We start from the raw sequence: 111,419 nt of genomic DNA, 5'->3' as shown, positions 1-111,419 counted from the left end.
GCAATACAGCAGGGCCAGGGCATCGGCGCTCAGCATGGGCGCGCCGCGCGGGGCAGGGGCGTGCGGGCCGAAGGGGCGGCGCAGGGCATGGAAATCCTTGGAAACGAAGACGGGCCGGGCGGTGCGGCAACCTGCGCATGGTAATCATTGCCGTTTTCAATCGCCACAGCGGCCTGTTCAGTAGTGCTGGCCACCGGGCGAATGCCGCCGGGATTGGGCTTCCCCGGCCGTTTGGTTTAAGATCGAGGCATCCACCTCGAGGCAACAAGGTGACCCGCGCCCAGCGCCGGTCCAGCGTGCGACATGAGCACTACCACCGCCCAGCGCTGAACGTCATGACGGCCCCTTGCCCAGGCGCCTTCATGGCGCTTTTCTTTTATCCGGCCGCGCGCCCCGGACACCCTCGACCCCGTTTACCTGGCCTGCGCCGCAGGCCCACCAGCACAAAGCCCCAGCCATGATTGCGATCACGCTTCCCGACGGCAGCCGCCGTGAGTTCGAAAACCCCGTCAGTGTCATGGACGTCGCCCAGTCGATCGGCGCCGGCCTGGCCAAGGCCACCATCGCCGGTTCGGTGGACGGCAGGCTGGTCGATGCCAGTGACGTCATCGACCACGACGCGAGCCTGCGCATCATCACCGCCAAGGACGAGGAAGGCATGGAGATCATCCGCCACTCGGCCGCGCACCTGGTTGGCCATGCGGTCAAGCAGCTGTACCCGGACGCCAAGATGGTGATCGGCCCGGTGATCGCCGAAGGCTTCTATTACGACATCCACTCCGAGCGCCCGTTCACCCCGGACGACATGGCCGCCATCGAAAAGCGCATGGGCGAGCTGATCGCGCAGGACTACGACGTGGTCAAGAAGATGACCCCGCGCGCGGAAGTGATCGAAATCTTCAAGGCCCGTGGCGAGGACTACAAGCTGCGCCTGATCGAAGACATGTCGCCGGACATCCAGGCCATGGGCATGTACTACCACCAGGAATACGTGGACATGTGCCGCGGCCCGCACGTGCCCAATACGCGCTTCCTGAAGGCCTTCAAGCTGACCCGCATTTCCGGCGCCTACTGGCGTGGCGATGCGCAGAACGAGCAGCTGCAGCGCATCTACGGCACCGCCTGGGCCGACAAGAAGCAGCTTGAGGCCTACATCAAGCGCATCGAAGAAGCCGAAATGCGCGACCACCGCCGCATCGGCAAGCAGCAGGACCTGTTCCACCTGCAGGAAGAGGCCCCGGGCCTGGTGTTCTGGCACCCCAAGGGCTGGGCCCTGTGGCAGGTGGTGGAACAGTACATGCGCAAGGTCTACCAGAAGAGCGGCTACGGCGAAGTGCGCTGCCCGCAGATCCTGGACGTGAGCCTGTGGAAGAAGTCCGGCCATTGGGACAACTACCAGGACAACATGTTCTTCACCGAATCGGAGAAGCGCACCTACGCCGTCAAGCCGATGAACTGCCCGGGCCACGTGCAGGTATTCAACCAGGGCCTGCACAGCTACCGCGACCTGCCGATCCGCTACGGTGAGTTCGGTTCGTGCCACCGCAACGAGCCCTCCGGCGCGCTGCACGGCATCCTGCGCGTGCGTGGTTTCACCCAGGACGACGGCCACGTGTTCTGCACCGAATCGCAGATCGAAGCGGAAGTGACCGCCTTCCACCAGCAGGCGCTGGCGGTGTACCAGCACTTCGGCTTCGAGGAGATCCAGATCAAGATCGCCCTGCGCCCCGAATCGCGCCTGGGCGACGATGCCACCTGGGACAAGGCCGAAGCCGCGCTGCGTTCGGCGCTGTCCAGCTGTGGCGTGGAATGGCAGGAGCTGCCGGGTGAGGGCGCCTTCTACGGCCCGAAGATCGAATACCACCTCAAGGACGCCATCGGCCGCACCTGGCAGCTGGGCACCATGCAGGTCGATTTCATGATGCCCGGCCGCCTCGGCGCCGAGTACGTGGACGAAAACAGCCAGAAGAAGCACCCGGTCATGCTGCACCGGGCCATCGTGGGCTCGATGGAGCGCTTCATCGGCATCCTGATCGAACACCATGCCGGCCAGTTCCCGGCTTGGCTGGCCCCGACCCAGGCGGTGGTGGCCAATATCACCGACGCCCAGGCTGAATACGTGCAGGAAGTAACGAAAACCCTTGCAGATCAAGGCTTCCGGGTAACGTCGGATTTGCGCAATGAGAAGATCGGTTATAAGATTCGCGAGCATACGCTGCAGCGGGTCCCGTACCTGCTGGTGGTGGGCGACCGTGAGAAGGAAAATGGCGCCGTAGCCGTGCGTACGCGCTCGGGCGAGGATCTGGGCAGCATGTCCGTCCAGGCGTTCGTCGAGCGGTTGCAGGCAGAACAGTCTGTGTAAGAAAGTCCCGGCCCTGCGGATGATCCGCGAGGGCCGGTTTGATTCCTCTGGGAGATTGCAATATCAGTACCCCTGACAACAAACAGAACCGCAAGAATCAGGAAATCCGGGTGCCGCGCGTACGCGTGATCGGCAGTGACGGTGAAATGATTGGCGTGTTGACGCGTGACGAAGCGCTGTCGATGGCCGAAGACGAAGGTCTGGACCTGGTCGAGATTCAGCCGCAGGCTGATCCGCCGGTGTGCAAGATCATGGACTTCGGCAAGTTCAAGTTCGAAGCGCAGAAGAAGGCCAACGAGGCCAAGAAGAAGACCAAGCAGGTCGAGATCAAGGAAGTGAAGTTCCGCCCGGTCACCGATGAAGGCGACTACCAGATCAAGCTGCGCAAGATGCGCGGTTTCCTGGAAGAGGGTGACAAGATCAAGGTGAACATCCGCTTCCGTGGTCGTGAAATGAGCCATCAGGAACTGGGTCGCGAAATGGCCAACCGGATCGAAGCCGATCTGGGCGAGGACATCGTGATCGAGTCCCGCCCGCGCCTGGAAGGCCGGCAGATGGTCATGATGATCGCGCCGAAGAAGAAGTAACCGCGCTCTGGCGCGACGCGCGCCACGTCGAACGTGGCCGCGCGGAACCCCCGGTTCGTCGGCTCCTGGGCGGGCGACGGCGGGGTGGCGACGGCGGTACGACGGGGTACTACGGGGTACGACGGGGTACTACGGGGTACGACGGGGTAGAGCCGACTGTTAGTCGGCTGCTTTCCCGCCATCCCGCCAAGGGCAGCCGACTAACAGTCGGCTCTACCCAGCCGGCGAGACCGAGCCGGCGACACCCAGTCGGGCGACACCGAGCCGGCGAGACCCAGCCGGCGACACGCAGTCGCTGTGACGGCAATACCGTCCGTTTCGTTCAGGTTCCGGGCCCAAAACCCGGTAAACCCCACCTGATCAACAGCTTGCACCCGTTCCCCAACCCATGCATAATGGGCGACCCCGTTTTTTCGCGGGGCTGCTGTTTTGAACGGTTTCAAGCTTTTCAACGGCAACAGGACCGGCCTGGTTCCCAACGGGGATCCCGGGCTTACAAGCAGGCAAGGGCACGGACGGAAAGTGTGGCAGTGCCACCGCCCTGGTCAGTGACAAAACATCATCAAGGACATTGCAATGCCCAAGATCAAGACCAACCGGGCGGCGGCCAAGCGTTTCCGCAAGACCGCCTCCGGTAAGTTCAAGGCTGGCCACGCCAACCGTAGCCACATCCTCACGAAGAAGTCGACCAAGCGGAAGCGCAATCTGCGTCAGACGAACCATGTTCGTGCAGAAGACGCAGGCCGTTTGAACCGTATGCTTCCCTACCTCTGAGGACTGACCCATGGCACGAGTAAAGCGTGGCGTACAGGCGCGTCGCCGCCACAAGAAAATTCTGACCCTGGCCAAGGGCTACTACAACGCCCGCCGCAAGGTGTTCCGCGTTGCCAAGCAGGCCGTCATCAAGGCCCAGCAGTACGCCTACATCGGTCGTAAGCAGAAGAAGCGTAATTTCCGTTCGCTGTGGATCACCCGCATCAACGCGGCTGCCCGCATCAATGGTCTGAGCTACAGCCGTTTCATGAACGGCCTGCTCAAGGCAGGTATCACCCTGGACCGTAAGGTCCTGGCCGATATCGCCGTGCACGACGCAGCTGGTTTTGCAGCACTGGCCGAAAAGGCCAAGGGCGCGCTGGCGGCATAAGTCCTCTCCCCGCCGTTGCCGTGCAAACGCAACGGCTGCGGGTAAGGCAATGCATGGGGAAGGGCGCAAGTCCTTCCCCATTCTTTTTTGTGGCGGCGGCAGCCCAACCGGGTGCCGTCCCGACAGCGGTGGCGACGGGGGTCGGCCCGGCGCGCATCGCGAAGGCATACCGACGCGAGGTCCAGGCTATCCATGAGTGACATCCAATCCCTGACCACCCAGGCGCTGGCCGACGTGGCCGCCGCCCAGAGCCCCGATGCGCTGGAAGCCCTGCGCGTGGCGCTGCTGGGCAAGAGCGGCAGCATCACCGCACAGCTCAAGCAGCTGGGTGCACTGCCGGCCGACGAGCGCAAGGCCGCCGGCGAAGCCATCAACCAGGCCCGTGACGCGCTGACCCGCGCGCTGGGCGAACGCAAGGCCGTGCTGGAGAACGCCGCGCTCGACGCGCGCCTGGCCGCCGAAGCGATCGACATCACCCTGCCGGGGCGCCGCGCTGAACGCGGTGGCCTGCATCCGGTGACCCGTACCCTGGAGCGCATCACCGAAATCTTCGGCCGCCTCGGCTACGAGCTTTCCGAAGGCCCGGAAATCGAAGACGACTGGCACAACTTCGAAGCCCTGAACTTCCCGCCGCACCACCCGGCGCGGGCCATGCACGACACCTTCTACTTCGGCGATGGCCGCCTGCTGCGCACGCATACCTCCGGTGTGCAGGTGCGCTACATGGGCGACCACGCGCCGCCGCTGCGCATGATCGCGGCCGGCAAGGTGTACCGCAGCGACAGCGACCAGACCCATTCGCCGATGTTCCATCAGGTGGAAGGCCTGCTGGTGGACGAGCATTCGACCTTCGCCGACCTCAAGGGCACCCTGTCCGAGTTCGTGCGTGCGTTCTTCGAACGCGATTTCGAGATGCGTTTCCGCCCCAGCTACTTCCCGTTCGTGGAACCGGGCGCGGAAGTGGATATCGCCTGGCAGCAGCCCGACGGCAGCACCCGCTGGCTGGAAGTGCTCGGCTGCGGCATGGTCCACCCCAACGTGCTGCGCAACGTCGGCATCGACCCGGAGCGCTACACCGGCTTCGCCTTCGGCCTGGGCGTGGAGCGCTTTGCCATGCTGCGTTACGGCGTGAACGACCTGCGCGCGTTCTTCGAGAACGACGTGCGGTTCCTCAAGCAATTCGCGTAACGCCGAACGACATTCATCACGGCCCAGGCGCATGCGCCGGGCCCACCAGGGTGACACCATGAAATTCTCTGAAAACTGGCTGCGCAGCCACGTTCCCACCACCGCCTCGCGCGACGAGCTGAGCGCGGTGCTGACCGCCATCGGTCTGGAAGTTGAAGAGGTCACCGACCTCGGCGCCAGCCTGGACCACGTGGTCGTGGCGCGCATCGTCACCGCCGAGCGCCACCCCGAAGCCGATCGCCTGCAGATCTGCCAGGTCGATGCCGGGCAGGGCGAGCAGCTGCAGATCGTGTGCGGCGCGCCCAACGCGCGCCCGGGCCTGGTCGCGCCGCTGGCGATGATCGGCGCGAAGATCGGCGACTTCAACATCAAGGCGGCCAAGCTGCGCGGCGTGGATTCCAACGGCATGCTGTGCTCGGCCAAGGAACTGGGCCTGGACAGCGACGCCTCGGGCCTGTTCGAGCTGCCCGATGACGCCCCGGTGGGCCAATCGCTGGTGGAGTACCTGGGGCTGCCCGACGCCAGCATCGAGATCAAGCTCACCCCCAACCGCGCCGACTGCTTCAGCGTGCGCGGCATCGCCTTCGACGTGGCCGCCGCGTGCGCCAGTGAAGTGGTGCCGTTCAATCCCGCGCCGATCGCCGCCGTGGGCAACCGCGAACTGACCATCGCCCTCGACGCCGGCGCCGAAGCGCCGCGTTACCTGGGCCGTGTGATCGAAGGCGTGAACCCGCGCGCCGCCACCCCGCTGTGGATGGCCGAGCGCCTGCGCCGCAGCGGCGTGCGCCCGGTGTCGCTGCTGGTCGACATCACCCAGTACGTGATGCTGGAACTGGGTCAGCCGATGCATGCCTACGACCTGGGCAGCCTGCAGGGCAGCATCGCCGTGCGCCGTTCGCGCGCCGGCGAAACCCTGAAGCTGCTGGATGGCCGCGACGCCGCGCTGGATGACGGCTTCCTGGTGATCACCGATGCCGACCGCCCGGTGGGCCTGGCCGGCATCATGGGCGGCCATGATACCCGCGTCACCGACGACACCACCGCCGTGTTCCTGGAGGCCGCGCACTTCGCGCCGGCCGCCATCATGGGCCGTGGCCGCAAGCTGGGCCTGCACACCGACGCCGGCCACCGCTTCGAGCGTGGCGTGGACCCGGCGCTGCCGCGCACCGCAATTGAATACGCCACCCGCCTGGTGCTGGACCTGGCCGGCGGCACCCCGGCCCCGGTGACCGAAGCCGTGCGCGAAAGCGACCTGCCCGCCACCGCGACCATCGGCCTGCGCCGTGCGCGCATCGCCCGCGTGCTGGGCATCCAGATTGCCGATGCCGACGTCGAGCGCATCCTGCGCGCGCTGGGCATGGACGTGGCCGCTGCCGCCGATGGCTGGCAGGTCACCGCGCCCAGCCGCCGCTTCGACATCGCCATCGAAGAAGACCTCATTGAAGAGCTGGCCCGCATCCACGGCTACGAGCGCATTCCCACCACCCTGCCGGGCGGTGCCGCACGGATCGCCATGCCCAGCGAAACCCGCCTGGACGACCTGAGCACGCGCCGCCAGCTGGTGGCCCGCGACCTGCAGGAAACCATCAACTACGCCTTCGTCGACGCCGGCCTGCTGGCCCAGTGGCAGCTGCAGGACAACGTGGTGGCCCTGGCCAACCCGCTGTCGGCCGAGCTGGCGGTGATGCGCCCGGCGCTGCTGCCGGGCCTGGTGGCCACCCTGGGCCGCAATGCCGCGCGCCAGCAGGGCACCGTGCGCCTGTTCGAACTGGGCCGCGTGTTCCACCCGCAGGCCGGGCAGGGCGCCGCCCCGCTGGAAACCCAGCGCGTGGCCGTGGCCGTGTGTGGCGATGCCACCCCGCAGCAGTGGGGCCTGGCCACCCGCAAGGTCGATTTCCATGACCTCAAGGGCGACCTGGAATCGCTGGCGGCCGCTTCCGGCGCCGCACTCAGCTTCGTGCCCTCCACCCGCCCGTACGGTCACCCGGCGCGCTCGGCCGAGGTGCTGCGCGATGGCGCCAGCATCGGCTGGATCGGCCAGATCCATCCGCGCCTGGCCAAGGCCATGGACATCGACGTGGACGTGTTCGGCCTGGAGCTGGACCTGGCCCCGCTGGCCGCCCGCAGCCTGCCGCGCGCCACCGAGCTGTCCCGTTTCCCCTCGGTACGCCGCGACCTGGCCTTCCTGGTGCCCGAAGCGGCCGCCTGGACCGACCTGGAAGCCACCCTGCGCCGGGCCGTGGGCCCGCTGCTGCGCCAGGTGACCCTGTTCGACCGCTACGTCGGCCAGGGGGTCGAGCCGGGCTTCAAGAGTCTCGCTATGGGCTTGATTTTGCAGGACAAGTCGCGCACTCTGACGGACCGCGACGTGGATGCGGTGGTCACCGAGGCGGTGGCCGCAATGGAGCGTGAACACCACGCCCGGATCCGCGGTTGAGCGGGCAGCATGGGGGGTAGCAGGCAATGGCATTGACCAAGGCTGAGATGGCCGAAAAGCTGTTCGACGAAGTGGGTCTGAACAAGCGCGAAGCCAAGGAATTTGTCGACGCGTTCTTCGATGTACTGCGTGAAGCGTTGGAACAGGGACGTCAGGTGAAGCTTTCCGGCTTCGGCAACTTCGACCTGCGGCGCAAGAACCAGCGCCCCGGCCGCAACCCGAAGACCGGCGAGGAAATTCCGATTTCCGCCCGTACGGTGGTCACCTTCCGTCCGGGCCAGAAGCTCAAGGAAAGGGTAGAGGCATATGCTGGATCCGGGCAGTAACCGCGAACTTCCGCCGATACCGGCCAAGCGCTACTTCACCATTGGTGAAGTCAGCGAGCTGTGCGATGTAAAGCCGCACGTGCTGCGCTACTGGGAAACCGAATTTCCCAGCCTGGAACCGGCCAAGCGCCGTGGCAACCGCCGCTACTACCAGCGCCACGACGTGCTGATGGTGCGCCAGATCCGCGGCCTGCTCTACGAACAGGGCTACACCATCGGCGGTGCCCGTCTGCGCCTGGAAGGTGCAGGCGCGCGCGACGAATCGGCGCTGAGCAACCAGATCATCAAGCAGACGCGGATGGAGCTGGAAGAAGTGCTCCAGCTGCTGCGTCGCTGAACCATTTTTCGATCAAACCGGTTATACTCGTCGGCCCGCTGAGAGGCGGGGACAACACCAGCAACATCGGGGCGTAGCGCAGCCTGGTAGCGCATCTGCCTGGGGGGCAGAGGGTCGTCGGTTCAAATCCGGCCGTCCCGACCATTGTTGGTGACACGATCAAGGGTTCGCACTTCTGGTGCGGGCCCTTTTTTGTTTGTGCGGTGTTGCATTGTGCGGGAGAAAACCAAGTTGACGATTGAACGTTCGCGGCCCCAGGAGGGCGAACGCGTCATCGAGATCTGCCGCAGTGCCGTCGACGCGACGCATGGTTACCTGGCTCCTGAGGACCGCCTCGCCACCGACGAGATGTTCGTTGACGGCGATATCGAGCGGGCTGGCAATCTATAGTTGGATTTAGATGCGCTTTCAGCTCTGGTCAACGTTCAGAAGCTGTTAGAAAATCAATTTCTATTACATTTCTTGGGCGATGGAATTCCATGAAGAATGACCCTCTTACGATCATTCCGAAGGAGTGCCCCGATGACGCTATCAGGCACGCACCCGTTGGCCGAAAGAAGCAGGGAAGTATGGCCGTGCGGGCAGAGGATATCGCCGAAGCACTGGCCAAAGCGCCTAGCCGCGGGTTCAGCATGAAAAGTGCGCTCGACGCTTTTAGCGACATCCGGCCCAGTCGGAACTGAACTCCACAGAGTGACCCTACGGAACGGGTTTCTCGCGCCAGATCGCAACCGCTTTTGGCGCCCACGCGTGCCGACGACGCTGGCCAGAATTGCTCATGGCAACTTAATGCAGGTATTAATGAACATTAGCGGTGGGTCACACATCCGGTGCGCCTGCGTTGCGCGCCACCCTGATTGGAGGTAGAGTTCCCGACGTTGGTGATGGGCAAAGAGCCGGCGGTGATTGCTTGGTCGATGTTTAAGGCTACATCCGCAGAGGGCCCGGCTACTAAACGACAAGTAGCATTGCAATGATTGCCCAGCTTGGCTGGGATGCTCCGACCCCCCTCCGTGGTGACACGAGAGGCCTGCTAAGGAGATAGCTGCGTCATTGCCGTCCAACACGAAACAAGGCCCCTCACGGGGCCTTTTTCGTTCGTTGCGGACTGACGCGCCCGATTTGAATTCCTTTGCCATCGCGGCAGTAGCCTCCTGACACAACGGAGTAGTGGCTCTCCGGTCGGCTGATGTGTTCAAGGATCACATTGCCTACCCTGAATCTCACTGTCTCCAAGCGCGGTTCCATCTGGTAGAACACCGTGACTGGTCCCGCCAGGCACTCCGCAACGTGCTTTCGCACCGCAAGGAGTGCGACATCGTGGTCCCCGATGTGGTGAAAGTGCGCTTTCCACAGGTGTTCAAATCCGAAACCACGATTAGGGCCACGGTGCGCGCCGTACTTCAGGTAGACGGGACCAGCCGGGAAACGCGGCCCTCGGTGAACCAACATTTCTGGAAGAATCCCGAACACTTCCGAACCGTTGGTAGGGTGTTGGAGTCTTACTTCCTTGTGCCATACCGGATGCTTCACCACAGCTCCATGATTGCCGCACTCGCAACCCCACAATGCGTTCCGGGTGCTTCCTGATCGGATGACCGGAGCCTAGCTAAGCTAGCTAGGCCTAGTCGTGACCGCATAGGCAATTGGACAGATCAGCACGCTGACGCTAGAAGAAGCGACGATGATTGTCGTTTCTCATGCGTACGATGCAGTCATACATGCTCTGGCGTGCCGGACATCGCGTCGAATGCGCTAGTGGGTGCTCGGCGAGTCGTTCTCTTTCATCGGCAAAGGAGCGAGTGGTTCTTCGTCGATGTCCACGATGGCGATCAGCGCGAGGAGGTTCTTTATCGGCATGTCCTCCACCGTGCCAGGGCAGCGTTCCAGCACATCGATCAGCTCAAGCAGTTCGATGATCCTCAGATCGTAGATGCGAAACAGCTTGCGTATGACGCGGAACAGATCATGTCGAGAGGGGTCGTGCTGGCCGATCATGCGTTTGACGAAGTTGCCCGCAGCAGGGGAGCTTCCGCAGCGGGTCTCAGCGAGGGCCTGCATGATCTCGCCGATGGTCAGCGAATCGAGCGGTCGCGTAGTGGCGGCCAGGCGTTTCTCGAGGTCGACCCATGCCGAACTGTTCCATTCCAGCGAGTCGGAGATATCGCCGAAGTAGTGAGCGAGGTGGACGGTGACGCGGGTCGGGGCTGCGAGGTTGTCAGAGTTCATGACTAGTTTCCTTTGCAGTTTGGGGTCCGCCGCCCTAACGCCAATTAGGGTGGCGGACGGTACGCGGTTGGCGTGCCGGGCAAAGGTCCGGTGGGCCCTGGGGCCCCCGCGCACCGCCCGCCGTAGAAGTGGCAGGCAATCGCCCTCGACCGATGCAGCGACGCAAAAAAAGCGCCGTGCATCGGTCGATGGGCGCTGGTGCGCCTTCGCTCGGGACGCCAATCCCGGTCGTCGAATGTTCGACGACGGGGCGATCCTGCGCGTGCCGCTCGAAGGCTGTCAACAGTCTGATTGCGGAATTGTGCACTGGTAAGGAATGCTTGCGCCAGCACGTCGTGAACGGCATTTCTTTCGTTAAAGGCGTACCCATCCAAGGGTTGCTAGATCCGATCTGCGCGATGCCAGCTACCATGCAGATGTCAGTTTCAAACCGATTTCCATGGAGGACACCCCAATGGCAGTGCGACGACTAAGGGCCACAGATCTGGAGCAGGCCAGTGCAGTGTGCATGGCGTCCTTCATGGAGGCGGTGGCGCCGTCGCTGTCGCCGCTGGGGATTGAGACCTTTACCGGCATCGTGTCGATGAACGGATTCGCCGACCGCATGTCCGACGACAACGACATGTTTGTCTTCGAGACCGCAGGGCGGGTTGTCGGGGTGGCCGAGCTGATGGGTGGCCAGCACGTGGCGACGCTGTTCGTGGCGCCGGGGTGGCAGAGGCAGGGGGCTGGGCGGGCGCTGATGGCGGCGCTGCTGGAGTGCGCGCGGGGCGAGGTTGTTACGGTGCGGGCGTCGTTGAGCTCGGTGCCGGTTTATGAGCGGTTGGGGTTCCGGGTCGCGGGGGAGGTGGGGGAGTATCTGGGGCTGGTTTATCAGCCGATGGAATGTGTGCTTGGTGAGGGGCTAGCGGACTAACAGTCCGCTCTACCGGGCGCGTCTGCCGCCTTCGCTCACAAAGCGCTAACGTGATCCCACTTTCACGCGGCCGCCCCTATGCTTCCCCTAAATGAACAGGGCTCTATCCCGTGCTGCAGGAACAGGAAGACAACAGCGCCAAGTGGCGGATCTACGAAGCCCTACTGCAGGCAACCCCGGATCTGTCCTACGTCTTTGACCTGGAGCACCGCTTCATCTACGCCAACAAGGCGCTGCTGAACATGTGGGGCATGAGCTGGGATGAGGCGATGGGCAAGACCTGCCTGGAGATCGGCTACGAGCCTTGGCATGCGGCCATGCACGATGCTGAAATCGATCGGGTGATCGCCACCAGGCAGCCCATCCGCGGTGATGTGCCGTTTCCGCACGCCACCGAGGGCGTGCGCATCTATGACTACATCTTCACCCCGGTGATTGGTCCCGATGGCGAAGTGGAGGCCATTGCCGGCAGTACCCGCGATGTGACCGAGCGCAAGCGCCACGAGCAGCACCTGCAGCTGCTCATCAATGAGCTCAACCACCGGGTCAAGAACTCGCTGGCCATGGTGCAGTCCATCACCCGCCAGACCTTCCGCAACGCGCAGAACATCATCGATGCCGGCGAGAAGATCGAAGAGCGCCTGCTGGCCTTGGCCGGAGCGCACGATGTGCTGACCCGGGAAAACTGGCACAGCGCCGATATCCACGATCTGGTCCAGGCCACTGCCGACCTGCACGGCGAAGGTGGGCAGCGCTTCGATATCCAGGGCGAACCCGTTCGGCTCGATCCCCGCCGTGCCCTGGCGCTGGCCATGGCGCTGCATGAGCTGGGCACCAACGCGGTCAAGCACGGTGCGCTGTCCGGGCCCGATGGCCGTGTGCGGGTGGAGTGGGGGCAGCGTCAGGTCGATGGGGAGGACGTGATCGAACTGGAGTGGCAGGAGCGCGATGGCCCCCCGGTGCAGCCGCCGGCGCAGCGCGGGTTCGGCTCGCGGTTGCTCGAGCGCGGCCTCAAGCATGATCTGGGCGGTGATGTGGAGCTCACGTTCGAGCCCGAAGGCCTGCGTTATCGGGTATCGATACCGCACGGCGATGACGCGGTCCAGGTGCACCTGTGAGCCCGCGCGTCCTGGTAGTCGAAGACGAATCGCTCATCGCGATGCTCGTCGAGGACGGGCTGGAGACGCTGGGCTACGAAGTGGTGGGTCCGGTGGGCACCGTCGATGCCGCGCTGCGGATCGTGGAGCAGACGCCCTTTGACCTGGCGCTGCTGGACATCAATCTGGGCGGGAAGCAGTCGTTCCCGATCGCCGAGGCGCTGGAGTCGCGCGGCATTCCGTACGTGTTCCTGACCGGCTATGACAGATCCAGCCTTCCGCTGGCGTTCCAACATCGGTTCGGGTTGCAGAAGCCGTTCCGGATGTCAGCCTTGCAGCAGGCGCTGGAAAAACTGCAGGGAAGCAAGCGTGGCGGCAACGCGCCTGCCCATCGCCCCACACTGGGCCAGTGATGACGGCGCGGCGAAATCAGCCGACGGCGCGTATCACTTCTTCAATCAGCACGACGTAGCAGGCCACGAAGTAGACCTTCAGCAGGGCGGGATGCTGCTTGGTGACGAATGCGCGCATGGCATTGATGACGTAGTGGGACGTCAGCATTGTGACCAGCCGGTGAAATTGAGGCAACGGTCACACATTCAGTGCGGTGATGAGAGGCTGCGTGAGCGAGCTTAAAAATCAATAACTTGCGATGGCAGGGTCCGAAAAGCTCTTTACCGTTCGTCGGAAAATTCCTACAAGTGCAGCTGAATACGTAGCGGACGTCTTCACATGCGAGGTAGCAATTTCACGCCGTTCACGCGCCCCATTCACTATTGCGGCACGCGCCAATCGCTAGCGTGGAGTCCTGTCAGTCAACCCGCATTCCGGGGAAAGGAACAACATGATCAAGTGGGCCATCATCTTCGCCATCATCGGCCTCATCGCCGGCGCACTCGGCTTTGCCGGCATCGGCGGCGCCGCCATTGGCGTGGCCAAGTTCCTGTTCTGGGCCGGCATCATCATCGCCGTCATCCTGTTCCTGCTGGGCATGACGGTCGCCAAGAAAGTGACCTGACCCCAGGGTCGTAACGTGTAACACCGCCGAAGAAGCCTGCGCAGTAATGCGCAGGCTTTTTTGGTTCACTCGAAATAGAACGAAACGCCCAGCCCCGCCTGTACATCGGGGCTGTTGCTGTCCAGACCGAGGTCGAACGACGCGTCCAGCTGCACGCGTCGGGCCGCCATCCACGTCACGCCTGCACCGGCCACCGAGGTCGAGGATTCGCCGTGGGTGTGGGTGAAACCGGCCTCGATGTAGGTGCTCACGGTGTCGCTCATGGCCAGGCTGAGGCTGGGCGACCAGGTGAACTCGTCCTCGCCCGCGCCGCGCGTGGCATTGGCATACAGCGCGCCGCTCCACTGGTCGTTGAAGGTGTATTCGTAGCTCGCGCCGAGGTTGTACTGGGTGCCGCCTTCGCTGAAGTCGCGTGAGCCGGTATCGAAGCTGGTGCTGGCCAGCAGTGCGACAGCGTGGGTGTCCGAATCGAGGGGAAGGGCGAGCTTCAGCGCCAGGCCGCTGTCGCCTGCGCCACGCGTCGTGGTGGAGGGCGCATTGCGCGGGGCTTCGCGCAGGCGGTTCCAGGGGCTCCCGAACGCCTGCAGTTCCAGGTTGGCGCCCAGGCCCGCGCGCAGCAGCAGGTCGGTGCCGTATTGCGTGGTGCGCGTGCCGTCGTCATCGCGGTCGCGTTCGTAGCTGGGCAGCCCCAGTTCCAGTGCGGCGCCGCCGCGCGGCAGCACCGAGGCGGAGAAACCCAACCCCGGGCGGTCGAACGCCGGTGTTTCCGCATCGTCCTGCTGCGCCCACGCGGGCGCGGCCAGCGCCAGCAACATCACCGCCATCACACCACGCATCGCCACACCTGCTGTTGGGAAACAGCTGCAGCCTAGCGAGGCGCCGGCAACGCGCCGTGAGGATGTCGCGGCGGTCAGTCGGTAGCGCGGCCGTCATCCTGGCCTGCGTCTTTCTCACGGCGAGCATCGTCATCGCTGTCATCCAGGCCTTGCCGCATGTGGCGCTGGCCGGGCAGGTCCGCCGACAGGACGCGTGAGGGTTCGGCGACCAATGGGCTGCGGCTCTGTGCATGCACGCGCGGCAGGAGCGTGCGCGGATCGGGCAGCACCCAGAAACCATTGCTCAGTTCCGGCCGGCGTGCCACCTCGTGGTCCAACGGCGGGGTGGTCTCTTCCTCTTCCGGATCAAACCACTGCGGGTCCTGTCGCCTGCCGCCTTCTTCATGCTCATGGTCGTGCGCGCTGTCGTGGTCGTCCGCGGACGAGGGCGTCATCGCATCCAACGCGTCGGCCGCTTCCTGCCAGCCCGGCGCATCGGCGCAGACCGCCTCGGCGAGCGGGGTGGGCGATTCAATGCGCGGTGGGAGGGGCGGTGGGATATCGGAAGGAACTCGCATGGGCAGTGCGTCCGCTGCGCTGGAAGGGAAACCGGACAGTGATCCCGCCCACGCCGGTTTTCAACGCAACAAGTCGCAAACTGCCCCACCGGGCGGACTACGCCGGGCGGGTCAGCGCCAGCAGGCCTTCCAGCAACCTGGCGGCACGCGGCTGCCCGTCATCGTCGATCGGGCAGGCCATGGACTGCAACCAGAAGCCGTGCGCGGCGCGCCGCGCGGCGGTGAGGCGGTGGTCGTCGCCTTCGCCGGGGTGGCGCAGCAACTGCTCCTGGATCCACCGCTTCAGGGCCTGGGCGATTTCCGGATCCGGCCGTCCGCGCGGCACACCGGCGCCCGGTTCGGGCGGCAGCAGGCACGCACGGAAAATGGCGGTGACATAGGCGCGGGAAAAGCGTCCATGGCGATCCGGATCCTGTTCGATCAGCGCCTGTACGGCCTGGTCGAACGAGACCAGCGCGGCAACCAGCGCCGGTGCATCTGCAGGGTCTTCAGTGCTCAGCATCGGGAAAGGTCGGCTCATGTGAGGGCCTGCGGTAGTTGCGGCGGCGTGGTGCCCGCCCGCGCGAGCACCCCATGCAGCAGTTCAATCACCCGTTCGCCCTGGCCGTTGCAGGCCAGTTCGAAGGTGGTGTGGCCGCCCAGGGCGGCCAGTGGGGCATGCAGGATCCATTGCAGTACCTGGGTGCGGTCCGGCTCGATCTGCAGCGCTACGTTGGCGACACGGCGTACGATCCCTTCGCGCATGGTCAGAATCCGTAAGTGAGCGCCAGCAGCGCGGTATCCATGTGGTCGCCCCGGGTCATCGGGCTGTCCTTCACCGCGCTGGAAAGCAGGGTGCGGCGCAGCGATGCGGTGGCGGTCCAGTGCGCGCCCAGCGGCATCAGCGCGGTGACATCCATGTACGGCGCCACGCCGCTGCCGGCCCTGTAACGGGCCAGGCCGCTGCGCTGCGCTTCCTCGGCACTGATGCCGAAGTAGTAATCGTTGAGCGCGCTGCTGGCATAGTTCACGCCCACGCCGGGAATCAGCACGACCTTGCCGGTTGGAATCGGGTAGGCGTACTTGGCATCGGCCGCCACGCCGCCGCCGTGGCCGCTCACTTCGGCCAGCACGTTGCCCTGCAGCACGCCCCACGGTGCGGTATGGCGCACGGCGGCACCGGCCATCGCCGAGAGGTTGCGGTTGTCGAGCTGGCGCAGCTGCAGGTCATCGGTGTCCTTGCGCTTGAAGCGCATCACGTGCGGCTGGGCCAGCAGCGAGACTTCGGTTTTCTCGTTGTCGAACAGCGTGTAGCCGATGCTGCCGCCGCGGAAATGGAACTTCCTGCCTTCGTAATTGATGACCGGTACGGGCAGCACGTCGGTGTCATAGCCGGCGTAGGGAGATTTCTGCGCTACCACGGCCAATCCCAGGCTGCTGCGGGGTCTTTCGCCGGGGGCGGCCTGGGCCAGCACGCTGCCGCTGGCCAGCAGGCCCAGCAGGGTGATGCCTGCCGTTGCTGCCTTCCGTGAACCGATCTGCATGGGTACTGCTCCTGGGGGACGATCAAACGCCCATGATGTCCCCCGGACATTGTGGGAACGTTGCGCCGGCCAGCGCGGTACCATCGGCGCCCATCACCCCTGTTGCCCGTATTGCCATGCGAATCCTGCTGCTCGAAGACGACCCCGAACTGGCAGGCGCCATCCAGGCCAGCCTGGGCCGGCATGGCATGGTGGTGGACCTGGTGGTGTCGATGGCGCAGGCCGCCGAAGCGCTGAAATCGGGCGTACACCAGGTGCTGCTGCTGGACCGGCAACTGCCCGATGGCGATGGCGCCAATTTCGTGCGGGTGGCACGCAGCCACGTTCCCAACCTGCCGGTGATCATGCTCACCGCGCGCGATTCGGTGGCCGACCGCGTGGTCGGGCTGGATGTGGGCGCCGACGATTACCTGACCAAACCGTTCGCGGTGGAAGAGCTGCTGGCGCGGATCCGCGCGATTTCGCGGCGGCCGGCACAGATCACCCTGCCGGTGCTGGCGCTGGGACGGCTGCAGTTTGATTTCGTGGCACGCCAGGCCAGCGTGGCCGGTGCGCTGCTGGCACTGCCGCGCCGGCAGCTGCTGGTGCTGGAAGCACTTGCGCTGCGCCAGGGCCGCACGGTGGCGCGCGCGGCGCTGCAGGAAGCGGTGTATGGCTTCGATGATGAGATCCAGTCCAACGCGCTCGATGCACACGTTTCCAAGCTGCGCCGCGCGCTGGCCGATGCCGATGCGCAGGTGGAAATCCACGTGATGCGCGGCATTGGCTACCTGCTCAAGGAAACGGCATGAAATTCCTCAAACCCGGCTCGCTGTCCTTCAGCCTGGCCTGGAAGATCTGCCTGATCCAGATGACCATGGTGGCGGTGGGCCTGACCGGCATGGTGTTGATGTACGGCGACCGTGGCGCGGCGTATATCGACTGGAAAACCAGCCAATCGGTGGCCGAGGCGATCCATGTGGAAGGCGACGCGCTGCGCGTGGATTGGGATGCGGTCAACGAGGCGGTACCTGACCGCCCGGCCACGTTCTGGTTTGCCGCCGCCGATGAGCAGGGCCGGACGCTGGAGCAGGGCAACGTACCGGCCGCGTTCCGCCCACTCGTGCAGCAGCTGCAGCACGTGGAGCCCACCGATGTGCGCACGCGCACGCACGGGGTGGAGCTGGCGATGCGGGTGTGGGTGACCGAGCCCGATGGCGGCCGCATCCACGTGATGCTGGGCGGCATTCCGCATCGCGGCCTGTGGCGGCAGATGCTGGTGGTGATCGGCTACCTGGGCGGCTGGATCACCCTGCCGCTGATCGTGATCACGCTGGTGGTGGCGCCGTGGGCAATTCATCGCTCGCTGCGCGGGGTGAACCGGGTGGCGGCGCAGGCCGCGGCGATCCAGATCACCGAACGCGGGCGCGGCCTGGATACCCACGCCGTACCGCGCGAGATCGTACCGCTGGTGGATGCATTCAATGCAGCCGTGCGGCGCATTGGCGAGAGCTACGATGCGCAGGATCGCTTCCTGGTGGGCGCGGCGCATGAGCTGCGCATGCCCATTGCGATCCTGGCCACGCGCATTGCCGACCTGCCGCCGGGGCAGGTGCGTTCGCGCCTGCAGCGCGACCTGGGCCGGCTGAGCAACATCGCCGAACAGCTGCTGGACCTGCAGCGGCTAGATCACCACCGGAGCCAGCACCAGCGCATCGACCTGGCCGCGTTGACCGGCGAGGTCGCCGCCGATGTGGCGCCACTTCTGATCGATGCCGGCTACGAATTCGCAGTGGAGGCACCGGAGGCGCCGGTGTGGGTGCTGGGCGATCCCGATGCGCTGCACCGGGTGATCAGCGGGCTGCTGCAGAACGCCATCGCCCATGGCGGCGGGCGTGGCCTGGTGGTGGTGGAGCTGCAGGCCGGCGGGGTGCTGTCGGTGAGTGACGAGGGCGATGGCGTGCCCGAGCAGGCCCGGCAATCGATCTTCGAACCGTTCCACCGGCTGCGCCCCAGTGGCAGCGGCAGCGGGCTGGGGCTGTACCTGGCGCGCGAGATCATGCTGCGCCACGGCGGCAGCATCGTGGCCGAAGAGGCGGCCAGCGGCGGTGCACGGTTTGTGATGACCTTGCCGGTGGTATAGGGAAAGTGCGGTGCCGGGTATAGGGCGGATACCAATATCAGACTAATCCGATAGTTCGGTATCGGCTTCAGCCGTATGGTGCGGGTCAGGGACAACCCCCGGAGTGCACCATGAACATTACCGTGAAGCACGCTGACCACCGCTGGTGCGTTCTTGACCCCAGCCGCAATGAAGCTGCCGCCTTCGCCGAAGGCGCGGTGGCCTTCGATTTCGCCGACAACCTGGCCCGTGAGCAACACGCGGAAACCGGGCGCAGCGTTGGCGTGCGGGTGGAAGTGGAAGACGCGTTTGTCGATGTGGTCCGCTACGGCTGAGCCCGCCGGAACCGGTCAGCTGCGCGTTGGCTAGTTGAATCGACCCTGAAATGAGCGACCTTCGGCCTATAGGCGGAGGGCCTCGCTTGCCTGATCCTGTGCCTATTCACAAAACGGATCGAGGCAGGCATGAGGAACAACGCGATGGCCAATGGAACGCACAAGTGGGTGTGGGCGCTGCTGCCGGCGCTGCTGGCTGCAGGCGCTGCTGCCCAAGCGCAGCAGTACGACCGTTACCGTGACGATGGCTACAACGATGGCCCGGTGCGCTGCGAATCGATCAAGGGCCGCACCCAGCAGTGCCCGATCGAGGGCCGCGCGCGGCTGGTGCGCCAGCTGTCGGGAACCCAGTGCATCGAGGGCGACAACTGGGGCCAGGCACGCAACGGCGTGTGGGTAACCCGGGGGTGCCGCGCGGAGTTCGTGGCCGAAGGCCGGCGGCCCTCGCATGGCAATGGCAACGGCTGGGGCAACAACGGCGGTGGCTGGGGCAATGGTGGGCGCGGGCAGGTGATCAGCTGCGATTCCAACGACAACCGCATGCGCCGTTGCAACGTCAACATCCGCCGCGAGGCCCGGCTGATCCGCCAGACCTCACGCAGTGCCTGCGTGGAAGGCCGCACCTGGGGCTGGAACCGCGATGGCGTCTGGGTCAACGGCGGTTGCCGCGCGGAATTCGAAATCCGGTAAGGGCGTAACGCTTCCGCGCGGGATTCGGGGTCAGGCGCTCAGCGCCTGGCTGCCCAGATTCGGCCAACGCTTCAACACGGCGGCACGGATACCCGCAGCATCAATCCCCGCTTCGGCCAGCAGGTCTTCGCGGCTGGCATGGTGCTGGAAGCTGTCGGGCAGGCCCAGGTGCAGGAACGGGCGCAGCACGTCTTCTGCATTGAGCAGCTCGGCCACGCCGGACCCGGCGCCACCGGCCACCACGTTGTCTTCGATGGTCACAAAGCCCTGATGGGTCTTGGCCAGCTCCAGCAGCAGCGCACGGTCCAGCGGCTTGATGAAGCGCATGTTGACCACGCTCAGGCCCAGCTCGCGGCCCACCGCTTCGGCCGCCGGCACGGTGCTGCCAAACGCCAGCAGCGCGATGCGGCTGCCCTGCACGCGCAGGTCGGCCTTGCCGATCTCCAGCGTGGACAGGTCGTTGCCGGCGTCCACGCCGGTGCCGCTGCCACGCGGGTAGCGCACGGCGGCCGGGCCGTCGTACTGCAGCCCGGTGCTGAGCATCTGCCTGCATTCGGCCTCGTCGGCCGGGGCCATGACCACCATGTGGGGCACGCAGCGCAGGAAGCTCAGGTCCAGGTTGCCCGCATGGGTGGCGCCGTCCGGGCCAACCACGCCGGCGCGGTCGATGGCGAACAGCACATCCAGCTTCTGAACAGCCACGTCATGCACGAGCTGATCGTAGGCGCGCTGCAGGAACGTGGAGTAGATCGCCACCACCGGCTTGGCGCCCTGGGTGGCCATGCCCGCGGCCAGCGTGACTGCGTGCTGCTCGGCAATGGCCACGTCGTGGTAGCGCTCCGGGTATTCCTTGCTGAAACGCACCAGGCCAGAGCCTTCGCGCATGGCCGGGGTGATGCCCAGCAGGCGCGGTTCGGCGGCGGCGGCATCGCACAGCCAGTCGCTGAACACATCGGTGTAGGTGGGCTTCTTGGCGCCGCCCTTGGCGATCAGGCCCTTGTCCGGGTCGAACGGGCCCACCGCGTGGTAACCGATCTGGTCACCCTCGGCGCGCTCGTAGCCCTTGCCCTTGGTGGTCATCACGTGCAGCAGCTTCAGGCCCTTCAGGCCCTTGAGCGTCTTCAGCGTGGCCACCAGCGCGGGCACGTCGTGGCCATCGATGGGGCCGGTGTAATGGAAGCCCATTTCCTCGAAGAAGGTGGACGGCACGAACATGCCCTTCCAGTGTTCTTCCCAGCGCTTGACGAAGCGCGCCGACGGGGATTTCTTCTTGTCGCCCAGGATCCGCTTGCCGCCTTCGCGCAGCGCATTGAGCGTGCGGCTGCCGGTGGCCCGGCCGAGCATCTTGGTCAGCCCGCCCACGGCTTCGGAGATCGACATGTTGTTGTCGTTGAGGATCACCAGCAGGTTCGGTTCCTGCTCCATGCCACCGGCATGGTTGAGTGCCTCATAGGCCATGCCGGCGGTCATCGCGCCATCGCCGATCACCGCCACCACCTTGCGGTCGTCGCCTTCAAGCTGGCGCGCGATCGCCATGCCCAGCGCGGCCGAGATGGAGGTGGAGGAATGGCCGACCCCGAAGGTGTCGTACTCGCTTTCCTCGCGCTTGGGGAACGGCGCCACGCCGTCCTTCTGCTTGACGGTGTGGATCTCGTCGCGGCGGCCGGTCAGGATCTTGTGCGGGTAGGTCTGGTGGCCCACGTCCCACACCAGCTGGTCGACCGGGGTCTGGTACAGGTAGTGCAGGGCCACCGTGAGTTCGATCACGCCCAGGCCGGCGCCGAAATGGCCGCCACTCTTGCCTACCGATTCGATCAGGTAGGCACGCAGTTCATCCGCGATGGCGGGCAGTTCGGATTCTTCGAACCTGCGCAGGTCATCCGGGTTCTGGATGCGCGACAGGCGGGGATAGCGTGCGGAATCGATCATTTTTATCGCGCTTCTTCTCAAGCGCCTATTTTCGCCCCCAAACCGGGGTGGGGCAAGCAAACCGCTCCGCCGGTGAGCAAAGGGTGAGGGTTTCCTGCGACAACGTGTCGCAGGTTCAGGCGGCGAGCTTGGAGCGTTTTGGCAGCTGCGCCTTCAGGAAGGCCATCTGGTCGGCCAGGATGTTGCGGTTGGAGAGGATCATGTGTTCGATCCAGCTGGGCCGGTAAGGCACGGCCAGCAAGGGCATGCCGGCCTGCTGCGGGGTGCGGTCGCTCTTGCGCGAGTTGCAGTGGAAGCAGGCGCTGACCACGTTTTCCCACACGTCCAGGCCGCCCTTGGACAGCGGCATGACGTGGTCGCGGGTCAGCTGCGGGCGGTGGAACTGTTGGCCGCAGTACAGGCACAGATGCGCATCGCGCGCGAACAGCGCCTGGTTGGACAGGTTCGGGGTGGGATCGATGGCACGGGAACGGGCGTGGCCGCGCGCGGCGATGATCGGGTGCAGGTCAACCCCGCTCTGCAGGCCGGTCAGGCGGTTGATGCCACCGTGGATGTGCAGGCAGGGATCACCCAGGGTCCAGGCAACGGCATCGCGCGAGTAGAGGCAGGCGGCGTCCTGCCAGTTGATCCAGTCCAGTACGCGGCCATGGGCATCCAGGGACAATAACCGGACGCTGCCGGGCCGATGCAGGGAAACGATCGGCGATACCTCGGCGACCGGGGCGGGCGAGGCTCCGGTATCGATCAGACCTAAGCTCGTAGTGTCTGTCTCCATCGGGAAAACAGCTTATACCGGATTCGTTGCAATTTGGGTATGGGCGCGCGCGTCCCTACCCACGCCCCCTTGATCATCAAGGGGGCGTTCGGGCCTTCACTCCCCGAAACGGGCGTCTTCCATGGCCATGAGCGATTCCGCGCCGGCCTGGATTGCTGCCGCATGGCTGAGCGTGCGCGGCAGCATGCGGGCGAAGTAGAAGCGGGCGGTTTCGCGCTTGGCCTGCTTGAAGGCCTCGCTCTGCGCGGACGCATCAGCGGCGGCCACGCTGCGGGCCCACCAGTACGCCAGCATCACGTAGCCGGAATAGAACAGGTAATCGAAGCTGGCCGCGCCCAGTTCGTCCGGGTTGGTGGTCGCGCGCTGCAGCGTCGCCATGGTCAACTGGCCCCATTCCTGGGCCTTGGCGCGCAGCGGGGCGATGAACTCGGCCAGCGCTTCGTTGCCTTCGTTGGCCTTGGCGAAGGCCTCGATCTCGGCCAGCATCAGCTTCAGCCCGGCGCCCTGGCTGGCAGCGGTCTTGCGGCCGATCAGGTCCAGCGCCTGGATGCCGGTGGTGCCTTCATACAGCGTGGTGATGCGTGCATCGCGGGCCAGCTGCTCCATGCCGTGCTCGTGGATGTAGCCGTGGCCACCGAAGCACTGCAGGGCGTTGTAGGTGTTCTCGATGCCCCATTCGGTCTGGCACGCCTTGGAGATCGGGGTGAGGAAGCTCACCAGGGTCTCGGCGCGCTCGCGTTCGCCGGCATCGTCGGCGTGGTGGGCCACGTCGATCAGGGTGGCCGCGTGCAGCGCGAGCAGGCGGCTGCCTTCCACCAGCGACTTGATCGAGAGCAGCATGCGGCGCACGTCCGGGTGGACCAGGATCGGGTCGGCCGGCTTGTCCGGGTTCTTCGGGCCGCTCAGCGAACGCGACTGCAGGCGTTCACGCGCGTACTTCAGTGCGTTCTGGTAGGCGCGCTCGGACAGGCCGATGCCCTGCAGCCCCACGCCCAGGCGCGCGGTGTTCATCATGGTAAACATGGCCTGCAGGCCCTTGTGCGGCTGGCCGACCAGATAGCCCTCGGCGCCGTCGAAGTTCATCACGCAGGTGACCGAGCCCTTGATGCCCATTTTGTGTTCGATCGAGCCACAGCGCAGCGCGTTGCGCTCGCCGACGTTGCCGTTGCGGTCGACCTTGAACTTCGGGGTGACGAACAGCGAAATGCCCTTGGCACCGGCCGGCGCGTCGGGCAGCTTGGCCAGCACCAGGTGCACGATGTTGTCGGTCAGGTCGTGCTCGCCGGCGGTGATGAAGATCTTGGTGCCGGTGATGGCATAGCTGCCATCGGCATTGGGTTCGGCCTTGGTCTTGAGCAGGCCCAGGTCGGTGCCGCAATGCGGTTCGGTCAGGCACATGGTGCCGGTCCAGCGGCCATCGATCAGCGGCTTGAGGAACGCATCCTGCTGCCAGGCTTCGCCGTGCTGCTTGAGCGCTTCAATGGCGCCATGCGAGAGCAGCGGGAAGTTGCCCCACGCCAGGTTGGCGGCGTTGATCATTTCGTTGAGCGGCACGCCCAGCGTGTGCGGCAGGCCCTGGCCGCCCAGTTCGGGGGCAGCGGTGAGGCCGGTCCAGCCGCCATCGACGAACTGCGCGTAAGCCTGCTTGAAGCCGGGCGGGGTGGTTACTTCGCCGCTGGCCTGGTCGAGCAGGCAGCCGATTTCATCGCCCACGCTGTTGAGCGGCGCCAGCACGCTGGTGCTGAAGCGGCCGGCTTCTTCCAGCACCGCATCGACCACATCGGTGGTGGCATCGGCGAAACCCAGGCGGGCAAACAGCGGCTCCACCTTCAACACGTCATGCAGGGCGAAGCGGATATCGGAAAGCGGGGCGGTGTAGCTGCTCATCGTCAGGTCTCGATCAGATGCGGGGATCAGGTGGAAGCGGTGGTGGGGTCAGCGCAGCACGCCGGGCAGGCCGGGGGCCTGGTTGAGGGTGCTGCGGCTGTCGATCTCGAAGCTGCGCTGCTTCTTTTCCTGCGGGGTGGCGGCCACGGTGCCCTTGAGCGAATAGCCCAGGGTGCGGTTGCCGGCCAGGGCGTCGGCCACCACGATGCGCGCGGCCGAGGAGGGCTGCAGTTCCACGTTGATGACATCGGCCGAGACGCCGCCGATGGAGATGGCCGGGCGTGCGCTCACCTTGCCGGCATCCTGGTCGCCCACCTGCATCTGCAGCTCCACGTTGTCGAAGGTCATGGGCATGGAGCTGAAATTCTGCAGGCGCAGGGCCAGGGTCCAGTTGCCGTTGGCGCCCACGGTCAGCTGCTGCACGCTGGCAGCCGGCGGCGAGACGCGCTTGACATTGGTGTTGCAGGCGGTCAGCGCAACGGCGGTGCCGGCCAGCAGGGCAACGGTAAGAACGGTACGAAGGCGGTGGAACATGGGCGCAATTCCTCGTGCAGGTGCCGCGTAGGTAAGAGCATACTACGGCGTATGGTAGTTGTGCGGGTGTAGGGGGTGCGGCTACCGGCCGTGCGACGCAGGCCGGTAGGTATCGACCGTTGGCCGATACGCATCCTAAGACAAGCGAAGGTGCATTCAGGTTTCAGGCGCGCCGGCGATCAATCCACCGGGGCCATCACCTTCAGGGGCGCAAGGTCATAACCCATCGCCTCCGCCCGGGCCTTGAGGCTGGCAAACAGGGCCTTGTCCATCGTCGGCGAGCGCGACAGGATCCACAGGTACTTGCGGTCCGGGTCGCCCACCACCGCCCACTGGTAGTCCGGGTCCAGCGCGATCACCCAGTAGTCGGCCCATACCAGCGGCACCCAGGCCAGCCAGTCCGGCACGAAGCGCACCTGTAGCTGGCCCGGTTCACCTTCCACCGGCCGCGCCACGCCCTCGGCTGCGATGCGCTCGCCATCGCCGGTGCGGCAGGCGTTGTGCACGCTGATGCGGCCATCGGCGCGCAGCGCGTAGGTGGCGGTGATGTCGCCCACGCATTTCTTCTGGAATGACACCGGCAGGTGCGCGATTTCATGCCACTGGCCCGCGTAGCGGCCCATGTCCAACGCAGGCACTGAACGCACCGGTTCCACCGCGTGGGTGGTGACGGAGGTCAACAACAGTGCAGCAGCAAACAGGGCAGGGCGAAGGCGCATGGGTGTCTCCCGGCAGGAGGCCCGAGCTTAGGGGGGAGGACGTTGGCGGGTGTAAAGGTTTTGTCAGCCGGTGCTGATCAGGGTGCGAAACGAACGTGGCGCGGGTCGCTTACCTGGAGCTGGGTCTGGAAGTAGTACTTGCCGGAGGGCTTGCCGTCGTGGGTGAACGCGATGGTGGTGCGGCGGGCCGTGCCCTGTACCAGCAGGCGACGGTTGACCAGGTATTCCAGCGGCATGCCCAGCTGCTTCTGCAGTGCTTCGCGTTGCGTGGCATCCAGCGACACGTTCAACGCAAGCTGATGACGGTAGTCGCGTTCGCTGTTGAGGTAGATGCGGTCTTCGGTGACGTCGGTGTTCTTGACGGTGAACACGAAGGTGCCACTGATGCCGCGCTGCGGATCTTCGTTGGCGGCGAAGACGGCTTCGGCGGGGGTGATCCAGCCTGGCGTGACCGTCGGCATCGGCGCGTTGGGGGCGGTCATCGCCGTCTGGTGCGCACAACCAACACTGAGCAGCAGCAACGGCAGAAGCAAAGCAACGCGCATGGGACATCCTTGTTCAATGACGGTGTCCGCATTGTGCATGTGCCTGCCTGCAATGCCACTACAGCAATGCAAAAAAAAAGACCTGCATTTCTGCAGGTCTTTTGGATTCATGGTGGCCGAGGACGGAATCGAACCGCCGACACGGGGATTTTCAATCCCCTGCTCTACCAACTGAGCTACTCGGCCACTTCATCGCTGCGTTGCCGCTGGCGAGGACGCGAATAATACGGAGGTCTACGAGGTTCGGCAAGCGTTTCGACAAAAAAATTTCACATTCGTTGCTGCGGCCTTGGTGTGGCGCGTTAAGTGCTTGATCGCAGGCGTGGGCCGCGCATGAATTGCTGTTCATCAGCGCGCGTGGTCGTGCGCGTCACCGGGCATGGCGGCCAGCAGCACGATGCCCACGGCCATGAAGATGGCCGCCAGCAGCAACGACGCCTGGTAGCTGCCGCTGCTGCGGGCCAGGGTGCCGGCCAGGGCCGGCGCCAGGATCTGCGCCACCCCATAGCTGAGGGTGAGGTTGGCCATCGCCTTTGCCGGGTTGTGTGGATAGTGGCGGCCGACCACGGTGAGGGTGAGGCTGACGATGCCGGCGAAGGTGAGCCCGAACAGCAGCGCGCTGCCGAATCCGGCGGCCAGGCCGCTGTCCAGCAGCGGCAGTACGAACGAGGCGGCCTGCAGGGCGAAGGCCAGCATCAGTGCGCGGATCAGGCCGATGCGCGCGGCGATGCGGTCCCAGGCGAACGTGGATGGCACCGCCGCCAGTCCCACCAGCACCCACACCGCGCTGCCGTGGCCACGGAAGGCGGGGGTCTGTTCGAGGATGGCCACGATGAAGGTGGCGCTGACCACGAAGCCGACGCCGGCGCAGAAATAGGCCGCCACCAGCAGTTGGCGCCAGCGCCGGCTGGGCGGGGGCGGCGCTTGTGCGGCCTGTGCGGCGGAGGTCGGGGTGGGGGCCGGCATCCAGCACCAGGCGGGAAACAGGAAGAGCAGGCCCAGCAGGCCCAGCCAGCGCCATTGCGCACTGGAGTCGGCGTGCCCGGCGAGCAGGCCGGTGGCCAGCCCGGAGACCACGATGCCCAGGCCCAGCCCAGCGAAGTGCAGGCCCAGGCGCGGGCGTTGCCGGTTGGCCAGCAGCCAGTTCAGCACCAGCCCGGAGGCCAGCAGCAGGCCGGCGGTGCTGGACAGACCCGCCACGAAGCGCAGCAGGGTCCACAGCCCGGGCTGCGTCGTGGTCCCCATCAGGGTTGTGGCGGCAACCGCGAGCACCAGGCCACTCCGGTAGAAGCGGAATTTCTGCTGCATGTCGCCCACGCGCGCCGCCAGCAGGGTGCCGAGCAGGTAGCCCAGGTAGTTGAAGGTGGCCAGCCAGCCGCCCTGCGCCGCGCTGAGGCCGGCATCGACCCGCATCAGGGGCAGCAGCGGGGTGTAGGCGAAGCGGGCCAGCCCGACGGTGAGCACCAGCGCGCAGATGCCGGCGGCGATGACCTGCCAGGGTTTGCGTGCAGTGGAGGGGGCGAGGGAAGTGGACATGCGTGGAACCGGGAAGGGACGCGTCCATGGTCGATCAGGTGCGTGGCGGCTGTCTTTCGATAGAATGTCGGATCATGTCGATCAGCCGCCACGCAGGCTTGTCCGCCGCCGGCCCCTGGAAGGAAGTCCCGGTGCCGCCGCTGCGCGCGTTGCCTTGGCCGGTGATGGCGCGCAGCCAGGAGCTGGCCGCCGGCGAGCGTTTCCCGCCGCATGCGCATGACTGGAACCAGGTGGTGTTCGCCACCCACGGCGTGCTGCAGGTGACGGCACGCAATGCGCGGCATGTGATCACCCCGCAGCAGGCGCTGTGGGTGCCCACCGGCATGGTCCATCACACCGGTGCTTTGAGTGCGGCTGCGTTCCGCAACCTGTACGTGGCCGATGATCCGGCGCTGGGCATGCCCGACCGGTGCGCGGTGCTGGATGTGTCGCCGCTGCTGCGCGAGTTGATCGTGGAACTGGGGCAGGTGCGGCCGGATGACGATGCGGGTTACTACGCGCATCTGAGCGCGCTGGTCACCACGCAGCTGCGCCGCCAGCGCCAGCATGTGCGCCACCTGCCGTGGCCGCAGGATGCGCGGCTGCAGCGCTGGTGCCAGGCACTGCACGACCAGCCCGGTGATGCGCGCGGCGTGGACGAGTGGGCACAGGTGCTGGGCGCGTCGCCGCGCACGCTGGCGCGGCATTTCGAACGCGAGACCGGCATGAGCCTGCGCACGTGGCGCACGCGGCTGCGCCTGCTGCGCGCGATCGAGTGGCTGGCGCAGGGGCGTTCGCCGACGGTGATCGCGCATGAGCTGGGCTATGCGTCGGCCTCGGCGTTCAATTACATGTTCCGGGTCGAAATGGGCATGAGCCCGTTGCAATGGCGAAGGGCACGGCAACCGGGCTGAGCACAGCGGCCGGTCCCCGGCAGGTGCCGGCGCGCCCGGGTGGGGGAGGGAAGACCCCGGCGCGCCGGCGGAACGGATCAGGCGCGTTCGGTCAATACGTCGACCAGGCTGTCCACATCGCGGGCGCCGTCGTAGCGCACCCCATTGATGAAAAGGCACGGGGTGCCGTTGACGCCGCTGCGCACGCCGCCCATGAAGTCGCGTTCGATGCGGTCATCGAACGCGCCGTTGTCGGCGGCCTGCAGCAGCGCGGGGTCTACTCCCAGCTGCTTGCCATAGGCCTGCAGGTCGCGCGCGCTCAAGGCATCCTGGCGCTGGTAGAGCAGGTCATGCGCTTCCCAGAACAACCCCGCGTCTGCGGCCGCTTCGGCAAAACGCGCCGCCGGCAGCGCGTTCGGGTGAATTTCGGAAATGGGGAAGTTGCGGAACACAAAGCGCATCCGGTCGCCCAATGCCTGCTGCACCGCTTTGAGCATGGGATACGCCTCGCCGCAGTACGGGCATTGGTAGTCGCCGTACTCGACCAGGGTGATGGGCGCATCGGCCGGACCCTGGCTGTGGTCCTGCGCGCTGACGGGAATCGACAGACCTTTCATGACGCTGCTCCTTCGGTGGAGGGAAGTTGCGACAGCGCTTCCAGGATGCCGTCGGCGCCGGGATTGATGCCCAAAGGGGAGATGTAGCTCCAGCGCACGATGCCCTCGGCATCGATTACGAACAGCGCGCGTTCGCAGACGCCGTCCTGTTCGCGGTACACGCCGTAGCGGCGGGCTACCTCGCCTTTTGGCTCGAAATCGGCCAGCAAGGGGAAGTGCAGGTGGCGTTGCTCGGCGAACGCGGCGTGGCACCACACCCCATCCACGGAGATGCCCACCAGCTGCGCGCCGCTGCGGTGGAACTCGGGCAGCAGCTGGTTGTACAGCGCCAGCTGGTCGCCGCAGACCGGGCTCCAGTCGGCGGGGTAGAACGCCAGGATCACCGGGTGGCCGCGCAGCTCGTCCAGGCTGACGCGCTGGTCCGGGGTGGCGGGCAACTGGAACGCGGGCGCGGGCGCGCCAATGGGCAACGAAACGCGGGGTGCAGTGGACATGACAGCCTCCTGCTGGAACGAAACAGCGCGTGGATCAGCGGATGGGGCGGGTGCTTTCGAACAGGAACCAGCTGCGGCGCTCGGCCTCGTCGATCCAGTTCTCGATCAGGCTGGTGGTGGCCACGTCGTTGTGGGTGGTGCACACCCCATGGGTGGCCCGCAGGAAGCGGGTGAGCTGGCGGTTGTCGTCGGCCAGCTCGGCCAGCATGTCCTCGGGGGTCACGTAGTCCGCGTCGTTGTCGAGCAGGCGCTGGATGCGGTGGATCTGCCCGATCGAGCGCAGCGTGGTGCCGCCGACCTTGCGCGCCCGTTCGGCGATGGCATCGGTGGTGGCGAAGATCTGCTCGCCCTGCTCATCCAGCATCAGGTGGTAGTCGCGGAAGTGCGGGCCGGACAGGTGCCAGTGGAAGTTCTTGGTCTTCAGGTACAGCGCGAACACATCGGCCAGCAGCACGGTCAGGGCACCGGCGATGTCCTTGCCGGCCTGCAGGCTGAGGTCGGACGGCGTGCGCAGCGGGGCGGTCTGGCGGGACGGGGCGACAACATCGTGCATGGCGGCTCTCCGGTAGCGGGGGAAGGCGGCCCGGGCCGCAGGTGCTGCGGGGGAACCGATGGATCCAGACTAGGCAGCGGGGGCCGGCGGGAACATTGCGCGATCGTTTCCCCGGCTCATACCTTGGTTTGGGCCACCTGTCGGCGCATCCCTCTTTGGGGGGATCTGCCGCCCCCGGGTGCGGGGGATACTGGGCTCACCCCCGCGCAGGTGACTGCGCCCCGCCAGGAGGCCAGACCGTGGTTCCCAGCTCGACTTCCACGCGCCCGCACGCCGCCGCGGCATCCACGTTGCGCGGCCGCACCGTGTTCCGCGCCGCTGCCGCGCTGCTCACGCTGGCGATCTTCCTGGTCGATGTGCTCACCACGCTGGAAGGTGCGGTAGCAGTGCTGTACGTGGTGGCGGTGCTGCTGGTGGCGCGCACCGGGCGCCGCGCCGACATCGTCATCACTGCCGTGGCCGGCATCGGGTTGACCCTCATCGCCTACCTGGATTCGCACGGGGTGAACCATGTGGGTGCGCAGACCTTCCGCGCGCTGGTCAGCCTCGCGGCGATCGTCATCACCGCGCTGCTGGCACTGCAGTACCAGGGCGCGATGCAGCGCCTGCGCGGGCAGGCAACGCTGCTGGACCTGTCACACGACATGATCTTCGTGCGTGACCGCAGCGGGGTGATCACGTTCTGGAACCGCACGGCCGCGCAGGTGTACGGTTGGTCGGCCGAGGAATCCATCGGCCGCGTGGCCGATGTCCTGCTGTCCACCCGCTATCCGCAGGCACGCGAGGCAGTGGAAGCCACCCTGCTGCAACTGGGCAGCTGGGAAGGCACGCTGGAGCAGCGCACCCGCGACGGCGCCTGGCGCGTGCTGGAAAGCCGCTGGGTGATCCAGCGCGATGGCCTGGGGCGCGCAACCGGCGTGATGGAAACCCACACCGACGTCACCGAGCGCCGCCGGGCCGAGGATGCCGCGCTGCGCGCGCAGGCCGAACTGGCGCACGCCACGCGCGTGGCCACGCTCGGTGAGCTGACGGCTTCACTGGCGCACGAGGTCAACCAGCCGCTGATGGCGGTGGTAACCAACGGCGAGGCCGGGCTGCGCTGGCTGCACCGCGACCCGCCGGACCTGCACGAAGTGGAGGCCGCCATCACCCGCACGGTGAGGGAAGCGCGCCGTGCCAGTGAGATCGTCAAACGCGTCCGCGCGTTCCTGGCCAAACGCAGCACGCCGCGCGAGCCGCTCGATGCCTCCCTGCTGATCGAAGACGCGGTGCGGCTGGTGCAGCACGAACTCAACCGTGAGGCAGTGCAGCTGCACGTGGCAGTGACCGCCGACCTTCCCGCCGTGCACGGTGATGCGGTGCAGCTTCAGCAGGTGCTGGTGAACCTGCTGATCAACGCCAGCCAGGCCATGGCCGGGCAGGCCAACGCGCGGCAGTTGGTGGTGGAGGCGCAGCCCGGCGCGCCCGGTGAAGTGGCCATCAGCATTGCCGACAGCGGCCCGGGCATCGACAGCGCGCACCTGGACACCCTGTTCCAACCCTTCTTCACCACCAAGCCGGACGGTATGGGCATGGGCCTGGCGATCTGCCGGTCCACCGCCGAAGCCCATGGCGGGCGACTGTCGGTGGAGAGCGTGCCCGGCCATGGCGCCACCTTCCGGCTGGTGCTGGCCACCCATCCCCCAGGAGCTTGCGCCTGATGAGCCTACCCTCTCCGCCACTGGTCGTGGTGGTCGATGACGATGCCGCCGTGCGCGATGCGCTGGACAGCCTGCTGCGTTCGGTGGGGCTGCAGACCCGCGTGCTGGGCGCGCCTTCGGAGCTGCTGCACGCAGTGCTGCCGGACGTGCCTGGCTGCATCGTGCTGGACGTGCGCCTGCCGGGCATCAGCGGGTTGGATCTGCAGGGCCAGTTGGCCGCGCAGGGCATCCACCTGCCCATCGTGTTCATGACCGGGCACGGCGACATTCCCATGACCGTGCGCGCGATGAAGGCCGGCGCGGTGGATTTCCTGGCCAAGCCGTTCCGCGACCAGGACATGCTGGATGCGGTGAGCGCCGCGATCGAGCGCGACACCCGCCGCCGCCAGGACATGGCCGCGCGCGGTTCGCTGGAAACGCGCTACGCCACCCTGACCCCGCGCGAGCGTGAGGTAATGGCGCACGTAGTGGCCGGGTTGATGAACAAACAGGTGGCCGGCGTGCTGCACCTGAGCGAGATCACCGTGAAAATCCATCGCGGCAACGTGATGCGCAAGATGGGCGTGCGCTCGCTGGCCGACCTGGTAAGGCACGCGGAGGCACTGGGCGTGGGCACCGGCACCGCCTGATCCGGCCAGCACAAACCTGTGTATGGTTCCGGCGCGCGGCCGGATCGGGCATAAAGGCCCCATGAAGCCGAGTTACCGCATTGCGATCGTCGATGACGACGACGGGGTCCGCCAGTCGTTGTCCAGCCTGGTGCGCTCGCTGGGCCACGAAGCGCGCACCTATGCCTCGGCGGCGGCGTTCCTGGCCGACGAGGGCGACGCACCCGACTGCCTGCTTACCGACATGCAGATGCCGCAGATGAGTGGCGACCAGCTGCAGGCCGAACTGCTGGCGCGCGGGTGCGCGTTTCCAATGATCTTCATGACCGCGTTTCCCACCGATGCGCTGCGCGCGCGGGTGATGGAGCGGGGCGGTCGCGCGTTCCTGGTCAAGCCGGTGGACGGCGAGGCGATGCTGCGCTGTATCGAGGAGGCGATCACCTCATGACCACTGCGTCACGCGACCGCCGCTAGGGTGCAGGCATGCCCAAGGGGGCAGGCCACCACGAGCACGCACATGAACACCGAAAAGCAGCCCGGCAAGCAGCAGGGCGTTGACGAAGCCAAGCAGGACCGGAAGCAGGAAGACGCGGCCAAGGCCCGCCAGGGCCAGACCGATGAGAGCGTCCGTCAGTCCGAAAGCCGGCGCCCGCCGATCAAGGACAATCCGGACGCGTGACACAATCGGCGTTCCGCTCCTGAGAAGGTGTCTACGCCGATGAGATGTTGGGTTGCCGGCTTGTTCTGGCTTGCTGTAACAGCGTTCAACGTCCCGGCGCAGGCAAGTGAGCCGCCGGGCCCCGCGCCCCACAACCGCGCCGAGGCAGTGAAGGTCATTGCCGACCTGCGCAAGGTCGTGGCCGACAACGGCATCGAGCGGCTGCAGAAGGTCCGCATCGGCGGCATCGACCAGTGGGTCTCCATCCGCGGCAACGACCGCCGCAACCCGGTGCTGCTGATGCTGCACGGCGGGCCCGGTTGGGTGGCGATGCCCACCAGCTGGTATTTCCAGCGTGGTTGGGAGGAGTACTTCACTGTCGTGCAGTGGGACCAGCGGGGTGCAGGCAAGACCTACGCGGCCAATGACCCTGCGGTGGTCGCTCCGACCATGACCCGCGAACGGATGATCGCCGACAGCGAGGAAATGGTGGCCTGGCTGCGCAGCGAGTTCGGCAAGGAGCGGATCTTCGTGCTGGGCCAATCGTGGGGAAGCTACCTGGGTCTGGAGCTGGCCCAGCGCCGGCCCGGGTGGCTGCATGCCTACATCGGCATCGGGCAGATCTCCAATGCGCCGGAAAGCGAGCGCCGTGGTTTTGCGTGGACCCTGCAGCAGGCGCGGGAGGACGGCAACGCCGAAGCGGTGGCCGAGCTGGAAGCATTGGCGCCCTACGCACAGGGAAACCAACCCGTGCCGCTCGAGAAGCTGTTCAAGCAGCGGAAGTGGCTCAACCACTACGGCGGCATGGTGCACAACCGCAGGGGCGGCGATGCCGAAGCGGCCGCAATCAGGCTTTCGCCGGAGTACACCGACCATGACGTGGCCGAGGTGTGGAAGGGCAACGACTTCTCGATGCAGCACCTGCTCAGCGAGGTGCTGACCCTGGACATGACCACGGTTCGGGAACTGAAGGTCCCGGTGTTCCTGTTCGAAGGCCGGCACGACCACAACGTCTCGTCCGAGCTCGCGGCGGAGTGGCTCCAGGGCGTAAAGGCGCCGGCCAAGCAGCTGGTCTGGTTCGAGCAGTCCGCGCACGAAGTAATGATCGAAGAACCGGGCAAGACCCTGCTCACCCTCGTACAACAGCTACGCCCGATTGCCGAGCGGGCAGGAGACGTCCCCAGGAATGGGGGAAATTGAAGGGCAGGTAGTTGGATATATACGGCAATGCCGTATAGTTCAATTGCGCGCCATTTACCCCATGCGCATTGGCAGAGGAGCTCGGTCATGCCGAAGAATGACAAACTACTTGAAGCCCGCGACGCGAAGCGTGACATCGGTGCCGAGCTGCTGGCGTCGGTTCGCGCCATCAAGGAGGGCAAGGTCGGCAGGGTGAACATGGTGCCGGTATCGATCGCTGCCGAAGCACGTCAGCGACTGGGCCTGTCCCAGGCGCAGTTCGCAGGGATGCTGGGCGTATCGGTACGCACCTTCCAGGATTGGGAGCAGGGCCGCCGCGAACCTTCAGGTGCGGCCAGGACGCTGTTGAGGATTGCGGCCATTCGACCCGACGCAGTTCACGAGGCGATGGCGATCTGAATCCTGGCGGCGGGGCCTGCCGCCCCATCGCAACAAAAAAAGCCACCCGTCGGGTGGCTTTTTTTTGTTGCGCTGTCGTCCGGGGACGACGGCTGGAATGTGGTGAAGGGGAACCGCTGAAGTGCCAGAAAGGCTTGCGGCACAATGGGCTGACGCGTGCTTGTGGTGCAGATGCCCCCACATGTGCCCCCGCTCTCAAGCTGCTTTCGGCAGCTCCTCCGAACTCCCGTCCCGAGCAGCCAATTTGGCCGCAATCCAGGCGTCGATTTCGTCCTAAGACCAGGCGACACAGTTCCCCCGAGGTCGATTTGCGAAGGAAACTCCTTCCGGCGGATCCGGTCGTAGATGGTGTTCTTGGCCAGGCCCGTCCGGGCGGTGACGTCCTTGAGGCGCAGCAGGTTGGGGACGCGGCGCGGTGTGGGGGTGGTATTCATCGGGTCTCCTTCGCCGCGGTGCGCGGCTGATTGGGGTTCTGCTTTCGGGTGCGCGGGCAACTGCCCCGGGCGGCTGCCATGACCTTCAGCGCTTCGTCCATGTCGCCGGCGGCGAGGTGGTGCAAGCCCAGGGCGCGGGCCTCCCACAGCCGTACGGTCCTGCTGCATGCCTCTGCCAAATCGACGCACGAAACCGCTGCCAACTCTAATGCCGCTTTCGGAATACTGGACGGCTCAGCTGCTCCTGGCGTGACCCCAGCAAGGCGTGAGCTTCGGCCCTCACACCTCGCGATGTAGGCTTCAGGCACCCCTAACGGAGCTTCCAGATGAGCCCTATCGAAACCGACAAACTTGTCACCCGCACCGGTGAAGCCGCCGGCGCTCAGTACATCATCAGCCTCAGGGTCGGGAATGAGGGTGACACCAGGATCGAGGCAATCGTCGCGGTCGTTGACGACCAAGAGCTGCAAGCGCCCGCCTCCGACAGCGTCTTTGATTCCGAAGAGGCCGCGATGACTGAAGCGATCCAGAGAGTCGAAGGTCTTGTCGAGAGTGATGAACGTCACTCCGATGTGGCTGCCGTCAAGCCGACCGGAGGAAGTCTCGGCGGCAAGTAAATCTGCGCGGAGCGCTGGAACGCCTGTTCCTCGCTTTCGGTTGCGTCCGGGTTTCACGAGTGCGCCTCGGGATGCGCACGGCGGTGCGCGTCGATCAGCCCCTGCACCTGGCCCTGCAGCCCGGCGGCCATGTCGCAGAAGTTTCGGCACCACGGTGGTGGCCATGACGTGCAGCTGGTTGCGGATGTCCAGCAGGTCCACCAGCGGAAAAGGCTGCTGCCCGGCGCGGATGGCGTCGGCGATGGCCGCCTGCAGCTGAGCCCGGCCCAGGGCGTCGCCGTCTTCGGTGAAGCGCCGGGCTACGTTGAGGGCAATTTGGTCGATGTCAGACATTGCTACGCTCCGTGGCAGAATGCGAGCTCAGGGGAATTGGTGAAACACGGATGGCGATTCCAACAGGGGTGGTTGAGTGCGCGTTGAAGTCGGGAGTCGATAGCCCTAACTGGGATGCAATCAGTGCAGTCGGAACCGTTGCTGCGGTGATCGCGGCTCTCTGGATCGCTGGTGCTGAGGGTCGGCGCGCAAGGCGAGATGGACGAGCACGGGCGATTTGGGTCAAAGAGGAGTTCAGAAAACCTATCGGTCAGTGGCTCACGAACGCCAAAGGCGCGCTCGGTCTGATCACTCTTGATCAGGACCAGAATCTCTGGCGACTGCTTACCAAGCCGGGCGACCGCTGCTATCCATTTCGGATTCCCTCGCAGGTATCGGATTTGCGGGGCTATCTCCAGGACCTGGGCGACGCCGGTCAGTTCGTGGCAACTGCGGTTGGTCTGGCGCGACGCCTCGAAAGCTGCGACATGGTGGCGGTCTTGAATAATCAGTACCGGGATCTGAATGAAGCGCTCGACATCCGAACAGAGTTCGAGCATGACCTCAAGCAGCTCATCAAGGCGCTGGAGTTGGCGCAGCGGCACCTGAAGATTGATGATTATGAAGGTCCTGAGAGAAGGCACCCTCGCAGGCGTGTGAGAGAGGTCATCTAGCGTGCGAACGAGCGACCGTTTCCGAGCGGATTCGCACGCTGTGGCCTTATTTGAGTAGCCGGTTGGGGAGATGGCAGATTGACTGCCCTAGTCAGTTGATCGCATCCCCGGGTATGGCACGGGTGCTGTACGAACCAAGCTACTTCCGGTTCTCGAACCTGCCGGAGTGGTGGCGGCCGAAGGAGAACGCGGCCAGCGCGCCGGCGGCTGGCAGAGCACCTGCGAAACGCCGCGGCCTGGCGCGCTTCCTCCCTCAGGCAGGGGAGCAAGCATGACCCTCACCGCTGCAGCGAAGAAGATCTGCGCGAAGCGCGCCCAGCGGTCGATCTACCTGACGGACAAGAAGCTGATCGACCCGGACACCGGCGAGTTGGTCGGGGCGCAGGTGCCGGCACACGACGTGGATGCGCGCCTGCTGCGCGAGCGGAAGTACCACGCCGGCCGCGAGGTGCGCGCGGAGCTAAAGCACCCGCGGGAGGGCTGGCAGTATCGGCTGATCCACAAGATCGGGCAACTGCTGGTCGACAACGTCGAGGGCTGGGAGCAGTTAGAGGGTCACGACGCGGTGATGCGCCTGCAGCGCGAGTCCGGCGTCTGCTGCGAGGAAATCGAGATCGACGTACCCGGCGTCGGCCGGCTGATGGTAAGCAGGCCGAGAGCCTGTCGTTCGACGAAATGGAGCAGGGCCGGTTCCAAGTGCTGTTCGACGCAATCACCCAGCACATCGTAACCGCCATGCGCACGTGTTGTTGGACGACGTGCGTGCGGAGTTCTGGCAGATGGCTGGGCACAACAGGAGAGCGGCTTGATTACCCACCATCTACGGTTCGGCGGCGGACTTCTTGGCCAAGACCTGCGCAGGCAAGGTGAATGTGTACGTCAGGAACACCTCGGTGAAGTCTTGGAGCTGGCCGATCTCCTCGCTCGTCAATTCTTCTTCGCCATGTGCACCTTGATTGCCATCAAGGCGAATCAAGTGCGCCCATTGCTTCAAATCGGCCGTCAACTTTCCGTTCGCGGCGAGAAGGTCAATGCGCTGTGCAAGAGTCTTGCCGGCAAAGGATCTGTCGAGTTCTCGCGTCGCGATATCAATCGTCTTGCGGAACATCGACGCACCGGCATCTGTGTTCCCATGGCGCGCGTTCTCAAGGCCCTGAACAAAAAGTCCTTGCTACAGCTAACGAAAAGCTTCTTGGAGCGCTACGCCCACTACCTGAAGAAAAACGGCCGCTGTGCGGTCTGCCAGTTCTGGGGGGCAGTGCGAGGCCGACTACCACGGCAGGGGCTGGCCGGACCCGGTGGCCACCTGCGACACCGACGGTAAGCTGCCGGCGTTTCGATTGGATGACCAAATACTGGAGCAACTTCGCGATGCGTAGCAATGACCCCCTGACCGAAGACCTCCGCCGCTGGGGCCATGCCCAGGTGAATCGCTACGCCTTCAGCCATGCCGAGCGCGGTGTGCACGTGCTGCGGCATGCCCGGGACCTGTCACCTGGAACGCGGCAGCGGGCCCTGCGGGAACTGGTAGGCCGGGACGGCGGCGCCCGCCGGCGCTTCATGCTCCCGTTCGGGAGTGGTCGGCATGCACCTGCTGCCGATGTAGGCCGTAGACCCGATCCGATCCTCCAACGATGCCAGAAACCGCACGACAACCCCGAGATTGCGGTAGACCTGGACACACCTGACGAGCTGCGCTGGGTAGATAGGGCGCTGGCCTTCATTCAGCGGCAATACCCCCTTCGGGCACTGATCGTCCGCACCGAATTCACGGTTTCGGCAAGCCAAGCCGTGAAGGCCAGGATGATTGCCGAGCAGTATCGCGGGAGCCTTACTTTGCGGCAGTATCGATACGAGCTCGTCCGTAGCCTAGACTTGCTGCGCGGCAGGATCGCCGCGTAGAGGAGCTGAGCAATGGAGTTCTTTCAGTGGCTTTGGGAAGATGCCGACAAGCTTTCGGGGATTGCCGCAGTCTTGGCGTTTGTTATTGCTGTACTGGCGCTTCGTGCGCAGCGCGAGCACAACAGGCTCTCCGTCAGGCCGCTTCCAGAAATAAAGTTCAAAGACTTAGAAGGCCACCAAGTAGTTACCTTGGCGAATCACGGTACTGGGCCTTTGATAATCAAGGCCCTCGGCATCTCGAAGGGCGGCGAGATCGTTGCAGATGCCCTTATCGACCTCATGCCTGCCCATATCAAGTCTTGGGATTGGTTCGTCGGATCTCTAAATGGCCGGTCAGTACCTGTCGGTGGATCCATCGACCTGATCGAATACAAGACGATTTCCAAATCGAACCAGCAGGCGGTCCGCGGAGCTCTGAAAGACCTCTCTGTGCACGTGATCTATTGCGACATCTACAATGGAGACCATCCGGTGTATCGGAAGTCGCTGGAGTGGTTTGGCCGGCACGATTGACAGTGACGTCAAGAAATGGACTGATTCTGCCACTATCAAGAATTGTCCCTGAAGCCCTGGCCAAAAGCCGGGGCTTCCGCGTTCTTGGCCCCCGACACCGATTGTCCGCCGATCGAATAGGCCTGACTACCTCGCCGCGGGGCGATACGGGCCGGCAGCAACTACATCCCTCCGTGCGGACGGGAGCGCCGAATCGCGAGATCGGAGAGTGGGGGCATCAGATTTGGGGGCGGAGGGCAGGTGCCCCAAAATATGCCCCCACTGTCTCACCAGCTGAAACGCTACGGACCGGTCTGGACCGGCCAATGAAAAAGGCCGGAAGCCCTGTTTTTGCAGGTATTCCGGCCTTCTTCGCGCCCCTTCGGGCGAGTGTTTGGTGGAGCCAAGGAGGATCGAACTCCTGACCTCGTCATTGCGAACGACGCGCTCTCCCAGCTGAGCTATGGCCCCGGTGTGCTGCAACACGGCTTGGGAACCGCGATGCGATCAAGTGTAGCGCCGTGCACCCCGGGCTGCCAAGGCCCCGCGCTTCATCTGCCCACTTGCGTTACTCAACCCGGTGCCGCCAGCGCGATCTGCTCAACCTTCGCCTTGTTCAAGGAGCCCACGGTTGCGGCCTAAGGCCCGGGACGGGAGTGCCGTTCGCGGCAGCACCCCTCTGATCTTGAGGAAATTTCCCCGCTTTCTGAACGCAGCTGCGGCTTTGTGAAGATGCGCCCGGGAGACATTGCTTTTAAATCAATCATTTAGGGAAAACGAAAGCTCGGATGTTTTTGTCTTTTTTTACGTAAAGAGGACCACTTCGGTGCCGATAAGAACTGTGACGTATCTCTCAATCCAATCCCCACCTTCGAGTACCGACGATGACGACCCGTGCCGCCACCGTTTTCTCTACCTCCATCGGCGCGCGCCTGGCGCTGTTGATGGGCCTGATCACCACCGTCGCCTTCGTGGCGCTGGCGGTGCTGATCTACCGCCAGGCCGCAACCAGCTACCAGCAGCGTGTTGAAGCTGGCCTGCAGTCGTCCACCGAGTTGATGCGCGACTCGGTGGAACTGTACGACCGCAGCCTGAGCGACAGCACCCAGCGCATGGCCGGGATCTTCCGCGGCATGCTGCCCGCCGGCGATGTCAGCGTTGACGCGGCCAAGACCGTGACCGTGGGCGAACGGCAGACCCCGACCCTGCAGTTCGGCACCGAGGTGCTCAACCTGCACGAGGCCACGGTGGACCGCTTTGCCGAAGCCACTGGCGGCGGCGTCGCCACGGTGTTCGTGCGCGATGGCGACGATTTCGTGCGCGTGTCCACCTCGGTGCGCAACGCCGAAGGCGCACGCGCCATGGGCACGGTGCTCGACCACGCCAGCCCGGCCTATGCAAAGGTCATCGCAGGTGAGGGATACACCGGTCCGGTGCGGCTGTTCGGGGTGGATTACATGACCCACTACATGCCGATCAAGGATGCCGCCGGTGAGGTTGCCGCGATCGCCTTCGTCGGCCAGAACTACACCGAAGGCCTGGCGGCGCTGAAGGCGCGCCTGCGCGAATCCAGGCTGGGCAAGCAAGGTCACTTCCTGGCAGTCAACACCAAGGCCGGCGACCAGTTCGGTACGGTGATGGCGTCGTTCGCCGGCGAAGGCGAGCTCCTGTCCTCCCTGGTGGACCCGGCCGACCAGGCCACGCTGGAGGCACTGCTGGCCGGCAAGGCCAGCCAGGCAACGCTGCACCTGCGTACCGCCAAGGACGCCGCGCCGCAGACCTATTTCGTCAGCGCCCAGGCCTACGGCCCGTGGCAGTGGACGGTGCTCGGCCTGGAACCGACCTCGGTGCTGCAGGCCGTGCTGCACAAGTTGATGCTGCAGATCAGCGTGGTGTCCGGCCTGGGCCTGCTCGCGGTGATCGTGGCGCTCATCGTCGTGGTACGTCGTGTCATCAGCGCCCCCCTGGCGCAGGCCGGGCAGGTCGCGCGCGACGTCGCGGCGGGCCGCCTGGACCAGCGCATCGTGGTGCACAGCCAGGACGAAGTCGGCCGGCTGATGGGCGCGCTGCAGCAGATGCAGGCCAAGCTGCGCGAGATCATCCAGGCGCAGAACGAAATGAGCCAGCGGCATGCCGAAGGGGCGATCAGCCACCGCATCGACGCCAGCCGCTTCGAGGGCGAGTTCGGCACGATGGTGACCGGGACCAATGAACTGGTTGCCGCGCATATCGGGGTCAAGATGCGCATGGTGGACCTGGTGCGCCGCTACGCCGATGGCGACCTGTCCCAGCCGATGGAGCAGCTGCCGGGCGAAAAGGCGCGCATCACCGAGGCAGTGAACGGCGTGCGCGACCGCCTGCAGGCGATCAATGGCGAGATCAAGCACCTGGTCGCGGCGGCCGCCGCCGGCGACTTCAGCGTGCGTGGCAATGCCGAGGCCTACCAGTACGACTTCCGCGTGATGGTCGAAGGGCTCAATACCCTGATGGTCACCGCCGACCGCAACCTCAGCGCGCTGTCCGGGCTGCTGCGCGCGCTGGCCGAAGGCGACCTGCGCGGCCGTATCGAGGGTCAGTTCCAGGGCGTGTTCGCGACCATGCGCGACGATGCCAATGCCACCGTGGCGCAGCTGACCCGTATCGTTGGTGGGATCCAGCAGGCGGCCGTGTCGGTCGCCACGGCGTCGGCGGAAATCGCCGCCGGCAACGACGACCTGTCCAAGCGCACCGAGCAGCAGGCCGCGAGCCTGGAGGAATCGGCCGCGTCGCTGGAAGAGCTGACCGCTGCCGTGAAGCAGAACGCCGACCATGCACGTCGCGCCGACCGCCTGGCGGCAGAGGCGGCCGAGGTGGCGGTGCAGGGCGGCAACGCGGTGGCGCAGGTGGTGGAGACCATGGGCGGCATCGAAGCGTCCTCGCGCCGCATCGCCGACATCACCACCGTCATCGATGGCATCGCGTTCCAGACCAACATCCTGGCGCTCAACGCCGCGGTGGAAGCGGCGCGCGCGGGTGAGGAAGGCCGTGGGTTTGCCGTGGTGGCCTCGGAAGTACGCGCGCTGGCGCAGCGCTCGGCCAGTGCGGCCAAGGAGATCAAGGCGCTGATCGACGCGTCGGCGACCCAGGTGGCCGACGGCAGCGCATTGGCCAGCGAGGCGGGGCAGACCCTGCAGCGCGTGGTGGCATCGGTTGGGGAGCTGGGCGGGCTGATCGAAGAGATCGCCAACGCCAGCCAGGAACAGGCGGCAGGGATCGAGCAGGTCAACCAGAGCATCGTGCAGATGGATGGTGTGACCCAGCAGAACGCTGCCCTCGTCGAGGAGGCTTCGGCCGCTGCGCGTGCATTGAACGCGCAGTCGTCCGAGCTGCAGCAATCGGTCGGGCAGTTCCGCCTGGCCGACGCGCAGCCCGCGCGCAGGGAGCGCGTTGCGGCCTGATCGGGTGCGGTGGCGTCTGCGATGGGGAGTCGCAGACGCCACCGCCGGATCAAAGGTGGGGGTTGAAATCCCCTTGAAACATCTGCGCAATACCTTGCCGCATCGCTGTGCAGACAGCGGTGCCGCTGTTGTGCACCTGCGTGCGTCCGCACGCCACCTTGATCCGTACTGCCCGAGACCCCTGAATGTCCGCCCATCGCATCACCGCTGCTTCGGCCGCAACCGCTTCCTCCCGCACCGCCCGGCAGCCGCGCCCCCACGCGCTGGCGCTGGCCTGCATTTCGCTGCTCGGGCTGAGCGGCGCCGCCCTGGCGCAGGACGCCAGCCCGACCTCGCTGGACGCCATCACCGTCACCGCCGACCACCGCGAGCGCAACCTGCAGGAAGTGCCGGTCTCGGTCGGCGTGGTCCAGGGCGAGCGCCTGCGCGACTACACCGCCGGCGGCGATGACACCCTGCTGGCCCTGAGTGGCCGGGTGCCGAGCTTCTACGCCGAGACCACCACCGGCCGCATCTTCCCGCGTTTCTACATCCGCGGCCTGGGCAACATCGACTTCTACCTGGGTGCGTCGCAGCCGGTGTCGATCATCCAGGATGACGTGGTGCTTGAGCACGTGGTGCTGAAGTCCAACCCGGTGTATGACGTGGACCAGATCGAAGTGCTGCGTGGCCCGCAGGGCACGTTGTTCGGCCGCAACACCACCGCCGGCATCGTCAAGTTCGACAGCATCAATCCCAGCCAGGATTACAGCGGCCGCGTGCAGGCCAGCTACGGCAGCTACGGCAGCGTGTCGGTGGACGGCGGCTTCGGCGGACCGATCAACGACATCGCCTCGTTCCGCGTGTCGGCGCTGTACCAGCACCGCGACGACTACGTGGACAACACCTACACCGGCCCCAGCGCCGATGGCACGGTGTCCCCGAAGAAGAACGCCATGGGCGGCTTCGACGACCGCAACGTGCGTGCCCAGCTGCTGCTGCAGCCCAGCGATGCGTTCTCGCTGCTGGCCTCGGCGCACGCCCGCGACTACGAAGGCACCTCGACCCTGTTCCTGCGCAACGCGATCACCAAGGGCTCCAACACCACCGACGCGCCGCGCGACCAGGTGGCCTACGACGAAGCCGACAACAACCCGCAGGCGTACAAGACCTACGGCGGCTCGGTCAAAGCCGTGTACGACTTCGGCAACATTTCGCTGACCTCGATCACCGCCTACGAGACCACCTCCGGCTACAGCCGCGGTGACACCGACGGTGGCGCGGCGGCCAACTTCCCGGTCAACGGGGTGCCCAACGGGTATGGCCAGTCGATGGGGCAGATCCGCGACCTGGACCAGTGGACCCAGGAAGTCCGCCTGGCCAATGCCGATGACAACCGCCTGAAGTGGCAGGTGGGCGCGTTCTACTTCGATGGCCGCGACACCACCGATTTCTGCCAGCGCGCCTGGTTCCTGCAGGGCGCCGCGCGCAATCCGAACAACTGGGTGCGCCTGCGCAACACCAATACCTCGTGGGCCGGCTTCGGCCAGGTCAGCTATGACGTGACCGACAAGTTCACCCTGACCGCCGGCCTGCGCCAGACCCGCGACGAGAAGCGTACCCGGCTGCTGAAGACCGCTGATACGGCCGCCGGGGTGGTCACCTACCGTGGCCGTACCGACGTGGAAATGGCCGACACCACCCCGAGCTGGGACGTGAGCGCGATGTACGCGTTCAACCCGCAGGTGAGCGTGTACGCCAAGGTGGCGCGTGGCTTCCGCGGCCCGACCATCCAAGGCCGTTCGGCGGTGTTCAACGCGGACTTCACCACCGCCGATTCGGAAACCAACCTGTCCTGGGAAGCGGGCGTGAAGAGCAGCCTGTGGGACAACCGCCTGCGCATGAACGCCACCGCGTTCACCTACGTGGTCAACGACATCCAGCTCAACGGCAACGATTCCAACGGCAACGGCGTGCTGTTCAATGCCGACAAGGCCAAGGCCTACGGCCTGGAAGCGGACATGGAGCTGCGCCCGATCCCGAACCTGAGCCTGAGCGCCGGCGTGAGCCTGCTGCACAGCGAAATCCAGGATGACCGCGTGTATGCGCAGGTCTGCGCGCTGAACGGCGCGGTGGTGTGCACCGTGAATGACCCGACCATCAAGGTGGGCGCCAACACGTTCGCCCAGATCAACGGCAACCCGCTGCCGAACGCGCCGAAGTACAACCTGAACTTCGCTGCGCGCTACGACTTCCCGGTCAACGACAGCGACGTGTTCTTCGTGTCCACCGACTGGAACAAGCAGGGCCATACCAGCTTCGTGCTGTATGACTCGGCCGAGTTCAATTCCAAGGGCAGCTTCGAAGGTGGCCTGAAGCTGGGTTACTCGGGCAACTACGGGGCGTGGGAAGCGGCGCTGTTCGCGCGCAACATCACCAACGAGAAGAACCTCAAGGGCGTGATCGAGAACTACATGGCGGCGGTGTACAACGAACCGCGCATTGTGGGCGTCTCGTTGAACCTCAACTGGTAAGCGGTTGGAAAAAAGGCCCCGCGCAAGCGGGGCCTTTTCGTTGCGGTATCAGCCTGCGGCGGGCAACAAGGGCGCCAGCACCGGCTCCAGCACCGCCTGCCGCCATCCCGCCAGGGCCTGCGGCCACGTGCGGCTTTCCAGATAACCTTCCAGGTGCTTGCGCGAAGCCAGCACGCCATCGGGCAGGCCGAGCTCGGCGGTACGTGCGCTTACCGCGTCCTGCAGCCGCTTCAACGCCTGCTTGTTCGCATCGTTGGCCGGCAGCGCCAGCGGCGCCTCGGCCTCATCATGCAGCGGCGTTTCCAGGGCTTCCCAGACCTGCGCGGCCAGCTTGCGCGGGGCTTTGGGGAAGCCTTCCATCAGCTTGCCCAGTGCGCCGGCATCGGCCGGCGGCGTACGTGCCAGCAGCGCGGCCAATTCGTTGTCCAGGATCCAGCTGCGCGGCTTGTCGCTTGCCCGTGCCTGCACGTCACGCCAGCGCAGCAGGCGCAACAGACGGCGCTGTGCGGGCGCATCCATGAACTGCGCCGAGCGCATCGCCACGTGCGGCCAGCGCTCTTCGTCCTGGTCGACACTGGCCAGCAGGCGCTCGGCATCGTCCTGCAGCCACTGGCGGCGGTCCAGCTCGCCCAGCTTCGCATCCACCGCATCGTGGATCGCGAACAGGTACTCCACGTCGTCGGCGGCGTACTCCAGCTGCGAATCCGTCAGCGGGCGGCGCATCCAGTCCGAGCGGGTCTCGCCCTTGGCCAGGGTCACCCCGGTGATGGCGGTGACCAGCTTCTGGTAGCCCATCCCACCGCCGATGCCGGCCAGCGACGCGCCGATCTGGGTGTCGAACAGCGGCCGCGGCAGCACGCCGCAGGCCACCTTGAAGGTGACCAGGTCTTCGCTGGCGCTGTGCATCACCTTCAGGATCGACGTATCGGCCAGCCACGGCGCCAGCGCCTCGGTCATGCCCGGAATCAACGGGTCGATGATCAGGATTTCATCGCCGACCGCCATCTGCACCAGGGCCAGCTGCGGCCAATAGGTGCGTTCACGGATGAATTCGGTGTCCAGCCCGATGCGGGTGGGGCGCTGGCGGTAGCGCTCGTCCAGTTCCGCCGGGGTTTTGATCCAATAGGCCACGTAGGGATTCCATCTACTGCAGGTTTGCTCAGGTGAGGGAGAATAGCCTAACGTCGAGGCCGTCCCGCCGAAGGAACCCGAATTGCGTACTCCAGGCCCTGTCCCGCTGTTGTTGGCCGCGCTGCTGCTGGCCACGACCGCCTGCTCGCCCGACGCGCCACCACCACGCCCGGCGGCGGCGCGCGCGCCCGAGCCGGCCAAACGGGTCGAGCCTTTACCAGGGCAGGTGACCATCGGCGGCGAGGATGAAGCGGAGACCGAACAGCGCTGGCAGCCGCCAGCGGTGGTCATTGCCGACGACGGCGTGGCACAGGCGCGCCGCGACGCGGCCAAGGCCTTCGACGAGGGACGGTTGTACGCCACCGCCGCCGATGCCATTCCGATCTGGCTGGCGTTGCGCCAGCGCGACGCCAACGACCGCCAGGCCCAGGCCGGACTCACCCGTGCCCGCCAGCAGCTGCTGAAGGACGCCGCGGAGCTGCTGCAGCGGCCGCTGCAGCAGCGCGAGGCACTGGCGCAGGCCGGCGAGATCGCCTTGGTGCTGCTGGCCCTGGCCCCGGATGACCCGAAGGTGCGCCAGCTGCAGTCGCGCGTGGAGCTGGCCCAGCGGGTGGTGGCGTACAACCGCGCCGGCGAGGAGGACCTGCGCGCCGACCGCATTGGTGAAGACGGTGACGGTGCCATTCCCAACTTCCGCGAGGCGCTGGCGCTGCAGCCGGACGAGCCTCGGGCCCGGCAGGGCCTGGCCGCCGCCGAGAGCGCGCTGATCCGCCGCGCCGAAGCCGCTGCCCGCAGCGCCGATTTCGCTGCCGCCGGCACCTGGCTGGCCGAAGCGGCCAAGGTGCGCGATTCGGCACCCACCATTGCCGATGCGTTCGAGCGGATCGAGGCGATCCGCGCCGCCACGCTGGTGCGCCTGCGCGACGACGGCCTGCGCGACCTGGCCAGCCCGCAGGGGCTCAAGGCAGCGCGGCAGAAGCTGGAAGACGCGCTGCGCATCGCGATGCCCGGCGACCCGGTGGTGGGCCAGCTGCGCGAACGCATCGAACTGGCCACCCACTACGGCAGTTTCCGCCCGCGCCAGGTGTTCAGCGATGCGCTGCGCGATGGCGGGCGTGGGCCGCAGATGATCGTGGTGCCGCATGGCGGCTTCCAGATGGGCGCCGGCGATGCGGAACCGGGCGCCAGCGATGCGGAAAAGCCCTCGCACTACGTGCGCTTCGACCGCGGCTTCGCCATGGCGATCACCGAAGTGACCGTGGCCGATTACCGCCGCTACGTGCAGGCCAGCAACGCCCGGCCGCGCGCCACCCGGCGTGGCCATTCGATCATCTACGACGAACGCAGTGGCAACTTCACCCGCAGCAGCGGGGTGGACTGGCGTTCGGGATACGACGGTACCCCGGCGATCGCCAATTCGCCGGTGATGCACGTGAGCGTGCGTGATGCCGAGCACTACGCGATGTGGCTGTCCGAACAGACCGGGCGTTCCTACCGCCTGCCCAGCGAGGCCGAATTCGAGTACGCGCTGCGTGCCGGCACCAGTGGCCGCTACCCGTGGGGCAACGAGGGCACGCCGCCGCCGCTGTCGGGCAACTTCACCGGCGGCGAAGACGTATCGCCCTCCGGCCGGCGCTGGTTCAATGCCTTCGTCGGCTATGGCGACGGCTGGTGGGGCCCGGCCCCGGTGGCCACCTTCGAACCCAATGCCTGGGGCCTGCACGACATGGCCGGCAACCTCAGCGAATGGGTGGCCGACTGCTGGCACGCCAGCTACCGCCGGGCTCCGGCCGATGGCGTGGCCTGGTTCAACCCGGGCTGCCGACAGCGGGTGATCCGTGGCGGCAACTGGGCCAATGCCCCCGAACAGACCCGCGCGGCCTGGCGGCAATCACAGGATTCGGACACGACCAGCGCCAGGATCGGGTTCCGCCTGGTTCGAGGTATCTGATACGTCGGCTTGGCGCTAGGATTGCCCCCAATGCCGGCACGGCGTGCCGGCCCCCATCAGGAACCAGGACGATGAGCAGCAATCCCTATGGCGGTCAGCAGCAACGAGCACGCCGCCCCGGGCTGTTCGGTAACATCCGCTGGTGGGTGCTGCTGGCGTTCGCCGGCTATGCCGCCTTCTACTGGTTCTCCAACCGCAGCGTGGACCCGTACACCGGCGAAAACGTGCTGATCGACAGTTCGCTCGATGCCGACCAGGAAAAGGCGCTCGGTCTGCAGGCCTACCAGCAGATCCTGGCCGAGGAGCGCCCGCTGGATCCCAACGCGCAGATATCGCGCGACGTGCGCGCGATCGCCGAACGGCTGATCCGCAAAGTGGACGTGGTGGAAACCGCGCTGGCCGAAGAGCACGGCCTGAAGCCGGCGCACTTCTCGCGCGACTTCGAATGGGAAGTCAATGTGATCCAGTCCGACCAGGCCAATGCGTTCTGCCTGCCGGGCGGCAAGATGGCGGTCTACACCGGGCTGGTGCCGGTGGCGCAGACCCAGGATGCGATGGCGGTGGTGATGGGCCATGAAATCGCCCACGCACTGCTCCGCCATGGCGCCCAGCGCATGGCCCAGCAGAAGCTCACCCAGATCGGCCAGATGGCAGGTGCCGCCAGCGGCATGGATCCGCAGCAGCAACAGATGGTGATGTCGGCGATGGGCTACGGCTACCTGCTGCCGTACGCGCGCAGCCACGAAACCCAGGCCGATGAAGTAGGCCTGATGCTGGCGGCGGCGGCGTGCTTCGACCCGCGCGAAGCGGTGCCGCTGTGGGAGCGCATGGGCCAGGCCAGCGGCGGCCAGGCGCCGCCGGAATTCTCGTCCACGCATCCCAACCCGGGCACCCGCATCCAGAACCTGCAGGCGCTGATGCCCAAGGCCATGGAATACCGCCAACGCTACTGCGAATCTGCAGGCGCCCCGGCAACGCAATAACGTGGGCGAAACGCGTGTGCGGCCTGCTTGGACACGCATGGCGTGTCCCTACAGGGCTTACCCTCGGGTGTCTTTGACCACCACATCGATTACCCCGTCCTGCACCTGGGCCTTCAATGTATCGCCGGGTGAAACTTCCAACGGCGACCGCACCAGGCGCCCATCCTGCTCACGGGTCAGGATGGCGTAGCCGCGCGCGACCGTGGCCAATGGGCTCACCGCTTCCATCGAACGCGCCAACGCGCGCAGGCGCAACGTATCGCGCTGCAGCTGCCGCGCCATCGCCGCCTCCGCGCGTGGCTGCACCCGCAGCAGGCGCTGTTTCAGTGCATCCAGCTGGCGTTGCGGGTGGCCATTGCGCAGCACCACCGCCGCATGCCGCAGCCGCGCCAGGCGGCGCTCATGCTGCTGCTGCCACGCGCCGGCCAGGCGCCGGGCCAGATCCTGCTGCCGACGCTGCAGCAGCTGCAACCGGTTCTGCGGGCTCTGTGCGTTCAGCCGCAGCAGGGCGCGGTCGGCACGCTGCATGGCCTGGCCCAACCCATGCCGCTGCAGCTGCACCAGCCGCGCGGCGAACCGGCGCAGGCGCAGTTGCAGGTCGCGCTGGTCCGGTACCAGCAGTTCGGCGGCCACCGATGGCGTGGGCGCGCGCAGGTCGGCGGCAAAATCGGCCAGGCTGAAGTCGGTTTCGTGGCCCACCGCCGACACCACCGGGGTATGGCTCGCCGCGATGGCACGCGCCAGTTGTTCGTCGTTGAAGGCCCACAGGTCTTCCATCGAGCCGCCGCCGCGGGTGAGCAGGATCACGTCGTAGCGGCCGCTGGCGTCGGCGCTGCGCAGCAGCGCGGTGATCTGCGCAGCGGCACTGTCACCCTGCACCAGGCTGGGCAGCAGGTCCACTTCCAGCAGCGGGAAGCGGCGCTCCAGCACGCTGAGCACATCGCGCACGGCTGCGCCGGTGGGAGAGGTGATCACCGCCAGCCGGCGCACATGGGCGGGCAGGGCGCGCTTGCGTTCGGCGGCGAACAGGCCTTCGGCTTCCAGCCGCGCCTTGAGCTGTTCGTAGGCGCGGCGCAGTGCACCTTCGCCGGCTTCTTCCATGTGGTCGAGCACCATCTGGTACTCGCCGCGCGCCTCGTACAGGGTCAGCCGGCCACGCGCGAGCACGCGCATGCCTTCGCGCGGCACGAATTTCAGCCACTGGCTCTTGGGCTTGAACAACGCCGCGCGGATCTGCGCGCGCGCGTCCTTCAACGTGAAGTACATATGGCCCGAGGCCGGGCGGGTTACGCTGCCCAGCTCGGCTTCCACCCACACCATCGGGAACGTGCCTTCCAGCAGGTCGCGGGCCAGGATGTTGAGCTGGCTGGGCGTGAGGATCTGCGCGCTACGGTCCATGGACGGTCAAACAGTACGAACGGGTGCCCATGGTCGCATGCCGGGGCAAGGTGCGTGTGTGCGGCGCTCAGCCGCCGTTGTCGAGCCGGGCGTGCTGCTGCAGTGCCCACTGCACGTGTTCGCGTACCAGCGCGGAGTCATGGCCGGCGCGCGCGTGCAGCGCGGCCAGCGTGTCCGGGTGGCCTGGCGCATTGCCCAGTGCCACCGCGATGTTGCGCAGCCAGCGCTCATGCCCGCTGCGGCGGATCGGGCTGCCTTCGGTACGGCGCAGGAATTCGTCTTCCTCCCACGCGAACAGGTCGGCCAGCGTCGCGGTATCGAGCGCGTTGCGGGCGCGGAAATCCGGCTCGTCGGTGCGCCGCGCGAACTTGTTCCAGGGGCACACCAGCTGGCAGTCGTCACAGCCGTAGATGCGGTTGCCCATCAGCGGGCGCATGTCTTCGGGAATGGCGCCATCGTGTTCGATGGTGAGGTAGGAAATGCAGCGCCGCGCATCCAGCCGCTGCGGGCCGATGATGGCCTGGGTGGGGCAGACATCGATGCAGCGGGTGCAGGTGCCGCAGTGAGCGCTGGCCGGCGCATCCACCGGCAACGGCAGGTCGATGTAGATCTCGCCCAGGAAGAACCACGAACCGCCCTGGCGGTCGATCAGGCAGGTGTGCTTGCCGATCCAGCCCAGCCCGGCGTTGCGTGCCAGCGCACGCTCCAGCACCGGCGCCGAATCGACGAACACCCGGTACCCGAACGTGCCGATCTCCGCGGCCAGCGCATCGGCGAATTTCTGCAGGCGGTTGCGCATGAGCTTGTGGTAATCGCGGCCCAACGCATAGCGGGCCACGTAGGCGCGGTTGCCGTCATGCAGGGTGTTCCAGGCCTCGGTGTCGTCCTTGTGGCCGTAATCCATGCCCACTGAAATCACCCGCACGGTGCCGGGCAGCAGTTCGGCCGGGCGCGCGCGCAGCGTGCCGTGGCGCGCCATCCAGTCCATCGTGCCGTACAGGCCCTGGCCCAGCCAGTCGGCCAGGTGCGCTTCGTCGTCGGCCAGGTCGATGCCGGACACGCCGCAGCGCTGGAAGCCATGCTGCCGCGCAAGCGCGCGCACCCGTTCGGCGGCACGGGCCAGGTCGAGCGGGGCGGGCAGGGGAACAGCGGACATGCGGCAAGTATAGAATCCCGGCATGCACGAACTCGATGAACTGTTCGATGTCGCCGCCGCGCGCCGTCTCGATGCCCAGGCCAGCGCGCTGCTGGGCGATGGCGGCGCGGGGCTGATGGAGCAGGCCGGCACGGCCGCCTGGCACTGCCTGCTGGAGCGCTGGCCGCAGGCGCAGCGGCTGTGCGTGGCGGCCGGTGCGGGCAACAACGGCGGCGATGGCTACGTGCTGGCGCGGCTGGCCCGCCAGGCCGGGCGCCAGGTGCAGGTGCTGCGGCTGGCCGATGCCGGCGCGCGGACGGAACTGGCTGAACGGGCCCGCGCGGCGTATCTGGCGGTGGGCGGGCAGGAAACCATCTTCGCAGGGGAATTGCCTGCCGCTGACATCGTGGTCGATGCACTGTTCGGCATCGGCCTGAACCGCGCGCCGAACGGCGATGCGGCGCGCCTGATCGTGGCGATCATCGACAGCGGGCTGCCCGTGCTTTCGCTGGATGTGCCCAGTGGCGTGGACGCGCGTACTGGCGCGGTGCCCGGGGTTGCGGTGCGCGCCACGATCACCCTGCAGTTCATCGTCCGTCACCAGGGCCTGTACACCGCAGACGCGCTGGAATACATCGGCGGCCGCCGGCTGGCACCGCTGTCGCTGCCCGACGGTTCGCAGCGGGGCATCGCGCCGGCAGCGTGCCTGTGGCTGCCTTCCCGGCTGCCCACGCAGCTGGCGCCGCGCCGTGCCAACACGCACAAAGGCGAATCCGGCCATGTGCTGTGCGTGGGCGGCAACGCCGGCAGTGGGGGCGCGGTGATGCTGGCAGCAGAATCGGCGCTGCGCGCCGGCGCCGGGCTGGTCAGCGTGGCCACCCAGGCACAGCACATCGCGCCGCTGCTGGCGCGCCTGCCCGAAGCCATGGCCCACCCGGTGCAGGAGGCGCAGGACCTGCAGGCGCTGCTGCCGCGCGCGAAAGTGATCGCGGTCGGCCCCGGGCTGGGCCAGGACGACTGGGCCCACGAGCTGTGGCGGCAGGTGCTGGCCAGCGGCAAGCCGCTGGTGATCGATGCCGATGCGTTGAACCTGCTGGCCGCCACGCCACGGACGCTGCACGACGCGATCCTCACCCCGCACCCGGGCGAGGCGGCGCGGCTGCTGGGTACCGACACCGCCCAGGTACAGGCCGACCGTTTCGCCGCCGCTGCGGCACTGGCCGCGCGTTTCAATGCCGTGGTGGTGCTCAAAGGCGCCGGCACGATCGTGGCCGCACCGCATCAACGCCCCCGGGTGATCGCCGCCGGCAACCCGGGCATGGCGGTGGGTGGCATGGGCGACCTGCTCACCGGCATCATTGCCGCACTGCGCGCGCAGGGGCTGGACGCGTTCGACGCGGCCAGCAGCGGTGCGCTGCTGCACAGCCTGGCCGGCGATGACGCGGCCAGCGAAGGCCAGCGTGGCCTGCTCCCCACCGACCTGCTGGTGCCGCTGCGCCGGCGGGTGAACCCGGAACCGTGACGCCCATGATTGAGTTCTTCCTGGCACAACCGCAGGACACCGACCTGCTCGGCCAATGGCTGGCGGCCACCCGACCCCCGCATGCGGTGGTTGAGTTGAGAGGTGACCTGGGTGCCGGCAAGTCCACCCTGGCCCGGGCGCTGCTGCGCGCGCTGGGCGTGCAGGGCAACGTCCGCAGCCCCACCTACACGCTGGTCGAGCGCTATCCGCTGAGCGACGGTCATGAAGCGTGGCACCTGGACCTGTACCGGATCGGTCAGGCGGAAGAACTGGATTTCCTCGGCCTGGACGAGGGCAGTGCCTCGCTGTGGCTGGTGGAATGGCCCGAGCGCGGGGCCGGCGCGCTGCCGCCCACCGACCTGATCGTGGCGCTGGAGATCGAGGGGCAGGGCCGTCGCGCGCGGCTGGGCGCGGCCAGTGCGGCAGGACATGAATGGCTGGAACGGCTCCCGCAAGGGGGCGACTTGCAGGCCCTTTCTGTCGGCTGACAGTAGGAAACACCCCCAGGTTACGGATTATTAAGGGAAAAGGTGTTGCTTTTCATTCAGCGCAATGATTGAATCCGTACCCATGCCAATGGGGAAGCCACTCACTGCCATCTGCGCCGCCGTCGGACTCTGTCTGGCGAGCGCGATGTCGTGGGCGGGCGAAGTCCGCCAGGTGGCCCTGGAGACCGGTTCGACCGGCACCCGCGCCGAGATCGCGCTGTCCGGCAGCGGCGGCTACAAGACCCTGACCTTGGCCGGCCCGAACCGGTTGGTGGTCGATTTCCCCGATTCCAGCGCGGTGCGCAACCTGAAGCTGCCTGCGCCCAAGGGCGTGGTCACGGCGGTACGCACCGGGCAGCCGGTGCCCGGCACGTTCCGGGTGGTGTTCGACCTGGCCGAATCGGTGGCGCCCTTCAAGCCGCAGCTGGTCAAGCAGGGCGAGGATTCGCGGCTGGTGATCGAGTGGCCGGGCGACGCACCGGCCAGCGTGGCCCGCGCGCCCGTGCCCGCTGCCCCGGCACCGGTTACTGCAGCGAACAGCACCACGCCAGGCAGCACGCCTGCGCCTGCACCGATGGCGGCGCAGGCCAACACCGCGCCGGTGCCTGAAACCACCCAGACCCTGCCGCCGACCCCTGCCGAAGCGGCGCAGGCGCGCAATGACGCTGCCCGCGCCACGGCGCTGTTGACCGCGTCGGTGCGCCAACAGGCCAGCGCCAGCGCGGCCACGCCGGTGCCGACCCCGGCCGCGCCGACCGCGACCACGGTCAACGTGGCAGCGGCCGGCACCGCCAACGCTGCCAGCAATTCCGCGTCGCCCGCCGCCATCCTGGCCGGCCAGCCGACGGCGGCCAACGTGCCGGTGCCGACCACCGTGGTGCCGGCGCAGCCGCCGCGCCCGGTGATGCCCAGCGATGCCTCGCGGGTCAAGATGCAGTCGGGCATGCGCCCGCTGGTGGTGGCGATCGATCCGGGCCACGGCGGCCAGGATCCGGGCGCGGTGGGACCGACCGGCAAGCGCGAAAAAGACATCACCCTGGCGGTGGCGCGTGAGCTGGCGCGCCAGGTCAATGCGACGCCGGGCCTGAAGGCGTTCCTGACCCGCGATACCGACGTGTTCATTCCGCTGCCGATGCGCGCGCAGAAGGCACGTTCGGCCAAGGCCGACATCTTCATCTCGATCCACGCCGACGCGGCGGAAAACCGCGCGGCGACGGGTTCGTCTGTGTATGTGCTGTCGACCAAGGGCGCGTCGTCTCAGCGCGCCCGTTGGCTGGCAGACAAGGAAAACGCGGCCGATCTGGTCGGCGGCGTGCGCCTGCAGCAGACCGAGGGCACGCTGGCCAATGTGCTGCTGGACCTGGCCCAGAGCGGTTACATGAAGGCCTCCGAAGACGCGGCCGGGCATGTGCTGGGCGGGCTGAAGCGGATCGGCAAGAACCACAAGCCGGCGATTGAACGGGCCAACTTCGCGGTGCTGCGCACCTCGGACATGCCGGCGATGCTGGTGGAAACGGCCTTCATCTCCAACCCGGACGAAGAGCGCCGCCTGATGGACCCGGCCTACCAGCGCCAGATCGCTGGTGCGGTGTTGGATGGCGTGCATACGTTCTTCAGCCGCCAGCCGCCACCAGGCACGCTCTACGCGGCCCGCGCCCAGGCCGAGATAGACGCCGCCAGTACGGTCGCCGGCGGCAGCAAATAAAAACCCGCTTCGGCGGGTTTTTTGTGGCGTCTGCCCGGCCCCGACGCACCCACTGGGGGCCCATGGTTGATTGATCCGGGTATCCGGACGTTACGTAACGGTTCGTAGCCCCGGCCGTTGGCCGGACACCGCGCGCAGCGCGGCCCGAGCGTCCGGAGCTCGACCTGGTCTCGATGGCGGCCATGCATCCGGGTGTAAATCCGAAACGGAACCGCCTATCAGGCGTCATGAACGCCTGACGGGCGTCTTCGGAACGCATAAACGCCGGTGGGAAGGCCGCAACCGATGAATCATCGGCTCCGGACGCTTGGGCTGCGCGCGGTGTCCGGCCAACGGCCGGGGCTACGAATTTTTACGGGCCCATGGGGATCGGGATCAATCGACCATGGGCCCATTGGCCCATCGATATCGGAATCCATCCCCACGATCCGGATATCATTCCCGCATGACCATCCGCCAGCTTCCCGAAATCCTAATCAACCAGATCGCCGCGGGCGAAGTCGTTGAACGCCCGGCGTCGGTGGTCAAGGAACTGGTGGAAAACGCGCTCGATGCCGGTGCCACGCGAGTGGATATCGACCTGGAAGAGGGTGGGGTACGGTTGATCCGCATCCGCGATGACGGCGGTGGCATCGCGCCGGAAGAACTACCTCTGGCGGTGTCGCGGCATGCCACCAGCAAGATCGCCAGTCTGGATGACCTGGAAGCGGTGGCCACGCTGGGCTTCCGTGGCGAGGCGCTGCCGTCGATTGCGTCGGTGAGCCGCTTTACCCTGGCCTCGCGCCGGCGCAGTGACGAGCATGGCTCGGCGCTGCAGATCGAAGGCGGCAAGCTGGGCGAAGTCACCCCGCGCGCGCATGCACCGGGCACCACGGTGGAAGTGCGCGAGCTGTTCTACAACGTGCCGGCTCGCCGCAAATTCCTGCGCGCCGAGCGGACCGAACTGGGCCATATCGAAGAATGGCTGCGTTCGCTGGCGCTGGCGCGGCCGGACGTGGAGCTGCGCGTGTCGCACAACGGCAAGCCGTCGCGGCGCTACAAGCCGGGTGATCTGTATTCCGATGCGCGGCTGGGCGAAACGCTGGGCGAAGACTTCGCCACCCAGGCCATGCGCGTGGACCACAGCGGTGCCGGGCTGCGCCTGCATGGCTGGATCGCGCAGCCGCATTATTCGCGCGCCAGCACGGACCAGCAGTATCTGTACGTCAACGGTCGTTCGGTGCGCGACCGCAGCGTGGCCCATGCGGTGAAGATGGCCTACGGCGATGTGCTGTTCCATGGCCGCCAGCCCGCGTACGTGCTGTTCCTGGAGCTGGACCCGACCCGGGTGGACGTCAACGTGCACCCGGCCAAGCATGAAGTGCGTTTCCGCGATTCGAGGTTGATCCATGACTTCGTCTACCGCACGTTGAAGGAAGCGCTGGCCGAAACCCGTGCGGGCATGACCGCGACGGGGGCGGGCAGCGAGGGCGTCGCCGAGGCTGCCGCGCCTGCCTACGCCAGTGCGGCGGCCGGCACGGGCTACGCGTTGGCGGGCGGTGGCGGTGGTGGCATGGGCAACGCGGCCTGGCGCCCGCAGCAGTCGCCTTTGGGCCTGCGCGTGGCCGATGCCCCGTCGGCCTATGCAGCGCTGTACGCGCGCCCGGCCGGCAGCGATGCCGCGCTGCCGCCGATGCCCAGCGAGCAGGGCCTGCCGGTCACCGCGGCCGACAGTGGCGTGCCGCCGCTGGGCTATGCGGTGGCGCAGCTGCACGGCATCTACATCCTGGCCGAGAATGCCGAGGGCCTGATCGTGGTGGACATGCATGCCGCCCACGAGCGGATCGGCTATGAGCGGCTGAAGACCGCGCACGATGCCACCGGCCTCCATGCGCAGCCGCTGCTGGTGCCGATCACCCTGGCAGTGGGCGAGCGCGATGCCGATACCGCCGAGCGCGAAGCCGATACGCTGACCGCGCTGGGGTTCGAGATCACCCGGTCCGGTCCCGGTTCGCTGCATGTGCGCAGCATTCCCGCGCTGCTGGCCAACGCCGAGCCGGAAGGGCTGCTGCGCGATGTGCTCACCGACCTGCGCGAACACGGCCAGAGCCGGCGCATCGCCAGTGCGCGCGACGAACTGTTGTCGACCATGGCCTGCCACGGTGCGGTGCGCGCCAACCGGCGGCTGACCCTGCCGGAAATGAACGCGCTGCTGCGCGACATGGAAATTACCGAGCGGTCCGGCCAATGCAACCACGGCCGGCCCACCTGGGCCCGTTTTTCACTGGCGGAAATCGACCGCTGGTTCCTGCGCGGACGTTGAAGGGGAACACGATGCGTACTTGGGGATGGGGACTTGGCGCGGCAGTGCTGGCGCTGGGCCTGGCAGGGTGTGGCGATAAAGAAACCGCGCCGGCGCCGGCGGCGGTGGATCCGGCATTCGCGGCCGAACAGCAGCAATGGCGACAGCAGCGCTACACCGAGCTGCACGCGCCCGATGGCTGGACCAGCCTGGTCGGCCTGCACTGGCTGGAGCACAAGGCGCACTACATCGGCAGCGGCCCCGGCAGCGGCATCCGCCTGGCCGTGGGCCCGGCCAAGCTGGGCATGGTGGCGCACCGTGGCGACATACTCACCTTCACCCCCGAGCGCGGCACGGCACTGACCGTGGACGGCAAGCCGCTCACCGGGCCGATCCGTTTCCAGAGCGACCGCGATCCGGCGCCTACGCTTATCGGCTTCGATGATGGCAAGGGCCAGCTCAGCCTGATCCACCGTGGTGAGCGCTACGCGCTGCGGGTCAAGCATGCCGACGCCTATTCGCGCACCGGCTTCACTGGCCTGAACTACTGGCCGGGTGGTCCGGACTGGCGCATCAGCGCGCGGTTTGTTCCGCACCCGGCCGGCAAGACCCTGCCGATCGTGGACATCACCGGCCTCACCACCGAGATGCCGAATTCGGGTGCACTGGAATTCGAGCGCGATGGAAAGACCTGGCGGCTGGAAGCGCTGGGTGAGCCGGGGCGCGAGCTGTTCGTGATCTTCGGCGACCGCACCAGCGGCCATGGCAGTTACCCGGCTGGCCGCTACCTGGACCTGCCCGCACCGGATGCGAGCGGCCAGGTGGTGATTGATTTCAACCACGCCTACAACCCGCCGTGTGCGTTCACGCCGTTCGCCACGTGCCCACTGACCCCGCCGGAAAACCGTCTGGACCTGAAGGTCGAAGCCGGTGAGCAGGCCTACCACACACCCCAGGGAGGGGTTTGAGCATGACGATGCTGAAGCGACTGGCGGCCCCGCTGCTGCTGGCGACCAGCCTGCTGCTGGGCAGCGCAGCCACGATGGCCGCCGCGCCGGCGGCAAAATCCCCCGCGCCGGTGCCGCTGCTGTGGAAGGTGACCGGCCCGGGCGACAGCCGGGTGTACCTGCTGGGCTCGTTCCATCTGCTGCGTGCCGACGATTATCCGCTGGCGGCAGACGTGGACCAGGCCTTCGCGGCGTCCAAGCGCGTGGTGTTCGAACTCTCGCCGCAGGACATGCAGTCGCCGGACCTGACCCGCAAGATGCTGCAGGCGGCGATGCGCACCGATGGCAGCGAACTCAGGCGTGACCTGGACGACGCCACCTGGACCAAGCTGCAGGCCTACGCGCGCGACAACAACCTGCCGCTGGCACAGCTGCAGGGCATGAAGCCCTGGTTCGTCGGGCTGACCATCACGCTGTCGCAGTTCGCCAAGATGGGCCTGGACCCGGCGCTGGGGCTGGACCGGCATTTCATGACGCGCGCCGCCGATGCGGGCAAGCCGACCAGCGGCCTGGAAGACATCGATACGCAGGTGGCGGTGCTCTCGGGCATGTCCGCGCAGGAGCAGCAGCAGATGGTGGCCGAGGCGCTGGACCAGGCCAGCGAGGCCGATGCGATGGGTCGCAAGCTGCACGATGCCTGGCGCCGTGGCGACGACAAGCTGCTGTGGACCTCGATGGCCGCGGAAATGCGCGGCGAGTACCCGCAGCTGTACAAGCGCATCAATACCGACCGCAACAATGCCTGGGTACCCAAGCTGGAGCAGCAGCTCAAGGCCGGGCAGGGCGGCACGCTGGTGGTGGTGGGCTCGCTGCACCTGCTGGGCGACGATGGCGTCGTCGAAAAGCTGCGCGCCAAGGGCTACCAGGTGGAGCGGATCTGCACCGGCTGCGCCAAACCCAAGCGCTGATTTCCAGGGGGCGCAAATGAAAAAGGCGCGGCCGTGAGGCTGCGCCTTTTTTCATGCGTCCCGGCGCTGCCGGGCGAAGCAGTCAACGGCGGGTCTTGCCGGCCGTGGGGGCTTCGGGCTTGCCGGTGCCCGTACCGGTGCCGGTCTGGGTACCCGGCGGACGCGGGCCGAAGCCGCCGCCCATGTTGCGCTGGAAGTCCTGCCAAAGCTCCAGGTTGCGTTCGGTGAGCTGGTTCATCATCGCCCACGGGGTCTGGCCGAGCAGGTTGCCCATCTGCTGACGGAACTGCTGCTGCTGGTCCAGGAAGACCTGCATGCTGCGCTCCAGGTAGTTGCCCATGAAGCCCTGCAGCGAATCGCCATAGAACCGGATCAGCTGGCTGAGCAGCTGGGTGGAGAGCATGGGCTCACCGTCCTGTTCCTGGTCGGCGATGATCTGCAGCAACACTGAACGGGTCAGGTCGTCGCCGCTCTTGGCGTCGCGGACTTCGAAGTCCTCGCCGTCCAGGATGAGCTGGCGCACGTCCTCGATGGTGATGTAACTGGAAATCTCGGTGTCGTAGAGACGGCGGTTGGGATACTTCTTGATGATGCGGTTCGCAGCCATGAAGCAATCACTCGTCAGCGTAGGCGCGAAGCATGGCGCAGCGCAGCAGGCGTTGCAACCTCCTTTGGTCATTTGCTGGCGTTCTTCATGCTGCGCAGCATGGGTGCAGCATTCCGGGGTATCCGCAACGCCTGCTGCGCTTGCCCACGTTTTGCTGCGCAAAACGTGGGCCCCTGCGGCATGCCGCCTTAACCCCGCGCCTTCGGCGCGCCCCCTTCAACAAGAAGGGGGCTCCTCCTGCGGTGGGCGGGCGGGTGAAGTGCAGCATTTTTTTCGCAGGTATGCCGATATGGCGGTGGCGCCGGCGGTTGGGGGCCTTGAGAACCTGTGGTGGGTAACGGTGTAAGCGTTACCAGCCCATGTGGTGGCCGCCGTTGATGTCGAGGTTGGAGCCGGTGATCCAGGCGGCTTCTTCGGCGACCAGGAAGGCGACGGCGTAGGCGATTTCCTCGGGCTTGCCGAGGCGGCCGGTGGGGATGTCGGCGATGATCTTGGCGCGCACTTCGTCGGGCACGGCCATCACCATGTCGGTGGCGACGTAGCCGGGCGAGATGGTGTTGACGGTGATGCCGAAGCCGGCATTTTCGCGCGCCAGCGAGATGGTGAAGCCGTGCATGCCGGCCTTGGCGGCGGCGTAGTTGGCCTGCCCGTACTGGCCCTTCAGGCCGTTGATCGAGCTGATCTGGATCACCCGGCCCCAGCCGCGGCGGCGCATGCCTTCAATGACCGGGCGGGTGACGTTGAACACCGAATTGAGGTTGGTGTTGATCACGTCGTGCCACTGGTCGGCGCGCATGCGGTGGAAGGTGGTGTCGCGGGTGATGCCGGCGTTGTTGACCAGGATCTCGACCGGGCCCAGTGCGGCTTCCACCGCGTGCACCATCTGTTCGGCGGTATCCGGATCGGAGACATCGCCGGGGAAGATCGCCACGTCGCAGCCGCGCGCCAGCATCTTCTCGCGCCAGGCCAGGGCCTTGGCTTCGTCACGGTAGTTGGTGGCAACCCGATGGCCCTGGTCGGCCAGACGTTGGCAGATGGCGGAACCGATACCGCCGGTACCACCGGTGACCAGTGCGACGCGAGATGTCATGAGCAGCTACTCCGGGGCCAACAGGGGGGGACAGCGATTCTGCAACATCGCGGCGGAAAATGGGCGGCTCAGCAGGCGTCGGCGTCAAGGCGGATGTCACCCGGTGGCAATCGCGCCGGGTCGAAGCCGGCAACGGCCCGTTCAAGGAGCTCGGTAACGCTGCGGCAGCCCTGCAGGCGTGCGGGATCCTGGCCAAGCTGCGCCCAGGCCTGCTGCAGGGCGGGCAGGGGAGGATCGGCATCGACCGGGCGCGCGGCGGCGGATTTGGACAGTTTGAGCCCGTCCGGTTCCAGCAGCAGCGGCAGGTGCAGGTAGCGCGGGGTGGGCAGCCCCAGTGCCTGCTGCAGCAGGATCTGGCGCGGCGTGGAATCGAGCAGGTCAGTACCGCGTACCACGTCGGTGATGGCCTGGTCGCCATCGTCGACCACCACGGCCAACTGGTAGGCCCAGTAGCCGTCCGCCCGGCGCAGTACGAAATCGCCGACCTCGGCATGCACGTCCTGGCGGATCCGGCCGCGCAGGCCGTCGTCGAACGCGACCACGCTGCCCGGCGGCACGCGCAGGCGGATGGCCGGTCGGGCGCGTTCAGTAAGTGCCACGCAGTAATGATGAATACCCTGCTGGTCGGCGAGTTCGGTACGACTGCAGTGGCAGGCGAAGGCCTTGTCCTCGGCCAGCAGGCGGTCCAGCGCGGCCTGGTAGAGGGCGTCGCGCTGGCTCTGGTGGACGATGGCGTCATCGCTGCCCAGGCCGAAGGCGGCCAGGGCGGCCAGTTGCTGGTCGATGGCGCCAGGCACGGTGCGGGGCGGGTCGACGTCTTCGACCCGGACCAGCCACTGGCCACGGGCGTGCCGGGCCAACAGCCAGCTGCCGAAGGCGGCGAGCAGCGAGCCGGCGTGGAGGGGGCCGGTGGGCGAGGGGGCGAAGCGCCCGCGGTAGGCAGTCATGGACATGAACTATGAATCGTCGGTCAGGTTGCGACTTGAATTCAACATGAAGTCCCCGCAGATTTGCAGCAACACCCACCTAGAAAGCGTCCTTTCCCCATGTTCAGTCGTATTGCCCTGTTCCTCGCGACCAACTTCGCCGTGTTGATCCTGGCAGGCTTCGTAATGCGCCTGGCCGGTATCGATCCGGCAAGCATGAGCGGCCTGCTGGTAGTTGCGGCCATCTTCGGCTTCGGCGGGTCGCTGATCTCGCTGCTGCTGTCCAAGTGGATGGCCAAGCGTTCCACGGGCGCGGTGGTGATCACCGAGCCGCGCAACCAGACCGAGCGCTGGCTGCTGGCCACGGTGGAGCGCCAGGCGCGCGAAGCCGGTATCGGCATGCCGGAAGTGGCGGTCTATGACGGCCCGGAAATCAACGCGTTCGCGACCGGTGCCAACCGCAACAACGCGCTGGTGGCGGTCTCCACGGGCCTGCTGCAGAACATGAGCGAGGACGAGGCCGAGGCGGTACTGGGCCACGAAATCGCGCACGTGGCCAACGGTGACATGATCACCATGGCGCTGCTGCAGGGCGTGCTCAATACGTTCGTGATCGTGCTGGCGCGCGTGGTCGGCGGCATCATCGACAGTGCGCTGTCGGGCAACCGCGAAGGCGGCGGCCGCGGCTTTGCCTACTTCATCATCGTGTTCGTACTGGAAATGGTGTTCGGCCTGTTCGCGACCATGATCGCCATGTGGTTCTCGCGCCATCGCGAGTTCCGCGCCGACGCGGGCGGTGCGCACCTGGCCGGCCGCCAGAAGATGATCGCCGCACTGGAGCGCCTGAAGCTCAATCACGGCCAGAGCACCCTGCCGACCCAGATCGCCGCGTTCGGCATCGCCGGCGCCACCGCCAAGAAGCTGTTCCTGAGCCACCCGCCGCTGGAAGAGCGCATTGCCGCGCTGAAGGCCGCGAGCAACACCGTGGCGTGATGCGGTGGTGTTTGGCTTGAAAGAAGCGCCCGGCCTGTTGGTCGGGCGTTTTCTTTTTGCGGCATCGGTAGGTACCGACCGTTGGTCGGTGCGCAATGCAGAAAGCCTTCGCCTGCTGGGCTTCCCGCGCTGGGAAGCTCTAGCGTTTTGATTCTCTGCGCGCGGGGGCGCGGGGTGGGAGGGGGTAGCGGGGCACGCGTGAACCCATCCATGGGGCTTATCGCAGCATCCATGCTGCTCAAAGCCCCGCTACCCCCTCCCACCCCGCGCCCCCAGACAGATCGCGCCGGCGGTGACGAAGTCAACGGCAAGTGGCGATCTGTGGAGCAACCTGTTACTTCGTAGAGCCACGCCATGCGTGGCTGAGCAGCCGAGAATGCGGCGGCTCGCGCGACGCTTTTGATCATGTGTCCGGTCGTCGCAGAGAACTGAGGGGGCGAGGGCTGGGATGCCCTGGCCGGACTTTGAGCAGCATGGGTCGGGCGTATACGCCCGACGGGTTGGGCAGGAGCCCAACCCCGGCCTTGCCGTGTGCGCAGGACAGCGCACACGTGCAAGCTGCGATAAGCCCCATGGATGGGTTCACGCGTGTCCGGCCAGGGCATCCCCGTCCTCGCCCCGCGCAGGAACAACTGAACAGCCAACGCTCTACGCGCGGAGGCCCAAAAAAAACGGCGCCCGAAGGCGCCGTCGCGTGAATCTCACATCAATCCGATCAGAACTTCGCGTCGAACTCAGCAGCGTAGCCGGTGTTGACCAGCACCTTCTGCAGGATGGCGGTGTTCTTCACGTTGCCGGCCACGATCTGCTGGGTTTCCGGGCCACGGCTGTCCATGCGGCCCGGGGTGGCGCCCTTGAAGTCACAGACGCGGCCGCCGGCCTCGCGGACCAGCAGTACGCCGGCGGCGATGTCCCAGGCTTTCACGCCTGCTTCGAAGTAGGCGTCCGCGCGGCCGCAGGCCACGTAGGCCAGGTCCAGCGCGGCCGAACCGGTGCGGCGCACGTCTTCGGCGTGGACCAGCAGCGCGTCCACCGCCTTCAGCTGGGCGCTGGTGCGGTTGCGCTCGCGCGGGGCGAAACCGGTGTGGATCATCGCGCCTGCCAGGTCCTTGCGGTCGGCCACGCGGATGCGGCGGTCGTTCAGCACCGCACCGGCGCCACGGCTGGCGGTGAACAGTTCATTGCGGAGCGGATCGAAGATCACCGCGTCGATCGGCTCGCCGTTTTCGACCAGGGCAATGGAGACGCAGTAGTGCGGGAAGCCGCGGAGGTAGTTGCTGGTGCCGTCGAGCGGGTCGATGACCCACATGTAGCGGTTGACGGCCTGCACGCCGCCTTCCTCGCCCATGATCCCGTACTCGGGATAGGCGCGCTTGAGTTCCTTGACGATCACCTTTTCCGCATCCGCATCGACTTCACTGGCATAGTCCATGCGCCCCTTCTGCACGACGTTCAACGCCTCCAGCTTGTTGATGTTGCGCAACAGGACGTTGCCGGCGAGGCGGGCGGCCTTGACCATGACGGTGACGGCGGGTTTCTGCATGGCGAAAAGCTCCCGGAAAGGCAGAGTAGGGGGTACTGGCGGGGGAAAAGAGCGGTCCCGGCGCAGAGGCCGGTCACACAGTTTACCATTTGTGACTGTCCTGCTCGCGTTTGGCCTGTTCATGTCCACTGAATCCGCTTCCTCCCGTATCCGTTTCGTCCTCGTGGGCACCCAGCACCCCGGCAACATGGGCGCCGCCGCGCGTGCCATGAAGACCATGGGGCTGGGCCGGCTGGTGCTGGTCGCCCCCGAAAAGCCGCTGGATGAGGAAGCCTTCCGCCGCTCGGCCGGCGCCGAGGACGTGCTGGGCGACGCCCCGGTCGTGGCCACCCTGGCCGAAGCCGTGGCCGACTGCCGGCTGGTGCTGGGCTGTACCGCCCGCGCCCGCCGCGTCCAACTCGAAGAACTGCTGCCCGGCGTGGCCGCCCAGCGCGCCCTGGCCAAGGCGGCCGAGATCGATGGCGAGGTCGCCTTCGTGTTCGGTCGCGAGCGTACCGGCCTTACCAATGAAGAGCTGCAGCTTTGCCACCTGGCCGTGCACATTCCTTCCAACCCGGAGTTCAGCTCGCTGAACCTCGCCGCCGCCGTGCAGGTGCTGGCCTACGAGCTGCGCATGGCCAGCCTGGGTGGGGTGGAAGCGGCCGCGCCGGCCGATCCTGAACATCGTGAACAGCCGGCCAGCCACGCCCAGGTCGAAGGCCTGTTCGGCCAGCTCGGCCAGACCCTGGACGAGATCGACTTCCACAAGGGCCGCGCCCCGGATTCGGCCATGCGCAAACTGCGCCGGCTGTTCCTGCGCACCGAACTGAGCGAACAGGAAGTGCGGCTGCTGCGCGGCATTCTGGCCGACGCCCAGCGGATGGCCCGTCTGGCGAACGCTAAACCGGAATGACCTGACGCACGTCTCACTTTTTCGGGTAGGCTGTCTCGATTCCTTGGGGGGAGCGGATGGGATTGCCGGTACTGCGATGGCTGTTGCAGGGAGGGTTGCTGTGTCTGGCCAGCGTCTTGACGGCTGGCACCGCAGCGGCCGCCCCTGATGACACCCGTCCAGGCCACGCCGACCCGGACCACGTCCTGGTGCTGGGCCGGATCAGCGACAACCCCAAGTCACACTATGCGCAACTGCAACCCCTGCTCGACTACGTTGTTCCGCGCATGCGCGATGTCGGCATCACCGAAGGCCGCATCCTGATGGCGCCCGATGCGCAGCAGATGGCCAGCTACCTGCGCCGGGGCCGGGTCGACTGGGTCACCGAAACCTCCGGCACCGCCGTCAACCTGGGCCTGCGCAGCGGCGCCCAGCCGCTGCTGCTGACCGAACGCAGCGGCGTGCGCGACTACCAGACCGTGTTCTTCGTGCGCCGCGACAGCCCCATCACCTCGCTGGCCGAACTCAAGGGCCACACCCTGGCCCTGCAGAACGTGGCCTCCACCAGCGCCTACCTGGTGCCGGTGATGACCCTGTTGCAGAACGGCCTCACCCCGGAGATCCTGTTGTCCGCGCGCGACGCGGCCGCGCCCGATACGGTGGGCTATGTGTTCGCGCGGTCGGAGGCCAACATCGCCACCTTCGTGCACAAGGGCATGGTCGATGCCGGCGCGGTCAGCAGCGTGGATTGGGCCGATCCGCACCGGATTCCGGCCGCGTTCCGCCGCGACTTCCGTGCCATCCATCGCACCGAGCCGTACCCGCGTGCGGTGGAAGTGGTGCGCGCGGGGCTGGACCCGAAGGTGCGTGACAGGTTGCAGCAGGTACTGCTGGATGCCGCCTCGGATCCGCAGGCGCAGGATGCGCTCGAGAAGTTTTTTGGTACGTCCGGGTTCCATCGGGTCGATGCGCAGATGCAGCACCGTTTGGATGAATTGAAACAGGGTCTTACACGCGTGCGGATGGAAGTGGAATGAGGCCGTTGGGTTCCGGAATGCAGTCCCGTTTCGTGTTGGCGATGGGCGGGGCGATGGTGGTGGTGGTGGCGATCGTGGCCGTGGTGCTGGGGCGCCAGGCGGCGATGCAGGAGGAGGTCAAGCACCTCAGCGGCAGCGTCATCCACGAACTGTTCGACCGCAGCGTGCGCAGCCGGGGCGAGGCCCTGGCGCGCGAGCTGTCCGACGCGCTGGCCAACCCGCTGTACTACAACGACCTGGCCCAGGTAGGTGCGCTGGTGCGCAATACCTCGCGGCAGCAGGTGGTGCGCTACGTGCTGGTGTTCGACGAGGACGGCAAGCTGATCCACGACGGTTCGACCGAAGTGGTCGATTTCGGCCGGCCCATGGAAGATCCGCTGGCCGCCGGGGCAGTGGGCGCGCGCAAGCTGGTGGTGCAGCAATCGCCCAAAGTGCTCGACAACGCGATGCCGATCATGATCGGCAACCAGCGCATCGGCGGCGTCCGCGTCGGCATGGCGCTGGATGACGTGCAGGCCATGGAGCAGCGGGCCAACCTGACCCTGGGCGAGCGCCTGCAGCAGGTGGGCAAGCGCCACCTGGGCTGGCTGCTGCTGATGCTGGGCCTGCTGCTGGCCATCGGCGCGGGGGTCATCGTGTATGTGCAGCGCACCCTGGTCGGCCCGATCCGCGGGTTGGCCGCCGCCGCGCGCCAGATCGAGGCGGGTGACTACCGGCCGCAGCTGAGCAACAGCAACCGCCAGGACGAAGTGGGCGAGCTGGTACGTGCCTTCGGCCGGATGAGCGAGGCCATTGCGCGGCACGACCGCGAAGTGCGCCAAATGGCGTATACCGATGCCCTGACCGGGCTGACCAACCGGCTGGCGTTCCGCGAGGCGCTGGACCACCGGCTGATGGCCGCGCGCGCGTCCAACCACCGCTTGGGCCTGTTGTTCGCCGACATGGACGACTTCAAGCGCGTCAACGACACCCTCGGCCACGAGGCCGGCGATGAAGCGCTGCTGCAGTTCGCCCAGCGCATCAGTGCGGCCGTGGCCCAGGCCGGCGGCGATGAAGCGCTGCTGGCCCGCTTTGGCGGCGACGAGTTCGTGATCCTGATCGGCGATGGCGACGTGGCGGCGAGCGCGCGCCAGCTGGCTGAACTGCTGGTCCGCGAACTGAGCAAGCCGCTGGTGGTGCAGGGCCGCGAGCTGTTCCTCGGCACCTCCATCGGCGTGACCCTGTTCCCCGACGATGCCGCCGATGCGACCACCCTGCTCAAGAATGGCGACATCGCCATGTACCAGGCCAAGGTCGCCGGCAAGAACTGCTACCGCTATTACAGCCGGGCCATGGACCATGCGGTGGAGCGCCGCGTGCACATGGAGCAGGAACTGCGCGGCGCCTGGGAGCGCGGCGAGCTGCGCCTGGTCTACCAGCCGATCTTCCGTACCCGCGACCGCCGCATGGTCGGGGTCGAAGTGCTGCTGCGCTGGCAGCACCCCACCCTGGGCACCATTCCGCCCTCGGTGTTCATCGAAGTGGCCGAACAGAGCGGCCTGATCGAAGTGATCGGCCCGAAGGTGCTGCGCGCGGCCTGCATGGAAGCGGTGCAGTGGCCGCATTCGTCCGATGGCGAAGGCATGTTCGTCTCGGTCAACGTATCCCCGCGCCAGCTGCGCGGCGGCGAGCTGCCCCAGCTGGTGGCCGACTGCCTGCGTGACACCGGCCTGCCGGCCTCGCGCCTGCACCTGGAGCTGACCGAAACGGCGGTGATCGGCGATGAGATGCTGGCCGCGGCCCTGCTGGACAAGCTGCACCGCACCGGCGTGAAGGTCTGGCTGGACGATTTCGGCACCGGCTTCTCGGGGCTGAGCCACCTGCGCCAGGTGCCGGTGGACGGGGTCAAGATCGACAAGAGCTTCGTCGCCGACATGCAGCGCGACCCGGACGACCTGGCCCTGACCACGGCGATCATCGCCATGGCCCACGCGCTGGGCATCACCGTGGTGGCCGAAGGCATCGAACAGGAAGTGCAGTTCGACCTGCTGAGCCAGCGCGGTTGCGACCTGGCGCAGGGCTATTGGTTGAGCGTGCCGATCACGGCCACCGATGTCGTGGAAATGATCGAATCGGGCAGATAAAAAGGCGCCGGAAATGTTCCGGGCCCCTGGTTGATTGATCCCGATCCCAATGGGCCCGTAACAATTCGTAGCCCCGGCCGTTGGCCGGCTGCTTTTCGTTCGGGCGTCATGAACGCCCGACGCGCGGCTTCGGAACGCCCAAACGCCGGGGTGTTGGCCGCAACCGTTGCGCGACCGTCTCCGGACGCTTGGGCCGCGCTGCGCGCGGTGTCCGGCCAACGGCCGGGGCTACGAATTGTTACGTAACGTCCAGAGGGTCCGGATACGTCAGGCGTCACACCGGGCGCTTGCTGGAATCGCCGGAAATTTCCCGCACCAGCTTCGGCACCAGGTACCCGGACAGCCGCGCCGTCAGCTGCGCGTGCAGCGATTTGGCCGTTGCATCGTCCACCTCGAAATGCGCCACGCCCTGTACCCGGTCCACCTGGTACAGGTAGTACGGCAGCACGCCTGCAGCAAAACTGCGCTCGCTCAGGTCCTGCAGCGCCTGCAGCGAATCGTTCACCCCGCGCAGCAGCACTGCCTGGTTGAGCAGGGTGGCGCCGGCGCCGCGCAAACGCGCCATGGCCGCATCCACCGATGCATCGAATTCATTGGCGTGGTTGGCGTGGATCACGAACGCCACCGGCCAGGGCAGGGCGGCGATCCACTGCACCAGCTCCTCGTCCACCCGTTCGGGCAGCACCACCGGCAGGCGGCTGTGGATGCGCAGGCGGCGCAGGTGCGGAATCTGCTTCAGCGCCTGGGTCAGCTCCACCAGCTTGTGGGTGGCCAGCGACAGCGGATCGCCGCCGGACAGGATCACTTCGTCGATGCCCGGGTCCTGCGCGATCGCGTCCACCGCCTCGCGCCAGCCCTCGCGGGCCGCGTTCTCGGTGCCGTAGTCGAAATGCCGGCGGAAGCAGTAACGGCAGTTGATCGCGCAGCTGCCGGTGGTCACCAGCAGGGCACGGCCCTGGTACTTCTGGATCACCCCCGTGGCCTTGCGGGCCAGGCCATCGCCGACCGCATCCAGGGAGAAGCCCGGCGCATGCTGCAGCTCGTCGGTCACCGGCAGTACCTGGCGCAGCAGCGGGTCGTGGCGGTCGCCCTGGCGCATGCGGGCGATGAAGCCCTGCGGCACCCGCAGCGCGAACTGCCCGGCCGCCTCGGCCGATACCGGCAGCGCGTCCGGGTCCAGCCCCAGCTGTTCCAGCAGGGTCCGCGGGTCGCGGACCGCCTCGCGCCACAGCTGCTGCCAGCGGACGGGGGTGGGCAGGGGCGTGGCGGAGAGCTGCATGGAATGGGGGCCTGCGGTTATCATAGGGAAAGCCTTTCCATTCTATCCGGCTCGCCGCGCCTGCGCGGCGTTTGCCCATTCAGGAGTTTCAGCATGGCCACTGTTGGCATGAACGACGTCAAGAACGGGATGAAGATCCTGGTCAACAATGAACCGGCGGTCATCACCGAGACCGAGTACGTCAAGCCGGGCAAGGGCCAGGCCTTCACCCGCATCAAATATCGCTTCATCCGCTCCGGTCGTGTGGTCGAAATGACCATGAAAGCCACCGATGACGTGGAAAAGGCCGACGTTGTCGACACCAACATGGATTACATGTACAGCGACGGCGAGTACTGGCACTTCATGGACCCGGAAACCTTCGAACAGGTCCAGGCCGACAAGGCCGGCATCGGCGATGCGAAGAACTGGCTGAAGGGCGAAGAGTCCTGCATCGTGACCCTGTTCAATGGCTCGCCGATCTTCGTGCAGCCGCCGAACTTCGTTGAACTGAAGATCGTCGAAACCGATCCGGGCGTCCGTGGCGACACCTCGGGTGGTGGCGGCAAGCCGGCCACCCTGGAAACCGGCGCCGTCGTCCGCGTGCCGCTGTTCGTCAACCAGGATGAAATCATCAAGGTCGACACCCGCTCGGGCGAGTACTCCGCACGCGCCGGCAAGTAATTCGACAACGTCGAATTACGGTAGAGCCGACTGTTAGTCGGCTGCTTTTGGCGGGGTCCGAACGCGCGTCGCGAACGGCAGCCGACTAACAGTCGGCTCTACCGGGGATACGCCGCCGATATCCCGCCCGTTCGTTCCGGAGCGCCAGCGGTACGCCGCAGGCGCACCGTTCCGATTCGATGCATTACCTTTGCCTCAGCGAGACCGCATGACCGACACCACCCGCATTCCCGAACCCTGTGACCTGTTGATCGAAGCCGGTTACGTGGTCCCGATCGAACCGCATGCGGTGGTGCTGGAAGACCATGCCGTGGCCGTGCGCGGCAGCGAAATCGTGGCGATCCTGCCGCGCGCCGAAGCGCGCGCGCGCTTCAATGCCCGCCAGGTGGTCTCGCGCCCCGATGCAGCGCTGATGCCCGGCCTGGTCAACGCCCACACGCACAACCCGATGACGCTGCTGCGCGGCGTGGCCGACGACCTGCCGCTGATGGTGTGGCTGCAGCAGCACATCTGGCCGGTGGAAGCGGCGGTGATCGGCCCGGAATTTGTCGCCGATGGCACCACCCTGGCCATCGCTGAAATGCTGCGCGGTGGCACCACCTGCGCCAACGAAAACTACTTCTTCGCCGACGTCCAGGCGGCGGTCTACAAGCAGCACGGCTTCCGTGCGCTGGTCGGCGCGGTGATCATCGATTTCCCCACCGCCTGGGCCAAGACCGACGACGAGTACTTCGCCAAGGCCGGCGAGCTGCACGACCAGTGGCGCAACGACCCGCTGATCGGCACGTCGTTCGCCCCGCACGCGCCGTACACCGTCAACGACGCCAACTTCGAACGCGTGCGCATGCTGTCCGACCAGCTGGACATGCAGGTGCACCTGCACACGCATGAAACCGCCCAGGAAATCAGCGATTCGATCAAGCTGCACGGCCAGCGCCCGCTGGCACGGCTGGACCGCCTGGGGCTGGTCAACGACCGCCTGATCGCGGTGCACATGACCCAGCTGACGGAGGCGGAAATCCACCTCTGCGCCGAACGCGGCGTGAGCGTGGTGCATTGCCCCGAATCCAACCTCAAGCTGGCCTCCGGGTTCTGCCCGGCCTGCGCCCTGCAGCGCGCCGGGGTCAACCTGGCGATCGGCACCGATGGCTGCGCCAGCAACAACGATCTGGACATGTTCAGCGAAAACCGCACCGCGGCGATCCTGGCCAAGGCCGTGGCCAACGATGCCACCGCGCTGGACGCGGCCACCACGCTGCGTGCGGCCACCCTGGGTGGCGCACGCGCGCTGGGCTTCGGCGACCGCATCGGCTCGATCGAAGTGGGCAAGCAGGCCGACCTGGTCTGCGTGGACCTGTCGGCGCTGGAAACCCAGCCGCTGCACCACGTGCTTTCGCAGCTGGTGTATGCCGCCGGCCGCCACCAGGTGAGCGATGTCTGGATTGCCGGGCAGCCCAAGCTGGTCCAGCGCGAGCTGGTCGGCATGGACACCGCCGCCATCGTCGCCAACGCCCGCCAGTGGCGCGAGCGCATTCGTCACGCTCGTCATTGATATGCACGCGCCTGAGGCGCGAAAAGGACAGCCATGAACGCCCCCCACGCTTCCACCAATTTCGACCAGGCCGAGCTGGACAAGTTCGCCGCGCTCGCCAACCGCTGGTGGGACGCTGACGGTCCGCAGAAGCCCTTGCACGCACTGAACCCGGTGCGCCTGAAGTACGTTGCGGACCGGGTCACGCTGCGCGGTGCGCGCGTGCTCGACATCGGCTGCGGCGGCGGCCTGCTCAGCGAAGCGCTGGCCCAGGCCGGCGCCGACGTGACCGCCATCGACCTGGCCCCGGAGCTGGTCAAGGTCGCCCGCCTGCACGGGCTGGAGTCGGGCGTCACGGTGGACTACCGCGTGCAGGCCGCCGAAGACCTCGCCGCCGAACAGCCGGGCAGCTTCGACGTGGTCACCTGCATGGAAATGCTGGAACACGTGCCAGACCCGGGCGCGATCATCGCCGCCTGCCACCGCCTGCTCAAGCCGGGCGGCCAGCTGTTCCTGTCGACCGTCAACCGCACCCCGGCTGCGTTCGCCGTGGCCATCGTCGGGGCCGAATACATCGCGCGCCTGCTGCCCAAGGGCACGCACCATTACCAGGATTTCATCAAGCCGGCCGAGCTGGGCAAGTGGCTGCGCGAAGCGGATTTCAACCTGCGCGATGTCAGCGGCATGGCCTACGAGCCGTGGCGCAACCGCGCGCGGTTGAGCTCGCGCACCGACATCAACTACCTGGCCCACGCGGTCAAGCCCGACGCTGACGGCCGTGGCTGAGTCCGGTTTTCCGCAGGCGGTGCTGTTCGACCTGGACGGCACGCTGCTCGACAGTGCGCCGGACATGCTGGCCACCGCCAACGCGATGTTGGCCGAACGCGAACGCGCCCCGATCACGTTGGAGGCGTTGCGCCCGGTGGTGTCCAAGGGGTCGCGGGCGATGGTGGCCGTGGCGTTTCCCGAACTGGGGCAGGAGGCGAGTGATGCGCTGGTGCCAGAGTTTCTCGATCGCTACGAAGCGCTGATCGGCCAGCACGCGGTGCTGTTCGATGGCGTGGCCGGCATGCTCGACGCGCTGGAGGCCGCGGGCTGTGCCTGGGGCATTGTCACCAACAAGCCCGAATACCTGGCACGGCTGATCCTGCCGCAGCTGGGCTGGGAAACCCGCTGCGCGGTGCTGATCGGCGGCGACACCCTGGCCCAGCGCAAGCCGCACCCGCTGCCGCTGCTGGCCGCCGCCGAGCGGATGGGCATCGACCCGGGCACCTGCATCTACGTCGGCGATGACGAGCGCGACATCGTCGCCGCCAACGCCGCCGGCATGGCCTCGGTAGCCGCCCTGTGGGGCTACCGCCTGGACGCCGACGACCCGATGTCCTGGGGCGCCGAAGTCATGATCGAGCAGCCGGAAGCGCTGCAGCACGCCGACGCCTGGCCAGACGCCCGCCGGTAGCGCCGGCCGTTGGCCGGCCCACGGGTCGCCGGGCATCACCCTGACGCCGGTCAGACTGCGCGTCAAACAACACTGGTAGGTATCGACCGTTGGTCGATACGCGCTCCCCAAGGAATCCCCTGATGACCACCTCCACCGCCCTCGACAGCTTCCTCGACAAATGGCGGACCCGCTGGCCGGAATGGCAGGTGGCCGAACCGTTCATCGCCGAATCCCAGCGCACCCTGGTGGTGGCGTGGTTCGCGCTGCTGCAGGAGTTCGACGACATCCTCAACATCGCCGGCGACCCGATGCCGGCGGACGCCAAGCTGGCGTGGTGGGGCGAGGAGCTGCGCAGCTGGGCCGGGCAGCGTTCGCGCCATCCGCTGGGCCGCGTGCTGGAGCCCGTGCGCGCACCGTGGGCCGAACTGGCGCAGGCCCTGCCGGACCTGATCGAAGCCCGCGCCGTTCCCGTGGACCCGGCGCACGCGCAGCGTGCCCTGCAGGCCTACGGCGCCGCCGTGGCCGCAGTGGAAGCGGTGATGTTCGCTACCCCGGCGCGCGGCGATGTGGCCACCCCGGTGGTGCTGCAGACCCTGGCCCAGCGCCTGCACGAAGCGGGTGTGGCTGCAGTGCCACGTTCGCTGCTGGCGCAGGCCGATGGCGATGCCACGCAGCGCTGGGCCCAGCAGCTGGTGCGGCAGTGGCCGGCCCGCGTGGCGGGCCCGCGCCCGCGCCGCCTGTACGCCTCGCTGGCGCGCGCGCGCCAGCAGGCGTGGTCACAAGGGCGCGAGCTCAAGGCCACCCCGGTGCGCACGCTGCTGCGCACCTGGTGGGCCGCGCGCGGGTGACGTGCCGTCGGCGGGCGGCGCGGGGCGTGACGCGCCGTCTCGCATCATCAGGTCACCGGCCATCAGCCGGTCACTCCCGCGTTTCAGGTTACTTCCCGCGTTCCAGCACCAGCAGCGGGTCGATCCGCGTGTCGAACCAGTTCATGCCCCAATGCAGGTGCGGGCCGGTCGCACGGCCGGTCGCGCCGACGGCGGCAATCACCTGGCCCTGCTCGACGCGGTCGCCGACCTTTACGTCGATCCGCGACAGGTGCAGGAAGTTCGAGCTGATCCCGAACCCGTGATCCAGCAGCAATGTGCCGCCGGTGAGGTACAGATCCGGTCCGGCAAACGTCACCACGCCAGCGGCCGGCGCCTTCACCGGGGTGCCGGTCGGCACTGCGATATCCATTCCCGAATGCCCGGAACCGGGCTGCCCGTTGTACACCCGCGCATTGCCGAAGCGGCCGCTGATGCGGCCCTGCACCGGCCAGATGAAGGCCTGCGCGAAATCGGCGCGGTTGTCATCGCGCGCCCGCGCTGCGGTCACCTGCGCCTGCTCGCGCTTGATCCGCTCGGCAATCGCCGGCGGCGGGTTCACGGTCTTGGGCGGCACGCCGTTGACGCGCTCCACCGGCCAATCACGCGGGGTCACCGCAATGCTCACCGTTTCGCTGCCGCCATCAGGGCGCTGCACCTGGACCTGCAGCGGGCCTTTCTCATCGCGCCCGATCCCGAACACCACGCTGCCGTAACCGCTCACCCGCAGCGTGCGGCCGGCGTACTGCACCACGCTGCCGGCCGGCACCTTGCCGATCACCATCGCCCCCTGCGACGCGCTGGCCGGGAACACCACGCGCGCGTCGGCCTGGGCCTGGGCGGGCGAGGGCAGCAGGCCGATCACGGCCACCGGGGCCAGGGCCAGCAGGCCCAGGCCCAACACGGTTGCCCGCATCAGCGGTCGTAGCTCATGCGCTGGCCATTCGGCGCGCCCACCAGCTGGGTGCCATCCCAGGCCAGCTGGCCGTTGACCCAGGTCGAGGCCACGCGCGAACGGAAGGTCATGCCCTCGAACGGCGACCACGCGCACTTGGACAGCACGTCTTCGCGCTTCACGGTGAACGGCACGTCTTCCACCAGCACCAGGTCGGCCCAGTAGCCTTCGCGCAGGTAGCCGCGCTGGCTCACATCGAACAGCTGTGCCGGCGCGTGCGCGAACTTCTGCACCACCTGGGTGATCTCCAGCTTGCCTTCATGCACCAGCTCCAGCGCAGCCACCAGCGCGTACTGCACCAGCGGCAGGCCGGACGGCGCCTGCGCGTACGGCTTCTGCTTTTCTTCCCAGGTGTGCGGGGCGTGGTCGGTGGCCAGCACGTCGATCACGTTGTCGGCCACGGCCTGCGTCAGCGCCTCGCGGTCGCTCACTTCCTTGATCGCCGGGTTGCACTTGATCAGGTTGCCCAAGCGTGCGTAATCAGTGCGGTCAAAGCGCAGGAAGTGGATGCAGGTTTCGGCGGTGATCTGCTTGCGGCTGCCATCGGCACGGATCAGCGGGCCCTTCTCGAACAGCTTCAGCTCATCGGCGGTGGAAATGTGCAGCACGTGCAGGCGGGTGCCGTGCTTCTTCGCCAGCGCCACCGCCAGCTCCGACGACTTCAGGCAGGCTTCGCGCGAGCGGATGTCCGGGTGCTGCTCGGCGCTCAGCGCATCGCCGTACTTTTCGGCGTATTCCTTCGCCTTGGCGTCGATCATCGGGGTGTCTTCGCAGTGCGTGATGATCGGCGTCGGGGCGTACTTGAAGATCGCGTCCAGCGTTTCCGGGTTGTCCACCAGCATGTTGCCGGTGGAGGCGCCCATGAACACCTTGATGCCGGGCGAGGTTTTCGGATCCACCAGTTTGATGTCGGCCAGGTTGTCGTTGCTTGCGCCCATGTAGAAGCCGTAGTTGGCGCGCGCGCGACCGGCGGCACTGTCGTACTTGGCCTGCAGGGCCGCCGCGTTGAGCGTCGGCGGATTGGTGTTGGGCATGTCCATGAAGCTGGTCAGGCCACCGGCCACCGCGGCCGCCGATTCGGTGGCGATGTCGCCTTTGTGGGTCAAGCCGGGTTCGCGGAAGTGCACCTGGTCGTCGATCATCCCGGGCAGCAGCCAGCGGCCGGCGGCATCGACCACCGTGTCGCCGTCCTGCGGCTGCAGGCCGGTGCCGATCTGCGCGATGCGGCCGTTGTCGATGCGCAGGTCGCCGTCGAAGATGCGGCCTTCGTTGACCATGCGGGCGTTGACGATGAGCGTGGAGGGCATTTCAGTGTTTTCCTGTGCAGCGGCAATCGGCGTGGCCGGTGCGCGGCGGCACCTCGTCCACGCCACCGGGATGGAAGGGGTGGCAGCGCCCCAGCCGGCGCGCGGCCAGCCAGCTGCCACGCGCGGGGCCATGCGTGGCGATGGCTTGCATGGCGTATTCAGAACAGCTCGGCATGAACCGGCAGCGCGGCCCAAGCAGGGGGCTGATGAAGCGCTTGTAGAAGCGCAACAGGGCAATGAGCAGGTGGGAGATCACCCCCCAATCTTAGAGCAGTTGGCATGAAGGCCGCATTTGTCGCAGGATGGGGTGTTGGACCCGTCCGCGCTGGTGCGCGGCGGGGCCGCCCCGGCGCCATCGCCGGGTCAGGTTCCGAACTGCGCAGGTCGTTCCGCCCCGGCGGGGGAACGGCCACACACCGCTGTGTTCTCCAACTGAACGGAGTAGGCGGAGTGGTTGCTGCTGCTGGTCGGGTAGGCTATAAAGGCCCGCTTTCCCGGGCCCCGGGGAAACCAAGGAAGAGCGTTTCGTGGCTGCTAAAAAAACTGCAAAGAAGGCCGTCCAGGCCGCCAAGAAAACCGCCAAGCCTGTTGCTAAGAAGTTGGCGGCCAAGACCGTTGCCAAGAAACCGGCCGCAAAGCCGGCGGGCAAGCCTGCATCCAAACAACCGGCGGCCAGGACGGCACCCGTGAAGAAAGCGGCGGCCAAGAAAGCCCCCGCCAAGAAGGTGGTCGCCAAGTCGCCGGTGAAAACGCCGGTGAAGAAGGTGGCAACCAAGCCGGTGGCCAAGAAGGCCGTGGCCAAGAAGCCCGTCGCCAAAGCTGCACAGCCGCCGAAGGCTGCCCAGGCACCGGTGAAGAGAGCCGCGCCCGCCAGCAAGCCTGTGGCCAAGAAATCCGTAACGCCGGCGGCCAAGACCGCGCCGGCGAAAAAAGCGGTTGCCAAGCCTGCACCGGCCAAGCCGGCAAAGGCCGCCAAGCCGGCAACCAAGCCGGCAGCAACCAAGCCGGCTGCCAAGCCGGTTGCAGCACCCGTAGTGAAGTCCGCACCGAAGCCGGCACCGCCGGCACCGGCCAAGTCTGTCCCGGCCAAGGCCGCGGCCAAGCCTGCTCCAGCTCCGGCGCCCGCGCCGAAGCCGGTGGCGGCAGCCCCCGCGCCAAAAGCCCCGCAAAACAAGAATCCCGTGCCCGTTTCGAAATCGCCTGCAAAAACTCCCGTGAAATCCGAATCCGCCCCCAAGCCCGTGTCGCGTCCGGTTGGCAAGGTCGCCGTTGCCGTGGCAGCGCGTTCGTCCGCCCCGGCCCCGCGCACCAAGGTCAAGGTGGTCGAGTACAAGACTGACGAAGCCACCGGTCGTCCGATCCTGCCCGACGGCTACAAGCCGAGCGCGGAAGAGGAGTACATGAGCCCGCTGCAGCTGGAGTATTTCCGCCAGCGCCTGCAGCACTGGCGCAATGAACTGGTCGAGGAATCCAAGCAGACCATCGCCAACCTGCAGGAAGAAGTGCGTGACATCGGCGACGAAGCCGAGCGCGCCACCCGCGAGACCGAGAACTCGCTGGAACTGCGTACCCGCGACCGCTACCGCAAGCTGATCGGCAAGATCAACAGCACGCTCAAGCGCCTGGAAGACGGTGACTACGGCTTCTGCGTCGACACCGGCGAAGAAATCGGCCTGGACCGCCTCGAAGCGCGCCTGACCGCCGAACGCACCATCGACGCCCAGGAGCGTTGGGAGCACCTGCAGAAGCAGCAGGGCGACTGATCCCAAGTCGTTGATCCAATCAAAAAACCCGGCCAAGGCCGGGTTTTTTGTTGCCGTTTGCGGTTACTGCAGATCGCGCAGATTCAACCGGCGCAGGGTGGGGTTCTTCCAGGCGGTGATCCCGGCGACGCTCAACACCGCGAACCCGCCCAGCACCACTGCCGGCACCAGGCCCAGCAGCTTGGCCATCGTGCCCGCGTAGAACGCGCCCAGCTCATTGGACGAGCTGATGAAAATGCCGTTGATCGATGACACCCGCCCGCGCATTTCTTCCGGCGTCGCCAGCTGCAGGATGGTCGAACGGATCACCACCGACACCCCGTCGAAAGCCCCGTAGAACAGCAGGATCACGGCCGACAGCCAGAAGCTGTGCGACAGCCCGAAGCCGATCACGCACAACCCGAACCCGGCCACCGCGAACAGCAGCACCCGCCCCGCATGCCGCTGCAGCGGCCGGCGCGCCAGCCACAGGCCCACGCACACCGAGCCCATTGCCGGTGCGGCGCGCAGGATGCCCAGCCCTTCCGGACCGTGGTGCAGGATTTCGTGCAGGAACGCCGGCAGCATCGCCACCACCCCGCCCAGCAGCACCGAAAACATGTCCAGCGCCATCGCGCCGACCATGATGCGGTTGCCCAGCACGAAGCGGCCGCCCTCGGCGATGCTCTTGAAGATCGGCGCCGCCGGCCCGGTGTGCACCGGCTCGGAGACCCGCAGCATGGCCAGGCAGCCCAGCGCGCCGAGCGCCGCCGCCACCGCCACTCCGTAGGACAGGCTCTTGCCGCCCCAGGCCACCAGCCCGCCGCCCAGCGCCGGGCCTACTACCATGCCCGCCTGGAACACCACCGACCCCAGCCCCGCGCCACGCGCGAACTGGTGGCGTTCCAGCACACGCGCGAACAGCGCGTTGTAGATCGGCGACAGGAACGCCCTCACCATGCCCGTCATCGCCACGGCCGCATAGATCGGCCACACCCCGTGGAACGGCAGCCAGCCCTCCGCCACTGCCGTCAGCACCACCGCCGTCAGCACCAGCCCGCTGCACGCCACCATGCCCAGCCGGCGGCGTGGCAGGTGGTCCACCAGGTAGCCGGCGAACGGCGCCACGCAGAAGAACGGCAGCACCTCGGCCAGCCCGACCAGTCCCAGCGAGAACGGGTTGCGGGTGACTTCGTAGATATGCCAGCCCACCGTGACCGCCACGATCTGGTAGGACAGCATCGCCAGGATGCGGTACGCCAGCAGCAGCGAAAAACCCGGCCGCGTGAGCAGGCCCAGCGCGCTCTCGGCGGCTTCGGAAGGGGCAGGCGAACTCACGGCGCCGACTGCGCCTGCGCGGTCTCACGGATGAAGGCCAGCATCGCCGCCACCCCGTTGCTGCGGGTCGGCGAAAGGTGCCGCGACAGCCCGATGTCCTGGATGTAGGTCGGCTCGGTGGCCAGGATCTCGGCCGCCGAACGCCCCGAATACACCCGCAGCGCCAGGTAGATCAGGCCCGAGACGATCGCCGAATCACTGATCGCATGGAAGCGCAGCGTATCGGCGTTGCCCTCCGGCACGATCCACACCATCGACTGGCAGCCCAGCAGGCGGTGTTCCTCGGTTTTCCATGCGTCCGGGAACACCGGCAGCTTGCGGCCCAGGTCGATCAGGTACTGGTAACGCTCGGACCAGTCACCGAAGAACGCGAATTCCTCGGCAATGGCGGCCTGCGCGTCGGCAGCGGTGGGTTCAATCGGGAACGGGGAATCGATCACAGCACTCTCTATCTGTTTCAACGGTTTCAACGCTTGCGTGACCAGCGCACGCCCTGCGCGGTGTCTTCCAGCACGATGCCCGCTGCGGCCAGCTGGTCACGGATCGCATCGGAACGGGCGAAATCGCGGGCCTGCTTGGCCGCCGCACGCTCGTCGATCAGCGCCTGGATGCGCGCGTCATCATCGGCGTCGCCGCCGCTGGTGCCGAACCACGCAGCCGGGTCCTGCTGCAGCAGCCCCAGCGCCTGCCCAGCGCCCAGCAGGGCCGATTTCCAGCCCGCCTTGTCGGCCGGTTCGGCGCGGCGCGCTTCCGCGCCCAGCCGGGCCAGCTCGGCCAGCGCCTGCGGGGTGTTCAGGTCATCGTCCAGCGCCGCCTCGATCTCGGCCGGGATGGTCGGGGTCGCGGCCACGTCGGCCAGGTCGCGCAGGGTGCCGTACAGGCGGTCCAGGGTACGCACCGACTGCTCGATCAGCGCATCGGACCAGTCCAGCGGCTGCCGGTAATGGGCCGACAACAGGGCCAGCCGCAGCGCCTCCGGGGCGTGCTGGCGGACCAGATCGTGGACCCGCTCGATGTTGCCGATCGACTTGCTCATCTTGGCGCCGCCGAAATTGAGCATGCCGTTGTGCAGCCAGAACCGGGCGAAGGTCTGCCCGCCGTGGGCGCACTCGCTCTGCGCGATCTCGTTTTCGTGGTGCGGGAACTGCAGGTCCACGCCACCGGCATGGATGTCGATGGTCGGGCCCAGGTGCGCGGCGGCCATCGCCGAGCACTCGATGTGCCAGCCCGGGCGGCCCCGGCCCCAGGGCGATTCCCAGCCCGGCAGGTCGTCGCTGGAGGGCTTCCACAGCACGAAGTCGCCCGGGTCGCGCTTGTACGGGGCCACGTCCACCCGGGCGCCGGCCAGCATTTCGTCCGGGTCGCGGCGCGAGAGCTTGCCGTAGTCGGCGTAGGAGGGCACCGAGAACAGCACGTGGCCGTCGGCCGCGTAGGCGTGGCCGGCCGCGATCAGCTGCTCGATCATGGTGATGATGTGCGGGATGTGCGCGGTGGCTTCCGGCTCGATGTCCGGCGGCACCACGCCCAGCGCGGCCATGTCTTCACGGTAGGCAGCGGCGAAGCGGTCGGTGATGGCCGAAATCGGCACCCCCTGCTCGCGCGCGGCCGTGTTGATCTTGTCGTCCACGTCGGTGATGTTGCGGGCGTAGCGCAGCCCGCCGAAGCGGCGCCGCAGCAGGTCGGCCAGCACCCCGAACACCACCGGGCCCCGGGCGTTGCCGATATGGACGTAGTTGTAGACCGTGGGGCCGCACACATACAGGGTCGGACAGGTCGGATCGAGCGGGGTGAACGGTTCGAGCTGGCGTGTCAGGTTGTTGTGCAGGCGCAGGGTCATGGGGGCGTAGGGCCGGGCGGAGTAGGGGCAAGCCTTCGATTTTAGATCACAACGGCCCCCAGCGCCGGCCCCGGGACGCCGCCCGTTGCCCCCTGATTTCGCAAACGACACGGTTCGGTATGGGCAGAAGCGTCGCGGAAGGGTAATGTTCAGCCCCTTGTGCCACGCACTGCCTACACTATCCGCCTTGTCCTCTTTCCTGTTGCCAATGAAATCCGCTTCGTTGCTGACGCTGACCTGCCTGCTGGGGAGCGCCGCTTTCATGGCGTGCGCCCAGGACGCCGAAGTCCGTAACCGGGTGGTGATCGTGGAGAACGTGAAGTTCGACTACGCGCAGGTGCTCAACGTGGAGCCGGTATTCCAGACCCTGCGGGCTACCCGCACCGAGGAACATTGCGAACCGGTATCCACCCGGACCCTGGCCCCGGTCAACGTCACCGGCGAAGAGCCGCAGGAAGAGAAGGGCCGGTTCGGCCGTTTCATGGATTCGGTCCGCTCCATCTTCAAGCGTGAAGACGGCAGCACCGAAGACATGGCCCCCGTCGTGGAAGCCCCGGCCGCCAACAACGGCCCGCTGCTGACCCGCGATTGCCGCATCATCCCGGTCGGCCGCGAGTTCCGCCGGCCCATCGCCTATGACGTGGATTACGTCTACAAGGGCACCAAGTACCGCTCGCGCCTGCCCGAAGACCCCGGCAACCGGCTCAAGATCCGCGTCTCCATCACCCCGTGGGTGGGGGCGGAGCAGGGCAGCGCGGCAAATCCCTGAACCGTCGGTTCAGGCCTTGCGCCGTGCCCGATCACATGCAAAGATGGGCGGCCATGAAACTCACCGACTTCCAGCACGACACCAGCGCCGCCCGTATGGCTACGGGCATGACGTCGCGTGCCCGCCGACCGGAACCCCACATTTTCGCTGGGTAACCGGAGCTTCGTGCTGTCTGTTCGGAAAACCCAGCCCCCGCGCTGGGTTTTTTCGTTTCTACGATCTGAAAAGTTGCATTTGTACCCTTTCTTCCATTGAAACCCGCCTCAAAGGATCGATCGATGTCCCTGAAGCACTTCCTGAACACCCAGGATTGGAGCCGTACCGAGCTGGATGCCCTGCTGACCCAGGCCGCGTTGTTCAAGCGCAACAAGCTGGGCGACGAGCTCAAGGGCAAATCGATTGCCCTGGTGTTCTTCAACCCGTCCATGCGCACCCGCACCAGCTTCGAACTGGGCGCCTTCCAGCTGGGCGGGCACGCGATCGTGCTGCAGCCGGGCAAGGATGCATGGCCGATCGAGTTCAACCTCGGCACGGTGATGGACGGCGACACCGAAGAGCACATCGCCGAAGTGGCCAAGGTGCTGGGCCGCTATGTCGACCTGATCGGCGTGCGCGCGTTCCCGAAGTTCATCGACTGGGCGCAGGACCGTGAGGACATCGTGCTCAAGGCGTTCGCGAAGTACTCGCCGGTGCCGGTGATCAACATGGAAACCATCACCCACCCGTGCCAGGAACTGGCCCACGTCATGGCGCTGCAGGAACACTTCGGCACCCAGGACCTGCGCGGCAAGAAGTACGTGCTGACCTGGACCTACCACCCCAAGCCGCTCAACACCGCCGTGGCCAACTCGGCACTGACCATCGCCACCCGCATGGGCATGGACGTGACCCTGCTGTGCCCGACCGCCGATTACATCCTCGATGACCGCTACATGGGCTGGGCCGAGCAGAACGTGGCCGAGAACGGCGGTTCGCTGAAGATCAGCCACGACATCGCCAGCGCCTACAGCGGCGCCGACGTGGTGTACGCCAAGAGCTGGGGCGCGCTGCCGTTCTTCGGCAACTGGGAACCGGAAAAGCCCATCCGCGACCAGTACAAGCACTTCATCGTCGACGAAGCCAAGATGGCCATGACCAACAACGGCGTGTTCAGCCATTGCCTGCCGCTGCGCCGCAACGTCAAGGCCACCGACGGCGTGATGGATTCGGCGCAGTGCATCGCCATCAACGAAGCGGAAAACCGCCTGCACGTGCAGAAGGCCATCATGTCGGCGTTGGCCGGCCGGTAATCGCGCGTTTCACCCCATTTAATCGCGCGTTTCACCCCATTTTTCCTATAAACCCCCACTTCGGACCCGACCCCCATGAGCAAGAAAGACATCGTCCTGGCCTTCTCCGGCGGACTCGACACCAGCTTCTGCGTGCCCTACCTGCAGGAGCGCGGCTACAACGTGCACACCGTGTTCGCCGACACCGGCGGCGTGGATGACGAAGAGCGTGATTTCATCGAAAAGCGCGCCGCCGAACTGGGCGTGACCAGCCACGTCACCGTCGACGGTGGCCCGGCCATCTGGAAGGGGTTCGTCAAGCCGTTCGTGTGGGCCGGCGAAGGCTACCAGGGCCAGTACCCGCTGCTGGTGTCGGACCGCTACCTGATTGTCGATGCCGCGCTCAAGCGCGCCGCCGAACTGGGTACCAACATCATCGCCCACGGCTGCACCGGCATGGGCAACGACCAGGTCCGCTTCGACCTGGCCGTGAAGGCACTGGGCGATTACCAGATCGTCGCGCCGATCCGTGAAATCCAGAAGGAACACACCCAGACCCGCGCCTACGAGCAGAAGTACCTGGAAGAACGCGGCTTCGGCGTGCGCGCCAAGCAGCAGGCCTACACCATCAACGAAAACCTGCTGGGCCTGACCATGTCCGGCGGCGAGATCGACCGTTGGGAAGCCCCGGGCGAAGGTGCCCGCGGCTGGTGCGCACCGCGCAGCGAATGGCCGGCAGAAGCGCTGACCGTGACCCTGAAGTTCGTCGAAGGCGAAGCCGTTGAACTCAACGGCAAGGCGCTGCCGGGCGAGCAGATCCTGGCCCAGCTCAACAAGCTGTTCGCGCCGTATGGCGTGGGCCGTGGCGTGTACACCGGCGACACCGTGATCGGCCTGAAGGGCCGCATCGTGTTCGAAGCCCCGGGCCTGGTCTCGCTGCTGGCCGCGCACCGCGCGCTGGAAGATGCGGTGCTGACCAAGCAGCAGAACCGCTTCAAGCCGGACGTGGCGCGCAAGTGGGTGGAGCTGGTGTACGAAGGCTTCTACCACGACCCGCTCAAGACCGACATCGAAGCGTTCCTGAAGTCCTCGCAGGCCAAGGTCAACGGCGAAGTGGTGCTGGAAACCCGTGGCGGCCGCGTCGATGCGGTAGCGGTGAAGTCGGCGCACCTGCTCAACACCAAGGGTGCCACCTACGCGCAGTCGGCTGATTGGGGCGTGGAGGAAGCCGAAGGCTTCATCAAGCTGTTCGGCATGAGCAGCACCCTGTACGCGCAAGTCAACCGCTGAGGCCCGGGCATGTTGGAACAGACGCTCCATCACCTGCAGGCGCTGGTGTCTTTTGACACCCGCAACCCGCCGCGTGCGATCACCACCGGTGGCATCTTCGATTACCTGCGCGCGAACCTGCCCGGGTTCAACGTGGAGGTGATCGACCATGGCGACGGCGCGGTCAGCCTGTATGCGGTGCGCGGTACGCCGCGCTATCTGTTCAACGTGCACCTGGACACCGTGCCCGATTCCCCGCATTGGAGCGCCGACCCGCACGTGATGCGGCGCGCCGATGACCGGGTGATCGGGCTCGGCGTGTGCGACATCAAGGGCGCGGCCGCCGCACTGGTGGCCGCGGCCAATGCCAGCGATGGCGATGCCGCGTTCCTGTTCTCCAGCGATGAAGAAGCCAACGATCCGCGCTGCATCGCCGCGTTCCTGGCCCGTGGCATTCCGTATGAAGCGGTGCTGGTGGCCGAACCGACCATGAGCGAAGCGGTGCTGGCGCACCGGGGCATCAGCTCGGTGCTGATGCATTTCGCGGGCCGCGCCGGGCATGCCTCGGGCAAGCAGGATGCAGCCGCCAGCGCGTTGCACCAGGCCATGCGCTGGGGAAACCGCGCGCTGGACCATGTGGACTCGCTGGCGCATGCCCGTTTCGGCGGGCTGACCGGCCTGCGCTTCAACATCGGGCGCGTGGAAGGCGGCATCAAGGCCAACATGATCGCCCCGGCCGCCGAACTGCGCTTCGGCTTCCGCCCGCTGCCGTCGATGGACATCGACGCGCTGCTGGCCACCTTCGCCGGTTTTGCCGAACCGGAAGCGGCGCTGTTCACCGAAACCTTCCGCGGCCCCAGCCTGCCGGCCGGCGACATCGCCGAAGCGGAGAACCGCCGCCTTGCCGCGCGTGACGTGGCCGATGCGCTGGACCTGCCGATCGGCAACGCCGTGGACTTCTGGACCGAAGCCTCGCTGTTCTCGGCCGGTGGTTACACCACCCTGGTGTACGGCCCGGGCGACATCGCCCAGGCCCACACCGCCGACGAGTTCGTGACGCTGGAGCAGCTGCAGCGTTACACCGACGCCGTGCACCGCATCATCAGCGCCGGCGCCTGACCGAATGACGCCGTCGTGGCCCACCACTGACGGATCTCCCACCGCGGCCACGGCCGCCCGTGACGATACTGAAATGCCTTCTTCCCTCCAGCCCCACCGCCAGACCCGCCAGACCATCGTGCGCCTGCTTTCCAGCATGGCCAGCGCGAAGGAGATCAGCCAGTACCTCAAGCGCTTTTCGCAGGTGGATGCCAAGCGCTTCGCCGTGGTCAAGGTCGGCGGCGCCGTGCTGCGCGATGACCTCGACGCGCTGACCTCTTCGCTGTCGTTCCTGCAGGAAGTCGGGCTCACCCCGATCGTGCTGCACGGTGCCGGCCCGCAGCTGGACGCGGAACTGTCGGCGGCCGGCATCGTCAAGCAGACCGTCAACGGCCTGCGCGTGACCTCGCCCGAAGGCCTGGCCATCGTGCGCCGCGTGTTCCAGGCGTCGAACCTGCAGCTGGTGGAAGCACTGCAGCAGAACGGTGCACGTGCCACCTCGATCACCGGTGGCGTGTTCGAAGCCGAATACCTGGACCAGGACACCTACGGCCTGGTCGGCGAAGTGAAGAAGGTCAACCTGGCCCCGATCGAAGCCAGCCTGCGCGCCGGTTCCATTCCGGTGATCACCAGCCTGGGCGAAACCCGCTGCGGCCAGATCCTCAACGTCAACGCCGATTTCGCCGCCAACGAACTGGTGCAGGAACTGCAGCCGTACAAGATCATCTTCCTCACCGGCACCGGCGGCCTGCTCGATGAAGAGGGCAGGGTGATCGACTCGATCAACCTGTCCACCGAGTACGACCAGCTGATGCAGCAGCCGTGGATCCACGGCGGCATGCGGGTCAAGATCGAACAGATCAAGGACCTGCTGGACCGGCTGCCGCTGGAGTCGTCGGTGTCGATCACCCGGCCGGCCGACCTGGCCAAGGAACTGTTCACCCACAAGGGCTCGGGCACGCTGGTGCGCAAGGGCGAGAAGGTGCTGCGCGCCACCGCCTGGAGCGAACTGGACCTGCCGCGCCTGAAGGGCCTGATCGAATCCAGCTTCGGCCGCACCCTGGTGCCCGATTATTTCGACAAGACCCGCCTGCTGCGCGCCTATGTCAGCGAGAACTATCGCGCTGCGGTGATCCTCACCGACGAAGCCGAAGGCGTGTACCTGGACAAGTTCGCCGTGCTCGATGACGCGCAGGGCGAAGGCCTGGGCCGTGCGGTATGGAACGTGATGCTGGAGGAAACCCCGCAGCTGTTCTGGCGCTCGCGCCACGGCAACCCGATCAATCACTTCTACTACGCCGAATCCGATGGCTGCTACAAGCAGGACCACTGGAAGGTGTTCTGGTTCGGTGCCGACGGCTTCGACCGCATCCGCACCTACGTGGACCATTGCGCCAAGCGCACCCCGAGCCTGGAGGGCTGACCCCGATGAATCATGCCGACTGGACCAAGGTCCCCACGCTGGACGGCCGGCATGCACGGCTGGAACCGCTGCAGATGGCGCATATCGACGGCCTGCGCGGTGCGCTGGGCGACGGTTCGCTTTCCGCGCTGTGGTACGCGCACGTGCCCAGCGCCAAGACCATGACCGCCTACGTACAGGCTGCCCTGCAGGACCAGGCCGCCGGCAAGGTGCTGCCGTTCGCCGTGCTCGATGCCGACGGCAACGTGGTGGGCAGCACCCGCTACTACGCGCTGGAAGAAGAGGTGCCGCGCCTGAGCATCGGCTACACCTGGTACGGCCCGCATGCGCAGCGCACCGGGGTGAACACCGAAGCCAAGCTGATGCTGCTCACCCATGCCTTCGAGCGGTTGAAGTGCATCAGCGTGGCCTTTGAAACCAGCTCACACAACGCCGCCTCGCGCGCGGCCATCGCCCGCCTGGGGGCCACCCAGGAAGGCGTGCTGCGCAACCACAAGCGCCACCCCGATGGCAGCCCGCGCGACACGGTTGTCTTCTCCATCATCGATTCGGAATGGCAGGACGTGAAGCGCACCCTGCAGGACCGCCTGGACGCACACGCATGAGTACTTCCAACAGAACGTTCACCATCGGCATCGTCGGTGCCCGCGGCCATACCGGCGCCGAGCTGGTCAAGCTGATCGCCGCGCACCCGCAGCTGGCGCTGGGCTTCGTGTCCTCGCGCGAGCTGGCCGGGCAGCGCGTGGCCGATACCTATCCCGAGGTTGCCGGCGAGCTGGCGTTCGAAAACCTCGATGCCGACGCCGTGGCCGCCAAAGGCGTGGACGCGGTGATCCTGGCGCTGCCCAACAACCTGTCGGTCCCGTTCGTGGCCGCGCTGGATGCCGCGCGCCCGGAGACGGTGATCGTGGATCTCTCTGCCGACCACCGCTTCGAAGGCAGCTGGTATTACGGCCTGCCCGAACTGACCCGGGGCGATTACACCGGCCAGAAGCACATCAGCAACCCGGGCTGCTACGCCACCGCCATGCAGCTGGCGATCAGCCCGCTGCTGGACCAGCTGGCCGGGCCGCCGCAGTGCTTCGGCGTGTCTGGTTACTCCGGCGCCGGCACCAGCCCGTCGGACAAGAACAACCCCGAACTGCTGCGCGACAACCTGATGCCATACGCGCTCACCAACCACGTGCACGAGCGCGAAGTCACCGCGCACCTGCGCGTGCCGGTGGAGTTCATGCCGCACGTGGCCCCGCATTTCCGCGGCATCACCATGACCGTGAACCTGTGGCTGCAGCAGCCGGTGACCCGCGATCAGATCGTGGAGACCTATCGCCGCTTCTACGCGGGTGAACCGCTGATCGAGATCCTCGACGAAGCACCGTGGGTGAGCCGCATCGCCGGCCGCCACGGCGTGCAGATCGGCGGCTTCGACGTGGCTCCGGGCGGCAAGCGCGTGGTGGTCGTAGCGACCCTGGACAACCTGCTCAAGGGCGCGGCCACCCAGGCCATGCAGAACCTCAACCTGGCCCTGGGCCTGGATGAACTGACCTCGATTCCGCATTGATTGGAGCAAGACATGGCAGACCTTCTCTGGCAGAAGCCCGGCGTAGCGGTGGATGCGAAAATCCAGACCTTCCTCGCCGGCGATGACGTCATCCTCGACCGCGAGTTCTTCCTGTACGACGTGCAGGCCAGCAAGGCGCACGCGCAGGGCCTGGAGAACATCGGCATCCTCACCGCCACCGAGCGCAGCGACCTGCAGCGCGAGCTGGACGTGCTGGCCGACGATTTCCGCAGCGGCGCGTTCGTGCTCGATGAGCGCTTCGAGGATTGCCACTCGGCGATCGAAGCGCGCCTGACCGAACGCCTGGGCGATGCCGGCCGCAAGATCCACACCGGCCGCAGCCGCAACGACCAGATCCTGGTCGCCACCCGGCTGTGGCTGAAGGACAAGCTGCTGCAGGTGTCCGCGCTGAGCCGCGAAGTGGCCAAGGTCGCCCTGGACCGCGCCGAAGCAGAGAAAGACCTGCCGGTGCCGGGCTACACCCACATCCAGCGCGCCGTGGTGTCCTCGGCGGGCATGTGGTGGGCCGGCTGGGCCGAAGCCTTCATCGACAACGCGGTGCGCGCGCACGACACCTTCGCGCTGGTCGATGCCAATCCGCTGGGCACGGCGGCCGGTTACGGCGTGAACCTGCCGCTGGACCGCGCCCACACCACCCAGGCACTGGGCTTTGCGCGCATGCAGATCTCGCCGATCTACGCGCAGCTGTCGCGCGGCAAGTTCGAGCTGGCCGCACTGGAAGCGCTCGGCGGTGCCACCCTGGACCTGCGCCGCCTGGCGTGGGACCTGTCGCTGTTCACCAGCGGTGAGTACGGCTTCGTCGCGCTGCCGGCGCAGTACACCACCGGCAGCTCGATCATGCCCAACAAGCGCAACCCGGACGTGATCGAACTGATGCGTGCCACCCACGCCAGCGTGGCTGCGGCGCGTACCGAGATCGAGCAGCTGCTGTCGCTGCCGTCCGGTTACCACCGCGACCTGCAGGGCAGCAAGGGCGCCATCTTCCACGGCTTCGGTCGTGGACTGGCCGCGCTGGAACTGCTGCCGGCGCTGCTGGCCAACCTGGAATGGCGCGAAGACAAGCTGCGCGTTGCCATCGATTCGGGCATGTACGCCACCGACGTGGCCGTGGAAGCGGCCGTGGCCGGCGTCCCGTTTCGCGAGGCCTACAAGGCGGCCGCGGCGGCATCCGACACTGCCGGGCAGGGGCGTACCCCCGAAGGCAGCCTGGCCGCTCGCGTCTCGCCCGGCGCGGCCGCGGACCTGCGGCTGGACGAACTGCGCGCCCGCTGGGCGGCACTGGCGTAACGCAGAACGGCGGCCACTGGCCGCCGTTCCTGTATTGGCATGAATCCACGGAGTTCCGCATGAAGATCTGCTACCTCGTATTGGTTACCCGCACGCCTGAGTTCCGCGATGAAGCGGGTGCCGAACACGCACGTTTCCTTGATGAGGTGCGCGCCCGCGACCAGTTGCTCATCACCGGCGGCTTCACCGACAAGACCGGCGGCGCGTACGTGCTGCACAACGTGGCCGACCGCGCCGCCGCGCAGGCCATCGTCGATGCCGATCCCCTGATGACGCTCGGCAGCGCCACCGCCACCGTCCACGAATGGTCCACCCGCTGAGGCAGCCCCCGCGATGACCCCCACGCCCGTGCAGTCCCCGTTCCCCGAACAGCTGCTCCCCGGCTGGAAGCGCGCCGTGCTCAAGGTCGGCAGCAGCCTGTTGGCCGCCGATGGGGGCGGCCTTTCGCCCCGGCATGCACTGGGCCTGGCGCAGTTCGTCTCGGCGCACGTGCTGGCGGGGCGCGAAGTGGTGATCGTGTCCTCCGGCGCGGTGGCTGCGGGCCGTGCGATCGTGCCGCGCGCGATCGAGGCCGGCGCCGCCATGGCCGCGCGCCAGGCGCTGGCCGCGCTCGGCCAGGCGCAGCTGATCGGGCTGTGGCAGCGCTTCTTCGAACGCCCGGTGGCGCAGGTGCTGCTCACCCACGACGACCTGCGCAACCGCCGCCGCTACCTCAATGCCCGCGCCACGCTCAACGAGCTGCTGCGGCTGGGTGCGCTGCCGGTGGTGAACGAGAACGACACCGTGTCGGTGGACGAGCTCAAGCTGGGCGACAACGACAACCTGGCCGCCACCGTGGCCGCGTTGATCGACGCCGATATCCTGTTCATCGCCACCGACATCGACGGCCTGTACAGCGCCGACCCGCGCCGCGATCCGCAGGCGCGGCCGATCCACGACGTGCCGGAGCTGACCTTGGAGGTGCTGGCCATGGCCGGCGGTGCCGGCAGCGGCGCGGGTACCGGCGGCATGCACACCAAGCTCGAAGCGGCGGCCAAGGCCGGCCGCGTCGGCATCGATACCTGCCTGTTCAACGGCCGCGATGGCGACGTGGTGCGCGCGCTGGCGCAGGGCCGGTTGTTCGGCACCCGCATCCACGCCGGGCAGACCCGTGACGCCGCGCGCAAGTATTGGCTGCGGCATGCGCCGCTGGAGGCCGGTGCGATCATCGTGGATCAAGGTGCCGCTGCAGCATTGCGCGACAAGGGCGCCTCGTTGCTGCCGGGCGGGGTGACCGCTGCCGAAGGCGATTTCCGCCGCGGCGACATGGTGCAGGTGCGGCTGCGTACCGACAGCGGTGAAGTGATCTTGGCGCGTGGGGTCAGCCAGTATTCGGCCAGCGACATCCGCCGCGTGGCCGGGCGGCATTCGCGCGACATTGAAAGCGTGTTGGGCTACAACTACGGTGGCAATGTGATCCACCGGGATGACCTGGTGCTGGTCTAAGCGAGCGTCGGCCGGTTTACGTGGGACACGCATGGCGTGTCTCTACGCGTAGCGACACGCCATGCGTGTCCCACGTGGACCTCGAAGCCAGATATGACGTCGGCCCCGAAGATTTTTTGAAACGCGCCAAAACACCCTTCGTGATGAGAGATCCCATGGACATCCGTGATCAAGCCCTCCAATGCCGCGACGCCGCGCAGGTGCTGGCGCAGCTTTCGTCCGAGGCCAAGGCGGCGCTGCTGGATGCCATGGCAGACGCGCTGGACAGCGACGCGGCCACCATCCTCGCCGCCAACGCGCTGGATCTCGCCGCCGCCGAAGCCAAGGGCACCGGCAGCGCGATGCTCGACCGCCTCGCCCTCAATCCTGCGCGCCTGTCCGGCATCAGCGCTGCACTCCGCGAAGTGGCCGCGCTGCCCGATCCGGTCGGCAGCATCACCCGCGACGACATCCGCCCCAACGGCATCCGCGTGCAGAAGGTGCGCGTGCCGCTCGGCGTGATCGCGATGATCTACGAAGCGCGCCCGAACGTCACCGCCGACGCCGCCGCGCTGTGCATCAAGGCCGGCAATGGTGTGATCCTGCGCGGTGGCTCCGAAGCCATCCATTCCAACACCGCCATCGCCGCCTCGCTCAAGCGCGCCCTGCGCGCGGCCGGCGTGCCCGATGCGGCGCTGACCCTGGTCGAAGACCTGCGTCGCGAGACAATGCTCACCCTGCTGCAGCTCAACGACCTGATCGACCTGGCCATCCCGCGTGGCGGGGAAGGGCTGATCCGCTTCGTTGCCGAACATGCGCGCGTGCCGGTGATCAAGCACTACAAAGGCGTGTGCCATCTGTACGTGGACCGTGCCGCCGACCCGGCCAAGGCGCTGGCGCTGCTGGTGGATGGCAAATGCAGCCGCCCTTCGGCCTGCAACTCACTCGAAACCCTGCTGGTCCACGCCGAGGTCGCCGCGATGTTCCTGCCGCAGGCTGAAGCCGCCTTGCGCGAACGTGGGGTGGAGGTGCGCGCGGACGCGCGTGCCCGGCAGTGGCTGCCGCAGGCCACGCCGGCCACGGAGGACGATTTCGCGGCCGAATACCTCGACCTGATCATCGCCGTGCGCGTCGTTGATGACCTCGAACAGGCGTTGTCCCACATCCAGCAGTACAGCTCCGACCACACCGAAGTCATCGTCACCGAAGACCCGGCGGCCGCCCAGCGTTTCATCAGCGCGCTGCGCGCTGCCGTGGTGATGGTCAACGCCTCGTCCCGCTTCTCCGATGGCGGCGAACTCGGCCTGGGCGCGGAGATCGGCATCTCCACCACGCGCCTGCACGCCTACGGCCCGATGGGCCTCGAAGCGCTCACCGTGGAACGCTTCGTGGTCCAGGGCAGCGGCCAGACCCGCGCGCCATGACCGGCGCGCGGTTGCGTCAGGTAACGATGGTGGGTCGTTACAACGCCTTGTAGGCAATCCGCCGGTTCGCCGCGCGCCCTGCCTCGGTGGTGTTGTCGCCCACCGGGCGGTTGGCGCCGAACCCGCGTGCCAGCAACCGGTCCGCAGGTACGCCACGGGCAGCCAAGGCTGCCGCTACGGCCTTCGCACGCTGTTCGCTGAGCGTCTGGTTGTTCTCGGCGTTGCCCACGTTGTCGGTGTGTCCTTCCACTTCCACGCGCGCCCCTGGCGGCGCCGCCTGGATCGCTTTTGCCGCACCGTCCAGGATCGACGCACTGCTGCGGGTAATCACCGCCGACCCGGTTTCGAAGGTGATCGTGGTCTGGTTCAACGCCTGGGTCAGGTCGTCACTGCTGAAGCCTGGCGGCAGCGCACCCAGTGCCGCAGCGCCCTTGTCGAACAGGCCCTCCACCTCCAGGTTGCCCAGCTCCTTCTGGAACAGCTGGCTGACCGCCGTGCGTTCGGCCTCGGGCAGCTTGGACGTATCCAGTTTGAGCGAGTCACCGTTCAATGCGAACTGCAGGCCGTTCTGTTTCAGGCTGGGGATCAGGTCGGCCAACCGGCCCAGCCAGCTGGCCTGCTTGACGCTGGTATCCACCTGGATGTTGGAGCTGACGTTGGTCTGTCCATAGGCGCCCGCAAAGGCCCCCAGCAGCTTCGCCTTGTCGGCCACCGACCCCAATGTGCCGTTCAACGTCACCTTGCCGTCGGTGTTCTGGAACGACAGGGTGGGGTTGGTGGACACGGCCGCGACGTTGGCGGCCGGCGCGGTAACCGCTGGCGCCTTGGCCACGTGGCGCGATTGCCAGCCGCACCACGCAAGCGCGAGCAATGCCAGCAAGGGCAACAGCCAGCGCCAGAGGCGGAAGGGGGACCGCTTCTTCCCCTTCGTGCCCAACAGACCCGTGAACGCAGCGGGAAGCGCTGTGGGCATCACCCCGCCGGCGGTCACCGCCCGGACGATCGCCGGAAGGGCGGTTGCCAGCAGCGCGGGGGCCACGGCGGGCGTTACTCCGGCCTTGCTGGCGATTTCGTCGATGCTCTGCCCGCCCAGCGCGCTGCGGATCTGCCCGGCATCGACAGCGCGCATGTTGGGTTGGCCTGAGAACCAGGACTTGAAGACATCGCCAAGCCCGGCGGCGGAGAATCTGTCGGCCAGGCCGGCGAGTCCGCCGGGCTGTTTGAAGATGTACTCGATGACGACGCCGATGAATTTCTGGGCGTTCGGTCCAAGGCCGGTAGCCCGGGCCACTTCAGTGACCAAAGTCTCGATAGACGACATGATGTATCCCCTCACAATGAAGTGCGGGATGTCTCCGAGGCGGAGCGTACGCCTGGGCTGGGTCGGGGATGTGAAGGGTTCTACACATCCGGGGCAGCCACGCAGGGCGTGGCTCCACCCGTCATCTCATCTGGATGTTCTGGTTGGTCAGGCCGATCGGCCTGGCGTGGTCATCCATGTGCAGGGTCACCGCTTTGCCGCTGGCCAGCTGCGCGGCCAACGCCGGGCTGGCGCCCAGGTTGTGCGCGATCTCTTCCAGCGACACATCCGCGCGCGCATTGCGCCGGTCCTTGCCGGCGAAACGCATGCGGTTGTATTCCGCCCAGGCGATCAGCAGCACCGAACAGCACACCAGCATCACCGGCAGCGCGATGACGATGAACGGGTCCACGCTCTGCTTGTACTCGTACAGCTGCAGCCAGGCCAGCTGCCCACCGAGCAGCCAGGAAAGGGCGGTGATCAGCGGCGCCCAGAGGTAGAAATAGAAGCCCCAGAACGCGATGGTGACAAACCCCCACGCGGTGCGCTGCAGCCGTGGCTGCTGGCGTGTCTTGCGGATCAGGCGGGAGTCGTAGCGGCGGGTCGGCTTGGAAGCGTTCATCGTATACCCCGGTCAGGACTGACCCAGATCGCGCGCTTGCCGCGACGCTTCAACAGCGTCTTGGGCAGTGCCACCAGGGTCGTGAACAGACTGATGAGCCAGTACGCCATCGGGTACCAGATCACCCAGAAGTAATTACGTCCAATATGGGTTTCGTAGCGGCGGTCGATGATCAGGCTGCTCGCGAACTGCAGCAGGCACACCAGCGCCAGGATCACGCCGTGCCATTGCGGCAGCAGCGTGGCGATGTACAGGTCCTGCGGCAGCGGGATGAACTTGCCCAGCGCCCACAGCACGATGATCGCCAGCATCGTGTACGCCCACAGCACGCTGAACATGTATTCCAGCAGCACCCCCCACATGCGCCGCTTGCGCCAGTCGAACAGCGAACGGCCATGCCGCAGCAGCACTTCCACGCCGCCCTGGGCCCAGCGCAGGCGCTGCCGCCACAGCCCCTTGAGCGTTTCCGGCATCAGGATGAAGCACAGCGCGTTCGGCTCGTAGCGGATGTCCCAGTGGTCGATCTGCAGCCGCCAGCTGATGTCGATGTCCTCGGTGATCATGTCATCGGCCCAGTAGCCGATGCGGTGCAGCGCGGTGCGGCGGAACCCGGCGATCACCCCGGAAATGGTGAAGATGCGCCCGTACACGCGCTGCGCACGCTTGATCATGCCGATGATCGAGGAGAACTCGGCCACCTGCAGCCGCCCCAGCAGGGTGGAGCGGTTGCGGATGCGCGGGTTGCCGGTGACGGCGCCGACGCGCGGGCCCGAGGTGAGGTGCCAGACCATCCAGTGGGTGGCGTGCTCTTCCAGCATCGCATCGCCATCGATGCACACCAGGTATTCCGAACGTGCCGCCAGCGCGCCCATGCGCAGTGCATTGGCCTTGCCCAGGTTGCGGTCCAGGTGCACCACGCGCAGGCGCGGGTGTTCGGCGGCCATCGCATCCAGGCGGGCCCCGGTATCGTCGCGGCTGCCGTCGTTGATGGCGATCACCTCGAAATCCGGGTACTTCTGCGCCAGCGCCGCGCCCAGCGTATCGGCCAGGTTGTCGGCCTCGTTGTGGCAGGGGATCAGGATCGACGCGAACGGGTAGCTGTCCATCGGCGGCGGATCGTCGCGCAGCCGCGCCTTCCGCTCGCGGCGGAAGAAGTAATACAACCCCCCGGACATCCAGAAGAACGCCATCACCATCGGGTAGAAGAAGGCGAACTGGAACAGCAGGTAGAGGAGCGGATGCATGGCGGCCTCACTTTTCCTCGTACGGGAAGGTGCGTGCCGACATGGCCGCGCGCGCATCGTAGGTGGACGGCTTCCCGGCAATGAAGTCATCCGGGTACCAGGCGAAATGACGCACGCCCTGCGCCTGCAGGCGCCGGATCTGGGCGCGCAGCACCGTGCCGGAAATCGGCTTCTGCGTGCGCCAGTCCACCGTCTGCAGCTCGAACATCGTCTGTGACAGCTGCGGGTCGTGCTCACGCACGGCCTGCACCAGCCGGTCCAGCCATTTCTGCGGGTCGCGGCTGCCTTCCATCCACGGCATCGCCATCAGCGCGGTGTGGTCGTAGGCCTTGTTGAACAGGTCCAGGCGCTGCGCGAACCAGCTCGCGCTCTGCGGCTGCAGCACCGGCTGCGCGTACAGGTTGCGCACCGTGGCCAGCTTCGGCCGCCAGCGCTGCGCGGCGTTGCGCAGTTCCAGGGTGAAATCGATCAACGCCTGGGTACGCGCGCCGTCGTCGCCCTCCTGCGGCAGGTTGGCCAGCTCGGTGTCGCGCAGGTAGGCATCGTCGTGGAACAGCAGGCCCTCGAAGTACGAGTTGATCGCCAGGTCTTCGTAGATGTCGTCGATGATGTGACGCACCTTCGGGTTGGTGAAATCGAGCCGGAAGATGCCATCGCTTTCCGGACTCTCGATCGCCAGCGCCTTGCGGATCGCCGGGTCCTTGAGTTCATAGCCCAGCACCGGCAGCCACGCGTACACCTTCACCCCAGCGCGGGTCTTGAGCTGCCAGGCCACGCGGTTGAACAGGTCCGCGCGCATCGGCAGGTGCCGGTTGGGGAAGTACAGCGCATCGGCCGAGCCGTTGCCGTCCGGGTCGGCGAAGGCCTGCAGGAACACGTGGGTGGGGCCGATCTTCTTGACCCGTTCGAGCAGCGCGTCAAGGTTCTTCGCCTGCTGGGCCGGGTTGCTGTCGTACACCGCGTCCAGGTCGATCTGCAGGGCGCGCATGCCGTCGCGTTCGACGTCGCGGCGCAGCTCATAGGCCAGCTGGGTCACCGGCGGGTTGCCGGTCACCAGCAGGCGGGCCAGGCCGTGCAGGTCGCGCGTGACCGGCGTGCTGCGGCCTTCCAGGTCGAACGACACCGGCATGCCCAGTTCTTCGGCGATGCGGTTGCTCATCGCGTTGTAGGCTGCATACGGCCACACGATCGCCTTCGGACTCACGCCTACGTTGTCCTGGATGCGCTTCACGCTCAGGCCCAGGTCGGCACGCAGCCGTGCCTGGTACTCGGCTTCGGTTTCGTAGCGCTGCGTGGCCGGGTTGTAGGTGCGGGTAATCACCGCCGGGGTCGAATTGCCCTGCGGGTTGGACTGCACGCCGTGGTGCAGGTTGTCGGTGTGGCTGGCCAGTTCAACCAGGCCGCTGCGCTGCATCTCGCGCAGCTGTTCCCAGGTGAGGAAGTCGTCGCGGGTGAACGGGCGGTAGCCGTAATCGATCTGGCGACCGGCGGGCATGTCCACGTAATCGGTGATCACCGCCACCAGCGCCGGGTAGTTGTAGGCGCGCAGCAGCGGGAACACCTTGCTGTACACGCTGCGCAGGCCGTCATCGAAGGTCAGCAGCACCGGCTTCGGGGGCAGCGGCGCGCCGCCCTGCGAGGCGGTGATCAGCTGCGACAGCGACACCGGGTGGTAGCCGTGCGCCGAGAGCCAGTCCAGGTGCGCGGCGAAGTTCTGCGTGCTCACCGAGTACGCGTCCGGGTCGCCCTTGGTGGCCACGTCGTCGCGGATGTCGTGGTAGCTGAGCACCAGCAGCCCGTTGTCGGCCGAATCCAGCACCGGCGGGGCGGCGTGCGCACTGCCGCACACGGCCAGCACGGCCAGCAGCAGCCAGGAGGTAAAGCGCTTCAAGTCCATGTGTCGCATCTCATTGTCCCCAGCGCAGGCCGGCATCAAGGCCGATGTGTCGTTCACGGTTGCCGTCGTAGACCGGCCGCGACCAGCTGATCCCGTATTCGAAGATCCGGCCATCGGCCAGCTGCCACTCGTGGCGATACTCGGCCGACGGCACCAGCGCACTGCCAAAACCCTGCTGCCAGTAATTGCCCAGCGACACGGTCAGGCGGTGGCGGAAATGCCGCTCGTAGTGGCGCCACAACTGCTGGTCCACGCGCAGGCCGATTTCCGCCGAACGGTCTTCGGACGGATTGAAGTACGGCACGTCGTCACGGCTGCCGCGGCTGGCGTACAGGCTGCCCAGGCCATCCAGCAACAGGGTGGGGCGGGTGAGCAGGCGCTGTTCGATGCTGGTGCTGAGCGTGTCGCGGCGGTTGCCGTCGTCGTAGCGGAACTGGCTGGCGCCTGCGCTCCAGTGGGTGAGCTCGTTGCGGCGGTAATCCACCGCCAGTGCCACGCTGTCGGCGGTGATGCCGGAAATGCGCGCCTGCAGCGAGGCATCGGCGGCGTTGCGTGCCGCCGTCACGCCGGCGTGCCAGGTATCGCTGAACTGCCAGCCGAACCCGGCGCTGAGGCCGGTATCGCCGATGTGGTCATTGGCGCGGTTGACGAACAGTTCGGCGTCGGCGCGGCCGAATCGGTAGCGCGTGCCCAGCCCGAACCACAGCGGGCGGATGGTCTGGTCCTGGAAATCCACGCTGCGGCGGTCGGCGAAGGTCACCACGCGCCAGCGGTCGTCGATCACCGGCGACTGCAGTTCCACGCCGTAACGCGCATCGTCGTTGCCCAGCGGCGAGGTGCCACCGCCGCCTTCGCTGCGGCCGCCTTCGGCGTACGCATGCAGCTGCCAGCCGCGGTGGGCCTTCCAGCTGCGGTCCATGCGCTGCACCGAGGACTGGTTCGGGTAGCGTTCCAGCAGGGAATCGTGGATCGGCCGGGCCAGGTCATCGCGCTGCAGCTGCACGTAGGCGTCGTACTGGCCCAGGCGCGCCGAGACGTCGCGCGGGTCCAGCGTATTGGCCATGCTGTAGCGCTCCAGCGCCCGCCGCGGCCAGCCGCGCATCATGTAGACGTTGCCCAGCGACGACTGGGTGCCGCCGTTGGCCGGGGCCAGTTCCACCATCTTTTCCAGATCGTGCTGGGCGGTGGCCAGGTCACCGCTGTAGGCGCGGATCATCGACAGGTTGAGATCGGCCTCATAGCGCGGCCAGTTGGCGTAGGGCGCGCGTGCGCCCTTGGCCCAGCGCCACGCCGGCTCCTGCGCCTGCCACTGGGTGAGCACGTTGATCGCGGTATCGGCGCGCTCGCTTTCCAGGTGCGCGTAGGCCAGTTCCGAATGCACTTCGGAGCGGCCCGGATCGGCCTTGAGCGCCGCTTCCAGGACCGGGATGGCCTCGTCGGGATGCTGGCTGGCCATCAGCGAATCGCCTACGGCCGCCATCAGGTAGTTCGGCACCTCATGGCCTTCGGCGAGCAGGGCGCGGTATTCGTCGCGCAGCTGCTCGTGGCGGCCCAGCCGGTTGAGCAGGATCAGCCGGTCATAGCGGATGCGCAGCGGTGCGGTCTGCACGGTGAGGCCGTCGCGCTGCAGGTAGCGCTCCATCTGCGCGAGCGCGTCTTCGGCTTCGTCCAGGCGGGTGTCTTCGCTGGCGCCGTAGGCCAGGCTCCAGCCCACCCGCTTGGCCAGGTAGTTGGCTTCGAAGCGCTGCTTCTGCGCCTCGTCGAACAGGTCGGGACGCGCCTGGTACAGCTGCCACGCACGGTGCGCATTGCCGATGTCGGACAGGGTGAGCACCTGCAGGCGATACAGCAGGTCATCGTTGGGCGCATCCGCCCGGGCGCGCTCGATCGCGCCCAGCGCGTCAAGCCAGCGCGCCTGGTCACGGTAGGTGCTGATTTCCGCCAGGTGATCTTCCCGCGAGGTGGCCGCCGAAGCAGGCAGAGCGGTCAGACAGAGTGTGGCGCATACCAAACCGACGCAGAGCGCCAGCGGCCGATGCTTGTACATGGAACCCCCGGGAGCATCCCTTCAAAAGAACCTGTTTGTGCGTGAAATGTGACGCACATCACATGCCAATCGTGCCCGAAACGGCGTTTGTTGACAAATTGTTAAGACGCAAGATGGCCTCCGCAGCTGTGGAAACAGACGCGATCAATACTTCAACTGATTGATTTTAAAGACCATCCGGCCGCCGCCACGGCGTTGTTCCGGGGGTCTGGACACCCTGAAACCGTTCATCGGCCCCGGCAGCGGGATGCGCACCGGGGCAGACCCAACTTCCCGTTTCGCAGTGCGGGTCAGTTGCTGACACGCTACGTCACAACATGCGCACGGTATGTGACGTGGGTGGCAAACCCGTGGTCACTGCGAATGGATGCTTCTGGATTACCACACGTCTTCCAGCTTCTGCGGCTTGCACGCCACCCACGACGCGGACAACAACACCACCGCGCACACCAGCAGGAACCCGAACGGCAGGTACCAAGCGCCGCTGACGGCATGCAGCCAGCCGAACAGGAACGGGCCCAGGCAGCTGAAGGCATAGCCCACGCCCTGCATGAAGCCGGACAACGCCGCCGAACCGGCCGGGGTGCGGGTGCGCAGGTTGATCAGGGTCAGCGCCAGCGGGAAGGTCGAGGGGCCGATGCCCAGCAGCACCGCCCACAGCCACGGCGCCTTCATCGGCGCGAACAGCAGCCCGGCGAACGCGATGAGGAACGCGCTGAACCCGACAATCACCAGCGGGAAGGGATTGCGCAGCCGCACCGCCAGCGCCGGCATGGTCAGCGACGGCACCAGGCCCAGGGCCGCAAAGATGGCCACCATGATCCCGCCGAACGCCGGCGTCGCCCCCGCTTCCACCACGATGCGCGGCAGCCAGGTGAACATCGAATAGGTCATGAGCGAGGTCATGCCGAACATCAACGCCATGCCCCAGGCCAGCGGCGTGCGCCAGACCTTGCCGTGTGGCTGCGCTGCCGGGTCGGCGGCGGTGTCCAGCGGGTCCGGATGCGGGCGGCGGCGGGCCAGCGCGATCCAGGGCAGGGCAGCGGCCACCGCGAAGATCGCCCAGATGCCCAGCGACACCCGCCAGCCGGCCTGTTCGGCCAGTGGCACCGCCATCAGCGCCGGCACCATCGTGCCCAGCTGCAGCACCGTTATATAAAGCGTGCTCACCGTGCCCACGCGGTTGGCGAAGTAGCGCTTCACCAGCGGCGGTACCACCACGTTGCCGATGCCCATGCCGGCCAGCGCCACCACCGAGCCGAACAGCAGGCTGCCCACGCCGCCGGCCATCGAGCGCAGCAGCAGGCCCACCGCCGCCAGCACCATGGCCAGCAGGGCGGTGCGTTCCAGCCCTATCCGGCGGGCCACCATCGGCGTGGTCACCCCGAACAGCGCGAACGAGGCCGTGGGCAGCATGCCCAGTACGCCGGTCATGGTGGTGCCGAACCCGAAGGTCTGGCCCAGCTGGTCCAGCAGCGGGGTGATCGAGGTCACCGCCGTACGCAGGTTCAGCGCGGCCAGCAGGATGGCGGAAAACGCCAGCACGCGTCCGCGCAGCAGGGACGTGGAATGAGGATCGGCAGGGGTCATGGCAGGAATCTCTTGCAGGTGGCGCGGCACGTGGGGGTGCAGCGGAGTGCGGGCGCTCGGCGCAGGCCGTGAAGGACAAACGCTGCCGCATTGTACGCGCGGTAGCGCCACGCACTGCGTGGCTGCCTGCGGGCGACAGATACAAAAAAGCCCGGAGGACATGATGTCTTCCAGGCTTCAATGTGACCACTTGTATGGTCGGGGAGACAGGATTCGAACCTGCGACCTCTACGTCCCGAACGTAGCGCTCTACCAGACTGAGCTACACCCCGTAAGGAGCCGCCTATTGTATCGATCCCGCCGTTCGGCGGCAAGGGGGACCGTTTGTTCACCTTCGGATGCCGTGTTGCCACGACCTTGACAAAAAAGCCTGGAAATCAGGTTTCCAGGCTTCAATGCGACCACCGGAGTGGTCGGGGAGACAGGATTCGAACCTGCGACCTCTACGTCCCGAACGTAGCGCTCTACCAGACTGAGCTACACCCCGAAGGAGCCGACAAGGATACGGTGTGAAGGGATTATCGGCAACCTTTTTTTGAAAGGTCACACGACCAACGGTCGTGTGCTACCGGGCGTCGCGGTCGGTGGCGCCGACCTCTCGTGCTTCGAACCACATGCCGTTGAGGATGGCGGCGGCCGAGGCCAGGCCGGTGCCGAGGATCCAGGCGAAATACCACATGGCAAAACCTCCAATGTCACTTCGGTAGGTGCCGACCGTGGGTCGGCACGATGGGCAGTATCAATACGCGTTCGGGTTGTCGGCCATGTCTTCGGCCGTGGTCTTGCCCTTCATCACCCGGTAGACCCAGCTGGTGTAGGCAATGATGATCGGCAGGAAGATCACCGTGGCCACCAGCATGATGAACAGCGTGAGCTGGCTGGACGAGGCATCCCACACCGTCAGGCTGCCACTGGGCTGGCTGGAAGAAGGCAGCAGGAACGGGAAGATCGCAAAGCCCACGGTGAGGATGATGCCGGCAATCGACGCGCCCGAAGCCAGGAACGCGGCCATGCCGCGGCGGGCCCGCAGCAGCACCGCGCTGGCCAGTGCACCGGCCAGGCCCAGCAGCGGGAACACCAGGGTCAGCGGCATGCTGCTGTAGTTGCGCAGCCAGCCACCGGCCGCCGTGCCCACCGCAGCGGTCTTCAACAGCGGGTTGGTCGGGCCGTCGGTGACCACCTGCGAGGTGATCTCGTAGCCCGGCAGGCCGAAGGCCACCCAGGCGCCGCCCGCAGCGAACAGCACGAAGCTGAGCAGCGCGGCAATGCTGCCGTAACGCGCCGAACGCTCGGCCACCGGGCCGTCGGTCTTCAGCACCAGCATGGCCGCACCGTGCGACACCATCATCGCCACGCCGACCAGCCCGGCCAGCAGCGCGAACGGGGTGAGCAGGCCGAAGAACGAACCGGTGTAGAAGATGCGCATGCTGTCATCGAAGTGGTACGGCACGCCCAGCAGCACGTTGCCCACCGCCACGCTGGCAATCAGCGCCGGCAGCAGCCCACCCACGAACAGCACCCAGTCCCACGTGTCGCGCCAGCGCTTGCTCGGCATCTTGCTGCGGTACTTGAAGCCCACCGGGCGCAGGATCAGCCCGAACAGCATCGCGAAGATCGCAAGATAGAAGCCGGAGAAGCTCACCGCATACAGCGGCGGCCACGCGGCGAAGATCGCACCGCCACCGAGCACCAGCCATACCTGGTTGCCTTCCCATACCGGGCCCACGGTATTGATCACCGTGCGCCGTTCTTCATCGGTCTTGGCCACGAATGGGAGCAGGGTGCCCACGCCCAGGTCGAAGCCGTCCATCACCGCCCAGCCCACCAGCAGGATGCCCAGCAGCAGCCACCAGATCACGCGCAGCGTGGTGTAATCAAGTCCAAGAATGTCCATCTGGAATCTCCTGCCTTATGCCTGGCCGGGGGCCGGCGTGGCGGCATGGTGGGGAAGCGGCGTGCGTGAAGGCTGCAGCGACGGAAGAATGTCGGCCGGCCCGGTGCGGATCGTCTTGAGCATCAGCTTCACCTCGATGATCAGCAGCACCGTATAGGTCAGCGTAAACACCGCCAGCGTGGTCAGGATTTCATGCAGGGCCAGCCCGGACGCGGCGTAGAAGGTGGGCAGCACGCCGTCCACCGCCCACGGCTGGCGGCCGTATTCGGCCACGAACCAGCCACACTCGATCGCAATCCACGGCGCCGGAATCGACCACACCGCCAACCGCAGGAACCAGCGCTTCTCGTGGAAGGTGTTGCGGCAGGAGAAGTAGAAGGCCACCGCGAAGAACGCGATCAGGTAGAAGCCCAGCCCGGCCATGATGCGGAAGGTCCAGAACAGTGGTGCAACGCGCGGCACGGTGTCCATCGCCGCCTTGGAGATTTCCTCCGGCGTGGCGTTGAGGATGTCATCGCGGTAACGCTTCAGCAGCAGGCCATGGCCCAGATCCTGCCAGTGGCGGTCGAACATCTCGCGCGCCTCGACATCGTTCTTGTCCTTGCGCACGCGCTCCAGCGCGCCGTACGCCAGCTGCCCGCCCTTGATGCGGTGCTCGGCGCGTTCCACCAGTTCCAGGATGCCCGGAATGGGCTGGTTGAACGAACGCGTGGCGATCAGGCCCATCAGGTACGGAATCTTGATGGCGAAATCGTTCTGCTGGGTCGTCTGGTTGGGAATGCCGAAGGCGGTGAAATCGGCCGGGGCACGCTCGGTTTCCCACATCGCCTCGATCGCGGCCAGCTTCATCTTCTGGTGTTCGCTGGCGGCATAACCGCTTTCGTCACCCAGCACCACCACCGACAGCGACGACAGCAGGCCGAACGCCGCAGCCACCGCGAACGAACGGCGCGCCATGTCCTTGTGCTTGTCGCGCAGCAGGTAGAACGCGCTGATGCCCATCACGAAGATCGCGCCGGTCACGTAGCCTGCGCTGACCGTATGCACGAACTTGGCCTGGGCCACCGGGTTGAACAGCACCGCGGCAAAATCCACCACTTCCATGCGCATCGTGTCCGGGTTGAACACCGCGCCGGTGGGGTTCTGCATCCAGCCGTTGGCGATCAGGATCCACACCGCCGACAGGTTGGTGCCCAGTGCCATGAACCAGGTCACCGCCAGGTGCTTGACCGGGGTCAGCCGCTTCCAGCCGAAGAAGAACAGGCCCACCAGCGTGGCTTCCAGGAAGAACGCCATCAGCCCTTCAATGGCCAGCGGCGCACCGAAGATATCGCCCACGTAGTGGCTGTAGTACGACCAGTTCATGCCGAACTGGAACTCCATCACCAGGCCGGTGGCCACGCCGATGGCGAAGTTGATGCCGAACAGCGTGCCCCAGAACAGGGTCATCTGTCGCCAGACCGGTTTACGGGTCATGACGTACACGCTTTCCATGATGGCCACCAGGAACGAGAGGCCAAGCGTGAGGGGAACAAAGAGGAAGTGGTACATCGCGGTCAAAGCGAACTGCAGCCGCGACAGTTCTACGACTGTCGAATCGATCATGGCCTGGCTACCTCGTGGGGTTTTGCCGTTTCAGGTGGCGGGAAGGGGGTCTACGGAGTGAATTCTGTGACCAGCAACTTCTATTAGCCTTGATTCAGATCAATGTACGAACGGGCAGGGAGGGGGATCGTAGGCATCCGACCTGCGACCGCGCGCCGCACCGGGAGGGTAGGCCGGCGCCCCTTACAATGGTCGGTACCTCCCTGTGGCCGCCAGTGATCCGCTTTGAGCATACCCCCCGACGCGTCCGCCATCGAGACCACCGCCCTGCGCCGGCAGCGCCTGCATTGGCTGAATGGGCTGGCCGCCAGCGCCCGCCGCCGCCAGCGCCTGGCCGCGCTATGCATATGTATGTCCGGCGCACTGCTGATCGGGCAAGCCGCGGCCATCGCCTGGTTGATCCAGGCGGTGCTGGTCGAGCACCGTCCCGTGGCCGCCGCCATCCCGGTGCTGTTGGGCCTGCTGGCGGTATTGGCGGTGCGGACCCTGCTGGGCAGCGCCACCCAGGCCGCCGCCGGCGATGTGGCCGATGCGGCCCGGCTGACCCTGCGCGAGCGGGTGTACCGGCGCCTGTTGGGGTTGGGGCCGCTGTGGCTGCGCCAGCAACGTACCGGCGAGCTCGGCGAACTGATGCTTGCCCATGCCGACGCGGTGGAGAGCTACTACGCCGGCTACCAGCCGGTGCGGATCGAAGTGGTGGTCGTGCCGCTGCTCATCCTGCTGGCCGTGGCCTGGGTGGATTGGGTGGTAGCGCTGATCCTGCTGTTCACCGCGCCGCTGGTGCCGTTCTTCATGATGCTGGTGGGCTGGGGCGCGGAAGCCGCCGGCCGTGCGCAGCTTGGTGAGCTGGCGCGGATGAGCGGCCACTTCGCCGACCGCATCAAGGGCCTGGGCCTGCTGCGCCTGTACGGGCGTGGTGACGCCGAACTGGAGGGCGTGGCCGCCGCCGCCGAAGGCGTGCGCGAGCGCACCCTGAAAGTGCTGCGCATCGCGTTTTTGTCCTCCACCGTGCTGGAGTTCTTCGCCTCGGTCAGCGTGGCCATGGTCGCGCTGTACCTGGGCCTGAGCTATCTGGGCCTGATGTCGCTGCATGCCGCCGTGCCCACCTTGGGCGCGGGCATGTTCTGCCTGCTGCTGGCCCCGGAGTTTTACGCACCGCTGCGGCGGCTGGCCGCGCATTACCACGACCGCGCCAACGCACTGGCCGCCGCTGCGGAAGTGGAGCGCCTGCTGGGCGAGCTGCCCGCTGCTGCCGCCGTCGAAGAAGCGGCGCCAGCCGCGCGCGCGCCGGAGCTGCTGGAGCAGCATGTACCGCCGGTGGTCGTGCGCAACCTCGTGCTGCGCCCGTTGGGCGCCTCGCACGATGTGGTGCAGCAGCTGTCCTTCCAGATTGAGGCGGGCCAGCGCCTGGCCCTGGTGGGGCCCAGCGGCAGCGGCAAGAGCACGCTGCTGGAAGCGCTGGCCGGCTGGTTGCCGCCACGCGAGGGCAGCATTGTGCTGCGCCCAGGGCTGGAGGTCGGTTACGCCGGGCAACGCCCGTATCTGTTCCATGGCAGCATCGCCGACAACCTGCGCCTGGCCGACCCCGGCGTGAGCGACGCACGCCTGCACGCAGTAGCCGAAGCGGCCCAGGTGATGCGCTTCGCGGCGCACCTGCCCGATGGCCTGGACACCGTGATCGGCGAGCGCGGCTTCGGCCTGTCCGGCGGCGAAGCACGGCGGATCGGCCTGGCGCGGCTGCTGCTGCGCGACCCGCAGTTGTTGCTGCTGGATGAGCCCACCGCCTTCCTCGATCCGGACACCGAAGCTGCGCTGCTGCAGACCCTGGCCGCGTTCGCCCGCGACCGCGCCGTGGTCATCGCCACCCACAGCGACACCGCCATGCGCTGGGCCGACACGCGGCTGGTGCTCACCGCCAGTGGCCGCGCGCAGACCACGGAGGAGCCGGCATGAGCCCGCACCGCGACGATTCGCTGAAGCAGGTGTTCACCCGCCATCGCGGCCGCCTGCTGCTCACCGTGCTGCTGCTGTGGACCACGATGCTGGCCGGCACCGCGCTGCTCGGCCTGTCCGGTGGCTTCCTGACCGCCGCCGCCCTGGCCGGTGCGGCCGGGCTGGGCAGCGGGTTCAATTTCTTCTCGCCCTCGGCCGGCATCCGCGGCCTGACCATGGCGCGCATCGTCTCGCGCTATTTCGAAAAACTGGTCGGGCACGACGTCACCCTGCGCATCGCCCGCGACCTGCGCGTGTGGTTCTTCCGCCGCGCGCTGCCGCTGGCACCGGCGCGGCTGGCCGGCATCCGCACCGGCGAGTTGCTGGCGCGGCTGATGTCGGACATCGGCGAAGTGGACGGCCTGCTGGTGCGCGCCATCGGCCCACTGCTGGCGTTGGGCGGCGTTTCGCTGGTGGCCGTGTTCTCCGCCGGCCTGATCTACCCGCCGGCCGCGTTGTTGCTGGCTGTGCTGGCGCTGGCCATCGGCGTGGGCGTGCCCTGGCTTACCGTCCGCGGCGCCGGCGGGCAGGAGCGCGACCGCGCGCTGCACCGTGCACAGCTGCGCACGCAGGCGTTTGAAGGGCTGGAAGGCGCGGCCGACCTCACCGCACTTCATGCGCGCGAAGACTGGAACCTGCGCGTGCTGGTCGCGGCCAAGCAGCTGCGCTCGCGCGACCGCCGCCGCCGCTGGCGGCTGGTGGGCGGCAACGCGCTGCACGGGCTGTGCGCCTCGGTTGGACTGGTCGGCATGCTGTGGGTGGCGCTGAGCGGGTTCGAGCGCGGCGCGATTGATGCGGCGCTGGCGGCTGCGCTGGTGTTCCTCACCGTGGCCCTGATCGAACTGTGGGCCGGCATCGGCCTGGCCTGGCAGTCGTGGCTGTCCGGGCGCGTAGCAGCGGCACGTCTGGAAAGCATCGTGGACCAGCCGCCGGGGGTGCAGGATGCAACGGCACCGGTAGCACTGCCTGCCCAAGCAGCTGCGCTGCAGCTGGAACAGGTGACGTTCCGTTGGCCGGGGCAGGCGAGGGCGCTGCTGGAGGGCGTGCAGCTCACCGTGGCGCCGGGTGATCGCATTGCCATTCGCGGTGACAGCGGCAGCGGCAAGACCACCTTGTCCGCGCTGCTGCTGCGCCTGTGGGACCCCGACGAAGGACGCGTGCTGTACGGCGGGCAGGACATCCGCAACGTCGCCCAGGACGCGTGGCACAAGCAGATTGCGTGGTTGCCGCAGAGCGCGCCGGTGTTCGCCGGCAGCATCGCAGACAACCTGCGGCTGGGCGATGCGCAGGCTACTGATGAGCGGCTGTGGCAGGTACTGGCTGATGTGCGGCTGCAGACCTGGGCGGCGCAGATCGGCGGGCTCAACGCGTGGGTGGGCGAGAACGGCGCCACGATGTCAGCCGGGCAGGCGCGCCGCTTGGCGCTGGCGCGCGCCTTGCTTCGCGGCTCACCCATCCTGCTGCTGGATGAGCCCACCGAAGGGCTGGATGTGGATACCGCGCATGCCTTGCTGCATGACATGGTGGCTGCGCTGCATGGCAGAAGCCTGGTGATGATCACCCATGACGAACTCCCCGATGGCATCGTGCATCGGAGCTACCACCTGCGCGAAGGCAGGCTGTCGTAGCGTCAGCGCCGAGATGGTCGGCAATTGATGCATGGACGCCAAACGCAACCGCATTTGCTCCAAACGTCATGCCCTATCGCGCGGTGACCCGCCATCGGCGGTCGATAGGGATGCGACCCTACCGCACCCGTCCGGCCGACGAATTGGTAGGGTCGGTCGCAAGACGACCGCCGATAACAACGATCGGCCCATTAACGCATGGACACCAGATCAACCGCGCACTCCATGCCAGATGTGACATCCCATTCCGGCGTCAACATCCCCACGACGCCACCCATCGCTCAACGCGCAACGTGATGCGGTTCCATCCGGAACGCGACGTGCCGCAAGCAAATGGCGGCGATCAGGCGGATCACGGCGTCACGGTAGACAGACTCACTCGAAACACGCCGAACTCAAGAAAGAAACAATTGGCGGTAAGCTCCCCTCCAACGCATGGTGTGTGCTCGGAGCCTGAGAAACTCCACTGTAACCAGTTGAAGATTGATGTCATGCGTCGGGTGGGTGGCGAAATACAACACCCTCGTGGAAATACGTCGCGCCGAAGGTTACAGCGGTTCTCAGCCTCCCGACTCCCTCGCCATCCGGCGAGGGAGATCCTATTGGAGGTCCACCATGCACAGTTCCCGGCCTGACACCCCGTCTTCCGAACTCCCCAGGCGCAAGCTTCACGTGAGCCAGCCCGCCCGCGTCCGCGTCGAGGCCCTGTACCACCCCGGCGGCAACGACGAGTACGATGACATCCCCATCCCCTGCGTAAAACTGCGTGGCCTCTGGATGCGCAGGGCAGGGTTGGACGTAGGCGCCCGCCTGAAGCTGGAACTTATTCCCGGCGGAATACAGCTCACTGTAGAGCCCGAACCTGACCCGGCCATTCCCAAAGTCCGCCAGATGGGCCGCCTGCAGAAAGCCCGCCTCGAGAGACAAGGCCAGCAACCCAACCCGTAGTAGCGGGCCCTGCTTTGCAAAGATCTGTCCACCAATCCGACGTACGCACCACACCGTCGCCCACCCCAGCTAAGCTGGGGTGGTCACCAGGACCGGGCCACCCCGTGCGCAACTTCGTATGACCGCGTACGTGATGCCGAATTCGACTCGGCCAAGCTGAACTACTATGAACAACGCTCGCAGCAGCTGCTGGGCAGGCTGCCCCCCTCCCTCGAGAGCGCGCTTGAGGACCCGGCAATTCAGCACGCTGATGGCTACAAAGGCGGCTCAGGGATGAGCTGGATCCAGCGCTCGGCGATGGGAGAGACGATGGCGAAATAGTTCTAAGCTGGGAACCCGTCGTGCCGGCGTGGGTGTTGGCCGCGGCCGGGCGTGGTCGACTCGCCTGCCAGCTGTGCAATTGCTGGCTTGCGGTCAGATGTCCGCCGAGAGCTTCCCCTGCCAAGCGTCGAACTGCTCACGAAGCAGTCCAAACACATTAGCGACACTCTTTGCGGGTGCCTGCTGCTCGAACCCCAGGTCGCCGAATTGCGTTAAACGATATGCAGAAATGGCCTGGTATACATCTCGAACCGCCCGTTGATCAGGGTGTGTTGCTATCAACGCGTCTAGAACAGCATCCTGCGCGATTTCCGCTGCTAGCCGTTCCATCAGGTTTTGTTCGAGAACTGCCAGCCTCGATTCGATGTCCATTTGTTCCCCCGGTAGATGGTAGGTTGCCTCGGCGTGTCAATCCTATGGCAGGAACCTCTTTGGACCCAAGTTGTATATGCGATTCGCATGCGCAAGGTCTGGCAGAGTCTCAGCTCGTGCGAACTGCCGGGACTCGTCGTTTGGAGCGTCTTTCGGGCTGGGCAACTGGTCCACGTTCACCCCTCCCCAGGAGTTCTCCACCGTAAGGCCCATTGTAACGATCCGGCAAACGCCGGTTCGCGTGAGTGGGCTGGCCGGGGGTTCAGTCCCCCGTCTGGCTGTGCGGCGCAGCCAAGGGTTTGGACTGGGGCGAATCTTTCTGGCGCAGGAAGATCGTCAGCACTACCAGCGCGAGGACCGCGAGAAACTCGCTCTGCCAGTTCTGAAAGGATTCAAACCAGAAGCCGCTGCTCCACAGGTGCCCCCAGCAGGTAGGGGCGGGCAGGCCCCGGGCGACCTGCTCATCCACCGCTGCGCGCCAGCTCCCGGCCAGATGCAGGAAGAAGCTCCCGACAAAAAGGATGGAAAAGACGATGGCCAGCGAGTGACCGTAGAGGAGCTTCCAGATACCGCCTTTCCGGTGTGGTGGTCAAGTTTTTCTGGACACTCTCAAGGGGCGTTCAGGCC

Annotated in this window: 107 protein-coding genes, 5 tRNA genes and 2 pseudogenes (1 of these 114 running past the window's edge); 64 read left to right on the top strand and 50 right to left on the bottom strand. The window is 66.7% G+C overall.

Going from position 1 to position 111,419, the window contains the following annotated elements; translation table 11 throughout:
* On the bottom strand, window positions 1-36 hold the 5' end (the start) of the coding sequence (locus tag AC06E7_RS00570; RefSeq protein ID WP_068853359.1) for a hypothetical protein. It extends 264 nt beyond the left edge of the window; only the first 36 of its 300 coding nucleotides appear in the window; its start codon is at window positions 34-36; the stop codon falls past the left edge of the window.
* Window positions 37-457: 421 nt separating this feature from the next.
* Here AC06E7_RS00570 and thrS point away from each other — a divergent pair, with 421 nt between their 5' ends.
* From thrS to AC06E7_RS00520, 10 genes are all read left to right on the top strand, one after another.
* Window positions 458-2,362, top strand: coding sequence for a threonine--tRNA ligase (gene thrS / locus AC06E7_RS00565; protein WP_478062452.1), 1,905 nt, complete (start codon window positions 458-460; stop codon window positions 2,360-2,362).
* Window positions 2,363-2,409: 47 nt separating this feature from the next.
* Window positions 2,410-2,949 (top strand): translation initiation factor IF-3, encoded by a 540-nt coding sequence (infC, locus tag AC06E7_RS00560; RefSeq protein WP_026070650.1) that lies wholly within the window; start codon window positions 2,410-2,412, stop codon window positions 2,947-2,949.
* Window positions 2,950-3,525: 576 nt separating this feature from the next.
* Complete coding sequence (gene rpmI / locus AC06E7_RS00555; RefSeq protein WP_017355265.1) at window positions 3,526-3,723, top strand: 50S ribosomal protein L35; 198 nt, start codon at window positions 3,526-3,528, stop codon at window positions 3,721-3,723.
* Window positions 3,724-3,733: 10 nt separating this feature from the next.
* Entirely contained in the window at window positions 3,734-4,093 is a 360-nt protein-coding gene (gene rplT, locus AC06E7_RS00550) for a 50S ribosomal protein L20 (protein WP_003484828.1), read from the top strand.
* 192 nt (window positions 4,094-4,285) lie between these two features.
* Window positions 4,286-5,281 carry a phenylalanine--tRNA ligase subunit alpha gene (locus AC06E7_RS00545; RefSeq protein WP_068853355.1) on the top strand — a complete coding sequence of 332 codons (996 nt, stop codon included), beginning with the start codon at window positions 4,286-4,288 and terminating at the stop codon, window positions 5,279-5,281.
* A 58-nt stretch (window positions 5,282-5,339) separates the two neighbouring features.
* Window positions 5,340-7,718, top strand: a complete 2,379-nt coding sequence (pheT, locus tag AC06E7_RS00540) for a phenylalanine--tRNA ligase subunit beta (RefSeq protein ID WP_478062435.1) — start codon at window positions 5,340-5,342, stop codon at window positions 7,716-7,718.
* 26 nt (window positions 7,719-7,744) lie between these two features.
* Window positions 7,745-8,044 carry an integration host factor subunit alpha gene (locus AC06E7_RS00535; protein WP_005410432.1) on the top strand — a complete coding sequence of 100 codons (300 nt, stop codon included), beginning with the start codon at window positions 7,745-7,747 and terminating at the stop codon, window positions 8,042-8,044.
* Window positions 8,025-8,381 carry a MerR family transcriptional regulator gene (locus AC06E7_RS00530; protein ID WP_068853353.1) on the top strand — a complete coding sequence of 119 codons (357 nt, stop codon included), beginning with the start codon at window positions 8,025-8,027 and terminating at the stop codon, window positions 8,379-8,381. The genes AC06E7_RS00535 and AC06E7_RS00530 overlap by 20 nt, the downstream gene beginning before the upstream one ends.
* 67 nt (window positions 8,382-8,448) lie before the next feature.
* A tRNA-Pro gene (locus tag AC06E7_RS00525) sits at window positions 8,449-8,525 on the top strand.
* A gap of 87 nt (window positions 8,526-8,612) precedes the next feature.
* Complete coding sequence (locus tag AC06E7_RS00520; RefSeq protein WP_306987993.1) at window positions 8,613-8,771, top strand: GNAT family protein; 159 nt, start codon at window positions 8,613-8,615, stop codon at window positions 8,769-8,771.
* A gap of 1,365 nt (window positions 8,772-10,136) precedes the next feature.
* On the opposite strand, the gene AC06E7_RS00515 is transcribed toward AC06E7_RS00520, so the two are convergent.
* Window positions 10,137-10,610, bottom strand: coding sequence for a hypothetical protein (locus AC06E7_RS00515; protein ID WP_478062433.1), 474 nt, complete (start codon window positions 10,608-10,610; stop codon window positions 10,137-10,139).
* A gap of 508 nt (window positions 10,611-11,118) precedes the next feature.
* Here AC06E7_RS00515 and AC06E7_RS00510 point away from each other — a divergent pair.
* From AC06E7_RS00510 to AC06E7_RS00500, 3 genes are all read left to right on the top strand, one after another.
* A complete protein-coding gene (locus AC06E7_RS00510; RefSeq protein WP_478062431.1) occupies window positions 11,119-11,526 on the top strand; it encodes a GNAT family N-acetyltransferase in 408 nt (135 codons plus the stop codon).
* A gap of 113 nt (window positions 11,527-11,639) precedes the next feature.
* Complete coding sequence (locus AC06E7_RS00505; RefSeq protein ID WP_478063600.1) at window positions 11,640-12,644, top strand: HWE histidine kinase domain-containing protein; 1,005 nt, start codon at window positions 11,640-11,642, stop codon at window positions 12,642-12,644.
* Window positions 12,641-13,036, top strand: coding sequence for a response regulator (locus tag AC06E7_RS00500; protein WP_068853346.1), 396 nt, complete (start codon window positions 12,641-12,643; stop codon window positions 13,034-13,036). Before AC06E7_RS00505 ends, AC06E7_RS00500 begins: the two co-directional genes overlap by 4 nt.
* Before the next feature lie 16 nt (window positions 13,037-13,052).
* Here the strand turns inward: AC06E7_RS00500 and AC06E7_RS00495 are convergent, their stop codons facing one another.
* Complete coding sequence (locus tag AC06E7_RS00495; RefSeq protein WP_255220457.1) at window positions 13,053-13,184, bottom strand: hypothetical protein; 132 nt, start codon at window positions 13,182-13,184, stop codon at window positions 13,053-13,055.
* A gap of 283 nt (window positions 13,185-13,467) precedes the next feature.
* On the opposite strand from AC06E7_RS00495, the gene AC06E7_RS00490 reads away from it, so the two are divergent.
* Window positions 13,468-13,641 carry a DUF1328 domain-containing protein gene (locus AC06E7_RS00490; protein WP_068853344.1) on the top strand — a complete coding sequence of 58 codons (174 nt, stop codon included), beginning with the start codon at window positions 13,468-13,470 and terminating at the stop codon, window positions 13,639-13,641.
* A gap of 65 nt (window positions 13,642-13,706) precedes the next feature.
* Here AC06E7_RS00490 and AC06E7_RS00485 read toward each other — a convergent pair whose 3' ends face one another.
* The 5 genes from AC06E7_RS00485 to AC06E7_RS00465 form a co-directional block, all read right to left on the bottom strand.
* Entirely contained in the window at window positions 13,707-14,477 is a 771-nt protein-coding gene (locus AC06E7_RS00485; protein ID WP_478062428.1) for a transporter, read from the bottom strand.
* Window positions 14,478-14,551: 74 nt separating this feature from the next.
* Window positions 14,552-15,034: a hypothetical protein gene (locus AC06E7_RS00480; protein WP_478062427.1), complete on the bottom strand. Its 483-nt coding sequence runs from the start codon at window positions 15,032-15,034 to the stop codon at window positions 14,552-14,554.
* A gap of 97 nt (window positions 15,035-15,131) precedes the next feature.
* On the bottom strand, window positions 15,132-15,554 hold the full coding sequence (locus tag AC06E7_RS00475; protein WP_141236189.1) for a hypothetical protein: 423 nt from the start codon (window positions 15,552-15,554) through the stop codon (window positions 15,132-15,134).
* A complete protein-coding gene (locus AC06E7_RS00470; protein ID WP_184126552.1) occupies window positions 15,551-15,778 on the bottom strand; it encodes a hypothetical protein in 228 nt (75 codons plus the stop codon). Before AC06E7_RS00470 ends, AC06E7_RS00475 begins: the two co-directional genes overlap by 4 nt.
* A 2-nt stretch (window positions 15,779-15,780) precedes the next feature.
* Entirely contained in the window at window positions 15,781-16,557 is a 777-nt protein-coding gene (locus AC06E7_RS00465; RefSeq protein ID WP_068853334.1) for a MipA/OmpV family protein, read from the bottom strand.
* Window positions 16,558-16,673: 116 nt separating this feature from the next.
* On the opposite strand from AC06E7_RS00465, the gene AC06E7_RS00460 reads away from it, so the two are divergent.
* The 4 genes from AC06E7_RS00460 (at window position 16,674) to AC06E7_RS00445 (ending at window position 19,683) form a co-directional block, all read left to right on the top strand.
* Window positions 16,674-17,348 carry a response regulator transcription factor gene (locus tag AC06E7_RS00460; protein ID WP_217538902.1) on the top strand — a complete coding sequence of 225 codons (675 nt, stop codon included), beginning with the start codon at window positions 16,674-16,676 and terminating at the stop codon, window positions 17,346-17,348.
* Window positions 17,345-18,679, top strand: coding sequence for a sensor histidine kinase (locus AC06E7_RS00455; protein ID WP_249832835.1), 1,335 nt, complete (start codon window positions 17,345-17,347; stop codon window positions 18,677-18,679). Before AC06E7_RS00460 ends, AC06E7_RS00455 begins: the two co-directional genes overlap by 4 nt.
* 110 nt (window positions 18,680-18,789) lie before the next feature.
* On the top strand, window positions 18,790-18,993 hold the full coding sequence (locus AC06E7_RS00450) for a hypothetical protein (RefSeq protein WP_068853328.1): 204 nt from the start codon (window positions 18,790-18,792) through the stop codon (window positions 18,991-18,993).
* A 144-nt stretch (window positions 18,994-19,137) separates the two neighbouring features.
* Window positions 19,138-19,683 (top strand): DUF3011 domain-containing protein, encoded by a 546-nt coding sequence (locus tag AC06E7_RS00445; RefSeq protein ID WP_449324772.1) that lies wholly within the window; start codon window positions 19,138-19,140, stop codon window positions 19,681-19,683.
* A gap of 30 nt (window positions 19,684-19,713) precedes the next feature.
* On the opposite strand, the gene dxs is transcribed toward AC06E7_RS00445, so the two are convergent.
* The 8 genes from dxs to AC06E7_RS00405 all read right to left on the bottom strand — a co-directional run bounded on the left by dxs (window position 19,714) and on the right by AC06E7_RS00405 (window position 27,608).
* On the bottom strand, window positions 19,714-21,612 hold the full coding sequence (dxs, locus tag AC06E7_RS00440; protein ID WP_068853324.1) for a 1-deoxy-D-xylulose-5-phosphate synthase: 1,899 nt from the start codon (window positions 21,610-21,612) through the stop codon (window positions 19,714-19,716).
* Window positions 21,613-21,727: 115 nt separating this feature from the next.
* Complete coding sequence (locus tag AC06E7_RS00435; protein ID WP_217538904.1) at window positions 21,728-22,387, bottom strand: HNH endonuclease; 660 nt, start codon at window positions 22,385-22,387, stop codon at window positions 21,728-21,730.
* A gap of 96 nt (window positions 22,388-22,483) precedes the next feature.
* Window positions 22,484-24,274 carry an acyl-CoA dehydrogenase C-terminal domain-containing protein gene (locus AC06E7_RS00430; RefSeq protein WP_478062424.1) on the bottom strand — a complete coding sequence of 597 codons (1,791 nt, stop codon included), beginning with the start codon at window positions 24,272-24,274 and terminating at the stop codon, window positions 22,484-22,486.
* A 48-nt stretch (window positions 24,275-24,322) separates the two neighbouring features.
* Window positions 24,323-24,808: an LEA type 2 family protein gene (locus AC06E7_RS00425; RefSeq protein ID WP_184126557.1), complete on the bottom strand. Its 486-nt coding sequence runs from the start codon at window positions 24,806-24,808 to the stop codon at window positions 24,323-24,325.
* 179 nt (window positions 24,809-24,987) lie between these two features.
* Window positions 24,988-25,527, bottom strand: coding sequence for a lipocalin family protein (locus tag AC06E7_RS00420; RefSeq protein ID WP_068853316.1), 540 nt, complete (start codon window positions 25,525-25,527; stop codon window positions 24,988-24,990).
* 77 nt (window positions 25,528-25,604) lie between these two features.
* The gene (locus tag AC06E7_RS00415; protein ID WP_095362843.1) at window positions 25,605-26,072 is read right to left on the bottom strand and encodes a hypothetical protein; all 468 of its coding nucleotides are present in this window, start codon (window positions 26,070-26,072) and stop codon (window positions 25,605-25,607) included.
* Between the two features lie 110 nt (window positions 26,073-26,182).
* Window positions 26,183-26,258, bottom strand: a tRNA-Phe gene (locus AC06E7_RS00410).
* Window positions 26,259-26,420: 162 nt separating this feature from the next.
* Window positions 26,421-27,608 (bottom strand): YbfB/YjiJ family MFS transporter, encoded by a 1,188-nt coding sequence (locus tag AC06E7_RS00405; RefSeq protein ID WP_478062422.1) that lies wholly within the window; start codon window positions 27,606-27,608, stop codon window positions 26,421-26,423.
* 74 nt (window positions 27,609-27,682) lie between these two features.
* Here AC06E7_RS00405 and AC06E7_RS00400 point away from each other — a divergent pair, with 74 nt between their 5' ends.
* The gene (locus tag AC06E7_RS00400; RefSeq protein WP_478062421.1) at window positions 27,683-28,501 is read left to right on the top strand and encodes an AraC family transcriptional regulator; all 819 of its coding nucleotides are present in this window, start codon (window positions 27,683-27,685) and stop codon (window positions 28,499-28,501) included.
* Between the two features lie 77 nt (window positions 28,502-28,578).
* On the opposite strand, the gene AC06E7_RS00395 is transcribed toward AC06E7_RS00400, so the two are convergent.
* From AC06E7_RS00395 to AC06E7_RS00385, 3 genes are read right to left on the bottom strand one after another with little or no spacing between them, the layout of a single operon-like run.
* The gene (locus tag AC06E7_RS00395; RefSeq protein WP_426805326.1) at window positions 28,579-29,097 is read right to left on the bottom strand and encodes a DsbA family protein; all 519 of its coding nucleotides are present in this window, start codon (window positions 29,095-29,097) and stop codon (window positions 28,579-28,581) included.
* Window positions 29,094-29,591, bottom strand: coding sequence for a peroxiredoxin (locus AC06E7_RS00390; RefSeq protein WP_478062419.1), 498 nt, complete (start codon window positions 29,589-29,591; stop codon window positions 29,094-29,096). The genes AC06E7_RS00395 and AC06E7_RS00390 overlap by 4 nt, the downstream gene beginning before the upstream one ends.
* Before the next feature lie 34 nt (window positions 29,592-29,625).
* Window positions 29,626-30,144: a Dps family protein gene (locus AC06E7_RS00385; RefSeq protein ID WP_068853304.1), complete on the bottom strand. Its 519-nt coding sequence runs from the start codon at window positions 30,142-30,144 to the stop codon at window positions 29,626-29,628.
* Window positions 30,145-30,383: 239 nt separating this feature from the next.
* Between AC06E7_RS00385 and AC06E7_RS00380 the strand changes: the two genes are divergently transcribed.
* The 6 genes from AC06E7_RS00380 (at window position 30,384) to AC06E7_RS00355 (ending at window position 34,709) form a co-directional block, all read left to right on the top strand.
* Window positions 30,384-31,844, top strand: a complete 1,461-nt coding sequence (locus AC06E7_RS00380; RefSeq protein ID WP_478062417.1) for a sensor histidine kinase — start codon at window positions 30,384-30,386, stop codon at window positions 31,842-31,844.
* On the top strand, window positions 31,844-32,473 hold the full coding sequence (locus AC06E7_RS00375) for a response regulator transcription factor (RefSeq protein WP_068853300.1): 630 nt from the start codon (window positions 31,844-31,846) through the stop codon (window positions 32,471-32,473). Before AC06E7_RS00380 ends, AC06E7_RS00375 begins: the two co-directional genes overlap by 1 nt.
* A 61-nt stretch (window positions 32,474-32,534) precedes the next feature.
* Entirely contained in the window at window positions 32,535-32,900 is a 366-nt protein-coding gene (locus tag AC06E7_RS00370; RefSeq protein WP_093536337.1) for a response regulator transcription factor, read from the top strand.
* A 69-nt stretch (window positions 32,901-32,969) separates the two neighbouring features.
* Window positions 32,970-33,131, top strand: a complete 162-nt coding sequence (locus AC06E7_RS00365; RefSeq protein ID WP_478062415.1) for a hypothetical protein — start codon at window positions 32,970-32,972, stop codon at window positions 33,129-33,131.
* Between the two features lie 60 nt (window positions 33,132-33,191).
* The gene (locus AC06E7_RS00360) at window positions 33,192-34,310 is read left to right on the top strand and encodes an alpha/beta fold hydrolase (RefSeq protein ID WP_478062413.1); all 1,119 of its coding nucleotides are present in this window, start codon (window positions 33,192-33,194) and stop codon (window positions 34,308-34,310) included.
* Window positions 34,311-34,397: 87 nt separating this feature from the next.
* Entirely contained in the window at window positions 34,398-34,709 is a 312-nt protein-coding gene (locus AC06E7_RS00355; RefSeq protein ID WP_478062411.1) for a helix-turn-helix domain-containing protein, read from the top strand.
* Here the strand turns inward: AC06E7_RS00355 and AC06E7_RS00350 are convergent.
* A complete protein-coding gene (locus AC06E7_RS00350) occupies window positions 34,688-35,143 on the bottom strand; it encodes a helix-turn-helix transcriptional regulator (protein ID WP_478062410.1) in 456 nt (151 codons plus the stop codon). The two genes, AC06E7_RS00355 and AC06E7_RS00350, sit on opposite strands and share 22 nt — an antisense overlap.
* The gene (locus tag AC06E7_RS00345; RefSeq protein WP_478062408.1) at window positions 35,140-36,093 is read right to left on the bottom strand and encodes a hypothetical protein; all 954 of its coding nucleotides are present in this window, start codon (window positions 36,091-36,093) and stop codon (window positions 35,140-35,142) included. The genes AC06E7_RS00350 and AC06E7_RS00345 overlap by 4 nt, the downstream gene beginning before the upstream one ends.
* Window positions 36,094-36,143: 50 nt before the next feature.
* Here AC06E7_RS00345 and AC06E7_RS00340 point away from each other — a divergent pair, with 50 nt between their 5' ends.
* Together AC06E7_RS00340 and AC06E7_RS00335 are read left to right on the top strand one after the other, a co-directional pair.
* On the top strand, window positions 36,144-36,746 hold the full coding sequence (locus AC06E7_RS00340; RefSeq protein ID WP_478062406.1) for a hypothetical protein: 603 nt from the start codon (window positions 36,144-36,146) through the stop codon (window positions 36,744-36,746).
* 271 nt (window positions 36,747-37,017) lie between these two features.
* The gene (locus AC06E7_RS00335) at window positions 37,018-37,476 is read left to right on the top strand and encodes a hypothetical protein (RefSeq protein ID WP_478062405.1); all 459 of its coding nucleotides are present in this window, start codon (window positions 37,018-37,020) and stop codon (window positions 37,474-37,476) included.
* A gap of 90 nt (window positions 37,477-37,566) precedes the next feature.
* Here the strand turns inward: AC06E7_RS00335 and AC06E7_RS00330 are convergent.
* A pseudogene (locus AC06E7_RS00330) lies at window positions 37,567-37,857 on the bottom strand (DUF4145 domain-containing protein); the annotation flags it as partial.
* A gap of 233 nt (window positions 37,858-38,090) precedes the next feature.
* Between AC06E7_RS00330 and AC06E7_RS00325 the strand changes: the two are divergent.
* Window positions 38,091-38,648 (top strand): hypothetical protein, encoded by a 558-nt coding sequence (locus AC06E7_RS00325; protein ID WP_478062403.1) that lies wholly within the window; start codon window positions 38,091-38,093, stop codon window positions 38,646-38,648.
* 12 nt (window positions 38,649-38,660) lie between these two features.
* Window positions 38,661-39,161: a hypothetical protein gene (locus AC06E7_RS00320; protein ID WP_478062402.1), complete on the top strand. Its 501-nt coding sequence runs from the start codon at window positions 38,661-38,663 to the stop codon at window positions 39,159-39,161.
* A 374-nt stretch (window positions 39,162-39,535) separates the two neighbouring features.
* Here the strand turns inward: AC06E7_RS00320 and AC06E7_RS00315 are convergent.
* Window positions 39,536-39,611, bottom strand: a tRNA-Ala gene (locus AC06E7_RS00315).
* A gap of 413 nt (window positions 39,612-40,024) precedes the next feature.
* Between AC06E7_RS00315 and AC06E7_RS00310 the strand changes: the two genes are divergently transcribed.
* Window positions 40,025-42,577 carry a Cache 3/Cache 2 fusion domain-containing protein gene (locus AC06E7_RS00310; RefSeq protein WP_478062400.1) on the top strand — a complete coding sequence of 851 codons (2,553 nt, stop codon included), beginning with the start codon at window positions 40,025-40,027 and terminating at the stop codon, window positions 42,575-42,577.
* Between the two features lie 185 nt (window positions 42,578-42,762).
* A complete protein-coding gene (locus AC06E7_RS00305) occupies window positions 42,763-45,090 on the top strand; it encodes a TonB-dependent receptor (RefSeq protein WP_478062399.1) in 2,328 nt (775 codons plus the stop codon).
* Window positions 45,091-45,138: 48 nt separating this feature from the next.
* On the opposite strand, the gene rnd is transcribed toward AC06E7_RS00305, so the two are convergent.
* Window positions 45,139-46,221 carry a ribonuclease D gene (gene rnd, locus AC06E7_RS00300; RefSeq protein ID WP_478062398.1) on the bottom strand — a complete coding sequence of 361 codons (1,083 nt, stop codon included), beginning with the start codon at window positions 46,219-46,221 and terminating at the stop codon, window positions 45,139-45,141.
* Window positions 46,222-46,303: 82 nt separating this feature from the next.
* Between rnd and AC06E7_RS00295 the strand changes: the two genes are divergently transcribed.
* Both AC06E7_RS00295 and AC06E7_RS00290 read left to right on the top strand, forming a co-directional pair.
* Window positions 46,304-48,172, top strand: coding sequence for an SUMF1/EgtB/PvdO family nonheme iron enzyme (locus AC06E7_RS00295; RefSeq protein ID WP_478062396.1), 1,869 nt, complete (start codon window positions 46,304-46,306; stop codon window positions 48,170-48,172).
* A 71-nt stretch (window positions 48,173-48,243) separates the two neighbouring features.
* On the top strand, window positions 48,244-49,155 hold the full coding sequence (locus AC06E7_RS00290) for a M48 family metallopeptidase (protein WP_068853288.1): 912 nt from the start codon (window positions 48,244-48,246) through the stop codon (window positions 49,153-49,155).
* Between the two features lie 57 nt (window positions 49,156-49,212).
* Here the strand turns inward: AC06E7_RS00290 and xseA are convergent, their stop codons facing one another.
* A complete protein-coding gene (gene xseA / locus AC06E7_RS00285; RefSeq protein ID WP_478062394.1) occupies window positions 49,213-50,553 on the bottom strand; it encodes an exodeoxyribonuclease VII large subunit in 1,341 nt (446 codons plus the stop codon).
* A gap of 67 nt (window positions 50,554-50,620) precedes the next feature.
* The gene (queG, locus tag AC06E7_RS00280; protein ID WP_478062392.1) at window positions 50,621-51,709 is read right to left on the bottom strand and encodes a tRNA epoxyqueuosine(34) reductase QueG; all 1,089 of its coding nucleotides are present in this window, start codon (window positions 51,707-51,709) and stop codon (window positions 50,621-50,623) included.
* Between the two features lie 22 nt (window positions 51,710-51,731).
* Between queG and AC06E7_RS00275 the strand changes: the two genes are divergently transcribed.
* The 6 genes from AC06E7_RS00275 to AC06E7_RS00250 all read left to right on the top strand — a co-directional run bounded on the left by AC06E7_RS00275 (window position 51,732) and on the right by AC06E7_RS00250 (window position 59,599).
* Window positions 51,732-53,210 carry an NAD(P)H-hydrate dehydratase gene (locus AC06E7_RS00275; protein WP_478062390.1) on the top strand — a complete coding sequence of 493 codons (1,479 nt, stop codon included), beginning with the start codon at window positions 51,732-51,734 and terminating at the stop codon, window positions 53,208-53,210.
* Window positions 53,211-53,215: 5 nt separating this feature from the next.
* Window positions 53,216-53,698 (top strand): tRNA (adenosine(37)-N6)-threonylcarbamoyltransferase complex ATPase subunit type 1 TsaE, encoded by a 483-nt coding sequence (gene tsaE / locus AC06E7_RS00270; protein WP_093536353.1) that lies wholly within the window; start codon window positions 53,216-53,218, stop codon window positions 53,696-53,698.
* A gap of 82 nt (window positions 53,699-53,780) precedes the next feature.
* Window positions 53,781-55,403: an N-acetylmuramoyl-L-alanine amidase gene (locus AC06E7_RS00265; RefSeq protein ID WP_478062389.1), complete on the top strand. Its 1,623-nt coding sequence runs from the start codon at window positions 53,781-53,783 to the stop codon at window positions 55,401-55,403.
* A gap of 445 nt (window positions 55,404-55,848) precedes the next feature.
* Complete coding sequence (mutL, locus tag AC06E7_RS00260) at window positions 55,849-57,705, top strand: DNA mismatch repair endonuclease MutL (protein ID WP_447785960.1); 1,857 nt, start codon at window positions 55,849-55,851, stop codon at window positions 57,703-57,705.
* Window positions 57,706-57,716: 11 nt separating this feature from the next.
* Window positions 57,717-58,652: a DUF1684 domain-containing protein gene (locus AC06E7_RS00255; RefSeq protein ID WP_478062387.1), complete on the top strand. Its 936-nt coding sequence runs from the start codon at window positions 57,717-57,719 to the stop codon at window positions 58,650-58,652.
* A gap of 2 nt (window positions 58,653-58,654) precedes the next feature.
* Complete coding sequence (locus tag AC06E7_RS00250; RefSeq protein ID WP_478062385.1) at window positions 58,655-59,599, top strand: TraB/GumN family protein; 945 nt, start codon at window positions 58,655-58,657, stop codon at window positions 59,597-59,599.
* Between the two features lie 82 nt (window positions 59,600-59,681).
* On the opposite strand, the gene phaR is transcribed toward AC06E7_RS00250, so the two are convergent.
* The 3 genes from phaR to gluQRS form a co-directional block, all read right to left on the bottom strand.
* Complete coding sequence (gene phaR / locus AC06E7_RS00245) at window positions 59,682-60,206, bottom strand: polyhydroxyalkanoate synthesis repressor PhaR (protein WP_068853272.1); 525 nt, start codon at window positions 60,204-60,206, stop codon at window positions 59,682-59,684.
* Window positions 60,207-60,555: 349 nt separating this feature from the next.
* Window positions 60,556-61,296, bottom strand: coding sequence for a beta-ketoacyl-ACP reductase (gene phbB / locus AC06E7_RS00240; protein WP_068853270.1), 741 nt, complete (start codon window positions 61,294-61,296; stop codon window positions 60,556-60,558).
* A 68-nt stretch (window positions 61,297-61,364) separates the two neighbouring features.
* Window positions 61,365-62,249: a tRNA glutamyl-Q(34) synthetase GluQRS gene (gene gluQRS / locus AC06E7_RS00235; RefSeq protein WP_478062384.1), complete on the bottom strand. Its 885-nt coding sequence runs from the start codon at window positions 62,247-62,249 to the stop codon at window positions 61,365-61,367.
* Window positions 62,250-62,342: 93 nt separating this feature from the next.
* On the opposite strand from gluQRS, the gene htpX reads away from it, so the two are divergent.
* Complete coding sequence (gene htpX / locus AC06E7_RS00230) at window positions 62,343-63,215, top strand: protease HtpX (RefSeq protein ID WP_068853266.1); 873 nt, start codon at window positions 62,343-62,345, stop codon at window positions 63,213-63,215.
* Window positions 63,216-63,231: 16 nt separating this feature from the next.
* A complete protein-coding gene (locus tag AC06E7_RS00225; protein ID WP_478062382.1) occupies window positions 63,232-63,366 on the top strand; it encodes a hypothetical protein in 135 nt (44 codons plus the stop codon).
* Window positions 63,367-63,930: 564 nt separating this feature from the next.
* On the opposite strand, the gene AC06E7_RS00220 is transcribed toward AC06E7_RS00225, so the two are convergent.
* Window positions 63,931-64,758 (bottom strand): inositol monophosphatase family protein, encoded by an 828-nt coding sequence (locus tag AC06E7_RS00220; RefSeq protein ID WP_478062380.1) that lies wholly within the window; start codon window positions 64,756-64,758, stop codon window positions 63,931-63,933.
* A gap of 121 nt (window positions 64,759-64,879) precedes the next feature.
* Here AC06E7_RS00220 and AC06E7_RS00215 point away from each other — a divergent pair, with 121 nt between their 5' ends.
* From AC06E7_RS00215 to AC06E7_RS00205, 3 genes are read left to right on the top strand one after another with little or no spacing between them, the layout of a single operon-like run.
* Window positions 64,880-65,650 carry an RNA methyltransferase gene (locus AC06E7_RS00215; RefSeq protein WP_478062378.1) on the top strand — a complete coding sequence of 257 codons (771 nt, stop codon included), beginning with the start codon at window positions 64,880-64,882 and terminating at the stop codon, window positions 65,648-65,650.
* Window positions 65,651-65,706: 56 nt separating this feature from the next.
* On the top strand, window positions 65,707-66,666 hold the full coding sequence (locus tag AC06E7_RS00210; protein WP_478062377.1) for a phosphate/phosphite/phosphonate ABC transporter substrate-binding protein: 960 nt from the start codon (window positions 65,707-65,709) through the stop codon (window positions 66,664-66,666).
* On the top strand, window positions 66,663-68,789 hold the full coding sequence (locus AC06E7_RS00205) for a putative bifunctional diguanylate cyclase/phosphodiesterase (protein WP_478062375.1): 2,127 nt from the start codon (window positions 66,663-66,665) through the stop codon (window positions 68,787-68,789). The genes AC06E7_RS00210 and AC06E7_RS00205 overlap by 4 nt, the downstream gene beginning before the upstream one ends.
* A 274-nt stretch (window positions 68,790-69,063) precedes the next feature.
* Here AC06E7_RS00205 and epmB read toward each other — a convergent pair whose 3' ends face one another.
* Entirely contained in the window at window positions 69,064-70,068 is a 1,005-nt protein-coding gene (epmB, locus tag AC06E7_RS00200; protein ID WP_478062374.1) for an EF-P beta-lysylation protein EpmB, read from the bottom strand.
* 93 nt (window positions 70,069-70,161) lie between these two features.
* On the opposite strand from epmB, the gene efp reads away from it, so the two are divergent.
* The 5 genes from efp (at window position 70,162) to AC06E7_RS00175 (ending at window position 74,551) form a co-directional block, all read left to right on the top strand.
* Window positions 70,162-70,731 (top strand): elongation factor P, encoded by a 570-nt coding sequence (gene efp / locus AC06E7_RS00195; RefSeq protein ID WP_145480068.1) that lies wholly within the window; start codon window positions 70,162-70,164, stop codon window positions 70,729-70,731.
* A 208-nt stretch (window positions 70,732-70,939) separates the two neighbouring features.
* Complete coding sequence (locus AC06E7_RS00190) at window positions 70,940-72,283, top strand: TRZ/ATZ family hydrolase (protein WP_478062372.1); 1,344 nt, start codon at window positions 70,940-70,942, stop codon at window positions 72,281-72,283.
* Window positions 72,284-72,316: 33 nt separating this feature from the next.
* Window positions 72,317-73,048: a bifunctional 2-polyprenyl-6-hydroxyphenol methylase/3-demethylubiquinol 3-O-methyltransferase UbiG gene (gene ubiG / locus AC06E7_RS00185; RefSeq protein ID WP_068853241.1), complete on the top strand. Its 732-nt coding sequence runs from the start codon at window positions 72,317-72,319 to the stop codon at window positions 73,046-73,048.
* Complete coding sequence (locus AC06E7_RS00180; protein WP_478063598.1) at window positions 73,032-73,721, top strand: phosphoglycolate phosphatase; 690 nt, start codon at window positions 73,032-73,034, stop codon at window positions 73,719-73,721. Before ubiG ends, AC06E7_RS00180 begins: the two co-directional genes overlap by 17 nt.
* A gap of 122 nt (window positions 73,722-73,843) precedes the next feature.
* Window positions 73,844-74,551 carry a squalene/phytoene synthase family protein gene (locus AC06E7_RS00175; protein ID WP_449325221.1) on the top strand — a complete coding sequence of 236 codons (708 nt, stop codon included), beginning with the start codon at window positions 73,844-73,846 and terminating at the stop codon, window positions 74,549-74,551.
* An 88-nt stretch (window positions 74,552-74,639) separates the two neighbouring features.
* Here AC06E7_RS00175 and AC06E7_RS00170 read toward each other — a convergent pair whose 3' ends face one another.
* From AC06E7_RS00170 to yidD, 3 genes are read right to left on the bottom strand one after another with little or no spacing between them, the layout of a single operon-like run.
* The gene (locus tag AC06E7_RS00170; protein ID WP_306988072.1) at window positions 74,640-75,485 is read right to left on the bottom strand and encodes a M23 family metallopeptidase; all 846 of its coding nucleotides are present in this window, start codon (window positions 75,483-75,485) and stop codon (window positions 74,640-74,642) included.
* Window positions 75,485-76,831 (bottom strand): dihydroorotase, encoded by a 1,347-nt coding sequence (locus AC06E7_RS00165; RefSeq protein ID WP_093532455.1) that lies wholly within the window; start codon window positions 76,829-76,831, stop codon window positions 75,485-75,487. Before AC06E7_RS00165 ends, AC06E7_RS00170 begins: the two co-directional genes overlap by 1 nt.
* A gap of 1 nt (window position 76,832) precedes the next feature.
* Window positions 76,833-77,087, bottom strand: coding sequence for a membrane protein insertion efficiency factor YidD (gene yidD, locus AC06E7_RS00160; protein WP_184126588.1), 255 nt, complete (start codon window positions 77,085-77,087; stop codon window positions 76,833-76,835).
* A gap of 271 nt (window positions 77,088-77,358) precedes the next feature.
* Here yidD and dksA point away from each other — a divergent pair, with 271 nt between their 5' ends.
* The gene (gene dksA, locus AC06E7_RS00155; protein WP_478062370.1) at window positions 77,359-78,594 is read left to right on the top strand and encodes an RNA polymerase-binding protein DksA; all 1,236 of its coding nucleotides are present in this window, start codon (window positions 77,359-77,361) and stop codon (window positions 78,592-78,594) included.
* A 63-nt stretch (window positions 78,595-78,657) separates the two neighbouring features.
* Here the strand turns inward: dksA and AC06E7_RS00150 are convergent, their stop codons facing one another.
* From AC06E7_RS00150 to cysS, 3 genes are read right to left on the bottom strand one after another with little or no spacing between them, the layout of a single operon-like run.
* Window positions 78,658-79,911 (bottom strand): MFS transporter, encoded by a 1,254-nt coding sequence (locus tag AC06E7_RS00150; protein ID WP_478062368.1) that lies wholly within the window; start codon window positions 79,909-79,911, stop codon window positions 78,658-78,660.
* Complete coding sequence (locus AC06E7_RS00145) at window positions 79,908-80,351, bottom strand: SufE family protein (protein WP_093532579.1); 444 nt, start codon at window positions 80,349-80,351, stop codon at window positions 79,908-79,910. Before AC06E7_RS00145 ends, AC06E7_RS00150 begins: the two co-directional genes overlap by 4 nt.
* 26 nt (window positions 80,352-80,377) lie before the next feature.
* Complete coding sequence (gene cysS, locus AC06E7_RS00140; protein WP_478062366.1) at window positions 80,378-81,748, bottom strand: cysteine--tRNA ligase; 1,371 nt, start codon at window positions 81,746-81,748, stop codon at window positions 80,378-80,380.
* A gap of 208 nt (window positions 81,749-81,956) precedes the next feature.
* On the opposite strand from cysS, the gene AC06E7_RS00135 reads away from it, so the two are divergent.
* The 11 genes from AC06E7_RS00135 (at window position 81,957) to AC06E7_RS00085 (ending at window position 93,332) form a co-directional block, all read left to right on the top strand.
* Entirely contained in the window at window positions 81,957-82,517 is a 561-nt protein-coding gene (locus AC06E7_RS00135) for a hypothetical protein (protein WP_184126593.1), read from the top strand.
* A 278-nt stretch (window positions 82,518-82,795) separates the two neighbouring features.
* Complete coding sequence (locus tag AC06E7_RS00130; RefSeq protein ID WP_093532459.1) at window positions 82,796-83,806, top strand: N-acetylornithine carbamoyltransferase; 1,011 nt, start codon at window positions 82,796-82,798, stop codon at window positions 83,804-83,806.
* 75 nt (window positions 83,807-83,881) lie between these two features.
* Complete coding sequence (locus AC06E7_RS00125; RefSeq protein ID WP_478062363.1) at window positions 83,882-85,075, top strand: argininosuccinate synthase; 1,194 nt, start codon at window positions 83,882-83,884, stop codon at window positions 85,073-85,075.
* Between the two features lie 9 nt (window positions 85,076-85,084).
* Window positions 85,085-86,173: an acetylornithine deacetylase gene (locus tag AC06E7_RS00120; RefSeq protein ID WP_093532461.1), complete on the top strand. Its 1,089-nt coding sequence runs from the start codon at window positions 85,085-85,087 to the stop codon at window positions 86,171-86,173.
* Window positions 86,174-86,246: 73 nt separating this feature from the next.
* Entirely contained in the window at window positions 86,247-87,575 is a 1,329-nt protein-coding gene (locus tag AC06E7_RS00115) for an acetylglutamate kinase (protein ID WP_093532462.1), read from the top strand.
* A 5-nt stretch (window positions 87,576-87,580) separates the two neighbouring features.
* Window positions 87,581-88,180 carry a GNAT family N-acetyltransferase gene (locus tag AC06E7_RS00110; RefSeq protein WP_210130683.1) on the top strand — a complete coding sequence of 200 codons (600 nt, stop codon included), beginning with the start codon at window positions 87,581-87,583 and terminating at the stop codon, window positions 88,178-88,180.
* Window positions 88,177-89,136 carry an N-acetyl-gamma-glutamyl-phosphate reductase gene (argC, locus tag AC06E7_RS00105; protein WP_478062360.1) on the top strand — a complete coding sequence of 320 codons (960 nt, stop codon included), beginning with the start codon at window positions 88,177-88,179 and terminating at the stop codon, window positions 89,134-89,136. Before AC06E7_RS00110 ends, argC begins: the two co-directional genes overlap by 4 nt.
* Before the next feature lie 12 nt (window positions 89,137-89,148).
* Window positions 89,149-90,444, top strand: a complete 1,296-nt coding sequence (gene argH, locus AC06E7_RS00100; protein ID WP_068853201.1) for an argininosuccinate lyase — start codon at window positions 89,149-89,151, stop codon at window positions 90,442-90,444.
* A gap of 59 nt (window positions 90,445-90,503) precedes the next feature.
* Window positions 90,504-90,764: a YciI family protein gene (locus AC06E7_RS00095; protein ID WP_068853199.1), complete on the top strand. Its 261-nt coding sequence runs from the start codon at window positions 90,504-90,506 to the stop codon at window positions 90,762-90,764.
* A gap of 13 nt (window positions 90,765-90,777) precedes the next feature.
* Entirely contained in the window at window positions 90,778-91,929 is a 1,152-nt protein-coding gene (gene proB, locus AC06E7_RS00090) for a glutamate 5-kinase (protein ID WP_478062357.1), read from the top strand.
* A 155-nt stretch (window positions 91,930-92,084) separates the two neighbouring features.
* On the top strand, window positions 92,085-93,332 hold the full coding sequence (locus AC06E7_RS00085) for a glutamate-5-semialdehyde dehydrogenase (protein ID WP_478062355.1): 1,248 nt from the start codon (window positions 92,085-92,087) through the stop codon (window positions 93,330-93,332).
* 37 nt (window positions 93,333-93,369) lie between these two features.
* Here the strand turns inward: AC06E7_RS00085 and AC06E7_RS00080 are convergent, their stop codons facing one another.
* From AC06E7_RS00080 to AC06E7_RS00030, 11 genes are all read right to left on the bottom strand, one after another.
* Window positions 93,370-94,653, bottom strand: a complete 1,284-nt coding sequence (locus tag AC06E7_RS00080; protein ID WP_478062354.1) for an OmpA family protein — start codon at window positions 94,651-94,653, stop codon at window positions 93,370-93,372.
* A gap of 121 nt (window positions 94,654-94,774) precedes the next feature.
* Entirely contained in the window at window positions 94,775-95,254 is a 480-nt protein-coding gene (pgaD, locus tag AC06E7_RS00075; RefSeq protein WP_478062352.1) for a poly-beta-1,6-N-acetyl-D-glucosamine biosynthesis protein PgaD, read from the bottom strand.
* The gene (gene pgaC, locus AC06E7_RS00070; RefSeq protein ID WP_093532469.1) at window positions 95,251-96,498 is read right to left on the bottom strand and encodes a poly-beta-1,6-N-acetyl-D-glucosamine synthase; all 1,248 of its coding nucleotides are present in this window, start codon (window positions 96,496-96,498) and stop codon (window positions 95,251-95,253) included. Before pgaC ends, pgaD begins: the two co-directional genes overlap by 4 nt.
* Before the next feature lie 7 nt (window positions 96,499-96,505).
* On the bottom strand, window positions 96,506-98,389 hold the full coding sequence (gene pgaB, locus AC06E7_RS00065) for a poly-beta-1,6-N-acetyl-D-glucosamine N-deacetylase PgaB (protein WP_478063596.1): 1,884 nt from the start codon (window positions 98,387-98,389) through the stop codon (window positions 96,506-96,508).
* Between the two features lie 16 nt (window positions 98,390-98,405).
* Window positions 98,406-100,442 (bottom strand): poly-beta-1,6 N-acetyl-D-glucosamine export porin PgaA, encoded by a 2,037-nt coding sequence (gene pgaA / locus AC06E7_RS00060; protein ID WP_184126604.1) that lies wholly within the window; start codon window positions 100,440-100,442, stop codon window positions 98,406-98,408.
* A gap of 378 nt (window positions 100,443-100,820) precedes the next feature.
* Window positions 100,821-102,032: a CynX/NimT family MFS transporter gene (locus tag AC06E7_RS00055; RefSeq protein WP_478062350.1), complete on the bottom strand. Its 1,212-nt coding sequence runs from the start codon at window positions 102,030-102,032 to the stop codon at window positions 100,821-100,823.
* Between the two features lie 195 nt (window positions 102,033-102,227).
* Window positions 102,228-102,304 (bottom strand) — tRNA-Pro (locus AC06E7_RS00050).
* A gap of 138 nt (window positions 102,305-102,442) precedes the next feature.
* A tRNA-Pro gene (locus tag AC06E7_RS00045) sits at window positions 102,443-102,519 on the bottom strand.
* A gap of 78 nt (window positions 102,520-102,597) precedes the next feature.
* On the bottom strand, window positions 102,598-102,711 hold the full coding sequence (gene cydX, locus AC06E7_RS00040) for a cytochrome bd-I oxidase subunit CydX (protein ID WP_093532473.1): 114 nt from the start codon (window positions 102,709-102,711) through the stop codon (window positions 102,598-102,600).
* A gap of 60 nt (window positions 102,712-102,771) precedes the next feature.
* Window positions 102,772-103,926 carry a cytochrome d ubiquinol oxidase subunit II gene (gene cydB / locus AC06E7_RS00035; protein ID WP_068853172.1) on the bottom strand — a complete coding sequence of 385 codons (1,155 nt, stop codon included), beginning with the start codon at window positions 103,924-103,926 and terminating at the stop codon, window positions 102,772-102,774.
* A gap of 15 nt (window positions 103,927-103,941) precedes the next feature.
* Window positions 103,942-105,531, bottom strand: a complete 1,590-nt coding sequence (locus tag AC06E7_RS00030) for a cytochrome ubiquinol oxidase subunit I (protein WP_068853169.1) — start codon at window positions 105,529-105,531, stop codon at window positions 103,942-103,944.
* A 225-nt stretch (window positions 105,532-105,756) separates the two neighbouring features.
* Between AC06E7_RS00030 and cydD the strand changes: the two genes are divergently transcribed.
* The 3 genes from cydD to AC06E7_RS00015 all read left to right on the top strand — a co-directional run bounded on the left by cydD (window position 105,757) and on the right by AC06E7_RS00015 (window position 110,099).
* Window positions 105,757-107,484 carry a thiol reductant ABC exporter subunit CydD gene (cydD, locus tag AC06E7_RS00025; protein WP_478062347.1) on the top strand — a complete coding sequence of 576 codons (1,728 nt, stop codon included), beginning with the start codon at window positions 105,757-105,759 and terminating at the stop codon, window positions 107,482-107,484.
* Window positions 107,481-109,151 (top strand): thiol reductant ABC exporter subunit CydC, encoded by a 1,671-nt coding sequence (cydC, locus tag AC06E7_RS00020; RefSeq protein WP_478062346.1) that lies wholly within the window; start codon window positions 107,481-107,483, stop codon window positions 109,149-109,151. The genes cydD and cydC overlap by 4 nt, the downstream gene beginning before the upstream one ends.
* A gap of 672 nt (window positions 109,152-109,823) precedes the next feature.
* Entirely contained in the window at window positions 109,824-110,099 is a 276-nt protein-coding gene (locus AC06E7_RS00015; protein WP_306988117.1) for a SymE family type I addiction module toxin, read from the top strand.
* A gap of 414 nt (window positions 110,100-110,513) precedes the next feature.
* Here AC06E7_RS00015 and AC06E7_RS00010 read toward each other — a convergent pair whose 3' ends face one another.
* Complete coding sequence (locus tag AC06E7_RS00010) at window positions 110,514-110,792, bottom strand: hypothetical protein (RefSeq protein ID WP_068853161.1); 279 nt, start codon at window positions 110,790-110,792, stop codon at window positions 110,514-110,516.
* Window positions 110,793-111,054: 262 nt separating this feature from the next.
* A pseudogene (locus tag AC06E7_RS00005) lies at window positions 111,055-111,378 on the bottom strand (DUF6766 family protein); the annotation flags it as partial.
* Between the last annotated feature and the right edge of the window lie 41 nt (window positions 111,379-111,419).

It is taken from the genome of Stenotrophomonas sp. Steno-Z4 (genome assembly GCF_056393145.1).
This window is presented reverse-complemented; position numbering and strand designations above follow the sequence as displayed.

Excerpts from the sequence above, each read along its gene's own strand:
- thrS (WP_478062452.1), top strand. The coding sequence starts at position 458 with ATGATTGCGATCACGCTTCCCGACGGCAGCCGCCGTGAGTTCGAAAAC.
- rpmI (WP_017355265.1), top strand. The coding sequence starts at position 3,526 with ATGCCCAAGATCAAGACCAACCGGGCGGCGGCCAAGCGTTTCCGCAAG.
- rplT (WP_003484828.1), top strand. The coding sequence starts at position 3,734 with ATGGCACGAGTAAAGCGTGGCGTACAGGCGCGTCGCCGCCACAAGAAA.
- AC06E7_RS00545 (WP_068853355.1), top strand. The coding sequence starts at position 4,286 with ATGAGTGACATCCAATCCCTGACCACCCAGGCGCTGGCCGACGTGGCC.
- pheT (WP_478062435.1), top strand. The coding sequence starts at position 5,340 with ATGAAATTCTCTGAAAACTGGCTGCGCAGCCACGTTCCCACCACCGCC.
- AC06E7_RS00535 (WP_005410432.1), top strand. The coding sequence starts at position 7,745 with ATGGCATTGACCAAGGCTGAGATGGCCGAAAAGCTGTTCGACGAAGTG.
- AC06E7_RS00530 (WP_068853353.1), top strand. The coding sequence starts at position 8,025 with ATGCTGGATCCGGGCAGTAACCGCGAACTTCCGCCGATACCGGCCAAG.
- AC06E7_RS00515 (WP_478062433.1), bottom strand. The coding sequence starts at position 10,610 with ATGAACTCTGACAACCTCGCAGCCCCGACCCGCGTCACCGTCCACCTC.
- AC06E7_RS00510 (WP_478062431.1), top strand. The coding sequence starts at position 11,119 with ATGGCGTCCTTCATGGAGGCGGTGGCGCCGTCGCTGTCGCCGCTGGGG.
- AC06E7_RS00495 (WP_255220457.1), bottom strand. The coding sequence starts at position 13,184 with ATGCTGACGTCCCACTACGTCATCAATGCCATGCGCGCATTCGTCACC.
- AC06E7_RS00490 (WP_068853344.1), top strand. The coding sequence starts at position 13,468 with ATGATCAAGTGGGCCATCATCTTCGCCATCATCGGCCTCATCGCCGGC.
- AC06E7_RS00485 (WP_478062428.1), bottom strand. The coding sequence starts at position 14,477 with ATGCGTGGTGTGATGGCGGTGATGTTGCTGGCGCTGGCCGCGCCCGCG.
- AC06E7_RS00480 (WP_478062427.1), bottom strand. The coding sequence starts at position 15,034 with ATGCGAGTTCCTTCCGATATCCCACCGCCCCTCCCACCGCGCATTGAA.
- AC06E7_RS00475 (WP_141236189.1), bottom strand. The coding sequence starts at position 15,554 with ATGAGCCGACCTTTCCCGATGCTGAGCACTGAAGACCCTGCAGATGCA.
- AC06E7_RS00470 (WP_184126552.1), bottom strand. The coding sequence starts at position 15,778 with ATGCGCGAAGGGATCGTACGCCGTGTCGCCAACGTAGCGCTGCAGATC.
- AC06E7_RS00465 (WP_068853334.1), bottom strand. The coding sequence starts at position 16,557 with ATGCAGATCGGTTCACGGAAGGCAGCAACGGCAGGCATCACCCTGCTG.
- AC06E7_RS00460 (WP_217538902.1), top strand. The coding sequence starts at position 16,674 with ATGCGAATCCTGCTGCTCGAAGACGACCCCGAACTGGCAGGCGCCATC.
- AC06E7_RS00455 (WP_249832835.1), top strand. The coding sequence starts at position 17,345 with ATGAAATTCCTCAAACCCGGCTCGCTGTCCTTCAGCCTGGCCTGGAAG.
- AC06E7_RS00450 (WP_068853328.1), top strand. The coding sequence starts at position 18,790 with ATGAACATTACCGTGAAGCACGCTGACCACCGCTGGTGCGTTCTTGAC.
- AC06E7_RS00445 (WP_449324772.1), top strand. The coding sequence starts at position 19,138 with ATGGCCAATGGAACGCACAAGTGGGTGTGGGCGCTGCTGCCGGCGCTG.
- dxs (WP_068853324.1), bottom strand. The coding sequence starts at position 21,612 with ATGATCGATTCCGCACGCTATCCCCGCCTGTCGCGCATCCAGAACCCG.
- AC06E7_RS00435 (WP_217538904.1), bottom strand. The coding sequence starts at position 22,387 with ATGGAGACAGACACTACGAGCTTAGGTCTGATCGATACCGGAGCCTCG.
- AC06E7_RS00430 (WP_478062424.1), bottom strand. The coding sequence starts at position 24,274 with ATGAGCAGCTACACCGCCCCGCTTTCCGATATCCGCTTCGCCCTGCAT.
- AC06E7_RS00425 (WP_184126557.1), bottom strand. The coding sequence starts at position 24,808 with ATGTTCCACCGCCTTCGTACCGTTCTTACCGTTGCCCTGCTGGCCGGC.
- AC06E7_RS00420 (WP_068853316.1), bottom strand. The coding sequence starts at position 25,527 with ATGCGCCTTCGCCCTGCCCTGTTTGCTGCTGCACTGTTGTTGACCTCC.
- AC06E7_RS00415 (WP_095362843.1), bottom strand. The coding sequence starts at position 26,072 with ATGCGCGTTGCTTTGCTTCTGCCGTTGCTGCTGCTCAGTGTTGGTTGT.
- AC06E7_RS00405 (WP_478062422.1), bottom strand. The coding sequence starts at position 27,608 with ATGTCCACTTCCCTCGCCCCCTCCACTGCACGCAAACCCTGGCAGGTC.
- AC06E7_RS00400 (WP_478062421.1), top strand. The coding sequence starts at position 27,683 with ATGTCGATCAGCCGCCACGCAGGCTTGTCCGCCGCCGGCCCCTGGAAG.
- AC06E7_RS00395 (WP_426805326.1), bottom strand. The coding sequence starts at position 29,097 with ATGAAAGGTCTGTCGATTCCCGTCAGCGCGCAGGACCACAGCCAGGGT.
- AC06E7_RS00390 (WP_478062419.1), bottom strand. The coding sequence starts at position 29,591 with ATGTCCACTGCACCCCGCGTTTCGTTGCCCATTGGCGCGCCCGCGCCC.
- AC06E7_RS00385 (WP_068853304.1), bottom strand. The coding sequence starts at position 30,144 with ATGCACGATGTTGTCGCCCCGTCCCGCCAGACCGCCCCGCTGCGCACG.
- AC06E7_RS00375 (WP_068853300.1), top strand. The coding sequence starts at position 31,844 with ATGAGCCTACCCTCTCCGCCACTGGTCGTGGTGGTCGATGACGATGCC.
- AC06E7_RS00370 (WP_093536337.1), top strand. The coding sequence starts at position 32,535 with ATGAAGCCGAGTTACCGCATTGCGATCGTCGATGACGACGACGGGGTC.
- AC06E7_RS00365 (WP_478062415.1), top strand. The coding sequence starts at position 32,970 with ATGAACACCGAAAAGCAGCCCGGCAAGCAGCAGGGCGTTGACGAAGCC.
- AC06E7_RS00355 (WP_478062411.1), top strand. The coding sequence starts at position 34,398 with ATGCCGAAGAATGACAAACTACTTGAAGCCCGCGACGCGAAGCGTGAC.
- AC06E7_RS00350 (WP_478062410.1), bottom strand. The coding sequence starts at position 35,143 with ATGAATACCACCCCCACACCGCGCCGCGTCCCCAACCTGCTGCGCCTC.
- AC06E7_RS00345 (WP_478062408.1), bottom strand. The coding sequence starts at position 36,093 with ATGTCTGACATCGACCAAATTGCCCTCAACGTAGCCCGGCGCTTCACC.
- AC06E7_RS00340 (WP_478062406.1), top strand. The coding sequence starts at position 36,144 with ATGGCGATTCCAACAGGGGTGGTTGAGTGCGCGTTGAAGTCGGGAGTC.
- AC06E7_RS00335 (WP_478062405.1), top strand. The coding sequence starts at position 37,018 with ATGACCCTCACCGCTGCAGCGAAGAAGATCTGCGCGAAGCGCGCCCAG.
- AC06E7_RS00325 (WP_478062403.1), top strand. The coding sequence starts at position 38,091 with ATGACCAAATACTGGAGCAACTTCGCGATGCGTAGCAATGACCCCCTG.
- AC06E7_RS00320 (WP_478062402.1), top strand. The coding sequence starts at position 38,661 with ATGGAGTTCTTTCAGTGGCTTTGGGAAGATGCCGACAAGCTTTCGGGG.
- AC06E7_RS00310 (WP_478062400.1), top strand. The coding sequence starts at position 40,025 with ATGACGACCCGTGCCGCCACCGTTTTCTCTACCTCCATCGGCGCGCGC.
- AC06E7_RS00305 (WP_478062399.1), top strand. The coding sequence starts at position 42,763 with ATGTCCGCCCATCGCATCACCGCTGCTTCGGCCGCAACCGCTTCCTCC.
- AC06E7_RS00290 (WP_068853288.1), top strand. The coding sequence starts at position 48,244 with ATGAGCAGCAATCCCTATGGCGGTCAGCAGCAACGAGCACGCCGCCCC.
- xseA (WP_478062394.1), bottom strand. The coding sequence starts at position 50,553 with ATGGACCGTAGCGCGCAGATCCTCACGCCCAGCCAGCTCAACATCCTG.
- queG (WP_478062392.1), bottom strand. The coding sequence starts at position 51,709 with ATGTCCGCTGTTCCCCTGCCCGCCCCGCTCGACCTGGCCCGTGCCGCC.
- AC06E7_RS00275 (WP_478062390.1), top strand. The coding sequence starts at position 51,732 with ATGCACGAACTCGATGAACTGTTCGATGTCGCCGCCGCGCGCCGTCTC.
- tsaE (WP_093536353.1), top strand. The coding sequence starts at position 53,216 with ATGATTGAGTTCTTCCTGGCACAACCGCAGGACACCGACCTGCTCGGC.
- AC06E7_RS00265 (WP_478062389.1), top strand. The coding sequence starts at position 53,781 with ATGCCAATGGGGAAGCCACTCACTGCCATCTGCGCCGCCGTCGGACTC.
- mutL (WP_447785960.1), top strand. The coding sequence starts at position 55,849 with ATGACCATCCGCCAGCTTCCCGAAATCCTAATCAACCAGATCGCCGCG.
- AC06E7_RS00255 (WP_478062387.1), top strand. The coding sequence starts at position 57,717 with ATGCGTACTTGGGGATGGGGACTTGGCGCGGCAGTGCTGGCGCTGGGC.
- AC06E7_RS00250 (WP_478062385.1), top strand. The coding sequence starts at position 58,655 with ATGACGATGCTGAAGCGACTGGCGGCCCCGCTGCTGCTGGCGACCAGC.
- phaR (WP_068853272.1), bottom strand. The coding sequence starts at position 60,206 with ATGGCTGCGAACCGCATCATCAAGAAGTATCCCAACCGCCGTCTCTAC.
- phbB (WP_068853270.1), bottom strand. The coding sequence starts at position 61,296 with ATGACATCTCGCGTCGCACTGGTCACCGGTGGTACCGGCGGTATCGGT.
- gluQRS (WP_478062384.1), bottom strand. The coding sequence starts at position 62,249 with ATGTCCATGACTGCCTACCGCGGGCGCTTCGCCCCCTCGCCCACCGGC.
- htpX (WP_068853266.1), top strand. The coding sequence starts at position 62,343 with ATGTTCAGTCGTATTGCCCTGTTCCTCGCGACCAACTTCGCCGTGTTG.
- AC06E7_RS00220 (WP_478062380.1), bottom strand. The coding sequence starts at position 64,758 with ATGCAGAAACCCGCCGTCACCGTCATGGTCAAGGCCGCCCGCCTCGCC.
- AC06E7_RS00215 (WP_478062378.1), top strand. The coding sequence starts at position 64,880 with ATGTCCACTGAATCCGCTTCCTCCCGTATCCGTTTCGTCCTCGTGGGC.
- AC06E7_RS00210 (WP_478062377.1), top strand. The coding sequence starts at position 65,707 with ATGGGATTGCCGGTACTGCGATGGCTGTTGCAGGGAGGGTTGCTGTGT.
- AC06E7_RS00205 (WP_478062375.1), top strand. The coding sequence starts at position 66,663 with ATGAGGCCGTTGGGTTCCGGAATGCAGTCCCGTTTCGTGTTGGCGATG.
- epmB (WP_478062374.1), bottom strand. The coding sequence starts at position 70,068 with ATGCAGCTCTCCGCCACGCCCCTGCCCACCCCCGTCCGCTGGCAGCAG.
- efp (WP_145480068.1), top strand. The coding sequence starts at position 70,162 with ATGGCCACTGTTGGCATGAACGACGTCAAGAACGGGATGAAGATCCTG.
- AC06E7_RS00190 (WP_478062372.1), top strand. The coding sequence starts at position 70,940 with ATGACCGACACCACCCGCATTCCCGAACCCTGTGACCTGTTGATCGAA.
- ubiG (WP_068853241.1), top strand. The coding sequence starts at position 72,317 with ATGAACGCCCCCCACGCTTCCACCAATTTCGACCAGGCCGAGCTGGAC.
- AC06E7_RS00175 (WP_449325221.1), top strand. The coding sequence starts at position 73,844 with ATGACCACCTCCACCGCCCTCGACAGCTTCCTCGACAAATGGCGGACC.
- AC06E7_RS00170 (WP_306988072.1), bottom strand. The coding sequence starts at position 75,485 with ATGCGGGCAACCGTGTTGGGCCTGGGCCTGCTGGCCCTGGCCCCGGTG.
- AC06E7_RS00165 (WP_093532455.1), bottom strand. The coding sequence starts at position 76,831 with ATGCCCTCCACGCTCATCGTCAACGCCCGCATGGTCAACGAAGGCCGC.
- cysS (WP_478062366.1), bottom strand. The coding sequence starts at position 81,748 with ATGACCCTGCGCCTGCACAACAACCTGACACGCCAGCTCGAACCGTTC.
- AC06E7_RS00135 (WP_184126593.1), top strand. The coding sequence starts at position 81,957 with ATGAAATCCGCTTCGTTGCTGACGCTGACCTGCCTGCTGGGGAGCGCC.
- AC06E7_RS00130 (WP_093532459.1), top strand. The coding sequence starts at position 82,796 with ATGTCCCTGAAGCACTTCCTGAACACCCAGGATTGGAGCCGTACCGAG.
- AC06E7_RS00125 (WP_478062363.1), top strand. The coding sequence starts at position 83,882 with ATGAGCAAGAAAGACATCGTCCTGGCCTTCTCCGGCGGACTCGACACC.
- AC06E7_RS00120 (WP_093532461.1), top strand. The coding sequence starts at position 85,085 with ATGTTGGAACAGACGCTCCATCACCTGCAGGCGCTGGTGTCTTTTGAC.
- AC06E7_RS00115 (WP_093532462.1), top strand. The coding sequence starts at position 86,247 with ATGCCTTCTTCCCTCCAGCCCCACCGCCAGACCCGCCAGACCATCGTG.
- AC06E7_RS00110 (WP_210130683.1), top strand. The coding sequence starts at position 87,581 with ATGAATCATGCCGACTGGACCAAGGTCCCCACGCTGGACGGCCGGCAT.
- argC (WP_478062360.1), top strand. The coding sequence starts at position 88,177 with ATGAGTACTTCCAACAGAACGTTCACCATCGGCATCGTCGGTGCCCGC.
- argH (WP_068853201.1), top strand. The coding sequence starts at position 89,149 with ATGGCAGACCTTCTCTGGCAGAAGCCCGGCGTAGCGGTGGATGCGAAA.
- AC06E7_RS00095 (WP_068853199.1), top strand. The coding sequence starts at position 90,504 with ATGAAGATCTGCTACCTCGTATTGGTTACCCGCACGCCTGAGTTCCGC.
- proB (WP_478062357.1), top strand. The coding sequence starts at position 90,778 with ATGACCCCCACGCCCGTGCAGTCCCCGTTCCCCGAACAGCTGCTCCCC.
- AC06E7_RS00085 (WP_478062355.1), top strand. The coding sequence starts at position 92,085 with ATGGACATCCGTGATCAAGCCCTCCAATGCCGCGACGCCGCGCAGGTG.
- AC06E7_RS00080 (WP_478062354.1), bottom strand. The coding sequence starts at position 94,653 with ATGTCGTCTATCGAGACTTTGGTCACTGAAGTGGCCCGGGCTACCGGC.
- pgaD (WP_478062352.1), bottom strand. The coding sequence starts at position 95,254 with ATGAACGCTTCCAAGCCGACCCGCCGCTACGACTCCCGCCTGATCCGC.
- pgaC (WP_093532469.1), bottom strand. The coding sequence starts at position 96,498 with ATGCATCCGCTCCTCTACCTGCTGTTCCAGTTCGCCTTCTTCTACCCG.
- pgaA (WP_184126604.1), bottom strand. The coding sequence starts at position 100,442 with ATGTACAAGCATCGGCCGCTGGCGCTCTGCGTCGGTTTGGTATGCGCC.
- AC06E7_RS00055 (WP_478062350.1), bottom strand. The coding sequence starts at position 102,032 with ATGACCCCTGCCGATCCTCATTCCACGTCCCTGCTGCGCGGACGCGTG.
- cydX (WP_093532473.1), bottom strand. The coding sequence starts at position 102,711 with ATGTGGTATTTCGCCTGGATCCTCGGCACCGGCCTGGCCTCGGCCGCC.
- cydB (WP_068853172.1), bottom strand. The coding sequence starts at position 103,926 with ATGGACATTCTTGGACTTGATTACACCACGCTGCGCGTGATCTGGTGG.
- AC06E7_RS00030 (WP_068853169.1), bottom strand. The coding sequence starts at position 105,531 with ATGATCGATTCGACAGTCGTAGAACTGTCGCGGCTGCAGTTCGCTTTG.
- cydC (WP_478062346.1), top strand. The coding sequence starts at position 107,481 with ATGAGCCCGCACCGCGACGATTCGCTGAAGCAGGTGTTCACCCGCCAT.
- AC06E7_RS00010 (WP_068853161.1), bottom strand. The coding sequence starts at position 110,792 with ATGGACATCGAATCGAGGCTGGCAGTTCTCGAACAAAACCTGATGGAA.